The sequence below is a fragment of the Neorhodopirellula pilleata genome (assembly GCF_007859915.1).
Taxonomy (GTDB): Bacteria; Planctomycetota; Planctomycetia; order Pirellulales; family Pirellulaceae; genus Rhodopirellula; species Rhodopirellula pilleata.
Window position 1 is genome coordinate 1,023,086 of the sequence record NZ_SJPM01000001.1, and the last position, 115,343, is coordinate 1,138,428.

A 115,343-nucleotide genomic window follows, 5' to 3' on the forward strand; every position below is an offset into this window, starting at 1 on the left:
CAAACAACGCCCGTGCCCCCTCCCTCGCGGACTCCTGAACGTCGTCGCTCGACCTCCCCCAAACTGCGTTCGGGAGAGGTGACAGAGATCACCCAGTCCTTCGGACTGGGCTGGGCAAACGGATGGGTCGTTGGCCCGAAAACCGTGCCGACCCGCTTCGGGCCGGGGAGGGTTACGCTTTGGGCTTGTATCAACCGCGTTCAAATAGCGCGAAATACGGCGATAGCTGATGTCGAATCCGCGACCCTTTCTGGGTCGAGAGATCGCGCAGATCACTAACCGGAGGAGTTCGCTGCGCTCGAACCTCCGGCTAATGGCTATGATCCCTTCGGGATATAAACCTTGCGCAAACCAAAACGCCCGCAACACGAACCTTTTGACAGGCCAACGTTCGAGGGTTGATGGTTTAATCCTCATCGAAACCCGACGGGTGAGTTTTGAAGTAACGCTTTTGCCTGTGGCATTGTTTTTTCGTAACCCGCTGCGTAAGCGAGGGATGAGTCAATATCAATGATCCCTCGCTTACGCAGCGGGTTACGAAAAAAACGCAACTTCAAAACGCGTCAGCGAAGGATACTTAAAAGAGAATTGATGGCGTTGAATCCCTCGCTGACGCTTCGGGTTACGATTAGATCAACAAGCCGCTAACTCATTGTACCCGCGTCTGCACTGGAGTTACTTGGCGGCGGCGTAGCGGTCGGCGACGGCGTCCCAATCGACCGCGTTCCAGAATGCGGTGATGTAATCGGGGCGACGGTTTTGGTAGTGCAGGTAGTAGGCGTGTTCCCAAACGTCGAGGCCGAGAATCGGAGTTCCGCCGATTCCCGCGACGGCCGCGCCCATCAAAGGGCTGTCTTGATTGGCGGTGCTGCCGACTTTGAGCGAGCCGTCTTCAACGTACAACCATGCCCATCCGCTTCCGAAGCGGGTGGCGGCGGCGTTAGCGAATTGTTCCTTGAAAGCGTCGAACGATCCGAAAGCCGAGTCGATCGCCGAGGCAAGATCGCCCGAAGGTGCTCCGCCTTTGCCGGGGCCCATGACGGTCCAGAACAGCGAGTGATTGGCGTGACCGCCACCGTTGTTGCGGACCGCGCCGCGTTTGTCGTCGGGAACGGCGGACAGATCGGCGATCACTTCTTCGATCGATTTGGATTCCAATTCATGTCCCGCCAAAGCGTCGTTCACCTTGGTCACGTAAGCATTGTGGTGCTTGGTGTGGTGAATTTCCATCGTCTTTGCATCGATGTTCGGCTCGAGGGCATCGTAAGCATACGGGAGTTCGGGCAGTGTGTAGGCCATGGTATTTCTTGGTTAAAGGGAGGTATTGGGAAACAGAGTCGAGATGTGTTAGACGATAACACGTCGTCTAGGGGGCTGGTATCGGGCTTACCAGATTCGGATGCGGTTTTCAGGGGCAACGTACAACGGATCGTCTTCGTCAACGCCGAAGGCTTCGTACCAAGCATCCATGTTGCGAACGATGCCGTTGACACGAAATTCGCTGGGGCTGTGTGGGTCGGTGATCAGTCGTTTGCGTAGTTCTTGTTCGCGATAGAGACGTCGCCAAATTTGCGACCATCCCAAGAAGAATCGTTGATCGCCGGTTAACCCGTCGATCACGGGTGCCGGTTTGCCGTCGGTTGACAATCGATAGGCGGCGTAGGAAACGGCGAGGCCGCCCAAGTCGCCGATGTTTTCACCGAGCGTCAATTCGCCGTTGACGCCCATGTCATCGAACGGTTTGAACGCGCTGTACTGGTCGACTAAACCGGAGGCTCGTTGATCGAATTCTTGGCGATCTTGGGGCGTCCACCAATTTCGAAGGTTTCCGTCGCCGTCGTACTTGCTGCCTTTGTCGTCGAACCCGTGGCTGAGTTCGTGACCGATCACGGCACCGATTCCGCCGTAGTTGACCGCATCATCGGCGGCCATGTTGAAGAACGGTGGTTGCAGGATCGCGGCGGGGAAGACGATCTCATTCATCGTTGGGTTGTAATAGGCGTTGATCGTTTGCGGCGTCATGTGCCATTCGTTGCGGTCGATCGGTCCGCCGAGTTTGGCAAGGTCTCGGTTGTATTCGAACTGGGCGGCGGCGATCATGTTGGTTGCCGGTGAGGCATCGGTGATCGTCAAGTCGGAATAATCTTTCCACTCGTCGGGGTAGCCGATCTTGGTATTGAATTTGGCGAGTTTTTCGAGAGCTTGTTTCTTGGTGCCTTCGCTCATCCAAGGCCGCGACTGGATCCGCGCGGCGAAAGCTCGTTTGAGGTTTTCGACTAATTCGTTCATGCGGGCTTTCGCTTGTGGGGCGAAGTGTTTCTCGACGTAGAGTTGGCCAACGACTTCGCCTAAAACATTCCCGGTCGCGTCGACGGCTCGCTTCCATAGCGGTTGTTGTTCGTCGGTACCCGAAACGGCTTTGCCATGAAATTCGAAATGGCGACGTTCGAGGTCTTCGGTCAGGGCGGAAGCATAACCGTCGATGATTTGAAACTTCAGATAGTGCTTCCAATCGTCGAGCGGTTTGTCCTGCAAGACTTGGTCGATCGTTTCAAAGTAGCTCGGTTGGCGAACGACAAGGTTCTCTTGATCGGCCAGACCGGCGGCGGAAATCATTGCCTCGGCGTCGAATTCGCCGACGAGTGCGTCAAACTCTTGTGCCGATTTCAGATTGTAGGTTTTCTCGGGGTCTCGGTTCTCGGTCTGGGTCCACTGTCGCTCCGCGATTTCTTTTTCGATTGCGACGACCGCGGCGGCAGCTTCGGCTGGCTGATCCACACCGAGCGTCGCTAGCATTTCGGCGACGTAGGTTTGCAATTTGGCTCGCAATTCGATATAGCGTTCCTCATCTTCGAGGTAGTAGTCACGGTCGGGTAAGGTCAAACCCGATTGCGTCAGATAGACGATGTATTGGTCACTGCTTTTGGCATCGACACTGACATACGGTGCGAACGGCCCATAAACGCCGTGCTTGGCCAATTCGCCGAGTGCGGTCGCAAGTTCTTGCTTGGTTTGGATCGATTCCACGCGATCAAGTAGTGGCTGGATCGGTTCGATGCCTGCTTGATTGCGTTGCTCGAGGTTTTGGACGGACTGATACATGTCGCCGACCTTTTGGCTGGGGGAACCTTGGGCGGCGTCTTCGGCGGCGGCTTGTTCGATCAGCGTCCGGACTTGTTCGCGTGTCGCGTCGTCGAGCACGGTGAAGATGCCATAGTTCGATTTGTCCGCCGGGATCGGGGTGTTCTGCAGCCATTTCTCGTTGGCGTAGAGATAGAAGTTGTCACCCGGAGTGACCGATTCGCTGAACAGCGATTGATCGATTCCGGATACCTTCGCCGCCGTCGAGGTGGTTTCGGCTGATAGCCGGGCGATCGACGCGGGGACTCCCGGAAAACCAAGAGTCCCGATCAGCAACCCTAGCGACAAGAAGAAAATCTGCAATTTCATCATCAATCCATTTCAGTGAGGTGAGTGGGCGGGCGAATGATTTCATGGGGAAGTTCGGTCGCCAACGGATTCTGGGGAATACGTGGTGGTTTGGCCAGAGGGTCGCGGCGTGCAAGGATTGGAGTGAACATAGTGCCAGAGTGAATGCCTTGTCGTGAACGAGATGAATTCGGCTGTGGGCGAAACTGTTTTTTTCCGAAGTCCATCGTCCGATTCGACGTCCGCTGACAGGCATCAAAACGCATACAACCCTCAGGATTATCTGGAGGTTCCGTGCTTAAGCGGGGGTGGGTATCATTCCCCCACTCTTCAAAGCTACGCATCCGGTTACACTGAGGTAATTCATATTTAGGCGATCTGGGTAACCAGCAACGGTTGTGCCCCGCAGGGAACTTTTCACGAGAAAACCTTTCAAAAGCGAGCGTTGTGGACTTCGAAACCGGAAACGACCGAATCAGCTTCGCGCTTGGCGAGAACGGACATGTTCCGACGACCGGCTTGCGAACTTCCACGGCTGGGCCCTTGCCAAAGGATACGCCTGCGCAAAACCGAGCCACCGGATCGAGCGGGGTCAATCGCGGCGACTACCACGCGATTCAGCTTCCCACGTTGGTTCATTACTGTTTGCACTACGCCCAGTCGCAAACGGCGGATCAGCCGGCTTTCACACACGTGACCGACACGCCGGGAAATCACCAGCGACTCAGTTTCGCGGAACTGGATCACCGTGCCCGAGCGATCGCCGCCGAGATTCAAGAGCGAGGCGGTGCCGGACATCCGGTGTTGGTGGTTCAAGATCCGGGCGTGGATTACGCGGCGTCGTTGTTCGGTTGTTTGTACGCCGGGGCGATCGCGGTCCCGGTTTATCCACCGCAGATGTTGCGATTGCAACAGACACTACCACGCTTACAGGCGATGGTCGCCAACGCGGGTGCCAAGTGCATGATCAGCACGCGAGACTTGATCGGCAATCAGGTGTTGCCGATGTGGCAGATGCCGCACTCGATGGCGATCGCGGTTGACGAGATTGATCTCGAGGCGGCAAGCCGTTGGGACGGTGCCTTACCGAAGCCGGACGATATCGCGGTTCTGCAGTACACATCAGGGTCGACGGGCAATCCCCGCGGTGTCGTCTTGCCGCATCGCGTGTTGCTGAGCAACCTCAACGCGGTGATTGAGCATTATCATTTCGAAGGTGCCAACAGTGTCCAATGGGTGCCGCCCTATCATGACATGGGTTTGATCGGCGGGATCTTTGTGCCGATCTTTCGTGGTGTGGAGGCCGTCGTCATTTCTCCGGTTGATTTCGTCCGCAACCCACTGCTTTGGTTGCAATGTATCGACCACTATCGCGGAACAAGTAACGGCTCGCCGAACTTTGGATACGACCTCTGCGTTCGGCGGATCAAGGAAACCGATTGCGACGCCGTCGAACTGGACTTGAGTTCATGGAAGGTGGCGATCGCCGGCGCCGAACCCGTTCGCGCCAACACGCTTCGTCGATTCACTGAGAAGTTCGCCCCTTACGGATTCGCACCCGAGACGTTTTGTCCGGCATTCGGGATGGCGGAAACGACTGTGTTCGCCACCGGTACGCCGCTGGGGCAACCTTATCGTTCCATCACCGTTGATTCGGCCAAGTTACAAACCGGTGAACTCGAGCTGATCGATTCCTCTGTGACCGATCCTAACGTGCATCCACCATCGGCCACTCAAGAATTAGTTAGCTCGGGTGTGGCCGTTGAATCGATGGCGTTCGAAATCGTTGATCCTCAATCATGTCGCCGTGTGCCTGACGGAGCGATCGGTGAAATCTGGTTCCGTGGTGCATCAGTTGCAAGAGGTTATTGGAACGATCCCGAAGCAACCGCCAAGACGTTTGACGCTCGCATTCAAGATGACCCTGAAAACGAAGCCCATCGATTTCTACGAACCGGTGATTTGGGATCGCGCCTTGACGGCGAGTTGTTCGTCACCGGTCGTTTGAAAGAATTGATCATTGTTGGCGGACGGAACCTCTATCCTCACGACGTCGAAGAAGTCGTTCAGTCGATCAGCGAGTCGTTTCGGCCTGATACGGGGACCGCGTTCTCGATCGACGCGGGCGATCGCGAAGAGTTGGTCGTTGTTCAAGAGTTATGGCGTCCCAAGAAGTTCAACGCTCACGAATTATTGCCCGAGATCGTCGCGGCGTTGGCCGAAACGATGCAGGTCACGCCTCATGCGGTTGTCTTGGTTCGTTCGGGCACGTTGCCCAAGACCTCGTCCGGGAAACTGCGTCGAAATGACACCAAGAATTGGTTCCTTCAAGGCAAACTGAATGAGTGGGCACGCTGGCAATCCGGCGGCGAAGTGACCGAGACCGAACAGGCGTTCGAGGCTCCCCAAACCCCGACCGAGATTTGCGTTGCGGAGATTTGGTCGGAACTGTTGCAGGCCGATCCGATCGGTCGCCAAGACAACTTCTTTCATCTCGGTGGTGGGTCGCTGTTGGTTGCGCAAATGTTGACCGAGTTGGCCGAGCGGTTGGACATTCGCGTTGGCATGACGACCTTGTTTCGTTATCCGCAACTTTCATCGTTCGCGGCGGAAGTTGATTCGCAACCGGCCTCGGAACTGGACCACGATTCTTCCGTCAAGAATCAATTGGCACTATCGGCGTCGGCAGCGAATCGAACCGACCTTGACGGGCTTTACCCGTTGTCGGATGCCCAAAAGCGGTTTTGGTTGTTGGATCAGTTGGGAAAGACCAATGCGTTCGTTTACGTACCGGTTTCCATCCAACTAGGCGGCAATATCGATCTGCCTCGTCTGCAGTCGGCGATCGACGCCTTGGTGGCTCGTCACCCGATGCTGCGGTCACGTGTTGTCGAGCGTGACGGCGACGTTTTTCAGTTTGTGGATCCTGATGCCAAGGCCCCCGGGATCGCCATCGATCCTGCATCGGCGTCATACGAGTCGTTGATCGATGTCGGACGATCACCGATGTTCCATGTTTCATTGCATCAGGGCGATGACGGAACCAGCCGGCTCGATTGGTTGTTTCATCACATGGTATGTGACGCGACGAGCGTCGAGATTTTACTGAAGGACTTGAACGAGTTTTATCGCGACGGCGTGACCTCGGAAACGTCTGACGATTCGATCGATTATGTTGACTACGCCGTTTGGGATCAAAGCGACGATCACCATGCAACGTTGACGGCAGCGAAGGATTACTGGCAGGAAAGACTCGCCGGTATGCCGACCGAACTGAACCTTCCCAAACGCGAAGCCGCCGATGAATCGGGAACCGCGTCGGTCGTTTCCCATGCCTGGAAAACTCCGGTGCAGTCCGAGGTTTCGGTCCGATTGACTGAGATCGCGACGAAGCACGGCGTGACGGTGTCGATGCTGTATCTGACCGTCTTTGAAACGTTGCTAGCACGGTATGGCGATAGTGATGATTTTGCCATCACGGTACCGACGTCGAATCGTCCCGCATCGGGTTTGAATCGGACGGTCGGTTGTTTTGTCAATCCAGTGATGTACCGCGCGACCGTTGATCCGAACCGAACATGGATCGAGGCGATCGAGACGACTCGGGATCGATTGTTGGCGGATTTGGATCACGCATTGGTGGCGGTGGATCGAGTCATCGCTTCGACGGCGGTCACGCGAAACGCTGAACGCATGCCCCTGTCGCAAGTCATGTTTTTGTACCAGCCACCGATGGGAGCTTGCGACCGCTTGGGCGACGTGCCGGTCCGATCGATCGATGCGGATTATTCGGCCGTCACTGCGTATGATCTTTCACTTGTGGTGCAACCGGGTGACGAAGTGAACGCGTCAACGGTTTCCTTGATCGCCGGCGAGTCAATGGATCTTGGAGTCGCCCATGACTTTTTTGAATCCTTCCAGGTCGCACTGGGCCGCATCGCCACATCTCCGGATGATCCTCGTCTGGCCGAACTCTTGCCAGATCCACCAAGGACCAACGCGGTGGTTGAACTCGCCGGTAGCGTAGGCTCGTCGCGATTTCAAAGCGTCATCGATCGGGTCGGCCAACACGCGACCGCCACGCCGGACCGAGTCGCCATCGCGGACGACCGTGGATCGATCACTTACCAACAACTGGATGAACAAAGCGATCGATTCGCGGAGGCATTGAGACAACGTGGTGCTGAGCCGGGCGGCTTGGTCGCAGTCGATTTGCCTCGTTCGCACGCTTTACTTGTCGCGATCGTGGGTATTTGGAAGGCGGCTTGCGCTTACGTGCCGTTGGATGCATCGTTGCCACCGGAACGTCGTCGGCAGATCATCGAAGATGCCAAACCGATGATGGTGGTTGATCAGCCAGCCTATAACCAGTTCCTCTCCGAGGGCAGTAGCCAATCGAGTTTGAGATCGACCGATGGAGATGGCGTCGGCGATGACGATCGAATCGGTCGACTGAATCCCGATGACCTCGCCTACGTGATGTACACATCCGGTTCAACGGGCAAGCCGAAAGGAGTCGCGGTGCAGCACGGCAATGTCGCCAATCTCTTGGCGTCGTTCGCCACTTTGCCGGGGTTTGATGAATCCGATTGTATGCTGGCCGTGACTACGGTCACGTTCGATATTTCCGTCTTGGAAATGATGTTGCCGCTTTGGTCCGGGGGCCTGGTTCGCATCACCGCCCATCGCATTAGCGACGCCCCCGAAGCGGTCGCTGAAGTCATCGATCGGTCCCGACCGACTTATATCCAATCGACGCCATCGGCGTTTCGGATGCTTCTTTCGACAGGTTGGAAGCCACGCCGAGATGTCACGTTGCTGTGTGGTGGGGAGCCGCTGATGCCGGATTTGGCCGGTGAGCTGCTGGCCACCAACGATCACCTTTGGAACGTCTACGGACCTACCGAGACGACGGTGTGGTCGACGGTCCGGAAGATCGAATCGAGTGATGAGATTACGATCGGTCGACCGATCGCCAACACAACGACTCGCATCCTGGATCGCAACGGCCTCGATGTTCCCCGAGGCGTCGTTGGTGAATTGCTGATCGGCGGACACGGGGTCGCTCGCGGCTATTTCAAAGACGAAAACCAAACCAATGAACGATTCGTTGAGATAGGCGATGAGCGGTTCTATCGTACCGGCGACCAAGTTCGAATGCGGACGGAGGGGAATCGCGAGGGAAACTTGAGCGGTGAGTTGGAGTTCCTCGCTCGCAACGATCGGCAAGTCAAAATCCGCGGGTTCCGTGTCGAGCTCGACGAAATCGAATCGGCACTTCAGCGATGTGATTCGATCAATCGTGCAGCCGTCGTGGTGCGTCGTGGCTCCCAAGGAATCGAGCGGTTGGACGCGTACTGCGCCGTCGATCGGGAATCCCTTCGATCGTTCCAGACTGACGATTTACGCCGGCAGCTTTCGCGTTTGCTTCCCGACTACATGATCCCGTCGGCGATCGAGATCGTGCCGGAATTGCCGCAAACGCCGGCGGGCAAAACCGATTACCGGGCGCTACCTGATCTAGGAGTGCCGATCGTTTCCGTCGCAAGCGAACCGCCACAAACTCCGATCGAACGGACGCTCGCGGAGGCTTGGTGCGAGATTTTGGAACGAGACACCGTCGGTCGGCATGATCATTTTTTTGACCTGGGTGGCAATTCATTGATGGCGGCGCAGTTGTTCGCAAGGCTGCGACAACGGTTTGAAGTGGATCTGCGATTGAGTGAGATTTTTCAACGACCGACGATCGCAACGTTGGCCGAAGCGATCGTTCGCAATCAATCCCAAGCTTGGTCCGACAACATGGAAGACTTGTTGTCGCAACTTGACTCTCTTTCCGAAGACGAAGCCTTGAAGGCGCTCGAGCAAGATTCATGATCCAACCGAATCCCAAACGCGAACTGGACTTTCTCATCATCGGTGCGGGCCCGGCCGGTATTCAGATGAGTTACTTCATGAAAAAGGCGGGCTACGATCATTTGGTCCTCGAAGCCCACGACCGCCCGGGAACGTTCCTGGAAAAGTACCCGCGTCACGGCCAAATGATTTCGATCAATAAGGTCTATACCGGTTACACACAACGGGCCGCGCAGCTTCGTTACGATTGGAATTCGTTGTTGTGTGACGACGACGACGTGGCGTTGGCGAAGTATTCCAAAGACTACTTCCCGAAGACGGAGGACTACGCCCGCTACACGCAAGATTTCGTCAAACGATACGATCTCGAGATCCAGTTCAACACCCGAGTTGAATCCGTCAACAAGGCCGGCGACGGGGACGAAGGTTATCTCGTGCGGGACCAACACGGCATGACTTATCATGCACGTTGTTTGATCGTCGCGGTCGGCGTGCAGAAGCCTTACCTGCCGAACATTCCTGGCATCGAATTGACCGAGAACTATTCCGACATGTCGATTGATCCGGAAGAGTTCGCCGATCAACGGGTGTTGATCTTGGGCAAAGGCAACTCCGCGTTTGAAACGGCCAATCATTTGATCGCCGCCACGCGGGTGACGCATCTGTGCAGCCCCAGCCCGATCAAGATGGCTTGGCAAACGCATTTCTTTGGTCACCTCCGCGCGGTCAACAACGACTTTTTGGATACCTACATTCTCAAGGGCCAAAACTCGGTTCTTGATGCTGAGGTGGAATCGATTGAAAAGGTGGACGGTGAGTATCGGGTCGAAATTCGTTTCACCCACGCCGAAGACCAGCGGGCGACGATGGCCTACGACCGCGTTCTTTGTTGCACCGGTTTCCGGTGGGACCCGAGCTTCTTTGATGACGATTGCCAGCCCGACATGGCGTGCGAAGATCGCTTGCCGGCGATGACGAGTGCTTGGGAATCGACAAACCTGCCGGGGGTATTTTACGTCGGCACGATCATGCAGATTCGCGATTTAAAGAAAACCATGAGTAGCGTGCTGCACGGGTTTCGATTCAACACCGCCTGCTTGTTCAACTTGTTGTCGCAGCGATATCTGGAGAAACCCTGGCCATGCGACTGCTTTGCCGCCGATTCGCACCTGATCGCCGAGAAAATTACGCACCAAGTCAGTTCCGCGGCGGGTTTAATGCACCAACCGGGATTTCTCGGCGATTGTTTGGTGATCGATGACGAGACCGGTCAGGCAAAGTATTTCGAGAACATTGCCGTCGATTACATCCAAGAAAGTGATTTCGCCAAGAACCCGCATTACTACATCATTACGATGGAATACGGCGAGTTTGACGGCGATATTTTCAGCAAAGACCGTGATCCCGATGCCGCCAAGGCCTACGATGACGCTTACTTGCATCCGCGCATCCGCCGTATGTGTCGCGGTCAAATGTTGGCCGAGCACCACATTTCCGAGTCGCTCGAGAACGATTGGCGAATCGGCGAACATCCCGGCGAGCGGCCGTTGATCCGCGCCATCGGCTTTAAGGGTCTGGACGATCCGAGCCAGTATCAGCAAACTCACCGTAAACAACTCTTGGCGTTCTTGGACCAACAGCTCGCCGTCGGCTCACCCGCGATCGAACCTTGTGATTGCGGCAATGGCGACGCATGCCAGTGCCAGCGGTCGGTCGCCACCCCGATCACGACGAACCAGTCCGTTGGAAATTCATGTCCGATCTCGAGAAACGGTTAGACCAACTATCGCCTGCCAAGCGGGCGTTATTGGAGAGGATGATTCTCGAGCGCGGCGGACAGGTTCCCTCCCGGATTCCAGTTCGACCGGCCGACGCGCCGCCCGAGTTATCAGGTGCGGAAAAACGGCTCTGGTTTGTCGACCAGATTGCCAAGGACGATCCGTTTTACAACATGCCCCTGGCGGCGGATCTTCACGGCAAACTTGATCGCGATGCCTTGCAACGGGCGGTGGAAATTGTGGTCGGCCGACACGAGTCGCTTCGCACGACTTATCATCTCGCGCCGGACGGCATCCCTTATCGCACCGTTCATGACAACATGCCGGTGCCCTGCACGTTTGTCGACCTCTCTGAGGCGGGCCAGAAGAATCAGGGCGGCATTCGAGAGGTCTTGAAACGCCGAATGCGGGTGGCCGGGCGGGCTCCGTTCGATCTGGAAAACGGTCCGCTGTTGAGAATCCATTTGTTTCGTCTGGACGACGAGCATCATGTGATCGAACTGGTCATGCATCATATCGTCTCGGACGGTTGGTCGATGATCGTGATGTTGCGTGAATTAACGATCGCCTACGAAGCCATCGTCGCGAGTGACGAGGTTGAGTTGCCCGAACTGGCGATCCAGTATTGCGACTTTGCTCATTGGCAAAACGAACGCTTGTCCGATGACCGCATCGAATCACAAATGCAGTTTTGGCGAAACCGACTCGCCGGTGCGCCGACGGTCTTGAATCTGCCCATCGACCGACCTCGGCCGGCGATCCAAGATTTCGTAGGGGCGACCGTCGAATTCGAATTGTCCGAATCACTGACGCGTCAGATCAATGAGCTCGCGATCGCCTGCCAGACGACGCCATTTGTGATTTTGATGGCGAGTGAAGCGGTGTTGCTGTCGCGGTATTGCGGTCAAACCGATCTGGTCCTTGGGACCGCCTCGGCCGGGCGGGTTCACTCGGAGATCGAACCGTTGATCGGGTTCTTCGTCAATACGCTGCCGCTGCGGGTCGAGTTGCAGCCTGGAATGTCGTTCCATGAATTGGTTCAGCAAATTCACGAATCAACCCTGCAAGCTCATGAGAACGCCGAAGTTCCTTTTGAAAAACTGGTCGAAGAACTCGCCCCGACCCGAGACCGAAGCTATTCGCCGATCTTTCAAGCCGCTTTGGTGATGCAGAACCTACCGCGTGACCATCGTTTGGCTCGCGACCTCAAGCGAACACCGAGTCTGCAGGTTCGTCCAACATTGGTGGACAATGGCACGGCCAAATACGATCTGACGTTTTTCTTGTGGGAAGAAGATCGCCGATTGATCGGACATGTCGAATACCGATCTGCGTTATTGGATCGCTCCACGATCGAGCGGATGATCGACTCGTATCAAACAATTCTATCGGCCGTGGTGGATGCCCCCGAAAACCTTATCGTACATTTACCAGTCGTTTCACCGGAACAGCGGGCTCAGGTGATCGATCAGTTCAATCAAACCGAGCCCCTTGAAACCACGACACAACTTTTACACGAGTTGATCGAGTATCAAGCCACTCATCATTCCCAAAAAGTGGCGGTGATCGACGACGGCAGAGAATTCACGTTCGAACAAATCGTTGAACGCGCTAAAGTCATTGCCGGGCATCTCATCCGCTCGGGCGTTGGTCGCGAATCGGCGGTGGTGGTCCGTTTGCCACGTTCGGTTGACCTGATCACGTCGATCTTGGGTATCTTGAAAGCGGGCGGAACGTTTGTGCCGCTCGATCCGGAACTCCCGCCGAGCCGCTTGCAACATATCGTCGAGGCAACCGATGCGGTGACAATCATTGATTCGCAATGGTTGATGAATCATGGCGACGCGGTCGTCCGCGATTCCCACGTCGAAACGGTGTTTCCGGAAGTGCGTCCGACGGATCGGGCTTACATCATTTTCACCTCCGGTTCCACGGGGACCCCGAAAGGAGTTGAAATCGAACATCGATCGATCGTCAACTTCGTTCTCGCTCAAATCGATCGGATGAAAGTGACGTCCGCCGAGCGATTCATGTTCGGTTTCTCGCCTTCGTTTGACGGCGCGATTTCGGAGATTTTCTATTCGCTCTCGTGCGGCGGAACCCTCGTTGTCGTGAAGCAGTCGACGTTGTTGGATCCGGTTTCGCTCACCGAATTTTTGAATCGAAACGAAGTCACCGTCGCGAAGTTCCCGCCGGCGCTGTTGGCCATGCTCGATCAAGAGAAACTACCGGGGCTCAGAACGGTCGCTTCGGCGGGCGACAAACTGACCGGCGAACTTGCGCGGCGATGGCTCGAGAATGGACGATGTGTTTTCAATGGTTACGGGCCGACTGAAGTTTCGGTCGGGTGCAGCATGATGCCGTTGCACCAAAACTGGTCGGGCGATAAACCGCCGATCGGCAGGCCCATGAAGCAAATGCGGATGTACATACTCGATGAACACCGACAACCGCTTCCGATCGGTGTTACCGGCGAAATTTATATCGGCGGACGCGGCGTCGGTCGCGGCTATCTCGATTCACCCGAACAAACTGACGCGGTTTTCGTTGATGATCCGTTTGCTCGTCCGCCTTATCCGGACTTGAGCCATGCTCGGATGTATCGCACCGGCGATCTGGGCCGTTGGTTGCCCGAGGGTGTTGTCGAGTTCGTTGGTCGCGCCGATGACCAAGTGAGTTTGCGCGGATATCGAATTGAACCCGCCGAGATCGCCGCCGCATTGGAAAAGTTGAAACTGGTTCGACAGGCCCACGTGATCCAACGCTCCGATCGTGAATCGGCCCAAATCGTCGCCTACGTCGTTCCTGAATCGGACATCTTGAAAGCCGAACTGGCGACAGTTTCGGAGACCCAACACGTTTCCCAGTGGCGAGACCTGTTCGAACAAACCCACCGAATCGCCCCACCGGTACTCGATCCGTCGTTCAATATCACCGGTTGGGTTAGCACATTCACCGGCCAACCGATCCCGACCGCAGAGATGCGAGAGTGGGCAGATGGAGCGATCGATCGGATCACCGGCTTGCAGCCCAAACGGGTACTGGAAATCGGCTGCGGCACGGGATTGTTGTTACTGCGGATCGCGGGTCGGTGCGAACAGTACGTCGGTTCGGACCTGTTGGAATCCTCGTTGGATAACATCCGCAAAGAGTTGTCGCGTGATGATGCATTGCGATCAAAGGTCCGTTTGCATCACGCCAACGCGGACGACTTCACGCACCTCGGTGACGCGCAATTTGATTGCATCGTCTTGAATTCGGTGGTTCAGTATTTCCCATCGATCGAGTATTTGCGACGAGTGTTGACTGGAGCCATGCAGCATTTGCGACCGGGCGGTTACTTGTTTCTCGGGGACATCCGCAACCTCCTACTGCAACGAACGATGGCCGCTGCGGTGGAACGCGAACACGCCGATCCGACGCTGCCGATCAGTGAACTCAAGCACCGCATTCGATCCCGAATCGAGCATGAAGAGGAGTTGCTGATCGATCCACGTTGGTTCGCCGACGTGCAGGCCGTGCATCCGCGTCTATGCGATTCCCGCGTGTTTTTAAAAGCCGCTCAAGCTGACAACGAACTGAGTCAGTTTCGTTACGACGTGGTCATAAGAGCCGACGAAGCGATCAGCGATTCCGTTCTAGCGAGTCTCGGGGCGACCAACTACGTCACCCAAGACGCCACCGAGCGAGCGACCGCATACGACAGTTCTCTACAACACCTCGAAACCCTACCCGACACAGCCACGGTAGCCGACGCGAAAAGGTGTCAGGACTCTTTTAGCCTCTCCCCTGCGAAAAGGGTTCGGGACTCTTTTGGCCCCGCTGCGAACGATCCCACCGCTGCCGAGTTGACCCGATTGCTGACCAAACGACTGCGAGATCAATTGGCCGAGCGGCTTCCGTCGTACATGGTTCCGGGGGCGATGGTCGTGATGGACGAACTCCCTCGGACGATCAACGGCAAGATCGATCGTGATTTACTACCACGCCCGACCGGACGCCCCGCCTGGGCCGGCCAATTCGAAGCCGCGTCGACGCCCACGCAGCGGCTACTTGTGGAAGTTTGGGAAGAACTGCTCGACACACGGCCCATCGGTATTCAGGACGATTTCTTCGAATTGGGTGGACACAGCATGCTGGCGGTGCGGATGACCAGTGAGGTTGAAAAGCTGACCGGTCAGCGGTTGCCGCTGGTCGCGATGTTCCAAAAGGCCACCGTTGCTCATTTGGCCACCTTGATCGATCAGCCGGAATTGGCGTCGGCACATTCGACACGCGTGCCCTTGTTCGTCCCGGCTGCGGGCTCCTCGGATGCACCGCTGTTTTGTGTTCACCCGGCGGGCGGCACGGTATTTTGTTACCGCGATTTGGCGAAGGAGTTGTCTGGCCAGCGACCCGTCTATGGATTGCAAGCCAACGGAATCGACGGGAATCGTCCGCCTCATGAAACGCTCGCCGAGATGGCGGCCCACTATGCGCGCGTGATCCGTGAAACGCATGGTGAAGGCACCGTGCATTTGGTCGGTTGGTCGCTCGGTGGGAACATTGCGTTTGAGGTCGCCCGTCAACTTCGAAAGCGAGGCACGCCGGTCGGGATGGTCGCGTTGCTGGATTCCGGACTGCTCTCGCCCGACGCGGAACTCCGTGAAGAAGATTTTCTTCCGTTGCTATCAGCGTTGTTTCCGGCCGAAATGAATTTAGACCTGGAAGAACTCCGTCAGAAACCGCAGGCCGAACAACTTCAATTCTTCATCGAGCGAGCTTCGCAGGCAGGCATCGTTCCGGGCGAACTGGGCGTTGAACAACTCGCCGCCAACAACGCGATGCACGTCTTCGGCGTGTTCCAAGCGAATGTTAAGGCCGTTCACCAATACATTGCCGAGCCCTACAACGGAGAAGTTCATCTGTTTCGGCCGAAGGACCAGGGCAAGACCAACTCGCTATTTGACGACCCCGTATTAGGATGGCGTGGCGTTACCAAAGATGTCCACGTCCACGAAGTCCCCGGCGACCACGCTCATATGCTGCAGACTCCTGCCGTGACGGTGTTGGCCGAGCATTTCGAGCAGTTGATGAGTCAGTCCAGCTAGGTCCCAGTCCAGCTGGGTCCCAGTCCAGCTAGGTCCAATGGGTTCTGCCACGGAATGGCAAACGCAGAGGACGCTGAGACGCAGAGGGCCGCAGAGGCTAGGATTGATTAAAAGTTTGCGACCCGAGGACCAGAGTGTGATTTTTCTTGTGTTGATGCGTCATGTAAACAGCGTCCGCCGATCGTTCGGTTCGAGTAAGCTTCCTTCGCAGAACGTTTCGGTTGTGTCTCGGCGGCCCTCTGCGTCTCAGCGGCCTCTGCGCTTTAAGATCCTTCGATATCCGTTTCAGATTAAATAAGTTTTGAAGAACACAAATATGAAATGGCTTTTCCAACGAACTCGCCCCTTGCCGCCGACCTTGTTTGTCGCCGTCATGATATTGGCAGGATGGATTGCACCGGTGTGTCCGGTGATGGCAGAATCCGAAGAGTTCCAGCCCGATCAGACCGGGTTTGATCGAGACGCGTTTCCCCTCCTGACGACGTTTTGTTTGGATTGCCATGGTCCAGACACCCAAGAAGGCGAGTTCCGTGTAGACCGTCTATCCGAGCAAATGACCGATCGGGCTAACGCATCGCGGTGGGCCGAGGTCGTCAATGTTCTCAATAGCCACGAGATGCCACCGGAGGATTCCCGGCAACCCAGCCCCGAGCTGGTTGCGATATTGGTTGATTGGGTGACCGGTGAAATGAAGCGGGCGGAGAAGTTCAATCGCAGTGCCGATGTTGTACTCCGCCGGCTCAACCGGGCCGAATACAAGAATACGATTCGCGACTTGATCGGAGTCGAATTCGATGTTTCGGCATTTCCCGAAGACGCAAGTGCGGGCGGGTTCGATAACAACGGCGGGGCCCTGTCGGTTTCGCCGATGCAGATTGAAACCTACCTGCAGTCGGCCCGAGAGATCTTGGACAAGGCGATTGTAACGGGCGAAAGGCCCGAATCGATCCGTTGGCGGTTCGAACCTGAATCAGGCGATAGCGATGGCAATCGCGTGAAGTACGGCGACAACAACGCGATCGTCAATGGTGGCCAAAATCCCGTTTATGGAAACGGACGGCTGATCGCATTTGATCGCTGGAACAAGAGCATCAACGCGCGTGATTTCCGAGTCCCCACGCCGGGGCCTTATGTGGTTCGCATTCACGCCGGTGGCCTCGTACCGACTCGCGAAGATGTCGTGAAAATGGCAACCCGATTCCATCAAGAACTGTTTGATAATCGGATGCGAGAGAAGCCGCAGGACGAACGACATCATCGCCATAACATGGATCGCGAGATCGAGCACATGAAAGTGTCATCGATTTACAACTACGGTCCTCCACGAGTACGCGTCACCGTGCATCAAGGAGGTCAACCGACGATCATCGGCGAAGCCGATGTGACGGGCGGCATCGACGATGGGAATCTGCAAACGCTTGAGTTTCCTGGTGAAATGGGGACCGAGAAATCCGGCATCACCTTGCAAAACTCGTACACGCTTCGGCGAATCCTTGAGAACATCACCGTCCATGGTCAAGACGATTTCCCTCGCCCTTCGCTATTGGTCGATTGGTTCGAGTTGGAGGGCCCGGTTTATCCTGTTTGGCCACCCCAATCACACACACGATTGCTTCCCAAGCCGATTCCGGAATCGGCGAATGAACAACGCGAGTATGCCAAAGAGGTGTTGACGCGTTTTATGCCTGCCGCCTATCGCCGACCCGTTGAATCGGCGGAAGTGGCGGAGAAGTTGTCGCTCTATGATATGGCGTGGAAGCAAACAGAGGACTTCATCGAATCGATCAAAATTGCACTGACTTCGGTGCTGGTTTCACCCAATTTTCTTTACCTTGCCGAACCGGAAGACGAATCCGAATTAACCGATTTTGAACTGGCGTCGCGCCTGTCGTACTTTTTGTGGTCGACGATGCCTGATGACGAACTTTTGAGTCTTGCACAGGACGGTCGGTTGAGCGATCCGAAAACGCGAGCGGCTCAAGTCGATCGAATGCTAGCGGATCCCAGGAGCGTGTCACTGGCCGAGAACTTTGCGGCCCAGTGGTTGGGCTTGCGTGAGATCGGTGCCAATCCGCCGGCGGAAGATCTGTTCCCTCGCTACGACGATCACTTGGAAGAATCACTTGCTCGCGAATCCAAAGCATTCTTCATGGAAGTCTTGTTAAACGATCTGTCGATTTCGACGTTCATCGATTCAGACTTCGCGATGCTTAACGAACGCTTGGCTCGGTTTTACAACATCGAAGGCGTCCGGGGCGACAAGGTTCGCCGGGTTTCGATCGATCCGTCGACTCATCGAGGCGGTTTGCTGACACAGGCTTCGATCTTGACGACGACCAGCAACGGGACCCGGACGACGCCGGTCAAGCGCGGCACCTGGATTTTGAAAACGCTGCTCAACGCGGATCCGGGACTGCCGGTCGCCAACGCCGGTGAAATTTCACCGAAGGTTCCCGGTCTCGATAAAGCAACGGTGCGACAACGTCTGGAGATTCACCGCGAGTTACCGCAATGTGCGCGGTGTCATGACAAGATCGATCCACTCGGGTTTGCGCTGGAAAACTTCGATGCGTCGGGTCAATGGCGCGAACGCGAAGGATTCGGATACAAAGGCCGCGTCGGTGATAACGATCCGTTGATCGACGCGACCGGACGATTACCGGACGGTACCGAGATCGACGGGATCGACGGGCTCAAGGAAGCGTTGCTCGCCCGACGTGAGCAATTGCACGAGGCACTCGCAACCAAACTGTTCAGTTATGCTTTAGGGCGAGAGATGACGTTGGTCGATCGCGAGGACATCCGACGCGCCACGATGCTTACTCAGACGCATCGCCCCGACCTGCGAACGCTGATCAAAGCGATCGTGATGAGTCAATCATTTCTTCAACGATGAGATGCCGACGATCGTGATACAATGACAATCCGGCAGTGGATCGTACCGAACTACTTGGCTCCGTTTTCACGGAACATTCCTCATTCCCTACTTCGTCATCATGAGTGCTCATCCTTTTCGTCTGTCGCGTCGTCATGTCTTACGAGGCTTGGGCGTCTCGCTCACATTGCCACTGCTCGACGTGATGAAGGAAACGCAAGCGGCCCCGTCGAAATTCAAACCGCTTCAACGCAGCGGTGCGGCGCATCCTCGGGCGGTGTTTTGTTACGTCCCCAACGGTGTCAACATCCTCGAATGGATGCCCAAGGACGAAGGTGTTGATTACACGCTTTCGCCCACACTGAAGACCTTAGAGAAGCACAAGTCCGATTTTACGGTGTTCACCGGACTCGGTCATCCCGCGTCCGATGGTGGGCATGCGGGAGCCGACACGTGGCTGACGGCCGCTGATTTGGACGCCACGCCGGGCAAGGACTATCGCAATTCGGTGTCGGCCGATCAGGTGATCGCGGCGAAGCATGGCGAGGAGACTCGGTTCCCGTCGCTTCAGCTTTCTGATCAGTCCGGAACCGGTTCGGCATTGCACTCGCATACCTTGTCGTTTGATCGCAATGGCACTCCGCTGCCCGCCGAAAACTCTCCCCGCCGGTTGTTCGATCGATTGTTTGTTCCTGAGTCGAGCGCCGACCGCGAAGCCACACTGAAGCGCTACGCACTGAGAAAATCGATCCTCGATAGTGTTCAGGAGGAAACCAAACGACTCGGCAAACGACTCGGCAAGTCCGATCGAGAAAAGCTGGCTCAATACTATCAATCCGTTCGCGAGACGGAGACCCGCGTCGATCGATTGACGAATTGGGTCGATGTCCCCAAGCCCGAAGTTTCCGATCAGGATTTGCAACTCGACAGCCAACCGGGCAACGCTCACGACCGGCCGATGTGGCTCGACGTGATGTTGGAACTGAGCTACCTCGCGATGATCACCGACACGACTCGTGTGATCTCGTTCGAGTGGTCACGCGAGGCAGGTGGATTCGGGGGCGGTGGTGAGAATCATCACGAACTTTCCCATCACGGCGGTGATGCCGAAATGCTGAAACGACTCGCTCAGATTGATCGTTTTCATTTGCAACGACTCAATCGGTTTTTGGATTTCTTGTCCGAGACTTCCGAAGGTGAGGGCTGCATGCTTGACCAGACGATGATCCTGTTCGGATCGGGAATGAACAGCGGTGAGGGTGGCGAACACTCACCAAAAAACTTGCCCATACTCGTCGCGGGTGGCAAGTCGTTGGGGGTACGTCACAGCGGACACGTTGCTCATGATCCCGACAAGCATCCACCGCTATCGAATCTTTTGCTATCGATGATCCAAAAGACCGGAGTGGAAGCGGACCGATTCGCCGATTCGACATCGACGTTGGTTTAGAGCCTATCCGAAAAGGGGGCTGACCCTTTGGAGGCGATTCGATATTCGTTGTTTTCCTGGTATCGCCCGAGAGGGTCAGACCCCTTTTCGGATAGGCACTTCACTTTCAGCGAGATTCGGGTTTGGGGACGTGGCGATATTGACCGTGGTTTTGCTCCGCGATCCGTCGCATTCGGGTTTCGCCTTCGCGACTGTAGTAGCTGATCGTGTGAATAATACTGACCGGTGATTCGTCGCCGAACAGGTTCGTGACTAGGTTGTTTTCCTTCAAGATGTCTTCGATCTTAGCTGGGAACTCACCGTCGGATAACAAAAAGATCACATCGGGTTTGAGCGTCTTGAGTGCATATTCGAGTGGTTCGTAAGGAGCTCGACCGCGGTCCATGGAAACCCGCATCGCCCACGCTTTCAAACGTGATTTGTTTTCGGGCGTTGCGTACACGCTTCGCGGTTCGTCTTGGTCGGCCCTTGTGATCCGCATGTAGTCACAATTGGCGTCGAAAAAGATGACATAGAAACGCTGCTTTGGGGTCAACATCTCGATCGAATCCAAAAGGGCGCGACGGGCCGACACGAACGCGTCGCCCATGCTGCCTGAGCTGTCGACTAAATAGACGAAGTGGTTGCCGCCACCTTCGACGCCACAAAACTCCATCTTCGATTGGGAATCCGACTTCAGGGCCTTCAGCGCCGACGAACTGTTCAGGTTGGGTTGGGACAACGAAGCCATCGATGCCATTGGCTGCGAGACCGCCGCGACGACATCGGATGTCACGTCGACCTTCGCCATTTCGCCGAGCGGGCTGACGTCATATTGGGTTTCATCAGACGCGGTTTCGGTGGGTTCGTCCATGGGCTCGACCGCTTCAATTTCAAACGTTTCCATTGCCGATTCGCTCGATTCACTCGTCGACGCGGAAAGGGCGACTTGGTCCTTTGGCATGGCATTGGACAGCGTGAAGCCCGCCAGGATGACAAGGATCAAAACATGAATCGCGGTGCTAACGACCAATGCCATCGGATGGCGGCGGCGGGTCGTGGTCTCGTCTTCGTCTGTCAGAGCCACGATCGCGACGGGTGGCTCCGTTTGCGATTCCGTCGCGGTTTCGGCCACCGGTTCGTCGTTGGCCGCAAACTTCGGATCGTCAGCAGCGTCGACTGATTCACCGTCAGGAACGGGCAGAACTGGAGCACCATTCACTGCACCTGAGTCCGCCGCAGCAACCTCTTCCGAATCGTTGCCGGGCGACTCGAGTGGTTCTTTCGCGTCCAAGTGCTCCGCTTGGGAAGGTTCGGTTACGACCAACGCTGCTTGCATTCGAGGGGCTCGAACCGAGTGATGAGCGGAGTCAACTCGAAACAACGCATCGGAGTCGCCCGCACCGCCGCCGGTACGCATCCGTTGGGCGTATGCCACCCGCGCATCGCGAATGGCGTCCCAGGATTCGAATCGGCGGACCACCTTGGGAGTTGGAGCGATTGGTTCGAGTGGCGAGCTCTCATCTCGGCGGGAGCTGATGTCGGAGATCGGATCGACTCGCGACCACGAATTCAACCGGCCGTCTGATAGTCCGAGTTGCGATAGCTCGCGATCGGAAAGCACTTCTCCCGCATCGATCCGCTCGATCAGTTCTTCGAGATGTTCGGCGGAAGCTTCCAAGCGAGCCGCGTTGGCTTCCAATCGTGCCGCTTCGGCTTGGCGACGGACGCGAATCAGTTCGTGTTGGATTCGCACCCTCGGATCGAGATCACCCATTGGAGGGAGGCTCGGCGGAGGATCCATCCGAGGAGAATCACTCACCGGAGGGTCACTTGGTCGATCGGAATTGGGCTGATTCATTGGTTTCGCTACCCGCCCTTTCGATGAACTGAATGAAGCATTACGGAGTCATGAGCAAGCGTTGGAATTCGCGGATCCAAGCCGGATGTGCGGGCCAGGCTGGCGCGGTGACGAGGTTCCCTTCGACGTGGGCCGTGTTCATGCCCTCGCCGGGTGGAACGTATTGACCTCCCGCGGCGGTCACCTCCGGCGCAACGGCTGGATAACAACTGCATTGCCGTCCGCTTAAGACGCCGGCGGCGACGAGGATCTGGGGGCCATGACAGATCGCCGCGATCGGTAGATTCCGCTCGGCGAAATGCCGCACCATCGCCAGTACGTCCTGATTGAGCCTCAAGTATTCCGGCGCACGACCTCCGGGGATGACAAGTGCGTCGAACGATGTGAGATCGACGGCGGAGAAATCTGCGGTGACGGCGAACCGATGCCCCGGTTTTTCGGTATAAGTCTGATGACCCTCAAAATCGTGAATGGCGGTCGCGACCGAGTCGCCAGCTTTTTTGCCGGGGCACACTGTGGCGACGTCATGACCGAGCATCAGCAACATTTGAAAGGGCACCATGGCTTCGTAGTCCTCGACGAAATCGCCTACGAGCATCAGGATTCGCTTGGCCGGGCCGGTCGGAAAGTCTTGCGTCATGTTCAGAACGGGGCTCTGTTTGGGGGGAGACTAGATTATCAAAGGATGGCTCGAACCACTTTATCCGAATTGGAAGCCGTGAGGGCGGCAGATCGGAGGCGAAAATTGGCCTTTGTGTCGGCAATGGATTACAATGGGACTCGCTCTTTTCTCTTCTCTTGGACGATCTTTTCGCGGATCAACGTCATGACCCGATTTCAGCCGATGCCAGTGTCCGTGCCATTGTTCGATCGAGCGTGCTGCTTTTTGCGGCCTTTTTTCGGGACATTCTGTCTTTTAGTCGGGATCGCTTCGTTGCCGGAATTGCGAGCCGAACATGCGTTATTGACGCCGGATGAATTATCGCGAACGGATCTGGAGGAGGCTTGGCAACGCCAACTCAGCACTCCGGCGGGAGCGCAATCGATCGTCGACCACAAAATCCACGTTCATGGTGACGGCGTGAAACAGTACGTCGAAGTGGTAGGCAAAACAGGCGCGACCGATCCCACGAAAGCGGCTGCGCCGAAAGCCACCAAGGGAACCGATCAATCTCAAAAGGATAGCGGATCGGGCGGTAAAGGCGTGATCTACGCGCGGTACTTGCTCGAGGTCGTCGACGATCCGGCCACGGCGGGCAATGACGCCACTGGGGTTTCGACGACTGGTTTAATGTCGTCGGACCAGCGTCGAATCGGCGGACTCGGACGGGCCGCGTTCGGTCGTGGTGAGTTCGCATCGAGCGGTTTGCTCGATCGCGCCGAAGCAGAACGGCTCGCTCGAAACGACATCCGGCGTCTCAAACTTCGTGGGATCGAAGCGGAAATCCAATCCACTGAAGTTCCCCGCGTGCGGCTCTATACACTGTTTAATGACGGCACAATCGAGTCCCGAGATGCCGAAACCGGCGAATTAGTTTGGCTGCACCGGGTCGGTTCGCCCGTCCGAGGATACGGCGGACTGAGTGTCGGAGACCAATTCATCACGATCCTCAACGGGGGCGAGATTGTTCGTTTGGACATCGCCAACGGTCAAGAACTCGGCACCGATCAAATGCGATACGTCCCGCTCCGTGGCGTCAAGCAATGCGGGGAGTTCGCGGTCGTTCCGTCGATCGGCGATCGAATCGTTGCTTACCCGTTGGTCAATTTGCGCCGGGATATTTTTGAAGAGATCGTCAGCGGGGCAGCCCTTTCGATGCCGACCCGCGCGATCGGGTCCGAAAAACTTTGCTGGGGCAGCGAAGGTGGCTTTGTCTATGTAATAGAGATGGCCGGTGAACCCAATATCCAGTTTCGTTTGAATACCGATGGAATTGTCGTCGGTGCACCTGCGGCGGCACCGGGTCAACGGTTTTTCTTCGGTTCCGAATCGGGCCAAATTTACGGATTGCGAGCCACTCGATCCGGCCAAGTCCTGTGGAGCCGTCCGACGGGCGATCCGATTTACGATTCACCTTATTTCTTCGACGAGAAGGTTTTGTTTCGATCCACCTACGGGAACCTAACCTGCGTGGACGCCAGCACGGGATTGAGTGTTTGGGATCGGTCGATCGGTGGGATCGCTGAGGTGATCGGTGTTTTGGACGGTCGCGTCTTCGCTCGGACGATGTCCGGTTCGATGGTGGTCTTGGACTTAGGCACCGGCAAGATCGCGGTACGCTTGAATAGCATGAGCCCTCGCGTGCTGCAGACGAACGTCCAGACCGATCGCATTTACTTGGTCAATAATAGCGGGACGTTGCAGTGCCTGCGTCCGGTGGGCAAAGAAATGCCGACCATTTCGACGACGACTGAAAAGCAGGCGGGTGCCGAGCAACTCGCCGCAGACGAGAAACAGAAAGCCAAACAAAAACCCAAAAACGATGGCGGGGCGGATCCGTTCGCTCCCGCCATGGCGGACCCGTTCGGTGCTGGTGGCGGAGCGGATCCGTTCGGTGCGGGCGGTGGGGCCGATCCATTCGCGCCCGCCGCTGGCGGGGCCGCCGACCCGTTTGCCCCGGCGGGCGGAGGCGACGATCCCTTCGGAGCCAATCCGTTCTGAGGACGCCTCACGCTCGAGCGGATCATTTGCTACACTCTAGCCTGCTAGTTTGTGGCTTTTCGTCCGTTTTTGTCGGCTTTGCGGCCGTCCGTTTATGAGCGACTCATCCTCCCCCGACTCCGCCCCCGAACGCACCTCGCCTGATCCTCAAGATCACTTGGACGATCCCACTTCACCGCCTTCGGTTGCGGTCGAAATGCCAGGCGCGCAAGGCATACCAGTCGACGAGAACGGTGAGCCTGACATGCGATCACCTGCCGCAAATTCGCAGTACACCGATAAGGACTTGCAACACCTTTCGGACCTCGAGCACGTCCGGGAGCGTCCCGGCATGTACATCGGCGATACGACCGCCCGCGGGCTGCACCATCTCGTCTACGAAGTCGTTGACAATTCGATCGACGAGGCGATGGCGGGATTCGCGAAAACGGTCAGCGTCGTCGTTCATAACGACGGTAGTGTGACGGTCGACGACGACGGACGTGGAATCCCGGTCACCAAGCACGAACAACTTTCGGAGGAACTCGATCGGGAGGTCAGCACGCTCGAGGGCGTGATGACCGTCTTGAAATTTGGCGGCAAGTTCGAGAAAGGGGCCTACCAAACCTCTGGGGGTTTGCACGGTGTTGGCGTGACGGTCGTCAACTTCCTCAGCCAATGGGCCGAAGTCGAAGTCAGTCGCGACGGATCAACGTGGAGCCAACAATACGAACGTGGTGTCGCGACGGGACCGATCAAGAAAGGTCGGCCGACGCAGAAGTCCGGCACGAAGGTGACTTTCAAAGCCGACAGCCAAATCTTCAGCACCACGAAGTACAGCTTCGATGTGTTGCAAAAACGCTTGCAGGAACTCGCGTTTCTCAACAGCGGTGTGCGGATCAAATTCCTTGATGAACGAAACGGCGAAGGCGGCGATTACAAGTACGAACGCGGGATTGTCGAATTTGTCGAACACCTCAATCGGGCCAGTGACGCGTTGCACAGCGACGTGATCCATTTCGTTGGACATCGGGAAGGCGTCGAGTACGACATCGCGATGCAGTACAGCACCGAGTTTACCGAAACGGTGCAGTCGTACGTCAATAACATTCACACGGTCGAAGGCGGCACGCACGTTTCCGGCTTTCGTTCGGCATTGACGCGAATGCTCAACAATTATGGCAAAAAAGAAGGACTTTTTAAAACCACCACGCCGACCGGCGACGACTTTCGCGAAGGCCTAACCGCCGTAATCAGTGTCCGCGTCCCGCACCCCCAGTTCGAAGGCCAGACCAAGACCAAACTCGGTAACGGCGAAGTCGACGGGATTATCACCAGCGGTGTCGGCGAGCAATTGGCGAAGTACTTGGAAGAAAACCCCAAGGTCGCCAAGATCATCGTCCGCAAGGGTTTGCTCGCCGCCGAGGCTCGGGAGGCCGCTCGCAAGGCCAAGGACCAACTCCGCAAACGCAAAGACGCCCTCGGCGGCGGCGGATTGCCGGGTAAACTTCGGGACTGCATCTCCAAGAATATGGAAGAGTGCGAAGTCTATCTCGTCGAAGGTGATTCGGCCGGTGGATCGGCCGAAGGGGGACGGATGCGGGAGTTTCAGGCGATCTTGCCGCTGCGCGGAAAGATCATCAATGCCTACAAAAGTCGCGAAGACAAGGTGCTCGCCAACGAAGAAGTCCAGTCGATGATCCAAGCGATCGGGACAGGAATCGGGGCGGACCAAGACTTAACACGTCGTCGTTACAACAAGGTCGTCATCATGACCGACGCGGACGTTGACGGCAGCCATATTCGGACCCTGTTGCTGTGTTTCTTTTATCGCCAAATGTACCAACTCGTCGCCGCCGGGCATGTCTACGTTGCCCAGCCTCCGCTATTTCGCGTTACGCACGGCAAGACGAGGTATTACGTGCAAACCGAAGAAGAAATGAAGTCTCAACTGCTCGAACGCGGTTTGAGCGAAACGATTTTTGAAGCCGAAGACGGCCGGCGGATCGAAGCCGAGCAGATGCGAGCCTTGGCCGGAGCACTCGCCGGTATGGAAGACGCGATCCTGGCCTTGGAGCGACGGGGCGTCAGCCTAAAAGTTCACGCAATGCGATTCGACCCGGTGACCGGGAAACTGCCGCCGTTGTTGATCGCTTTGCAAGGCGAGGAAAACTGGTTCCATACTCTCGAAGAGGTCGAACAGTTCCTCGCTGATCGAGGGGCGATTTTGGACATGGATCTCGCTGAAGAGGAAGCCGAAACGGAGCAATCCGGCGACGACGCGTCCGCTCAAGCAGCCACGGCGGACAAAGCCGACCAGCCGGAGCGACTGGTCGCCCACCTGACCGAGTTGCACGAAGTCCGCACGATCAACGGCGGTTTGAAAGATTTACAGCCGCTTGGTTTCGGACTCGATGACTTGATTCCCGCCGACCGAACCGGGTCGACAACGCCGCGATTTGAAATCGTTCGCGGCGAAGACGTCCGGCGGCCCATGGAAGACCTCCGCGCTCTACTACCGGAAATCCGGGCGGCCGGGGAAAAAGGTCTTTCCGTTACCCGCTTTAAAGGTCTGGGTGAAATGAACGCCGAAGAGCTGCGGGAAACGACCCTCGACCCTGCCAACCGAACACTGATCAAGGTTAACCTGACCGATGCCGGGGCGGCCGACGAAATGTTCCGGCTCTTGATGGGTGACAAAGTTGAGCCTCGCCGCGAGTTCATCGAAACCCACGCGTTGGATGTCCGCAATTTAGACGTCTAATGCTTTTTTAAGCTTGGAAGCTGGGGTTAACGAAGTGAGCCGACGGCGCTAGCGGCGTGTTGATTTAATCGTAACCCGAAGCGTGAGCGAGGGATTCATCACCATTAAGTCCTTTGTATGTATCCCTCGCTCACGCTTCGGGTTTCGATGAGGACTAAATCAACAGCCCGCTACCGCGTTCGGCTCACCCTGGGCTAAACAAACGGATGGGCCGTTGGCCCGAAAACCGCACTGACCTCCGCTCGCTTCGCCGAAAGGCGTGGTACCAAACTTACGCAACCCGAAGTCGCGGCAACCCCAACTTTCTAGCAGACCGGGCAGATGCCCTGCCCATGATCGGCAAAAACTTCAAATCACAAAAAAACAGACAATTTCCAGAATTCACCCAAAAAAACGTGGATAAATTACCTATCTTCGCGTATCATCAACAGGAATCTCCTAATCGGAACTCTCCACCCCGAGTTTCGGCCTGAGTACCCGTTGAAAATACCCCATGAGAGTCACGCTATGAACCGTTCAATTGCCTTAGCCGGCTTGGTCTTGATGACCATGACTGTTGCCTTGGCTGAAGAGACTTCGCTTAAGTCGACCAATTATTTGACCGTCCCACAGTGGGTCAGTCCTGAGACTCCGGGCGAGTTAACCGGGCGTGTCGTTCTTCCGTCGTCTTCAGGGTCCTTGTCGACAATCGCAGATGCGACTGTCGTGATGACAAACGATCGTGGCGCTTCCGTTCGTGGCAAAACCGACTCGCAAGGAAAATTCAAGCTGAGTGGTGTGGAATCGGGAGTCTACGCAATGACCGCGCGGGCCAAGGGAGTATTTGCCTGTTGTGCCATGCACGTGGTTGATGGACAGTCTCAGTTTCCGTCCGAGGTCGAATTGTCGGCCGCTGCGATTGACTATTCTCTCATCAAGTCTTCGATCATTCGATATGTTCCGCCGGCCGGGAAGTTTAGCCCCGTTTCGATCGAAGCGGCGGACTTCAGCAGTGTCTCGGCCTTCGCTGTCAATGCGACACCTTTTCGAGTCATGCAGAGCGACGACGGTGGGCTCCGAGGCCAAATTCGCCTTGCGGGCGCTGATGTGGATACTGCCGGTTTGAATAACGTGTTTCTTGTTCAAGACGGTGAGATCATCGATCGGGTAGTCACTGACGAGAGCGGGAGGTTCCAATTCGAGAAGGTCAATACAGGTGACTATTCGATCATGGCGCTTGGGCAACGCGGAATGGCTATGATCGGATTCGAATTGGTCGGCGAATTGGAGCAGGTTTCGTTCAACAATTTCAACGGTCAGCAAACGTTGGTCGTCCAAAACACTCCCTCGGCACCGGAAGCCATCTCCAGAGGCCAAATCGTTTTGCCCGCAGGCCAAAAGCTATCGATCACGCTTCCCAATGAGGTGATCGTGCAGATCGCTCCTTTACCGCAGGCCGTAGAGTCAGTTGAAGAAGCGTCCGATGAGCCGTTGGACGAGGGAGTCATTCTTGAGGAAGGCTTCCCCATGGCAGACGCGCTTCCCGTTGACCAGTTCGGCAACCCGATTTCAGGCTTTGATCAATTCGGCAATCCGATCACGGGCTTTGATCAATTTGGTAACCCGATCAGTGGTTCACCCGGCATGGGTGGACTCGGTGGTGCACCAGGTGCCGGCGGGGCAGCCGGTGGTGGTGCTCTTGGTGGCGGTGGTGCAACTGGCGGCGGGGGCTTCGCGGGTGGTGGCGGTGCCGGTGCGGGCGGTTTGGGTGGCGGACTTGGTGGGCTTGCCTCTCTAGCTGGTCTGGCTGGTATCGCTGCGGCGACGTCCAACGACAACAATTCTGGAACCTTGGCTCCTCCTCCTGCAGCCAGCCCTGCGGCTCCCTAACGCTTCGTCAAAATACAGAATTAGGGATAGTGGAGTGAGCCGACGGCGCTAGCCGCGGGCATTGCTCGACGCCCGACGCTAGCGGGCTGTTGATTTAGTCGTTTAACGGCAAGCCGCAGGCGACAGAACTTGAGAACGCAGACGCCTGCGGCTTGCCGTTAAACGAAAACGCCCAATCGTGCACTAAATCAACAGCCCGCTAGCGCGTTCGGCTCACCCTAAAAACAAGTTTTAACGAAGCACCCGTCCGGCTTCCATGACTGAGAACACTGAACCTCGAAGCGAATCGCTTCGAGGTTTTTTATTGACCTGTCACCTCTAGGTAGACACTTTCCGGCGCGGCATAATGGATTCAAGCCCGCCCATTCTCGTTTTCCATTCCCCGCCTGAGAAATCCATGAGCATCGTCGACGAATCCATGAACAGCGAATTAAGCAGTGAGGTCCAATCCTTAGCGTCCGCCGCTCTCGATCGGCTAAACGAACACACGCTCAAGACGGTGCATTGGCACTTCAGTGAAGAGACCGGTAGCCCTTTTTGGCTTGAGAAAAAATCGCAATTGAACTTTGACCCACTGACCGACGTGAAGAGTTTTGACGATCTGAAAAAATTTCCGCACTTCGAAGACGAGTGGTTGCGAGGCGGTCCGATTCGTCGTTGGGTTCCCAAAGGCCATGCGGGTAAGCCCGTTTATGTGTTCGAAACCGGTGGCACCACCGGTATTCCCAAAAGCCGCATGGTGATTGAGGATCACTGGAAGGATTACGAGCTCTTCAGCGACACTTTGCCAGAGAAGTACTTTCCGCGCGGCGCGAACTGGCTGATGCTTGGTCCCAGCGGCCCGCGGCGTCTCCGGTTGGCCGTCGAGCATTTGGCCCAGTACCGTGAAGGGATTTGTTTTTGCATCGACTTGGATCCACGTTGGGTGGTGAAGCTGATCAAAAAGGGATGGATGGAACATCTTGAGGAATACAAGAAACATTGCATCGATCAGGCGGTCACGATTCTTACCGCCGGCCATGACGTGAAGTGCATGTTCACGACGCCGAAGCTACTTGAATCGCTTGGCGAAGCTCTCGAAGAGAAAGGCACCAGTCTCAGCGAAGTAGGAATTACGGGGATCTTTTCCGGCGGCACTGAGTTCACGCCGCAATGGACCCGATTTTGTGTTGAGGAACTCCTGGGTGGTTCGCCGGAGGAAGGCGGCGTCTTCATGACACCGACTTATGGCAATACGTTGATGGGTTTGGCGTGTAGCAAACCGATTTCTGCCGAGGACGGTTACAAGATTAGTTATTATGCCCCGCAACCTCGCGCCGTCACGGAAGTCGTGACATTCGATGACTACAACCAACTGGTCGGCTACGGCGAGACCGGACGTGTGAAACTTTATACGCTAACGGACGAGTTCTTCGTTCCCGGTTTCATGGAACGTGACGAAGGCGAACGCGAACTTCCCTTCAAGACGTATCCATGGGACGGTGTCTCCGGCGTGCGTCCGTTCCACGAACTCGCCAGCGCGACGACGGTCGGCGTTTACTAATTGCCTTTCCAATACCATTGTTTGTACTCCACTCGCTGTGAATGTTGCGACGCTCGTTCACGGCAGTCTTTGTTTTGGGAACCGGAGCCTAGCGGCTCGTTGATTTAATCGTAACCCGACGCGTGAGCGAGGGATCATTGTTAATGACTGATCCTTCGCTTACGCATTTTGAAGTTGCGATTTTTTCGTAACCCGCTGCGTAAGCGAGGGATCATTGATATTGACTCATCCCTCGCTTACGCTTCGGGTTACGAAAAACTAATGCCACAGGCAAAAGTGCAACTTCAAAACTCACGCGTCAGGTTATGATGCAGACTAAATCAACACGCCGCTAACACCCTTCGGCTAACTAGCGAGACCGGATCTCGTTGGGTGCGAAATAGCCGCACCAAATGACGAGTCAACAAGCACTTCACCGAATCCCGTTCGGTAACGTCCAACTCAACCCATCGCTTTTTCCATATACCAAATTTGTTCAATACCATGATCACCCTGAATCCACTCCGTTGGGGCAAGCAGTACGAATCGCTCGACTTCAACGAAGTCGTTCACTTTGATACCGGCGAACCGATCGCACGCGTTGGTACGGTCGGAGGCGGGATTGTCGGACGCGATCTTAAGCAAGCTCACAAGGCTCGCGAAGCACTCTTGGAAGTCCCGACGAGCGAACTGATTGAGATGAGCAAAAAGGCGGCTGAACTATTCGCCAATGGCACATTGACGGTGGGAGATTCGGCGCAGAGTGTCGATGATTTTGTTCATCAACAATCCGCCAGCACCGGATTGCCCGAACACATGTGTCGTTCCAATATGGCAAAAAACAGCTTCGTGCTCAGCCGTATCGATGAGATTCTGCAGTGCTTGACTCGCGGATTGGATCTATCGATCCTGGCAAATGGATTTGGCGATGAAGGCCGTGGCGTCACGGTGAGTTACCAATGTCAGACTCCGATCCTCGGTGCCGTGCTCCCCAATAATTCGCCGGGCGTTCATACGCTATGGCTACCTGCGATCGCATTGCAGGTTGGATTGGCGCTCAAGCCGGGTTCGCAAGAACCTTGGACTCCCTATCGGATGGTTTCGGCGTTCATGGAAGCCGGTGTGCCCGGTGCCGCGTTCGGTTTATACCCCGGTGGCCACGATGCGGGCGGCGCGATCATGACCAAGTCTCCACGCAGCATGATCTTCGGAAGTGCTCAAACAGTGGCGCAGCACGAAGGCAATCCTCGGGTGCAAGCTCACGGGCCGGGCTTTTCGAAGATTCTATTGGGCGACGACGTGGTCGATGATTGGGAGCAGTATCTCGACGTGATGGTCGAAAGTGTATTGAGCAATTCCGGCCGAAGCTGCATCAACTGCTCGGGCATTTGGGCGAGTCGGCATACTCGAGAAATCGCCGCAGCAATCGCCGAGAAAATCGGCCCGGTCGATGTGTTGCCTCCCAACGATGACGATGCTCAATTGGCTGCGTTCACTGTTCCCGCGATGGCTACCGGTACCTGGGCAATGGTCCAACAAGATATGGCCGAACACGGGGTCACCGACATGACGGCCGATTACGGTGACAAATTGATCGAGCGTGAGCATTGTGCGTACTTGAGACCGATGGTCGTCCACGCGGACTCGCACCAGCGGGCGGTCGCGGCCAAGGAATACATGTTCCCATTCGTTAGCGTTGTCGAATGCCCTCAGTCCGAGATGCTTTCCAATATCGGCCCGACATTGGTGGGCACGGTCATTACCGCCAACGAGGACTTCATCACCCGAGCCGGAAGATGCGTGGAGATCGATCGTTTAAACGTCGGTCCCATTCCGACGAATCGGTTGAACTGGTTGCAACCGCATGAAGGCAATATCATCGAGTTCTTATTCCGTAACCGAGCTTACCAAATGGCTCCGCTGTTGACGGCCGCGCACGCTTAGCAGCGCGTGAACATTAATTGCCGCATTGTAAAAGTGGCATAGGCTTCAAGCCTGTGTTTTTATTTCCACAGGCTGGAAGTCTATGCCACTGATTGACGTCGCGAAACTTAGTTTTTTGGTACAGCGAGATACAGTGTGGGCGGTTCGCCGTCTGGGTTGTCGCGGCTAGAGAACAAGGCTGCAGCGTTGTCCTCTTGACCGCCCGCGATGACGAATGTGAGCGTCCTGCGGCCCGATTTGCGAACAAAATCCGTTAAGGCTGGGCTTTGAAAGGAGACGTAACTTTCGTCTGTACCGATAAACTCCAAGTCGACAAGTTGATCGAGAGATTCAAGCCCGTTGGCAGACTCAGAGTTTTCCCACTTGATAGCGAAATCGCCTTCTTCTTGCCAGTCTTCGGCTTCGGCGGTGTCCGCGCCGTAGAGCCTCAGTTCGACCTTGTTGCCCTTGACTGGGGTCAATGATTTCAACCTCACGATGACGTCTTGGATTTCGCTCCGATCCACGTCAACGGACTGTAAGTCGAAACGCAGGTAAGCATGTTGTGCGTCTTCTCCGTTGACGCGTTGAACCATCAAGTTGTTCTTTTTGCCAAAGGACAGTTTGGGCTTTATCTTTCTGACGGTGGCGTCGGCACCTAAGCCAAATTCAGCGGTTACCGGTATGGATCGAGTAGGAACTTTTTTCACAACCGGTTTTGGGCTGGCAACGTCATCGAGCATTTCGGGCTTCATCGAATCAATCGCGGCGATGTCGTCCGTCCTTATGGCGACCGAAGATTCCGATCGGGTTTCGGGAAGCATTGAATCCGGCTCGCTTGGGTTGAGCGAATCGTCAGTGGACGATAGAGATGGCTGGGCAGTAGCGGGTGCATTGGATCGGCCTTGATTTTTTTGTTCGCCTTGAGACTTCTGGTTTCCTTTTCCTTTCCCCTTGATGGGCTGATCTTTGGGACGTTGTTGGTTTTTGTTGCCCGACGGAGTTTTCGTGTTTGGTTGTTCGACGGGTGGTTTCTTGACTGATGAATTATCGTCAGGTCGTTCGGGTTTTGGCGTCGAGTTATTGGTCGGTGTGTTGTTCGCTGGCCCGGCATTCATTGATGCCGAGTCAGGCGACGGGGGCAGCACAACGTAATTTTCTTGATCCGATGGCCAAATCATCCAAACGCCCAATGCCACGAACGCTAGCGTGAGACCGACGCCAGCCGCCAGCCAGACGACGGGACTAACCGTCGTCGCGGGAGCGGACGGCTTGGTTTCCGAGCGAACGGGCGTGCCGCCTTGCTTGATTCGCGACGGCATGGCTGGCGCTGATGCTGCGGGCGAATTTGGATTGGGGAGGGTATTGAGTGCCGGGATCGCAAGCGGATCGTAGTGATCGAAGGCCGGCAACTCCTCGATGATCTCGATCGGTTCTTCGACTTCGGTCGTTTGCTTGCTGACAACCTCTTTGAGACTCGCTTGCAGCTTATTGAGTGACAGTGCGACCTCAGATTTGGCTTCGCATTCGACGGCCACTTTCTTGAGCCGTTTTTCCAGCGCGGCTGCGGACGCGGGGCGATCGACCGGCTCCTTTGCCAGAAGTTGATGAATCAAATCGGCGAGTGGTTGTGGGATGTCGGGATTTAAATCTCGCACTCGTCGCGGTTCATGCGACAACAAGGCCACGAGCTGCTCCGCGATCGCCGGTTTCTGAATCGGCAAGCGACCCGTACACATTTCGTAGAGCACGACACCAAGACTGTATAAATCACTACGATCATCCAAAGGATCGCTGCGAGCTTGTTCGGGCGTCAGATAACCCGGCGTGCCACACACTGATCCGACGCCGGTAAACTCATCGAGCGGTGATTGAGCGAGGGCGAGTCCAAAGTCGAGAATCTTGATCCGATTGCTGTTTTGTTCGATCCAAATGTTGGCCGGCTTGATATCGCGGTGAACGATGCCTTTGGCGTGGGCAGCGGCGAGACCTCGCGAGATTTGGCTAGCGTAATCGATTACCTTGACATAGTCGCGAGCCTCCTTTCGTGCGTTAACGGCTTCAAGCGTTTCGCCTCGCAACATTTCCATCGCCATGAAGGGAGTGCCTTCATGGGTGCCGACTTCAAAGATAACGACCACGTTGTCGTGGTGAACCGCCGCCATCGCTCGAGCTTCTTGCAGGAACCGCTCGCGACTATTGGGCGTCGACGCAATTCGCTTGTTCATCACCTTGAGGGCGACGGCACGTTCCAAGACGGTGTCTTCGGCTCGAAAGACAAATCCCATGCCACCTTTTCCGAGTTCACCGAGGATTCGGTAGTTGCCGAGCATTCCCAAGTCGCCTGGATGCGTTGGTGGCTGCAAAAAATCGTAGGCGTGGGATTGGGTGGTCATGGATGAACGAGAAGAGAAAACGGCATGCCCGAATCGTCTATATCGTAGTACAACGGCACCTCGAAGTGTCGCTACAACAAATTCATCGGGTCGATATCGATCAGGTATTCGATGTCCTCTTTTGGATCAACTTTGAAATCCGCCAGCGCCCGGCGGATGGTCTCTCCCACGACGGCCGCTTCGGATGCCTGCAATAACAGGTGGAATCGGTATTTGCCCCGTAGCCGCACGATCGGTGGAGGGGCCGGACCGAGGATCCGGACTTCGGCATTGAGCAGATCGCGGGCCGATTCAAGCCTCGCCAAAATGGCATCGGCGACCGTTTCGGTTTTGTCCTCGAGCGGTCCGCGAATGATGATGCGGGCGACACTCCCGAGCGGGGGGTAGTTGAATTTTCGGCGATTGACCATTTCGCCTTCGACGAATTTCAGATAATCGTGTTGTGATGCGGCTTGGATTGCCGGGTGCTCCGGCGAGAAGGTTTGCACGATCACGCGACCACCACGGTCGCCGCGCCCGGTCCGGCCGGCGACTTGGGTGACAAGTTGGAAGGTCCTCTCGGCGGCCCGAAAGTCGGGGAAGTGTAGCGCCGAATCCGCATTGATCACACCGACCAGCAGCACATTGGGGAAGTCCAACCCCTTGGCGATCATTTGGGTTCCGAGCAGCAAATTGATCTCGCCGCTACGAAACTCCGACAACACCCGCTGGTGACTGCCAGGGCGTTTCATCGTGTCGCTGTCCATTCGAGCGATCTTGGCGTCAGGGAACTTGGACTTCGCTTCGACCTCCAATTTCTGTGTGCCCAAACCTCCGTACCGAATCCCATCGAACCGGCACGCCGGACACCATGGAGGGGTTCCGATGGTGTAGTCGCAGTAGTGGCACATGGCTTTGCCGCCATCACGATGGTGCGTCAACGGCATGTCGCAGTCGGGACATGCGACGACATGCCCGCACGAAGGACACTGGATCGTCGTCGCGAAGCCGCGTCGATTGAGCAACAAGATGGCTTGTCCTTGGTCACGCAAAGTTTCTTCAATCGCCGCGTGCAGCGGACGACTGATCGCACCGCTGACGCCTCGTTCGTCACGGATTCTCAAATCGATCAATTGCACATCGGGCATCGGACGATTGGCGACGCGATCGGGCATCGAAATCAATTCGGCGTGACCGCTTTGCGTTGCGTGCCAGGCTTCCATCGACGGGGTCGCCGATCCGAGCAGCAAGGGGATGCCCAGCGCCATCGCGCGGGCATGAGCGACCTTGCGGGCGTGGTATCTCGGTTGGGTGTCTTGTTTGAAGGAAGTATCGTGTTCTTCATCCAGCACGATCAATCCCAGATTCGGCAAGGGCGCGAACACGGCACTGCGTGGTCCGATCACCACTTGCACTTCGCCGCGACGGATGCGTTGCCAATGAAAGTGGCGTTCCGACGGCGACATTTGCGAATGCAGGACCGCGACGGAATCGAATCGACTTTCAAACCGACCACGGGTTTGCGGGGTCAGACTGATTTCTGGAACCATCACGATCGCAGAACCGGCTTGAGAAACCACATGCTCGATGGCTTTGATATAAACTTCGGTCTTTCCGCTTCCGGTAACGCCATGGAGAAGTAAGGTCCTGCCGCGACCGCCATCGATGGCCGCGTTGATCCGCTCCAGCGCAACGGTTTGTTGCGGTGTCAGGGTGAAGTCTTGTTTGGCTTCACCATCGTTGGTTTGTGCTTGAATGCGGATGCCGGTATGCATCTCTCGACGAACTTCGGGAACGATGCATTCCTTTTTTCGCAACCGCCGGATCGGATCTTCGGTGCACTGAGCGGTAACGGCGAGTTCAGCCGCCGTCATCGGTTTTTTCTGCACGATCAAGCATTCGATAACGCTCTTTTGTTTGGCCGGCAGCTTTTCAATTTGTTCGGCTGTCAGATCGGGGGACACACTAAAGTAGGTGGTTTGGCGAGTGCCGGCTGCCGCTCGCACGCTTGAGGGGATGAGCGTGTCGAAGACTTGGCCGGCCGGGACTTGGTAGTAATGACTCATCCACATCACCAAGCGAACCAACGCTGCATCACACAGCGGCGACTCGTCGTACAACTCAGTCACATCTCGCAGTTTGCGATGTGCGGACGATCCCTCTTTGATGCCCACGCACCAGCCCGGCGTTGCTTTGCGGCGATGGCCCAAGGGGACCCCGACCCTCATGCCGGGCTTGAGTTCTTCGCGAAGGTGATCTGGGATGCGATAGTCATAGGGACCGTGTGGAGATTTGGCAAACACGATCGACGCCAAACGCACATCCTCCTGGACGGTCAATTCCCACGGCGGAGGATCGGTCTCGAACAGTTCAGCCTGTTCCGGTTCGTCGTCAGAAGGAGGGGAAGCGTCGGGCAACAGATGATCGGAAGTGGGTGGTAACCAAATGGAATTGGCCGATGTACTCGACGGCACCAGAAGATCTTGGAGCAGAGAGTCAACGGAATCAAGCGATGGTTTCATCATAACGGCCGATCGAGGCGGAACAACGATTTGAGTTCCCCGATTATCGGGTCGGCGTTGGACACGTCTGGTCCATCGTCAGATAGGATGAGTCCAATTTTTCCGATCCGACGGATCGAACCGATCTTGATGGCCAGTGTTGCAAACCCGGGTGAAACGATAAACTTCGGGAATGAGCTATACACGAAGTCCCCAAAACTCTCGACCACCCCGTGGTAAACGTCCGCAGCGATTCGAAGAAGCTGGCGATCCGATCGCGCTGCTGGAGTCGGTTGGTCCGGTTGAAACGCCGCCTGATTTCCAGTCGTTTGATGAACTCGACCTCTCGCCCATCATGCGGAAAGCCGTCGCCGAGGCCGGTTTTACGAAGCCCTCGCCGATTCAGGCGGCCTTGATTCCACACGCGTTAGCCGGGACGGACGTGATCGGCCAGGCTCGCACGGGTACCGGAAAAACCGCCGCGTTTTCGATCCCGATCCTCGAGCAACTCGATTCGCTCGAAGATTGTCGCGACCCCCAAGCGTTGATCATCGTGCCGACGCGTGAATTGGCCGACCAGGTGGCCGGTGAGGCGGCCCGATTAGCCTACGGACTTCCCACCGAGATCGCGGTTCTCTCGGGCGGCAAAAACATGACCAAGCAGCTCCGCCAGCTCGAAAACGGGGTCCAAATTGTGGTCGGGACCCCCGGTCGGGTTCATGACCACCTGCAACGGGGAACACTACGGACGAACAAGGTTTGGTCCGTCGTCTTGGATGAGGCCGATCGGATGCTGGACATCGGCTTCCGCCCCCAAATCGAAAGGATTTTGCGCAAATGCCCGCGAAATCGCCAAACGCTGCTGTTGTCGGCGACGTTGCCGGCGGTCGTCCGTCGGTTGGCCGAAAGTTACATGGTCCAGCCCGTGGTGATCGATTGCTGTCGCAACGAGATGGCGGTGGAAACGATCGAGCAACGCTATTTCACGATCAGCCAGGAGCGCAAAGTCGAATTGCTCGAAAAGCTGCTCAAGCGTGAAAACCCCGAACAGGCGATCATTTTTTGTCGAACCAAACGGGGCACTGATCGGCTGTATCGCCAACTATCCCACGATTATCACGGGGCCTGTGGTGCGATGCACGGTGACATGCAACAACGTGAACGGGACCGAGTGTTGCAGAGTCTCCGCGATCGAAAGCTGAAGATCTTGGTGGCGACTGATGTGGTGGGTCGTGGGATCGATATCACAACGATCTCACATATCATCAATTTCGACGTTCCGCAGGATTGTGACGATTATGTCCACCGCGTCGGACGCACCGGCCGCATGGGTCGTGACGGAGTCGCTTACACCTTTGTCGTCCCAGGCGAGGGAGAGGTACTGACGAGCATCGAACAGCGGATCAATAAACTGCTGATTCGGGACACAATGGAAGGTTTCGACGCGCCCCCGCCAATAGCGGATGAGCCTGAGAAAGTGGCCGAACCGACCGAAACGCGTCGGAGCTTGAACCCGATGAATCGCAAGCGAAAGTCCCGCCGGTGAGGATAATTGACGATTGACGATTGACGATTGAAGATTGTCCAGGCAGAGGCTTCCCGATCTCGCCTCTCGCTACTCGCTCTTAGGGAACTTTCTGAATCGGCTCGCGTCCAAGAGCACGCGGAACTATGCCGATTAGTGGGAATGAATCGGCCCGAAATTCCGGGGCAGATCACTCTACCACCCACATGGTGCAGGCGGTCGCCCCGGTCCCCGGGCGTTTTTACTCCTACGACCGTCGTAGCCGCCCGTCGAGTCGTTCGTTGCGGTAAGTAGTGGTTGCGCAAAAATTTGCGACGGCTGCGTCCCCAACTATACTCGGCGGTCTGTGTGTGTCCGTAGGCTTAGGTCGTTCAAGCATCCTCTTGAACGATTGAAGGTCTTTTTCGGTCGCATACAACCTTGTCATTTACGACTGGGCTTGGTTGTCCGTAGCGATGCGTTGGGTGCATCGCCCGCCGGCACAACGAAGCTCCAAGATCCACATCAAGTGCGACGCGGGGCGATCATCGGAAGCAATTTCTTTCGATAACGTCCGCGTTACTCTGCCTAGAAGGTTCGGTCTATGACCTCGCGTCAGCGAAACTCGTCGTCTCCCTCGACTTCCCCCGATTCATCGTCTCGTTCGAGCAAACGTCCCGCGAACAAACGTTCGACGGGAAGTCGGCATATGCGGCGGCGGAACCTGCTCGAAACGCTCGAAGCCCGGCAATTGCTTGCCGGTCCTCAGTTGATCGGCATTCAGCCTAACGAAGGCGATTTGATTGACATCCGTGACGATCAAGGGCGGATCGTTAACAATCCCAATCAGGTCTCGGTACTCGACCTATCGCCCCGTTTGATGACGTTCCGGTTTGACGACAACCAGCGTCTTGACCCGGCAACCTTGGATGCGGTGCAATTTCTGAGGGCGGGTGATGACGGCGAATTAGGGACCGCTGACGACGTCAAAGTCACGCCTGGCGCGGTGACGTTGGGTGACCCTAACGAAAACGAGATCGTGGTCCGGTTTGCCGAGTCGCTCCCGGATGACGAATACCGTATCAACATCTTTGGTTTCGATGATCCGAGTGCGGGGATTGTCGGTTTAAGGAACGTCAACGGCGAATTGCTCGAACCTTCGGTGGCGTCACGTCGCGTCGAAGTCATTGACTTCCGTTTGGACTTGGGTGCGTTGATCGAGGCGGTCGTTCCACAACCGGTCGTTCGCAATGCCGACGGAACGTTGACCCAAAACCGCAACGAAGTGGTTGTTTACTTCAATGAAGACCCGTTGTTTGTTGAGAACGACAGCACGGGCAATCCGACGGCTCGATCGGCAGAGAATCCGCGTTTCTATCAACTGATCTTAACCAACGACACCGTCTCGACCCAAGACGATGAGGTTTATGAGCCGGTTCGTGTGGTTTACGACGAAGACACATTCACGGCCCGGTTGTTTTTCGAAACCGATATCAATGAATTAGAAAACGTTCCTGTCGGTGGCGGGACATTCCGTTTGCGGATCGGCGCAGCGGTTGGGGCGGCGACGGATCTTAAGCTGCAGCCAAGCGAATTGGTTCCGACCCCATCGGTCGCGGTTGATCTAGACGACTTCGGAACTCGGATGATTTTCCGTTCGAGATTAATCGGTGAAAACCAGCCAGCTACCGCAGTTGTGTTTGAAAACAGTGGTTTGGGTGGACTGCAATTGTCACTCGTCGGCGGTGAGCTGCGGATCGACTTTGGCGGTGGTGTTCCGTTGGCCAGTGACATTGAGGCGGCTGTCAATTCGGATCTGCAAGCCAGAAACTTGTTCTCGGTCGAAATCGAAGGTTCGACGACCCAGCCGCTTCCCGGTCGGTTGGTCGGTGCCGAGCCGTTTGTATTGGTCGGTTTGGGCGATACGTTCACAACGGCTAGCGATCTTGGATTGATCGGAAACACGGGCAGTCTGCAGAGCTTCTTGATCAGTGAGTCGATCTCGGCTCAAACAACCAGCATTGTGTTGCCCGGTGGCAACGAGGATCCGGGCAGTCGCCAAGTCGATACGGATTTCATTCGGCATCTCAACCCTGCATTTTTGCCCAACGCCGGTAACGGGATCACTGAAGTCGCCTATAACTTCAGCGGAATCTTGGCGACGGTCGGCGATACCTCATTCATTAACCAAATTACCGAACGTCAACAGACTCGGATTCGCGAAGCGTTGGATCTTTGGTCGAATCGAATCGGAGTTCAGTTCCGCGAAACCCAATCGGAAGGGATCACTTTCGGTGTTGGTGATTCGAATCGCTTAGAGCCACTGGTTGGCACAACGGTTCAAAATTTCGGCGTGCTCGATGCAAGTTTGCGGATCGATCCGAGTTTCCAAAACTCGGCGATCATCTTCAACAATCAAGTCACCTTCGGAACCGCCTACGCCGAAGACTTCACGCGAAAAGCAGCTGCCGGTATCGGGCTTCTGTTGGGGCTTGAATTCGCACCTGAATTGCCACCCGAGTCTCTGCTAACAGGGACATCGCAATTCTTGGAGGACACGATCAATCCCACGACGCTCGGTGCGTTAAACGACCTCGAACCCGTTTTTCCAGGTAACTACGACGTACTGCACGGGCAGTACCTGCACCAGCCCGACAGTGTTGATATCGATTTATTCCGATTCGAAGTCAGTTTGGACGATGCCGATCGATTGGGAACGTTGACGGTGGAAACGTTTGCCGAACGTTTGGCCGAGTCGAGTTTGCTCGACACGACGATTCGGCTGTTCGAAGAAGTCACCGCGACCGCCACAACCGATTTCAATCTCGGCCCGAGCCTGCAGGTTGAGTTCTCGGCCGTTGATGCGGGTCGACTCGGCAACGGGATACGCATCGAGTTTGTCGAGTCCGATCGTGTGGCGGGAGATACGGCAGTTCGCGTCTTGCGTCTCAGTGGCGACAATGGCGAGCCGCTCGATAATGCCATTCTGCTGGACATTCCACGTCGAGGCCGGAACATCACCTCGGTCCCGGTAAGTGATTTGATCAACGCGGTCAACTCGGACGCGTTCGCCTCGCAATTGGTCACCGCTCGCCTGGTAACGGGCACATCGGCAACGGACATTTCGAGTACCAGCGAATTGATTTTGCGTGCCCCGCTGGAATTGACCGGCGGCGGTCTGGTGCAATTGGCTCGCAACGATGACTACTTCAGTGAAGACTCATTCCTGCGAGCCTCATTGGGTCAAGGTGTTTACTACATCGGAGTGTCGGCCAGTGGGAACGACACCTACGATCCCGAAGTTCCCGACAGCGGATTCGGTGGACTGACTCAGGGTAAATACGAAGTTCTGGTGAAGTTCGATCCGAACGTGGACGAGGAGAATGTCCTTCGTGATAGGGACGGATTGGGCAACAACTTGCCCGGAACGCCGATCGACGGCGACAACGACGGACGTCCCGGTGGAGTCAACCAATTTTGGTTCCAAACTCGTCCCGAAGAGCGAATCCTGCAGTTCGATTTGGGGGGATCGGCGATCACGCCGAACCAGACGATTCGGATTGTCAGCGGATCAGGTGTCATTCGAACCTATGAGTTTGTACCGGTCGGCGGTGTTCAACGAACGCCGGGTAGTAACGTAGTCATTTACAACGCGACGCTGGGCGCGAGCGCGCCACCGGAATCGCTTGCGAGTGCTCTGATCAGTGCGATTCAATTAACCAGTCCGATTACCGGAGTCACGGCGGCACCACTGCCAAACGGTACCGGAAATCAGATTCAGTTGTTCGGCGAACGTTCGGTCCAGCTATCCAGCAACGCCCGCGGAATGACCGTTCATGGCAAGACCATTTTCGTCGACAAGACCGGACCGACCCAAGCGGCGGGCAGTTTGTTGTCGCCGATCAACAATATCGCCAGCACCACGGAATTGAGTGCTTTTTCGATCGCCCTACCTGGTGACCAAGTCCGCATCGTGGGTAACGGAGGTGACGATGGTCGTTTGGAAACCGAGAACGACAACTACAGTTACCAGTTCGGCGTTCGAGAAATCGGCGGAGGCCTGAATGAAGATGGCGCCAACATGGAAGTGCCCAAGGGCGTCACGACCATGGTTGACGCCGGTGCGATCTTGAAATTCCGCAGCGCTCGGATCGGAGTCGGTAGCAGTAGTTTGCAAATCGACCGGAGCGGATCGTTGTTGCAAATTCTCGGCACACCACGTTTGGTACAACTTTCCACAGGCGATGATCCGAGCTTAGTTGACTTTGATCCGATCACCACCTTGGTGAGCAATACGGAAGTTACCGGAGGATACCAAGACGGCAGCGTGATTTTGACAAGCATGCGAGATCGTCTCGCCGATTCCGACGCCGCCGGTTCATCGCCCGTAGCCCGACCGGGTGACTGGGGTGGGATCGTTTATCGTAGTGACTTTGATCGGGTCCAGGGTCGATTCAGCCTCGAAGACGAAGGGATCTTCGTCGATCGCGTCAATCATGCCGAGTTCCGCTTCGGCGGCGGCAGCAATGTGCTGGTCGATTCCCAACAACAGCTCGTTAATCCGATCACGATGTTCAGTCGTCGTCCGACGATTTCGTTCAACGAGATCACACGCAGTGCCGATGCGGCGATCAGCGCGTCGCCGGACACGTTCGAGGAAACGACTTTTCAATCCCCGGTTTTCCAGGCCTCCGGTGCCTTCATCGCGGATTACAGTCGGTCCGGGCCGGACGTGTTCTCCAATACTCTGGTCAATAACAGCATCAATGGAATGTTCATTCGGATCGCGACGGGTCAATCGCAACCACCGCGCACATTGACGGTGGCGGGACGATTCGACGACATCGACGTGGTCCACCATTTGGCCGAAAATTTGATCATCGAGGGAACTCCCGGTGGATCGATCAGTGATGGAATACGCCCCGAACTGGTCAGTTCTTCGGGACAGATCCTCCCCGGCGGAGATCTCGCTGCGGGGGCTTATCGTTATAAGATGACTTTCGTTGACGAGTTCGGATTCGAGTCGGAGCCGAGCGATGCCAGCGGCGTCTTTACCGTGCCGTCGACGCTAACGGGTGAAGGTTCATCGATCGAACTTCGTAACCTGCCGGCGATTGGCGGAGTTAGCAACTTCGTTTCACGCCGGCTTTATCGGTCGATTCCAGGAACGCTTGATGATTTCGTGTTCATCGCCCGCTTGGACGCGTCGGGGCAGACGTTTGTCGACGACGGTTCGCGTAACTTGACCAACAGCACTCGTCTGGACCCGACGCTAGCCGGTATTCGTGGCCGTTTGGATGCTTCGCTGACGATCGATCCAGGTCTAGTCATCAAGCTCAACGGGGCTCGAATCGAACTGGGACACGGCACGCAACTACTGGCCGAAGGCACCGATCAACTTCCGATCGTGTTGACAAGCTTGTTGGACGACCGGTACGGCTTTGGAGGCACTTTCGACACCAACAACGACGGCGATGTCGCGGATCCTCAGCGTGGTAATTGGGCCGGGATCTATGCCGGTCCCGGGGCGCACGTCGGTCTGGATTCGGCGGTCATCGCTTACGGCGGTGGAATCAGCCCGTTGGCGGGCGGTTTGACAAGAGGCTATGTGCCACTGCAATTGCAACAGGCGACCGGACGAGTCGTCAATACACGGTTTGAATTCAATCAGTCCGGCCAAGCTGGTGCCGGTCCGATCGGCAGGTTCGGTAGTCCCGGTGTTACGCCGTCGGTGATTCATGTTCGCGGCAGCCAACCGACGATCGTCGGGAACGAGTTTGTCGACAACCGCGGAAGTGTGATCGATATCGATAGCAATTCGTTCAATGCGGAACGAATCGTGGACTTGGGTCGCGAGACCGGTGAAATCGATCGCTTGATCGATCTGGACGACAACTTCGGGCCATTGATCCGTGACAACTCCTACCGGATCGTAGCCAGCCAGGCTGCCGCTCAACAGCAATTCAGTGGAATGGAAATCCGTGGCGGACAACTGACCACCGAAAGCATTTGGGATGACACCGACATCGTACACATGCTGTTCGATTCGATCACCGTTGGTAACTTCCATTCCTCCGGTGGTTTACGATTGATGAGCCGGGCCGAAGAGAGCTTGGTTGTCAAACTGAGCGGTGAGGGCAATGGCTTTAGCCCGACGTTCGGTACCGGTCTGACCGCGACCGGGACGGTTGGCGACATCGAAAACCGCATCGGCGGCACGGTGCAAGTCATCGGTATGCCAGGCTCGCCGGTAATTTTGACAAGTTTCCAAGATGACACCGTGGGCGGTGGTTTGGAACTCGATGGAACTCCGTTTACCGATACCAACGGCGATTCGTTTGGATCGCGACCGGAACCGAATGATTGGCGGAGCGTGTTGTTTGACCAGCACAGCAATCTGACCAACATGGAGTTCATCCTAGAACGAGAACTCGATTCCGAACGGTCTCCTGGCTTGAACGGCTCGGTCACCAACGCTCAAACTCTCGGTCAATTGGCAACCAGTCCGATTACCAGCGATGAACAGCAGCGGCTCGGATTTGAAGTCGAGGGTTTCTTGTCCCAGGCCAACGATGTCGACACCTACGCGTTCTTGGCTCAAGCCGGAACTCAAATTTGGATCGATGTCGATGCGACCAGCTTCACCCTTGACACGATCGTGGAAGTGCTGGACCCCGACGGAACGGTGGTCGCGCGAAGCAATAATTCTCGTGATGAGGTTGCCGGCACCGCGACGGTGGACGCATTGGACCCGAGCGTCGAGGGATTGGTCGGTTCGCTCAAACGAGATCGTGAGTTCGATGATTTCCTCGACTTCAATTCGGTCAATCCACGCGATGCCGGCTTGAGAATGACATTGCCGGGCCCCATCGGTGAAAACTCGACTTACTTCGTGCGTATTCGCAGTGCCTCGATGAATCCCGACGACGCCACCGGTGGATTGACAAAGGGCGGTTACCGTTTCCAACTACGTACCCACGAAGAGCAAGCGTTCTCGGGAAGCATGGTCCGATTCGCCGATATTCGGTATTCCAACCATGGCATTCACGTTCGAGGCGGGATGTCGAATTCACCACTTCTTGGTGATGCGCAGGAAAACGAACAGTTGGGCGCGTTATCAAGCAACGACTCGCCTGTTACGAGCCTGAACACGCCGGGCCAACGTGCCCAGTACCTCGGCAATCTACTACAGAGCCGTGACGGTTCGTTTAGCGTCGGAGGTCAATTAAGCACCTCGGCCGACATCGACTTCTATCAGATCGACGTCAACGGTGCGTTAGGTGCCACCGGTGGAACCACGGTCGTGTTCGATATCGACTATGCGGACGGATTTAATCGACCAGATACGATGTTGTCTTTGTTCTACGATCCCGACGGCGAACGTGGACCTCTGCAACCTCGTTTGGTGGCGATCGGAAATGATAGCAACATCTTGGAGGATCAAGGCCTACCCAATGGTGATCCTCTGGATCTACTCAGCCGTGGTAGTATTGATACCGGTGATGCCTACATCGGTCCGGTAACGCTGCCTGGAGGTAATGGCACTTATTACATCGCGGTTTCCGGTGAAGGTACCGTTCCCGAAGTCTTAACCGATCCTCTGGTTCGTTTAGAACCAGTCGACTCGGTCATCCGGATCTTTGACGATCAAGTCAATTCGCTGTTGCAAACGACTGCGCTGCCTCCGCGCGAGGTGGGACCGTTCATCGATACCCAATTGTTGCCGTTCGGTTGGTCGGTTACGACCGACCTAGCATTGAACATTGGTCACAACCTACGACAAACCTTCAACGGTTCTCGGCCGATCGATTTATACCCCAGCAGTATTCAAGTCGAAACGGAGTCAAACGATTCGTTCCTGACTGCGGATTCCCTCGAAACGGTCGCTGGTTGGAGTTTGAACGACGATCCGAATGTTGGAAACAATTTTGGAACCAACACGTCGCAACTTTTCCCTCACACGAAAGTGCTCGGCCAAACATTCAATGAGGTCGTCGACGTTTTCCAATTTGACGTGACGGAAGTCAACTCGACCGTCATCCTGGATATCGACGAGGGCTTCAACCCGTCTCTTTTCACATCGAATCCGGGGCTTGCAGGAATCAATGTGGGGAACCGGGACATCTCTACGTTGGCGACCGATAGCGTCAATTTGAAACTGCAATTGTTCGATGTGTTTGGAAACCTCCTTGCAACGAGCAGCCTCGCACCCGCCGATGACGGCGCCTTGGGCAGTACCGCGAATCCACTGAGTTTGTTCTCCGAAGACCCCTTCATTCAAACGACCTTGCAGCCAGGGCAGTACTTCGTTGCCGTCTCGCCTGAAGCAACCACTTACGATCCAGTTACGGGCGTTTTCACGCTTCCTGTCGCCAATCGACCCCGCAGCGGAACGTATGAACTGAATGTCTCGGTCGAACAACATGCGGTCATTGGTGGTGACCCGAACAACGAATCGTTGTATTTCGATCGTTCAGAGTTCCGGGGTGACTTGGACAGCGAATCGTTTGATTTGGTCGGGTATACCGACGCGGACCAACCGATGCTTTATTTCGACTACCTGCTTCGTGATGTCGGCAACGATGCCGTACGCGTGACCGTACGCAGTGATCAACAACCCAATGCCGTAGTCGTGATCGGCAACACCGAAGGCGTCCTTGGCGCTGATCCGGGTACCCCGTTGTTACAACGCAATGGAATCGGTTCTTGGTTCCAAGCCCGCATTGACTTGGGTGCGTTCGCGGGCGATACCGGCGTCACCGTGCAATTCCAGTACGACACCGATTTCTTCGCAGGCGAAGGCCCGACGCTTGAGGGCAACGGTCTGTACATCGATAATTTCATCGTCGGTTTCGCCGAACGCGGCGAGCTGGTTACCGGTGCGCCTTCGGCACGACTCGGATTTACCGGGCAATCGCAAACGGTCACTGGGGAATACCAACTCGAAATTCGTTCCGGACAAGCTTACCGGGATACCGGGCTGGTCAACGCGGCAGACGTTTCGACGACGTTCGACACGAATGATCGGTTGTCACGATCGATGACTTTGGTCGCTCCGCTTCCCAATCAGATTGTCGATGGCAACACATTCTCGCTTTCGGATAACGTCCGCGAAGTGACTTTCGAATTCAATCGCACTGGCTCGTTCACGGCGGGTAATATTCCGATCGACATCTCGGCCGCCTTGACGCGAGCAGACGTTGCCGAGGCGATCCAACGAGCGATCAACCTTCCGGCCGTTCAGGCGTTTGTTCAGATTCAAGCGACGGACATTGCCGGACAAACGGACGGTTCGAGCCGAGATGTTCGCGTTGCGTTATCGGGAGTAGTTTCCGGCGATTTCATCGCCGTGGATAGTCTTGCCGACGCGCCACAAGCCGATAGCCCGTTGGCACCGGGCGGGGGTGTCCTTCCCATTGCGGCGATCTACTCGAACATGATCGGCGACGCCAACGTGGTCCGGACCCAGGATCAAGTTATCATTGATTCGAACCGGATCAGCGATGTCCACACGATTGGCATCTACAGTGAGCCGGCTGACCGAGATGTCGACCCTCAAGACATTAAGTTCCCGCCTGAAGACGGAGTGGTGCAGGGCAACTTCTTCAATTTCAATACGGGTAACGTCAACGTACCCGAGCGATTCTTGCAACAGCCGCCGATCGGTAATTCAACTCCAGGCGCCGTTCGCAACTTGCCGACTCTCAATGACTCTGTCATTGGCGGTCTGACTCCGGGAATCTCGATCGTCAACAACACGATCGACAGTGCCGGTTACGCAGGGATCCGAGTAGAAGGCCAATTGCGGCCGTTCGTTATCGACAGTGGCTTCGTCGCTAACGACTTCATACTCGCTGAAAATTTCGGTGATCAAATTAACGATGGGTTAACGATGACGCTCGATGCCTCTGGCACTCGGGTCACGTTCGAATTCGAAGAAATCACCGGTGACGTGACGCCCGCCGGGGGCAGTGGCCAGGCCGGTGGCGACGGCTACGTGGATGGTCACGTGCCGATTTATTACCGCCGGACGTTCCCCACGGGCTACAACAACCGATCCTACGGATCGACTCGTCACGAAGTCATGATGGGGATTCAGCAAGCGGTCTTGGGAAGCATTCTGGTCACCAATGATCTTGTGCAACTCGTCAAGCCGACGATCGGACCATCGATTCAGTTTGGCAGCGAATTAGAAGAAAGCCGTTATCTCAGTGAGATCTCTTTCCCCACACCTGCAGTTTACCTCGAGGGCGTAACGGGGGTTTATTTCGATAGTAGGTTCCAGAAAGTTGGTGGAGGCAATCCGTTTACCGTAGGCCAGGCGGCGATCGGCGAGGCGGCTCAACCGTTCGCCAAAATCGTCAACAACACGATCTACGGTCAAGACGGTACCGAATCGACCTTCCAGCAAGCCGCGATCACTCAAGGTGCCGACGGCGACGATACGCTTGCCGGAGCGGTGCGCACCCAGGTCGGTCAGGCACATGCATCGATTTATACGACGACGGCAACGATCGGAAATGGCAATACTGTCAACGATCCACGACAAGACGCCGATATTTATGAAGTCGAGCTTCGTGTCGGCGATCGTTTGATCGTGGATATCGATACGATCCCGGGTGCTGGACCTGACACGTTCTTGCAATTGTTTAACGAGAATGGTGTGGTCATCGCATCCAACGCTCAAGGGTTGGTTCCCGATCACTTGGAGACCAGCACGGATCCGACCACGTTTGACTCGACGATCGGCTCGACGGTCGATCCATTCTTAGACTTCACCGCCACCGTGGGCGGAACGTACTACGTCTCGGTTACTTCGCAGGGCAACGAAAGTTTTGATCCTAATTCGATCTCTGGACGCGACCTCGCGACCGGCGGGTTAGGCGACTATACGATCGCCATCGAGGCCTACGCGGCTCGCCAGTTCGTCTTCAGCATTGATAACGACATCGAAACCCGTGGAGGTGGTAACCTTGGTACGACCGGTCCCGACCTCGATAATGCATTTTTCACGATCACCCAAGTCGCTGACCGAAACGATCCGCTCGCGGTGCCCGGTACGACCAACACGGTGCGTTTCGAGTTCAATGTCACGCCTGCTGCTGGTGTGGGGGGCTACACAGCTCAGAACGTAAACGGCCAGACGGTTGTGACGATCAATGTTCAACCGGGCGACGGGCATCGTGTCCCCGAACTGATGGTCGGCATCGCCGGGGCGATCAATGATTTCATCGTCGGCGGTTTCAGCCTGCTGGGCAATCACGACCGTGGCAACGGCCCGATCGATGCTCAGATCGGTGCCGTGAGCGGCCCTATCGATCCGGTTTTGGCAACACCTCTAGGCGGCGTCGCCGGCGATGGGGTGGGTTCGGGTGCCTTTGGTCCCGTTCCACCGCCTTACGCGGGCTTACTTGGTGGCGGTGTCGATTACCAATACGGATTCGGTCACGATCGTTTGGTTTCGGTCGGTAGCACGTTCAACGGAACGACCGAAATGTATCTTTTGATCGAGAACGCCGCAAAGATGGAAGTCTCGGGACTCCCATTCCATCTCGATCCACTCCCCGGACGCAACACCGATCAGTTACTTCCCGAACACGGCGTCCTCATGGCCGGCGGTAGCAGCGGGGTGATCTTCAACAACGTATTCTCGAATCTGCATATCAGTGTGGACAACGAGGAAACTCGGCGACTCGGATTCAACACCGTAGGTCCCGACCTTCACCCCAAGAAGGGCGAAGTGGTCGTTACCAGCAACGCGTTCCAGCACGATCAACCGGCAAACAATCGTTTCCGTGACAATATCAATTCGATCAACAACGGAACCGGAATCGTTCAAGACCCGAGCAATGTCAATGGTGGCACCGACGACTTCAACGTGACCCTTGGTGGTAATGATCCGTTATTTGTTCATGCGGCGGGCGACAATTTCTTGCCCGCGCTTCGGGCTGAAATTATCGACACGGGCATCACTTCGGTCCTCGAACGCGATCGATTCGGTGCGGTCAAACAGAGTGTCGGGCTGCCGATCAACAATGTTTTGGCACCACGTCGTGACGGTATCGGTGTCTTGCGTGCGGACAATGACGCGGTCGCGCCTCCGAGCGGTTTGGGTGGGTCACTGTTCTTGGATCTAGGCGCCAATGAACGTGCCGACTTCAACGGACCGGTCGCGATCATTCTGAATCCACTCGATAACGATCCGGCAGGATTGGATGCTGACGGCAACGACACGTTCATCGATCGACCGGTCGGAGGTTTGAGTGAGTTCATCATTCAGCTTCGTGACACCGGCGATTCCGCCGACCCGTTCACGGGCGTCGGATTGGATGGGGATACCGTGATCGTTTCGGAACTTCCAGGACTTAGAAAATCGGGCGACAACGTCACCGTATTCGAGAACGATCGCTTGTTGGTCGAAGGGATCGACTATCGCATCCGTTTCGACGAAGTCTCCAACAATTTGTTCATCACACCGATCGCCGGCATTTGGCGAAACGATCGGTCGTACCGAATCATGTTGAACAACCGTGACCGAAACGTGTTGATCGCTCCGTCGCCGGACGACGTTGAAGACGGTGATCAAATTCGAATCACCGATTCGGACGGCGGAACCGTCGTGTTCGAGTTCGAAACAGGTTACCAGTTGTCGTTGCCTGAGCCGTTAACACTCGTCGTACCTGAATTGGGAACAGACGTCGGCGGGATCCGCGATGGAGACATCTTCCAAGTCGCCAATGGAACCAACAATCCTGTTGTCTTTGAGTTTGACGTCGACGGTGTTCGTTTGCCGGGATCGATTCCGATCACGCTGCCGTCCGGTCCCACGCCGATCGATGCGATGGACAAGGACGATTTCCTGCGAGGGATTGCCGAGAGCATTCGAGAGGCGTTGATTTCACCTCGGACCGATTCGTTGGGAAATCAGTTGCCCGCCCCGTTCGACTTCGATGTTAAGGTCGTTCGCGAACCCGAACTGCCGGGCGACAACAGCGAACCAGATCCGGTCGTGAGTTACCGCGTCGTTCTGGGAGCCGAACCAGGAACGACAGTGAATACATCAGCGGGCGGTTTGCAACAACTTGCACGCACGTTGGCCCTGAGCGTTCCGACCGTAGGCGGGGGTGCCGGCGGTATTCAAGACGGCGAAACGTTTACGATCTCGGACGGATCGATCACACGGACGTTCGAGTTTGACGCCGATGACACCATGAACGATCCCAATGCCATCCGGATTGAGGTGGCAAGTCTGTTGGTGACTCGTAGTGGTCTGGAGATTGCCGATTCGATCGCTCAAGCGATCATTGATTCCCCACTGTCGCTTACGCCTAGCGTGAACGGAACTTTCGTTGCCTTGAATCTACCGGCCAACGGCGTCGTGACGACCTCGCCGGGACAAACCCGCGTCGTGGGCTTGAGCCGACCGGTTAACGATGGCGACATCATTCGAATCAGTCGCCAAGCCGAAGCGTCCTCCCAGGCGATCGAAATCAACGGTTTCTTCCCGAGTGGATTGCCGGTTGATAATTCACCTGTTGATTTGGACGACGTCACCTTTACGGTTGAGTTGCAAGAGGGCAACAACGTTGCCCAGCAGTTCGTGTTTGAATTCGACAGCAGTGGCGAGGTGCCACCGGTGGTCGGCATCGGAAACACGGCAATCGACGTGACCGAACTGATCACGCCCGAAGGTGGCACACCAACTCTGTTCTACGTTTCGACCGACGAATTGACCCGTCGGATCGCGGCGGCCTTGGTAGCCAAGGGAATCGATTTGAGTCCGATTCCACAAGACGAATTCGTCTTCATTACGGTTCCTGACGGCCAGACTTTAACCCTCGATTCGGACTTCTTAGGAATCGGTTTGACTGACGAAGCCCAGTTCATTCCGCGTCAAACGCTGGAGTTCCATCTCCGTAGCGACGTGGACCCGACAGGCGCGGATGTCACACCGGGGCACATTCCGGTGGTCTACGACTTGACCGACACTTCCGTCGAACTGGCCGAACGCGTCAGTGCGATCTTGAACGCGACTGCGGTCAGCCAGAACGAACAGGAACTCGCCGGTTTGTTGCAACAAATTGCGACCGCCGAGGCCGCTAGCGAGGATGCTCAGGGCGTCACCAATAGCGAGTTGTTCCAACAAGCTCTCGCCCAAATCTTCGCCGGACGTGAAATCCCGACCGATCCGATTACCGATGAAGTCATATCGCTGTTGCCCGGCCTATTGAATACCAGCGAACGAACCGCTCCGGGACAGATCTCGGTTGCCGTTGATACCACCAATCCGGTGCTGTTGACCGTTACCGACACCAGTTCTTTGGTCGTGCAAGGCGAACCAGGAGTGAGCGGAGGCAGCACTGTTCAAGTCCTCGGCCCGTTGTTGTTGAACATCCCGACCCTTGGCGGCGTGAGCGTCATCAACGGAAGTATCTTGGTTCTGACCGATGACGACGGCAATGATGTGGTCTTCCAGTTCTCGTTGGCCAACGCACCGTTCAACAACATCCGTCTTGGTGCCAACGTCATTACGTATAGCACCAATGATACGCCGGATGTCTTGGCAACTGCTTTAGCAGCGTCGATCAACGCGTCGACCGCCGGATTGCCTGCGACGGTCGTCAACGGAACCCAAGTTTCGCTCGGCCGCATCGATCGAACTCGCGTCAGCAACACGGGTCTACCCGGATTCGCCGGAGCCAGCGCGATCGGCATTCAGACCGGTATTGTCAGTGATGGCGAGATATTACGAATTCGCCAAGGCGACATCTCGGTGTCCTACGAGTTCGATTCGGTCGAGAACGGTGGCGGTGTTCAACCTGGCAACGTTCAGGTTTCTTTCCAACCGAACAGTTCGCCCGGCGATATCGCCGAAAGCTTGGCGGCGGCGATTCGTAACAATCCCGGCGGTCTACGATTCACTCCCGGTCCCAACGGCGAGGTTTTCCCGATCGCCGAAACCGACGAGAATGGCGTCTTGACCGGCGGTGTCATTTTGAACGATCTTCCCGGAACACAAGTCGACATCTCGGCAGCGCCGACGCTCAACGTTACCGGTGTTCCCGGCGGTGCGATTCCGATCACGATCTCGCCTCTGTTCAGTTCGGAGGCGATTAAACAAGTGCTCCTGCGAGCTTTGAATAACGTTAATCGCCGTGGCGAAGATCCGACGACGACGATTTTCGCCGAAGACCGCGGTGGCAATTCCTTGTTCCTCAACAATGCTCAGATTGTGGAAGGTCCGATCGACAACTTCCTTTTGCCCGCGATCAAAGATAAAGTCGGCAACAATTTGGAAGCCAATCGCGACGATCAGACAACTCAGTTTACGATCAACCTGTCCGACATCGCGTTGGATTTCGGCGATGCACCCGACCCGGTTGGACTGATTCCCGGACGTTATCCGACTCGCTTGCGAGATAACGGAGCGAGACACGTTGTTGGTTCAGGTCCACTGCTGGGACGTAGCGTCGACTCGGAACTCGATGCTCTGTCGGTTCAAACCGCCGACGGGGACGACTTAACCATCGTCGTCGGTGGTGGCGGAGGGTTGTTCGCCAATCGTTTGGAAAATGGCGTTGTTAAAGTCGATATCAATCCAACCAATGTGTTCGATGTAACCGTGTTTGACGGTGAAACATTCACCATCGATACCGGACCACAAGTCGCAACGTTTGAGTTCGATACCGACGGCATCTTCAACGAAGACAACTTCGTCATTTGGCCTCGCGGCTATCAAGGCGAACGTGTCCTGACCGCCGCCGATTCGGCGCTCTTGTCCGAAGCGAATATCGCTCTTGGGATTGAAAACTCGATCGAACAAAGCCCGATCAACCCCGCCAGCGTACGGACGGTGACTGATCCGGTATCCGGTTTGGTAACGGTCGAAGTTTCCGGTGATGATGAAGACGGCGTCAAGTTCACCAGTCCCGACAATCCGTTGGGGATTTTCAATCCGAGCCCCGGATCGGTCACGCCGATCGAAATCACCGTCAATGGTGAAGGTGTCTTGGAAGCTTGGATTGACTTCAACGCCGACGGCGATTGGGACGATCCAGGTGAACTGATCATCTCGCCCGATCTCGAGTTTCCCGAAGGCACGCCGAACCCTGCCCTCTTCGGGCCCGGCGAAACCATTCGCACCTATAACATTGAAATTCCATCGACCACACGCACAAGCACCGGTGACACCTATGCACGATTCCGTGTGTCACGCAATGGAACCGGCTCTCCGGTCGGGCTTGCGCTTAGTGGCGAAGTCGAAGATTATCGAGTTCGGATCGTCAATGGTACACCGCCGACGATTACCGATACCTCGTTGAGCTATGACATCAACGAAGGCGGATTCCTACAGGCGAGTGACGATATTGGCATCGATCAATTCACCAACAACGACGGCTTGTTGGTCGGAGTGCAAGGTGAATTCAATCCGGTATCGAATTCCAATCGAACCGTAGAAATCTTCGCCGCTGACATCGGTGAACGGGAACTCTACGGTGCGAATGGTGAGTTGGCAGGTGTGATCACGATCGCTCGCAACGGCACGTTCACGTTCGACGCGACCGACGACTTCGCCGGTGAAGCTCGGTTCCTTGCCGACGGAACCCCGTTCAGTGTCCGCGTGACGGATATCCGCCCGAACGCCCCTGGTGATCAATTGGTTGGCAATGAACGGATCTCGGTGGTCATTCGCGTGGCACCCGTCAACGATCCGCCAACGCTTCGACCGGGTATTGTGCCTTCGGACGTGTTGGTCACTCGCACGATCAACGAAGATAATGTGAATAGCCAACAGGATCAAACGATTCCTGGACCGGTAGTCTTCAACGCATCTGAATTGATCACACCGTTCTATGTCGCCGGACCGGGCACCGAGCCGGCCGAACAAGAACTTGTGTTCTTCTCGGCAGGAATCGGAACAACCGCGTTCCGTACGCTACAGGGCGGCACCTTGTCGATCGGCTCGGGCGGTCGCACGATCAACTACACGCCGCCTGCTAATTACAACGGTCCGGATCCCGATGTGTTCACCTATACCGTCTCGGACCGCTTGCTTAGCACGCTCCCCGGTTCGATCGTCAGTGAAACCGCTCAGATCCAAGGACGCGTTGAGATCGTCATCAATGCGATCAACGACAACCCGATCGTGATCGGCGAATCCTATCAAACTCTAGAAGACCAACCGATCACCATTCCGATCTTCGGCGTCCCTGGGGGCCTACCCGGTATCCTCGATAATGATGAACCGGGGCCACCGGATGAAAAGGCTGCACCGGCGCGTCAAACGATTTCGCTCAAGCCGAACCAGTTCACAAGTATCCAGAATGGACAGATCGTCCCACTGCGTCGCACGCCAAATGGTGGAACGATTCGGCAGGTCGGTGACAATCTGATTTACACTCCGCTGACTAACTTCAGCGGTACCGATCGGTTTACTTACATCGTCGTCGATTCGGCCGGAGCGGAATCGACCGCTACGGCGACGATCGCGGTGGGTGACATCAATAAACCGCCTGTATTCAGCGGCGTTCGTGGTCAACGTGATGGATCTCAGCAACCGGTCACCCGCATCGACCTGAACGAACGCACTCAAAGTGGCGAACTCGAAACGTACGATTTGAATTCATGGTTCACTGATCCTGACGGTGACTCGCTGAGTTATTCGATCGCATCGGTCAACAACACCCAGTTGATCCAGCCCTCGATCAGCGGCGACGTTTTGTCGATCGAACTGAGCGTGTTTCGGTCTGGAACAACCTCGTTCACGATCACCGCGACGGATCCGTCCGGGCTTTCGGTATCGCAACCGATTACGGTAAATGTGGCTTCTTCAGCAGATGCTCCGATCGTTGCGGGATCGTTCGATCCGACTCGGGTGCTCGAAGGCAGTGTCTTCACCGGAGATCTCAAACGAGAGCTCGGAGAGAACGATGGATTGTTCTTGGACGTTGATGGCGACAATTTCTCATACCGAGTCGTTCGCCTTGGTAATCTCAGCAACCCGACGGCCAGCCAAATTGCGGCGCATCCATTGGTGCGCCAAATTGAGTTCGTCGGCGATTCCGTCCGGATTGTTCCTCAACCCTTCAAGACCGGCTCAGTTGTCATCGAATTGGAGGTGTTTGATGGCACGTTCGTCAACAGTCACTCGTTCACCTACATCGTCGATGAGATCGCAACCGCGCCGATCGGAAACTTCACCGGCGATGACGCGTACACGGTGCCGTTGGGTGGTGTGCTAAGAATTACCGATCCGAATCTCGGATTGCTTCGCAACGATTTCGATCCTGATCCAGGATCCACGATCCGTGTCGATGCCGCTTCGCTGACCCAACCGGTCGGCGGAACCGGAACGGTTTCGTTACTCGGTCGGACCGATGGTGCGTTCTCGTTCACGACCTCCAATGGTCCCAACCGACCGGTCGCCGGTCAAACCGACACGTTTACCTATCGCTTAATCGACAACACGGGACGCTTGAGCCAGCCGATCACGGTCTCGATTACGTTCAACCAGTCGAACTTCCAAAACCCGATCGATCGCTACGACGTGACCGCCGACGGTTTCGTCACGGCCGTCGACGCGCTGCGAATCATTAACCTGCTCAACGAGCGTAACGGTAGCGTGAACGTCAGCGATTTGGAAACGACGCCTCCGGACTATTACGATGTCAGCGGCGACGGAGTCGTCACGGCTGTCGATGTTTTGCAGGTCATCAACGAACTCAACAATCGTGATGTCAATGGAAACAACGGTTCGAGCGAACCCATTCCCGCCGACGCGATCGGAACATCGGATTTCGGCATCACGTTGATGACGGCCGCCACCGACAATTCGGCGGATTCAATCGATGCGAGTCGGTACCGCTCGTTGGCGTCGACCCAAGCGTACGCGACGGTTTCGGGAACGAACTTGGGTACCGCCAACCGTGAAGCCGTCAAAATCGATGCCATCGATACGAACGTGGCGACCGACATTCATTCGTCCGTCGACTCGATCCTGACGGGGGGATTGGAACTCCAGTCGAGAACCATGAACCGCGCCGAAGAGGCGGTCGGAAGTCTGGCTTCCAACTTAAGATCGTCACAATCAGACGAGTCGGAATCGTCCGAGGAGGCTTTTGACTCCGCCCTGGCGGATCTGTTTTCTGAGTTTTCCTAACCTGACTAAACTGCACTGCTTCACTCACCGGGCGGTTTAAAGGGAACTTTTACCGCCGCCGACCCGTCTGCTATTCCCCCGATTCAATCCTTTCAAGGCCTCGGTCACCCATGACCCACCGACGAAACGCCGATTCTAAACCAGCACGCCGCGACGCCAAACGTCAACCTCGCCGTTCTCTCAAGAGCTTTTCACCGCGGCATTTGCAGCACCAAACGCTCGAAAAGCGGGAATTGTTAGCCGCTGAGATCATCAGCGGGCCGCGACTGGTCAGTGTCGAGGCCGGATCGGTGTCCCAGATCCGCCTCGATGGAACCAGCGGGCAGAATCGACTCGACTCCTCGCCTCGAGAGCTGACATTCCGTTTTGACGGAAACACGGCCCTCGATGGTGGCACGTTGCAGGGCATCCGGATCATCGGCTCGGGGGGGGACGGCACGTTCACCGAAGGAAACGAAGTTCTGATACAGCCTGGTTTTCTAGGCTTCGCCGACGACGAAATCGGCGACCGCGTTGTTGTGGCGAGGTTCGCCGAAGCATTGCCTGATGACCGTTATCGAATCCAAATCGCCGGATACGACGACGTCAACAACAATGACGTTTTCGCCAACGGAAGCGTTGTCAACACGAACATCACTGCACTTCGCGACATCGACGGTCGGGCGATTTTGCCGGCCGATCAGGTCAACTCGCCTACACCCTCACTGAACATCGACTTTGAAGTCGAGGTCGGTCCGAAGGTGGTCGCGGTCGTTCCCCAACCGATCTCAGGAACGGCGGGCAACCGCGTGCAAGCCCGTGATGAGATTCACGTGTACTTCAACGACGATCCGTTGTCGAATCCGGTGGCGGGCAAGATTACCAATTCGTTCACCCCCGGCCCGGGCGAAAGTCCGTCGAGCCTGCCGGTCGTGGACCCTAAATTCTATTCACTGTTTTTCACCAACGACACGGTTGAAAACACGGACGACGGCATTCGTTTCACGCCGCAAACGATCATTTATGATCCCAACGCCAATTTCGCGATCTTGCGATTTCAGGATGATTTGTCGGCGTTGACCGGACGCGCCGACGGCGTAGGGACATTCCGTTTACGAATCGGCAGCGGTGACGATTTGCCAGGTTCGCCCGAAATCGTCAACCTCGTCAACGAGGGCGTCCCGGCACTGAACCCGGACGGCTCCCCCATGCTCGACGGTGCCGGGAATCCGGTGTTGCTCAACAACGATTCGTTCGATGGCTTGAATCAGAACGTCGTTCCGTCGGCCTTTATCGGTGACCCGGACGGACGCGGCAATGCGGAAGTGGTGTTCAATCCCGCAGGCGGATTGCAGAGTTTCGTTCTTCAAGGCGGCTCGATTCAAAACTCGGGGAAATATATTCCACCTTGGCCGGGTGCCTACGATGCGCCGGGATCGCGAGAGCAACGTCGTGACGCGAGCGTCGTGGGACGCATCGATTCGACCGACGGCATCAATATCTTCCCATACAACTTTGCCGACCGTTACGGCGAAGACGCCCAAGGCAATCCGCTCGACAATGCGATCACGCCTGCGCAGAAACAACGTGCTCGCGAGATCTTTGATCTGTATGAGCTACATCTGGGCGTGCAATTCGTCGAGACCGAAGATTCCGGTTTGCAGATCGCGACCGGTGACCTTCGCGCTATTCAAACGACCGCCGATACCGGTGCCGGCGAAGGCACTCCGTACAGCTTATACCGGGTCAATGAACGCGATCCGTCGCGAGGCATTTTGGTGCTCGAAGCGGATGAAGGTTGGTATGACGGTTATGGGTTGTCACCTGACCAGCGACCGAGTTGGTTCGTCGAAGGTCTGCGTGGTATCGGCAACCTATTGGGGATTGGCGACCTGTTCGAACTTCCCGACGGGGTCGCGGCGGGCGGCAATAGTCCTGACGAACCCAACAGTGAGTTCTTCTCCAACGATGGGAACTTCAGTGACGGCGGTGCGAATGATGTACGTAATAACCTTGCCGGTTTCCCTTCGATTCCGACCGAACCTGACTTCCTGAGCCAAAGTGACATCACGATCGGCCAAGCGTTGCATCGTCCCGAGAGCAGCGACGTCGATTTTTATTCGTTCACCCTTGATGCTCCGTTGGACACGAACATCCCCGCCGACGCGATCTTGGGACGAGTGACGCTCGAGACGTTTGCGCAGCGGCTCGATAACGTCAGTATGCTTGACACCCTCGTCCAGTTGTACCGCAAGACCCCCGGTGATAATGGCACTTTTAATTTCGAACTGATCGCGCGAAACGACGACTCGTTCGGCAATGACTCGTTCTTAGAAGTCGACTTGTCAGCGGGCGATTACGTCGTCGGTGTGACGAGCACCGGCAATGATGCCTACAACGGGGAGCAAGCGGGCACGGGAATCGGTGGCCGCACCGAAGGCGACTACGAACTTCGCATCACGTTCGACAACACGACATCGCAAGCGGGCGTCGATGCATTGGTGGATCGACGTGGCACACGGCTTGACGGAGATGCCGATGGAAAAGCCGGGGGCGATTTTAACTTCTGGTTCCGAACGGCACCGGACGTGAACACGCCGCCGACGGCCAGCGACCTTCCACGCACCATCTTTGTAGTCAAGGACTCCGACGGCAACGATGCCAATAACGGATCGCTGACTTCACCCTATCGAACGATCCAACGGGCGATCGCGGAATCGCGTCCCGGCGACATTATCCGGTTGCTACCGTCGGCGGGTGCGGACAACTTGGTAACGGCGATTGACAATCCGAACACCCCGGTCGACGAAGCCGCTCAGGCCCTGTTGGACAACCGAGCCTACGAACTCGGACGTGGTCGCGCCGGCAATGTCATTTTGGACGACGGCGAAAGATTTGAAATCCCGCAAGGCGTGACCGTGATGATCGACGCCGGATCGATTCTCAAGTTGCGAGATTCCAAAATCGTCGCCGGAAGTTCGTCGGTCGATCAAGACCGCTCACTCGCGGCGATTCAGGTTCTCGGCACACCTAACCAATCGGTTATCTTCACGAGTTACAACGACGAGACGTTCGGATTTGATACCAACCCGATCAATACCACACCGGTCAGTGGCGATTGGGCGGGCATTGAATTCCGCAACGACGTCGACAACGCCGAAGGACGTGGCAATTGGGAAGATCAAGGAATCTTTTTGGATTTCGTTTCCCACGCCGATATGAGATACGGTGGTGGCCGAACCGGTATCCGGGATGAAGTCGTCTCGCCACTGAACATGGACGAAAGCCGTCCGACGTTGATCCACAACCGAATTCGTTTCAGCGCCGATGCGGCCATGAGTGCTGATCCGAACAGTTTCCGCGAAGACAACTTCCATTCGCCACGCTACCAAACGGTGGAGTACTTCACGAGCGACTACGATCGCGCCGGGCCGGAAATCTACGGCAACATCCTGACCGACAACACCGTCAACGGTTTGTTCGTTCGAGTGGAAACACCCGCTGCGGACGTACTGGAAACGTTGACCGTCTCGGGACGATTCGACGACACCGACATCGTCCACGTGATCAGCGAAGTCTTGGTAATCGAAGGTACTCCCGGCGGTCCGATTCTGCTCGAAGATCGCCCGGATCTGGGTAGCGTGACGTTGAACGCACGGACGACGACGGCATTGAATTCGAACCCAGGTTTAGCCACGGGATCTTATGAATACTTGCTGACCTTCGTGACCCGTGAAGGCAACGAATCGCTGACCAGCTTCCCGACGAGCCGTCGTGCGTTGATAGGCACGTCCAACTCGATCTTGTTGAACAACTTGCCCGAAGCTCCTGACGAGTTCATTGGACGGAAACTCTATCGCGGCGTGGTCGGTACCGGCGGGCTCATTGAATACCAACTCGTTGGTCAGCTCGATCGAAGTTCACGCACGTTCCTTGATCTGGGACAAACTCGTACCGGCAGCCCGAATATCGATGTGGCATTCGATGCCGGCGGAGTGGGTGCCGCGCGAGGTCCCGCAATCGGAAACTTGCAACGCGATCGGACTTACGATTACCGCATCACTTTCGGAAATGAATTCGGCGGTGAAACGCGAGCGAGCAACGCGACCTTATCGGTCGTTGCGGAACAAAGCGGAACGATCGAATTGACCAACTTGCCCGTCCCACCGACGGGCTATGATTCCACAAATATCTACCGGCGCAACCCCGCGTCGGGTGAATACTTCCTCATCGCCGAATTGAAGCTTGGAGAAACCGAACTTCTTGACGACGGGCGGGTCCAATCGGTTCAGGTCGACGGCTCATTGCTCGGCCGAAGACTGGGAGCCAATGCCAATGGTGGTTCGAAACTATTGCCTCGTTTCGATGCCCGGCTGACCATCGATCCTGATTTGATCGTAAAGTTTGATACCGCACGAATTGAAGCCACCTTCGGAGCCGATTTCTACGCCGAGGGCACCGACAGTCAACCGATCATCTTCACGTCTCGCGGCGATGACGAATACGGCGTCGGCGGAACGTTCGACACCAACAACGACGGCGCGAGTATCGGCGAGGCGGGGGATTGGGGCGGGATTATGTTCCGTCAAGGATCAACCGGGTCCCTTGCGTTTGTTGACTTGCGATTTGGCGGTGGTGAAGCACCGGTCGAGAACGTATTGACTCGAGTCAACGCGTTGGAAATCTTGCAAGCGAACGTTCGAGTTGTCGATTCAACTTTCGTCGAAAACGGTCGCGGTTCAGGGGTCGTTTTCGATCCGACCAACACTCGCGAAGGACGCGGCTTCAATGATGACGCCACCATCTTCATCCGTGGTGCGCAACCGATCTTGATCGGAAACACAATCGTCGATAGCGAGGGGGCCGCGATCAGCATCAACCCTGACGCGTTGCAATTCCAATCCCACACGGATATGGGGCGATCGATCGGTCTAAACGAACGTTTTGATCTGCGACCGGATAACCAGGGCCCGTTGCTCATCGACAACCAACTTTCGGGCAACGCAATCAACGGTATGCGAGTCCGCAGCGAGATCGTCACGACCGATAGTGTTTGGGACGACACAGACATCGTCCACGTCGTCGAAGGTCCTATTTTCTCATTGACGCACCACTACCACGGTGCGCTGCGACTTCGCAGCGAAGCGGATCAATCGCTCGTGGTCAAGTTTGGCCCCAATGGAACACTCGTCGGCGGCGGTCGTCCGCTGGACATCGACGATCGAATCGGCGGAACATTGCAGGTGATCGGACAACCTGGATTCCCGGTCGTCTTGACGAGTCTCAATGACAACACGATCGGATCGGGTTTCACCCCCAACGGCCTATCCAACGCGGATACGCTCGGGGCGACCAATACGGCTCCGGCGGCGGGAGATTGGATCGGATTGCAACTGCAATCGTATGCCAATGATCGCAACGTTGCCTACGTATTCGAGAGTGAACGGGGAGACGCGGGTGCGATTACAACCAACGCGGCTCCCGAGAATTCGCAAATCCTCGGCGGTCTGGCTTCGCGTGAGTCTGCCGGCGACGAAAACAAACGACTCGGGTTCAACGTCCATGGGACGCTGGCTTCCAAAAACGATGTTGATACCTACCGATTCACGGCCCGTGGGCAAACGGTCGTGTTCCTGGACATTGATGAATCCTCATTCGGACTCGATACGATTATCGAGTTGGTCAACGAAACCGGCGAGGTGATCGCCCGCAGTAACGACTCGGCGGCCGAAGCGATCGGTCGGCAATCCCTGTTTGTCAACTCAAACGTGGATCAGGGACTCACCGCCGACGCGGTTCGTCCGCTGCCGACGGCGTTGAACAGCGGTAATGTCGAATCGGCCAATCCGCTCGATGCCGGGATGCGCGTCATCCTTCCCGGATCGGCAGGTGAAGATATCACCTACTATGTTCGTGTCCGTAGCAACAATGCGCAAACCTCCGGTCAGTATGAACTGAGCGTCCGCTTGAGCGGGACCGACGAAGTTGCCGGCTCAACCATTCGCGGTGCCGATATCCGGTATGCGACTACGGCGATTCAGGTCAGCGGTGCACCACTGCATAGTCCTCTCGTCGGTGACGTCGGTGAAGACGTCATCTATATCGATCCGACTCCGGGAAATCGCAACAGTGGCGACGAGTCCACGCGTGAAACGCAAGATAACCGATTGAATGCACAGTTTAACAACGCTCAATCGATCGGAAATTTGCTGACGACGGACCGAGGTTCTTTGACCGTTACGGGTGAAATTGGCAACCTCAACAATTCGCTCAGCGTACCAGCACTTTACACCTCTTTGCTCAATGAGCGACTAGAAGATGTGGACGTTTACCGGGTCGATCTCTTTGCCCAGCAACTCGCGCCGGACACATTCGATAGCGAAAATCGCTTTGTCACGACCACATTCGATATCGATTATGCCGACGAATTGGCGCGAGTGAACACCGTTTTGTCGGTATACGACGCCCAAGGCCGATTGATTTTAGTTAGTCGCGACAGCAACGTGACCGATGATCAGGGACGCCCCGGTCAAGGCGTCGACATGAGTAACCTATCGGGAGGTTCGGCAGGCGTTCTGGACGCGTATATCGGTCCCGTCGAACTGCCCGAAGGCACTTACTTCGTCGCCGTAAGTAGCGAGGCGGCCGTTCCCGCCGTGTTGAATCAATTCTTTGAAGAAAACCCGACGAACCCGAATGTTCGATTGATGCCATTGAATTCGGTACGTCCGATCAGTCGGGATTCGTTCGAAGACCGGGATTTTGCGGACACATTCGGCCGAAACTTAGACTACACCGCCGAACGACCGTTGATTGAACCTGCTTTTGACGAACGATCAGCGGTCGCCTACACGCTCGACGACATCCGATTGTTCGTGAACTATCAAGGCGGTATCTCCGGCAACAATGCGTCAACGATCGCTAGCTTCAATCCGTTTACCGGTACGATGGAACGCCTGATCGGCCAGTTCGGGCCGGCAACGCGAGACCTCGCAATCCGAGATGATGGTGAGTTGTTCACCTATAACTTGCCACCCGGAAACAATCCAAACGATGGTAACTCAGGTAACTACCTCAACATCAGCCCGACCAATGCCAACGCGAACAATGAAGGCGATGATGGGATCGTCTTCCGTCGCAGCAACAATGCCTTTGGAAACACCGAGGCCGATCCAGACGCACAACTGCTGATCAACGCGATGACCTTTCGAAGATCCCCCGGTGGATTCGACGTAACGGTCGGCTTTGACGAGAACGGTGATCCGATTGTCGAAAATCTTCCCGATATCAATCGTAGTGTCGTCAGTGCGAATGAACGATTTTGGGTCGTGGGCAACCGAGATACGGCAGGTCGAGGCGGAGAGATTCCGCTGTCACTGCGAACCAACATTGTCTACCAGGCCGCAAGCAACAACGGTGTCATCACATCGTTGGGTAGCACGAACGACAATGCCGATCGGAACTTCCCAAACAATGTACCTTATGAAACTTTCATGGGGCCGGCGTCAGATGAACGTGAGTTTGGTATCGTCGATACTGGGCTGATCGATCAAAGCAGGGGTGCCGATGGCGGAAGTATCACTGGCATCGCACTTCGAAACAATTCTGCATTGAACGGTGACTTAGTTGGCGTGACCGACAACGGCGGGATCCACGTTTTTGATCCCACCGACATCCAAGATGCGCCCATAGGCACCACGGCTGAAGGTTACGATCGGGTCATCAACACGGTTTACTACGGCCGACTCAACGCCGATCCGAAGCACATAACGGCCGAACTTGATGAAGAGTCTGGCATTCGTTTCCCAGTGTTCTCCGGACTCAGCGCTGGACCGCAGTTCGTCGAAGACGAAGCCTACGCGGACACGTTCTTCGCCACGACTCCAGATGGCTGGATCTACGCCTTCACTCTCGAGACAGCCGTTGATGGCTCCTCAGTCGCTGAACCGGCGAATATTTTCTACAACGGTCGATCGGCAATCCAGTTGAGCTTCTTTAGCGAATTCAACACCGATGGAGTTCCTGTTCAATCCTTCGTGGGCGGAAGTGGTACGCCGACGGGACTCGCCTTCAGTAATCTTGAGGTGAACCCATGGCATGTGACAAGTGACCGTTTTGCCGATGACGGTCACGGACAGGTCACGCCGTACGACCTATCTCGACAACCGTTGTCGATCGGAGGCGGCAGTAGCCTCTACTTCGGGTTCGAACTAACCGCCAACCAAAACGACAACGCGATCGCACGTCCCGACGACGATCCCCTCGGACAAGTTGCGCCGGGCGGATCTCATGGTTCGGTCGTGTCGGCACCCTTCGATCTGCGTGAATTCAGTTCGGCCGACAAGCCTACTCTCTACTTCACCTACCATATCGAAGTCGAAGACAATGATGATTATTTGCCAGGTGTGCGAAACCAACGTGATAGTTTCCGAGTATTCGCTGCCGGGGACGACGGACAGTGGCAGCTTCTAGCAACCAATGACGACTTCCGCTCACTTGAGCTTGACGACGAATACGACAACCACTCCGAAACGGGTATCTCTGTTCAAGAAGTATTTGATGACAATCCCAACGGACAGTGGCGGCAGGTTCGAGCCGACTTATCACCGTTGGCAGGCAGCAGCGATGTGCGAATTCGTTTCGACTTCAGTACCGCCGGATCGATGCGTACCCAGTTCGGAAGTGTGGAACTTGTTGGCGTTGACGCGGATAAAATAGCCGACAATGCATTGACCACCCTCGAGTTCGAAGACGAAATCATTCCGGTGCTTCAAGTAATCGGGACGACCGATGTTTTAATTCCCGATGGCTTCAATTTGACTCCGAGTCAAGGATTCTTTAACGGTGATTCGCTGTTCATCCAGTATCGTGATCCCGTCAACAATTTCTTCCGAAGCCATCAAGTCCTGTTTGTCGAAGCACTCTCGGGGTCCTCGAGCACCTTCTTGACCGAAATCTTGATCGATCCATCGGCGACCGCTTTTGAGATCGCCAGTGAGATTGCCGCAAGCGTTCCGACCGGGCTTCAACCGGAGTTGATTGGCAGCAATGGCCGACTCAGATTCAATACCGCCACCTTCATTCAAAGTTCCAATTCGTTTGGTTTCGTTCGCCAAGAAGATCGTTCCGTCGTCCTACAGTCGGTACTGGGACGAGACCTGATTCTTCCTTCAGGTGACAACCTTCTAAGCGGACAAAGTGTTGTCATCGATTCGGTCGACGGCCAATCGACTGTTGTTCGGTTTGTCGATGCGATCAATCCGGGCTCGACCGACACGCAAATCGTTATCAATGTCGCTTGGACTGCCGATGACGTTGCCACGGCGGTCGCCGCAGCGGTACCCAATTCGCTGCGGCCCCGTTTCGATGGTGACGGCCGTTTGAGTTTCCTGAATGCGTCTAACATTCAAGTCGACTCGACCATTCTTGCCGGACAATCCAATCCGCTTCCTGTTGTCGGTCCCGCCGGACGACAGATTCTGACCCCGACGGGTGATTTGGCGACTAGCGGCGAAATCATCCGGGTCTTTTCTAACATTCCGACCCCGTTCTTCGAACAACTCGAGTTCGTTCGCGTGGGCGAAACGCATACGAACCCGGTGACGACGCCGGTGTTCTTTGAATCCGGTCAAACGAAGTTTGAAATCGCGGACGCGATTCTGGCCGTTCTTCCGGACGGTGTCGCGTTCATCAGCGCTCAAGGTGACGTCGTCTTTGACGACCCGTTCGTGTTTGTTGACGTCATTGCGGCGCCGACCTCGATTGAAACGACCACGCTTGCTCAAGCTGATGTGCGAACGATCATTGAACTCCAAGCTGGCGATGAGCTAAACGATGACCAACGTTTGACATTGACGTCATTCGACGGAACTCAAACGGTGACGTTCATTTTCGACGACGACAACATGGTGGACCCGAGTTTAATACCGGCCAATACAAACTTTATCGTTCCGTTCTCGGATACGGACACTGCACTGGATGTGATTCAACGTGCGTTCAACTTCCTCAACAACGATCCGTTATTACAAGCCGCATTTGTTCCAACGATCATCGACGACAATCTTACGGTCCTCGCTAACTTTGATTTCGGCGATGTGGTTCTGAACCAACGTCCCAACCTCTTTGGTGCGACCAACACCGACGCGATCCAAATTCAGATTCCTGCCGCAGGCGCGCTGATCAATTTGGAACAAATTACCTTTAACTTTGGACCGACGAGTTTCCCGATCACTTTCAGTGACGGCGGCGGCGGACCTGACACCGTGACTTACAACGGTCCGCTAACTCCTGGTGTGAATTCATCACCTGCTCAAATCGCCAATACACTGGCTAATGTTCTTCAAGCGTCTCTTCCGAACGGTGTTTCGGTCGGTTCGTTCAATGATCGCGTGATGGTCTATGGAAACGGATTGTCGATCGATCCGCTCAATGCCAACTCGCAAATCCTGACGGCGCAGTTTCAAGCTCTTGAAATCACCGTGCCGGACGGTGTTGATCTGAATGATCGCGATACGATCGATATCGATATCGATCCGCCGGGTAACTCAGTTGTTCGTACTACGCCAGTCGTGCTACGTGACCTATCGTCAGCCGTCCCGCCGGTGCCGGGCGCGTTCGACCTCGGGTTCTCCTCGACCGACACGGCAGCGGATGTGCGAGATGGATTGATCACCTTGCTTTCGCCATTTGCGGTTCCGCCGCGTTTGGATCCTGCTAACAATCGCCTCCTCGTCGTTGGTGCCGAGTTCAATACGGATGTTCCTCCACCGGGGATCGCTGTGGGACTGGAGCCAGTCATCAGCTTCGATCTATCAGGGGAACAACTGCGGACCGGAGAAACGATCCAGCTCAACGCCGATGGAATTGACGTTGATATCGTGTTCGTGCGAGCCGGCTCTTCGATCTTGCCAGTACCTAATACGGTGTACGTTTCGTTCGAGGAAGACACTACCTCCGAAGAGATCGGAAATCGGGTCGTCACGGCCCTGCAAACAGCCGGATTCAATGGTTTCGCCGCTGTTCCGACTCTCACCGGTTTTGGTCTCGCCCGCCGAAACTTCTCGGACCCAACCTTTGTCGCCCCGCCGGTTACTTTCGTCGACGAGAGTTCCGAGCTAAACACCTATGGCGTTCCGATTACGCTTCCACCGGCCTCGGAAATTTCCGAAGGCGAAATCGTTACGATTTATCGGAAAGATCGACCACTCCTCCAATCGGGAGTGGACTATCAATTCACGTTCGTTGGAACGGGAGCGGAGAACGAAGTTCTGCTGACTCCAAATGCGACTGCGGTCGAAGTTGCCGCGGCGTTTCGATCGGCTCTTGAGTCCTCACTACGACCAAGAACACTCGGTACTTCGGGCCGAGAGATCTTGATCGTCGGAGCCCAGTCCATCGTCACTGAAGTTGGTTCGGCGGTCATCAGTTTTCAAGCAAGCGAACAGCTCGCGTTGGATGGAACCGTTGTCCGCGCCGTACCCGTCTTGCTTGATGGCACGATGGACTCGGTCGAGGTCACTGAGCGTTTGCAAGCCGCATTGGCAGAATCAATCGGTACCTATGAAGCACGCTATCAAAAATTCTTGTCGACCGCCGGCAGCGAAGACTACAAGGCTTACGTCAACGACCGCATCCGGTTGTTTAACACGACCGTTGTGGACCCAGGTCCCTACGGTCTGAGTGAGGAACTTCCTGGCGATGAATTTGGCCTCGACACTCCAAGCTTCCTCGGTACCAGTCAAATTAGCACGGCCGGTGCATTGAACAACACCGTCGAAGGTGTCTATATCGATGATATCATTATCGGTTCCGCCGAACGCGGCGAGGCCGTTCTCTATGAGAACTACCTGAACCAACCCGGTAACGCCAATTTTGTTATCGACCCGGAATACGTCCCAGACAGTCGTCCAGATGCCGTCCAACCGGAGAACCCCGATGAAATTTTAGTCGGGCCCTATTCGCTGGAAATTCGGACCGCAGACCAATACGGCGTGCCTCAGGACTATGACCCAATCAATCTGGTGCTCGATGAGCAGCAGGGTGCCGGCCGATCATTTGATAGCAACGATCGCTTGGCCGATGGAGCGGTGACAATGATCGCCCCGTCGGGTGTTGACTTGATCGACGGCGACTTGTTTGTACTCGATGACGGCAACCGCCGTTTGACGTTCGAGTTTGACAGTCGGTACACTCCAGGCGTCGACGTCGACCTGGGACATGTCCCCGTATTGTTTGATCCTGCTCACACGGCAGCCGAGGTGGCGGCATCGATTCGGGATGCTATCAATTCCGATCAATCGCAAGACACCCTTTCGATCCTGGCGGCGACCGGTGACTCACGCGAAGGCGGCGTATCAAGTTCGGCGCGGATCGAATTGTTTAGCGGTGAACTTTCCAATCAAAACCTTGACGGAACTTTTTCGTCGGGCAAGTGGTTCACGCCGACGATCACGGTTAACCCTGGATCAGGACGCAATCTACGGCTCGACCTTGTTGCCGAGGAAACTTTCAAAGGGAATTACACAAGTCGTCGCGTTGCCATCATCGATCATGACGCCGACACCGTCGATTACGTCGTCTACTCCGATGAACTTGCTCAAGCGGCCGTGCCGGGTTACGTCTCCGGCGATACGTTGTTTGCTATCGGGAAGATCGGTGATGCCGTTGACATCGGTCTTTCTCCGGTTACGGACGCGGACGATGGAAGCATCCTGGGTACGGTCCCAGAATTTGATATTGATGTCATTCGCGTTTATCTCGAAGCCGGCCAAGGCATCGACCTGGACGTCGACACGACAGGATTATTCAGAACCGGCGTCGGATTGCAGTTGCCGTTCTTGGCCATCGTTGAATCAGGGACGGTCTTCACTTCAAGTCAACTGAACTTTGCGTTTGCTCAAAGCCAAGGCGGTGAAACGGCGATCTCCAGTTTCGTGCAACCAACTGTTGCCGTGGGCGAGACACAAGCAGGCGCGAACCTGCAGTTCACCCCGCAGCGATCTGGCTACTACGACGTCATCATCAGCAGCACGGCGGCTTATGGAGGTGACCCGGGGCCGGTCAGTCTTCAAGACAGCCAAACCGGTGATTATTTCCTCTCAATTCGGCCGACCAATGATCCGGGCGTCCCGCAACGAGATGTCATGATGGTCGACTATCACTTCGGTAAGACCGACGTGAACCGTGTCGACGAGCAAGGCCAAATCATCATTGAAGGCAACTTCATTCGTGACTCAGCCGACACAGGAATCTCATCGGTGATTGGCGAAGCCGGTCAAACGATCGAGTCGATCCCTAACGGTTTTGCATTCGACGATTCCACTCGCCCCGGCAACGCACGCTTGCTCCGCAGCCGCAATCCGTTCGGGCTCATCCCAGGGGCCGTGATCACCAACAATGTTGTGATCAACTCCGGCCAGATCGGCATCGAAATCGGTGGCGGCAATTTTGGCAACAACGAACTCGGCACTCCGAACATCTTCAGCCGGGTGGTTAACAACACGATTGTTAATAACGGCTCCGGAACCGGCATTGATGTCTCGGGTCGGGCCGCGCCGACGTTGCTCAACAATATTATCGTTGGCTTTAATAATGGTATTGACGTTGATCTCGTCAACGCTCAACTCACGCAAGCCGATGGCAATGCTTACTCACGCAACGGAAACGACAGTAATTTGCCGTTGGGACAGACTTCAAGGGTCATTCCTGATACGGTGCAACTGTTCGGCACGACAAGTTTCATTCCGCTAGCGGGTAGCGGATTCATCGACAATTCGTTCGCGTCCTTAGTCGACCGCTCCGATTTCGTTCAAACCGTCAAGCAGCCGGTCGGCATCGCTTCTTCACCGATCTTGGCCCCGGCGTTTGACATTTACGGTCAACGACGCGTCGACAGTGTCTTCGACCCGAACGATGGCGGTAGCGGCGCGAATACGTTTATCGATCGTGGTGCGATCGAGAATGCCGACTTCCGTCGACCCGATGCGGTATTGAATAATCCATTCGATGCACCGGACGCGACTGCAGCCGGTTCACCGATGGACTTGACATTCGATGGCGACGTGGATGCTCAATCCTCGTTCGTGCGATTGGTCAACCCGAACAACTTTACGGAGTTCTTTGAAGTTCAACTGATTGACGAAGCGGGCACCGGTTTGGATGCTTCGACGATCACCGAACAAACGGTCTTGTTGACCGAGAACGGACGCCAGTTGTTGCCAGGCCGTGACTTCACGTTCGGATATAGCGAGAACAGTCGCACGATCCGCTTGACTCCGTTGGCGGGAGTTTGGAACCAAGATTCGGTTTACGAAATCACGCTGAACAATCAAGTGCGCCGAGTGCTTGCACTGGGTGATGGTGGATCGATTGCTGACGGCGACCAAGTCGTCGTGACGGACGAAACCGGTCGCGAAACGGTGTTCGAGTTCGACAGCGGCTACACGCTCAGCGTACCACGCGGACAGACGCTCGTCGTTACCGACGTTGTCACTGGATTCAATGACACTGACACGTTCCGGATTACTTCGCGTGATGGCACGCAAATGGTCACGTTTGAAATCGATACCAATAATACCGTCGCTCAAGCCAACGTGGCGATTCCGTTATCGGGAACAGGAACGGTCGCCGACGTGCGTGATGCGATTCTGCGCGTGCTCAGTCCATCGCTATTCACCGATTCGGCCCCCGGTGCCATCGATTACGCTGCGTTGCTCGGTCTCGCGCCGGTCGCGATCGGCAACGATTCGATCCAATTGGGTACGTTGCCTGCATTGCTCTCTAACACGGTTCCGGCAACCACCTTGTTGCCTGGTCACACCGTCGACCTCGCGAACGTGGACTCGGGTCTGCAATTGATCGGCACGATCGATTCGGTCGATGATGGAGATCAATTCACCTACACCCGAGGCGATCAAACGATCACCTTTGAATTCGATTCCAATAATACGACGATCCCCACGACCGAAACGAACACGTTCCGAAAGATCACATTCAATCGAACCGACACGCCCGATCAAATTGCCGCTTCGATTGCCGCCGCTCTTCGCGGGGCCAGCATCGACTTGAGCGACGCTCGCACGATCGGCAATGGACTCGTTTCGATCGGTGGTGAGCCCGGTGATTTCATTGACTTGCTCTCAAGCAAGTTATCGCTCGACGGAACGCCTGGCGTAACAGATCGTTTGACGATCACCGTCCCCGATGGGGTAACCGGAGCGACAATCAATGGATCCATCGTCACGATTTCGGTGGGAAATCAAACCGAGTCATTCCGTTTCACGACCGATGCAACCCAGGTATTCGCGGAACTACCTGTGGTCATTGATGCGACTGCCGATTCGGCCACGATTGCCAATGCGTTGCGTGATGCGGTTCTGTTGACCTTGGGAAGTGAATTGATCCCCACGACGGAAGGTCCGATTCTTTCTCTCGGGGAGACTCCGGCCGGTTCGAATAGCCAGTTCACTACGGTCGACTTGTCCCTCGCACCTTTACTGACTCAAGCTGGAGTCAGCGGTGGTGCGATCGCGGTTCAATTCGTCCCAAGCGACTCGTTGCCCGCAACATCGGTCGCCGCATCATTGCAAATGGCGATGAATGAAGCCGGTTTGGGCATCGACGTTTTCGCACCCGGCGGTGGCGTATTGTTGATCGCGGGAACGTCCGACGTTCGAACGATCACCGGCGGCGGAACAAACCAAACGAGCAGCCAAATCATTCCGGCGGTGGCGGACTTGGCGGGCAATCCGGTCAATCCGACGCGATCGAATAACGAAACCCGCTTTACGATCATCATGCCAGAAGTCGGTTTCGACTTCGGCGACGCACCGCAGTCGTACGGCACTGTGTTGGTCAGCCCAACGCCGAACCTGTTGCCCACCGATGGCGGCTTCATTCAAGGCAATGGTGCCCGACATGCGGTCATCGGCGGCGGTAGCGATAGCCGACTCGGCTTCGTGATCGATACGGAGAAAGACGGCCAAGCGTTTGATCTCGGTTTGTCCGACGACGCCCGGCGTTCATTCGGTTTCTCCGCGATCGAAACGACCGCATCGTCACCGACCAATGTTAATATCTCGATCGAAGCGGTTCCTCAACAAAATGAGTCGATCACCGTCACGATCGGATCGACGCTTTATAAGTTTGTTTTCGCAGAGCCCGGAACACCGTCGTCAGGCGGTCAGTTCGCCGTGCCGTTCTTGCCCGATGACAGCTTGGCCACGATCACTGCATCTTTGCTCGCGGTGATGCAAACATCGATCACGATCCCTGGTATCTCGATCGCGGGAACGAGCGGACAATCGAACCGTATCAACGTGCGGACATTCGCCAGCAGCGGCAACCCCGCTGCCGTGATTAGTTTGAACGTCGATTCAGCGTTCTTCTCGAACGCCTTCAGCGTTGACGAATCCGATCCGACAACTCACACGCTGACATTCACATCGACACCGGCATTGGGGCAGCGAGTCTTGCTGCGTTTGGCTGATCAAACGGCAGTTTACGAGTTCGTCGACCCGAACCAAAACCCGCGCCCGGGAACGGTTCCGGTCTTAATCAGCAACAGCTTCACGACCGAAGAAGTCGCCGCAGAGTTGCTTGAAGCCATCCGCCCGACACTGCGTCAATTCGGTGGCGGTTTCGAGGTCGGTTTGGACGCGAACGACCCGTCGACGATCCGCTTAACAGCGCTCGATGACGAGGACGGTGTTTCGATCGTTCAGTTCCGCGAAAGTCCGACCGATCCGCCGATGTTCTTCTTCGGACGTTATGCCGACAACGGTAGTGAGTTCGGTGCCGCCGATGCAGGGCGTGTCTTCGGCTACCTCAATCCGCTCGATCCCGCCGGCACGAACATGCAGGTGTATGTCAGCGGAGGCGGTTTGATCGATGCCTGGATCGATTACAACGGCAATGGACGTTTTGATGAGGACGGCACCGAACAAGTTCTTCGCAACATTCCCGTAATCGATGGCATCAATACGCTGAGCATTGCTCAGCCTGAGTTTGCCGTTGCGAACAAAAACACATGGTTGCGCATCCGTTTGAGTGACGCGGGCAATACCACACCGACGGGCGTTGCGATCGGTGGAGAGGTCGAAGACTACCAAGTCTCAGTCTTCAACATTGAGCCACCACAAGCGCAACCCCAAGACTTCGTCGCAATTGAAGATACGCCGCTGCGGATTGAGGCATCGCTCAATGCCACCAGTCCGCCGCTGGAAATCAACGAGAAGACGCTGATTGATCCGTTGACTCAAACGAATCAATTGCTGCCTGTACGTTATTTCCCGCAGTTACCTCGATTGACCGTCGAACCGGCAATGACCAGTTTTCCGGGCGACGATGTTTTGACTTACAAAACGCCGCACGGGAAGTTGGAAATCAACTTGACCCTTGGTGATGACCTGACGGGTTCGTTCACCTACACCCCTGAACCGGACTTCTACGGGTTAGACGTCTTCAAGTATCGCTTGTCGACTCAACAAAACGCGAACTCCGCAATCGAAGACATCGATTCATTACCGGAAGTCACCATCAGCGTGCTTCCTAAGAATGACGCGCCCGGGGCGACGCCTCAGTCTTTCGTTGGTTTTGAAACGACTTCTGATGGTGCCGATTCCACGTTGGTGATTTCCGCTTCGGACTTAATCGCCGGCGCAATCCCGGATTTCCAACCCGATGCCACCGGCGCACCACAAGATGAACTCAATCAAACGATCCTAGTGCGTTCGATCTCGACGGCCGCCGGCACGATCGTTCCTGGGGGAGCGACCAACAGCTTGACGACGTTGCAAGGTGGTACCCTCACCGTAACCTTCAACGACATCAATAATCCACAATGGATTGTGGAGGTTCAATATCGACCGGCCGACGATTTCAACTCCGACACCGGAGTGCTCGACGCCTTGGCACTCGATGAGTTTACGTTCACATTGATTGACAACGGGATCTCGATTCTGCCGACGGATCTCGCCGACCGATTGGTCGTTTTGGACACTCCAGTGATTCCGGGCGACCCGAATTCGCGTCCCCTTCAAGATGACTTCTTGTCGCAATCACCGTATTTCGTAAGCCCGGATACCAATCCTGCCTCGAGTACGTTTGGCCAAACGATTCGCAATCAGTTCCGACGCGCCGATATCAACGGTGTCCTGGCTCAGTCAGTTGCCGCGACGGCAACCATCCGCGTCGTTCCTCGCAACGATGCTCCGGTCTTGGCGGGCGACTATGTCGGATTGGCCGACGCAACCGGTGCGCCCAATGCCGCCTATAACGCGTTCTATCCGACCAATCCACCGGTTCCGTTGGAAGACCAAACGTTTGTGTTCTCGTCGGATTACTTGTTGCTCAACGATCAAGCCGGCCCGGATACCGCGATCGACGAACTCGCACCTCGTTCGACCAACGATGGGGCTATTCGAGTATCGGGCGTGTCGATGGCGGCGGGAAGTGTGGGCCGTGGTACGATCAGTTTGGATCCGGCTACCCGCTTGATCACATTCGTTCCGGCGGCCAACGTCTACGGCGAAGTCACCTTCGTGTACGAAGTCACCGACAGTGGTATCGACGAAGACACCAACATTGACGAATCGAGCGTCAGTGATCCGGCGATCCGCGGTGATCGCAACGTGGCTCCGAAGACCTTCCAGATGACCTCGACGATCTTCGTCGAACCGGTCAATGATGCTCCGGTCGCCTACGACCGTCTGCGACGAGTCAACGAGGACACGACGTTGACGCTGGATGCCGCTACGTTGCTCAGCGCCAGCCAATCGACGCCGTCTCAGATCGTCGTCAATTCGGCGGGCGTTCAGCTCCCTGACGCGGACGATCTCATCAATGGCGAGCTGTTGATCCTCAGTGCGACCAACGGACGACGAACTGCGATCGAGTTCAACACCAGTGGTGTGCCCTCGGTAGGCACTGACGGTGTCGTGCGTTTCATCGCCGGGGAAACGGCGGCTGATCTCGCGCCTCGGCTGGAACAAGTTTTACGAACGCTCGGTTTCGGCGGAACTGCCGTCGGCGATCAAGTGCTATTCAACGATGCTTCGAATATCTCCGCGCCAACGCGTCCGAGTTTGTTGAACATCAACCCGGCGACCCAAACCATTCGTCTTCCAGCCGGGACAGACCTACGCGACGGCGAACGGATCACGTTGACCGAACCGAACGGCGATACTTTTGTATTCGAGTTCACAACGACCGGCAGTGTCGCTCAAAATGTGATCCCGGTCACTTTCAACGCATTCGACACCTCCGAACAGATTTCGCAGTCGCTCGCATTGGCAATGTCCGATGCCGGCTTTGGAGCGATCGCTGACACGACCCTGATTACCCAATCTCGCGTCCAAGTCAACAACGCCATTTCGATCTCCAAGAGCCGTGCGACGTCGACGATCCAGTTGTTCGGAAACGAGGTTCAATTGCCATCAGGCTTGTCGTTGCAAAACGGCGAACAACTGATCATCAACAATATTGCTGGTGGTCAAACCATCGTTGAGTTCGGAACCGGTACCACCCCGAGCAATCCCAACTTCGTGTTTGTCAACTACTTATTGACGGACAATGCGTTGACCCTCATGGATCGCCTGGTCACGCAGTTGAACAGCGATCCCAATGCGGTGAACGTATCGGCCACGCCGATCACGTTGACGACATGGGATGTCGAGATCAAAGACTTCGCAGGTCTCGCGATCAATAACGCGAACTCCCTCATTCAGTTTAACGGAACGTCATTGGTACTTCCGCCGAGCAACCAATTGATCGCGGGCGAAACGCTGACGTTCACCAATAATCTTGGTGAAACCACCGTTGTGGAATTCAACTTAACGGGAGTTCCATCGGTCGGAACGGACATCGTCGTTGATTACGTTCCTGCGACCTCGGCAACCCAGATAACGACGGATCTGATCTCGGCACTGACCGGAGCCGGGATCGGGGCAAGACTTGAGGGGAACGACATTGGATTCGGGAATGTCCAGACGATCGCTCGTTCGAACGCTCCCAACGGTATCACGTTGGGCGGCACGGAGATCACCGTTCCCGGTGGGGGATTGTTGCTCGACGGGCAACGGTTGACCATCTCGGACCTAACGGGCGACTCCGTCACGATCGAATTCAATACCACCGGCAACGTGCCCGATGGCGTCGATGCCGCCGTGTTCTTCACGCCGACCAGCGACGCGGCCTCGATTGCGATTACGCTTCAGGAACAACTCCGTTCGATCGGTCTGGGCGCTATCGCCGACATCGGGGCGCTAGACGTTGCGCCGGGATTCGCGCGTGTGTCGTTGCAGATTGTCAATCAAGGCTTCGTCGGAGAACTGCCCGCCGCGCCGGGCAACTTCAGCGTCCTGCTTGATGATCCGTTTAACGAAGCAATCCAAACACCTGATCTGCGAATCGTTGCCGTAGGGGTTGGCGGCACTTCTCTGGACCTGCGAACCCAGGTTGGTCTGACCAGTGCAAACCTGTTCGACGCGGTCGGTGACGGAACCGAAGAAGAGCGAGTCGAGAAGCGACGAGCGGCGGGACTCCCTGGCGAAGCGGTCTTGATCACTCCGAACGGAGGTGTCTATCGATTCACGATTGCGACTGAAACGCTACCTTCAGGTGCGACACGTCGTTATTTCGATACGATCCAGTTCACCCCTGCGGCCGATTACAACGAGCAACTGCCGTTTACGCCACGCGAGCTTTTGACGTACACGATCGCCGATAACGGGCTGACGGAAGTCACTCCTGGTCCCGATCGAAATCTACCGGTTGCGTTTTCAGATGCACTGGCGCCGGGAACACTCACGATCGCCGTTGGTGCGATTAACGATGCCCCGACGTTTGAGAACAGTCAAGTCATCAATGTTCGCGAGCGAGACGACAATCTGACCGTCACTCAAACGCAGTTCATCACGTCGATCTTCGCCGGGCGTGCCGACGCCTTGGACGAATTGCAATCGCAGCAGATCGACTTTAGCCAGTTGATCTACGTCAGTGGCGATCCGACGATTCTCAACTCGACACCGGTCATCAATTACACACCCGGTGCGATCGACGGTTCTCTGACAATTTCGCCTGCCCCGGACCAAGTCGGACAAGTTGTTTATCGCTTCAACGCTTTTGAAGTCGATGACACCAATTCCACCTCGCTGCCCGCGATGGTGACGATCAACGTGCGTCCGGTCAACGACATTCCGCGGATCAATGAGGACATCAATGGTCTGACCAATTGCGTGATCGCTACAGCGGACGCCGCCAATCTGACGTGCAACCAAGCGATCGCGGGACGCTTCACCGATGAAGGTTTCTCAGTCTCCGAAGGCATTGATACCAACGGCGACGGTTTCGAAGATCAGGCCACGATCCGGTACACCTTGCGTGAAGACAACACGCAACCGATCGACGGTGTCACTGGTGCGGTTCAAACAGGGAACTACTTCATTCCGTTGGACACAAACTTCCTGCGTACACACCAAGACTCATTACCGGCTTCGATCCGTGAAGCCATTTTCGTTGGTAGCTACAGCCGGATCGGTCTGCTTGATATCTATGATGTCGGCCCGGATAACGAGATGATCGGTGGACCCAATGTTTTCAATCCGACGGGTGGCCCTCAAGTCTTGGAACTGTTCGATTTCCCGGATCGCACCGCACTTCAAGGTACGCTCAATCGCGAGTTCGCCAACATCAACGGCGTGCCGACCTTCATCGGATTGTTGTACACACCACCGGTCGACTTCAATAACACTAGCGGAGCCGTCGACCAATTTGCGTTTGTCGTTCGTGACGACTTCCCCGGTGACGGTGAGTCCTACTCGCTGCAAACCAACTCGTTGATCCAGGACCGCAAGCAAGCCACTTCGATCGTTGAATTGAACCTCAACCCGGTCAACGATCGCCCCGAATTCTCGACCAACGACTTGGAGTTTGAAGTCGTCGAAGATGGCTCGCTACAAGTGATTAACTCGTTCGCCTTCGGCATTTCTGCGGGACCGAACTTGACGGCGTTCGATGAAGTCGATTTCCGCACCGGCCAAACGGTGAACTTCACCGTGGCCAGCCTCGCGGACAACCCAGACGCGTTCGAACAATTTTTCACACTGTTCCCCACCGTCAGCCGCCAAGGGCAACTGCGGTATCAACCGGCACCGAACGTGTTCGGATCGTTTGAGTTCGTCGTCACGCTCAACGACAACGGCGAGGATGACCCTCAACCCGGCGAACCTGATTTCGGTGACAATAGCATCCGAGGCGATTTGCAGTCGTCGATTCCGGTCACGCTGACGATTCATGTTCGCCCGATCAATGATCGACCGACGGTCACATCGCCATTGAGTCAACCGAGTGGCAAGCCTCTTTCATTCGAGATCACCGAAGACGGCACCGCTGATATTTTGGTCAACGACGACGGAACCAGTCCTGGTTTGCTCGACGTGTTCAACGTAGGTCCCGCCAACGAAGCCGGGCCGACGATTCCAGGTGGCAATCAAACGGTGTCGCTAACTGCACCGATCCCGTTGACGACCGCACAAGGCGGAACGTTGACCCCGATCCGTGACCAAAACGGACAAATCATCCGATTCCAATACCGTCCTCGTCCGAACTACGTCGGCCCCGACAACTTCATCTACACGGTGACTGATAATGGTGTGACGGTTCCGTTGGGTACCAACGGAACACCGGTCAGTGAACCCCAAATCGCAACTGGCACCGTCTCCTTCATGGTGTTGCCCGTCAACGACGCACCTCAGTTCAGCGGTGGCGGCGATGTCTCCTCGCCCGAGGATTCCAATACCGGGCTCGGACGCGGTGTCGTATCGATTCCGAACTGGGCGACCAACGTCCAGGCGGGCCCTCCCGGTGCGAACGATGAAATTGGTTCGACCACGTCACCCGGCCAGGGACTCCAATTCGAGATTAATTCGGTAGGAGGCGACTCCGGTCTGTTCCTCGTACCGCCGACTGCCGTAGTCAATTCCGATGGCACCGCGACGCTGAACTATACAACGCGACCGGACTTCAACGGTTCGGCCGTGTTCACCGTGCGATTGCTCGATCAAGGACCGAACGATCCCGGCAATGGCGACCAAAACAATACGATTGCCAGGACGTTCACAATCACGATCGACCCGATAAACGATGCCCCGTCGTTCTCCACCGCCGGGATTGTGAATGTTTCGGAAGATCGCGGGCCGTTTACGACTCAGTGGATCACCAATGCATTGCCTGGTCCCGCAGTTCCCGGAGACGAAAACTTGCAGACGATTTCCTACACGGTAACTCCGGTAGGTAACTCCGATCGCAATCTGTTCACTTCTGCGGGTCAACCATCGATCAACAACTCGGGAGTACTTGCGTTCACGCCGGCAGCCAACGCCAATGGTACGGCACAGTTCCGCGTCGTCGCGACGGATTCCGGAGGCGCATCAAGCAGCCAAGTGACGTTGCAAATCAACGTGCAGGCGGTAAACGATCTCCCACAACCGGTTGGAGATCTGATCACCACCAACAACGCGGGCACCCCGTTGACCGAAGACGATGTGCTGACGCTGACTCCGGCACAGCTTCTGGCAAACGATGTCGACATCGATCTGAACGATACGATTCCTGACGAACTACAACTCTACTTTGGTCCTCTGCAGTTGAACGTGCCGGCAATTGGTGCCGACATCGTCAACGGCAGCGTCTTGGTCATCTCGAATACCAACGGCAGTCCGACCACGTTCCAGTTCTCGTCTCGAACGAATCCGTTCGCGAACATCCGTCCCGGTGCGATCGTAGTTCCATTCGGATCGACTGATTCCTCCGCCCAGTTGGCAACAGCGATCGTCAATGCGATCAACGGATCCAATGTCGGATTCGCAGCGACCATTCAAAATGAAACGCAGATTTCGTTAGGCCAAGTCGCCTACGACAGGATCAACACGACCGGCGTCGCCGGGTTCACAGGGGTTGCGTCCAGCGGAATTCAATTGGCCAACCAGGTTCAACGGTCACAGCGGGGCGCCGTGGTTTCGTTCAACCCGAACACCCGCTTGGTCACCTACGATCCCACCGAATCGCGAGAACTTCAATCGTTACGTCCCGATTCGCCGGTGATCAGCGACTCGTTCAGCTATGCGGTCACCGACCGTGCCGGAAGGGCTCAAGACCCAGTTCGCTTCAGCAACAGTGTACTCGTCACCTTGAACGTCAGAGGCGTTAACGACGCCCCGATCGTTCGACCCGATACACCAACACTCAGCGCGACCGGCCCGACCACGATCGACGTGTTGGCCAACGATGAAGACATCGATGGGATCATTCGTCGCGATACCGTCGCCATCACCAGCCTGCCTTCGTTCGGAAGCGTGAGTGTGAATGACGACGGGACAGTGGTCTATTCTCCGTTCACCAACTTCCCTGGAATGGATGAATTCCGATACCGGGTGCTCGATGATCGCGGTGCCCAAAGCGGCGAAGCCGTCGTCACGATCAGTCCCAATGTCGCTCCCATCGTTCGCGATGATTCGGCCATCGCATTCGTCGGTGAATCAATCAACATTCGCGTTCTCGACAATGACATCGACTCCGATGGATTTGATCTCTCGAGCATTCAAATCGAATCCGGTCCTTTCGCCGGCGATATCACCCCGCTTCCTGATGGAACGATCCGGTACACACCTACGATCGGATTCACCGGACGTGACACGTTCAATTATTCCGTGGCCGATTCACTCGGACGCCGCAGCGGTCTAGCAACGGTCGATATCCAAGTTGTTGCCAGTCGCCTGCAGAATCCCGATAACAAACACGACGTCAATGATGACGGCGAAGTCTCGGCACTCGATGCGTTGTTGATCATCAATCACTTGAACCGATTCGAGCAGTTGACCAACCCGACATCGGAACAAGACTTGATTGTTGATGAGTTCGATCCGAAACCGAATTATTACGACGTTTCGGGCAACCGTATGATCTCCGCTGTCGACGTCCTTCAGGTCATCAATGAACTGAATCGTCGCGATACATCAGGAAGCGTTAGCGAGCCGTTGCCACAAACGGTGTCGGCTTCGGTGACGGGCAACGCGCCTGTTACGTTACCAGCCGTCACCGCTGGCATCGGCCAATCTTCATCGAGGACCGTTGCCGAGGGCGAGCCATTCGAGTTCGCCTCGGAAATGTTCCCCGAACTGACCAAGACAACCTCAAGTTCGATCAACATCGATGAGGATGTTCTCGATCGCCTCGCACTCGCTTTGCAATCCGATGACAAAGAGTCTGACGATTCGAACGAAGCGTCGATGGACGACTACTCATCAGCGATCGACGCGGCCATGTCGAAGGTTTTGTAATATCGGTCAGTAGAGATCAATGATTCTGCCCACGTAAACGAGTTTCTCCGAGGCTCGAGTCAGCGTCTCGGAGAGACGCTGCAACGTGTTCTGACGCATATCGGCCGAAGCTACTGCTTCAACCACATTTGACTTGAGGGTTTCAGCAACGTCGCTCGACGATCCTCCGTCGAGAATCACGGTGGGGACCACCGTGCCACGTTTCAAGCCAACCCTCATTTTAAATGTTAACGGAGCACGATTGAGGTACTTCGCCGAGGGGCCTGGTTATCCGCTGCCCCCCTGCAAGGCGTCGATAATCCACTAAAAAAGGCTTTTGTGTTGACACGAGGCCCTTTAGGTGCTGATAATGGCTTTATCATCATTTTGACACGTCTTCATTTCGGCGTGGTAATCGGTCTTGAAACCCAGTTCGCTATTTGAAAGGAAAAGCTTAGACAAAACGTAGGTAAAGTTCCGTTCATCTGAGGTCACTCTCGCAACGACACCAGAACTATCCCCTTGAGTTCTTATCGTATTCGCTCAAGTTCGGTGTGCTAAACGTTGGAGATTGCTGATGAATTTTAGTTCTGTTGAGGCGTCATACGGAGCCGTTGAAGAATTGGAGTGGCCGGACATTTGGGACGACTACGAACGAGCGGTACGCAATTTTGCCGACGCTCACCGCCGTCCATGTGAAGAGTTCGGGATTTCCGAAGAGGTCGGCGGCCCCTTGATCCATCAACTTCGGTTCCTCGATCCGAAGGGTGAATGCATCGCCGCGCTTCAGCGTTGGCAGGCATCGCTTCACAAAGCGGAAGATTCGCTTCGCCGACTACTCAAGCGGTTGCCGGACGATTGGCGTTCGGCCAAAGTGCTCGATCGAATCTCGCGACTATTCGAACTCGAGCAATGCGCGATCGACGTTAGCTTGGTCGAGTCACTGCGAAAGATGCACGTTGACAATGAGTCATTGGTGGATTTGGTTGCCTTCTCAAAAACTCTGCGAGGATTTGAACACGCTGTCGAAGCGATCGAACGTGTCGGCACAAAGGAAGCTCGCGAAGCGATTTCACGTATCGCTCACACCGTCACCGAACATCCCACTCGACTGAACCGACTCGGCGATGCGGCGATCGCGATCTCCGTGCAACTGAATGAGCCCAAGGTGATTCCCTTGCTGGTGAACCGGTTAGCGGCCGCCTACGCGAATGCCTCGAAAGAACCGCCACCGATCGGCCAGAACCAGACTCTCGAGAGTCCGCCGATCGGAAAGATCGTGGCGCAACTTTTGACGGTGATCGAGGGCTCAGGAGACCGGCTTCAAGAGAAGCTATTGATCCAGTTGGCCGGACTGGGACTCGTCGATACTTCGCCCGAGGAAGTCGAGCGCCGAAGACTCGAAAACCCGCATTTGGGGGTCGAACAGGCGATGATCACTCGAGACCTGCTTCCCGTTCGAACGGCCGCAAGACGAGAAATCGAAAAACGAAAAATCGCTTCCTAACCTACCCGCTTCCTAACCTGCCCGCTTCCTAGCCAGCCCATTGACCCTCCCTATTGAATGGCAGCATTGAAGGACGGATTTTTAAGGAGTCTTGCAACCGATCGAGCAACCGGCACATCCCCCGGCGGTCCCACATCCTCCAGCGACCTCGGTGCCGCAACCGGGGCCGCAGCCGACGTTCATCAGTTCGCTCAAACGAATCGATTGAACTTCGTTTTCGTATTCCTGAACGATCACATCGGTGAGATCACGCCCTAATGAATCGACCGGGCCGAGGAAATGAAGAATCAGAGTGTTGCCGTCAAAAAGTTGGTCAACATCCAGTAATACGGCGGGCGAATCGCTCGCCGCCAAAACCTGTTGGCATTTTCGTACAGCTTCGTTCTTGTATTTTTGCAGACGGTCGATCAACCGCTCGTCATCGTGGGTCACTCGACGCAAGATCCGCAGCGACACCGAATCACGCTCGGTAATCGTATCGATCGCTCGGATGCGGTTAATCACCGTGCCTAATTCAACGCCTCGTGGTGTTTGCACGAGCACGCGAGCGTGCCGTGGGATCTCCGGTGCAGTCGGTGGAACTGCGGATCGCGTGTCGGGAAGCGATGAGTTGGTCGACGTGGGACCCTCCGGGCCAGACGCTAGATAGCAATCGCCCGCAAATCCGATTTGCACAAGATATCGATGGGGCCGACTATTCATGCTTGCTCAGTCATCTGTGGCCGAGCCGACTTTGCTATCGTCTTTCTTGTATTGATCCAAGCGACGATACAACGTGCGGGGACCGATCTCGAGGATCGAGGCCGTCTCTTCTCGGTTATTGCCGGTCATCTTGAGGGTCTCTTCGATCGCCCATCGCTCGATCGTGGCGAGTGGTTTACCGATCAGGTCCGTCGGCCCCTGGCTCATCGACGCCATGATTTCCTGGTCCAGACCATCGGCGCGTCCGTCGGTCAGTTCAGGGGGCAAGTCGTCCTCGTCGAGCGAACCGTCCGTGTCGAGCACAACCATCGTTTCGACAAAATTACGTAATTGCCGGATGTTGCCCGGCCAATCGTAGGCAAAGAATTTTTTGGTAACCGCCGGAGTGAAATGGGCCGACAGTTTGCTGTGACGTTTCAAGAACATCTTTCGGAAGTGATCCATCAATGCGATCACGTCGTCGCGACGATCTCGCAGCGGTGGCAGTTCGATCGTCACCACCTTCAAACGGAAATACAGATCGTTGCGAAATGTCCCGTCGTCGATCATCTCTTCGAGCGGGCGGTTCGTCGCGCTGATCAATCGCACGTTCACCTTGATTGATTTATTTCCACCGACACGGGTGATTTGATTCTCTTCCAAGACTCGCAGCAGTTTGATCTGGGTACTCATCGGCATGTCACCGACTTCGTCCAAGAACAACGTTCCCCCGTTGGCGTATTCGAAGGCACCTTCGCGGTCGGAAACGGCGTCGGTGAACGATCCTTTGACGTGACCGAACAACTCGCTTTCGACAAGACTTTCGGAGACCGCCCGCGTGTTCAAAGCAACGATTCGCTTGTTGCGTCGTGGGCTATTTTGATGAATCGCTTGGGCGACCATTTCCTTGCCCGTTCCGCTTTCCCCGGTGATCAAAACGGTGGCATCGGTGGCCGCGATTCGACGCAGCCGATCAATCACCGTTTGCATTTTCTTGCTGGTGTAGATGATCCCCTCGAACCCGAATCGTTCATCGAGTCGTTGCATCAACTCGGTGTTCTGACGCCGAAGCTGGACCTTTTCAGCAGCCTTTTGAGCGATCGCTCGCAGGCTCGACGGCGTGATCGGTTTCTCCAAGAAACTGAACGCGCCCTTTTGCATCGCTTCGACGGCGATCGGGACGGTGGCGTGTCCGGTGACCATCACGACTTCGCATTCGGGTAGTCGTTGTCGGGCGAGTTTGAGGATTTTCATTCCATCGACATCGTTCATCACCATGTCGGTAATGATGATATCGAACATCTCACGTTGGATCGTTTCGGCGGCCTGGGGGCCGCTGGTGGCGACTTCGCATGGATAGCCCACTTTTTCCAGGCTCTCGGTCATCGCGCGGGCGTGGGCGGCTTCGTTATCAACAACGAGAACGCGAAAATCGGAGTGTTTCAGCTCGGCAGGTTCACTCGGTTGTGACTCAGAGGTGTTTGCGGAATCCGTACTCATAAAACGACCAAATCAAGAAACGTCTAATCGGCTAGGGGCTCAACGACCCGTTCGCCCTTATCTTAACGTTTCTTAAAAAATACCGTAGGGCATGGGATCTTTCGCCGTGATGCTGCCTATTTCAGATCTTCCTTGATTTTCTCGCCGAAGGTCCGGTTGAATTTTCGGACTTTATTGGCAACGACGTATTGGCAATAACCCGCGTTGGGATTTCGGCGATAGTAGTCTTGGTGATACTCCTCGGCGACGTAAAACTTGGCGGCCGGTTCGAGCAGCGTAACGATCGGTCCGCGAAACTCACGAGACTGGTTCAGTTTCTCGATATACTTCTCCGCGATTTTTTTCTGTTCGGCATCCTGGTAGAAGATGCTACTGCGGTATTGGGGGCCGACGTCTTCGCCTTGGCGGTTGAGTGTCGTGGGGTCGTGGACCTTGAAGAAGACTTCGAGCAACTCTTGAAAACTCGTTTGGGCCGGGTCGAAGAAAATCTGAACGGCTTCGGCGTGACCGGTTTTTTTGCCACAAACTTGTTGATATGTCGGGTTCTCGACGTGACCGCCGATGTAGCCGGAAACGACATCGTTGACGCCCCGCATCCGCTCGAAGACCGCTTCGGTACACCAGAAACAGCCACCAGCGAGCACGGCAACCGACTCGGTAGCTTCAGAAGAATCCGCCGTCTTCGAAGGGGGGTCGGCCTGGATTTGCGGCGTCGCCAACAATATGAGTGCCCCGATCGCAAGGCAAACCGATGTCCGGCGGGTAGTCAGATTCATAAAAAGCTCCTTTCGGGGTCAGCGACTCAAGGCCGAGCGGCGAGGGAATTCATACTCGTCATTCATACGCAGTCGGCCGACGATCGGTTTGATCGGTGCTTCGCGACCGTGGATCTTCGAAACAGTCTCTTTGAGCCTATCCGAAAAGGGGTCTGACCCTCTCCGGCGAAACCAGAAAAGCAACGAAAATTGACTCGCCTCCAAAGGGTCAGACCCCTTTTCGGATAGGCTCTTAGAAGTCGGTTCTTCCAAAATACCAGCACGCGATCGACATCACCACAAAAATGAACAGGAAACAACTGACCAACGGACGAGTGATTCGATACCGCACGACTTCCTGGTCGCCCCAATCGCCGCCGCCGATCACCATGGATTGATTTCCCGAGACCATCGCGGCCGTCGTGTCGCCGAGTTGCAAGACTTGCGGGGTCAACCATTCCAACGCACCGATGCCGTAATAATCGATCCGACGCCAAACCGAACGCGGCGGCGAGATCGACTGAATCAGTCGAACTTTGGCGTCCTCGGCAATTTGGAATCGGCTGATCCGGTCGACGTCGTGAGCAATATTCAGCATGCCCAGGTCGCTGGAATCGTCGGCGGCAGGACCGATCGAGGCGTGCCAACTGATGCTTTCAATGTTGTCCAGGTCGATCCGGCTGAGCACGTCAACGGAGGTGTCACTGGGGCTTTCGCCGACCACTTCAATCAAATCAACATGGCCGGAAGTAGTTCGATACAAAAAACGGTGATCACTGATCGCGACGATTTGAATCGGAGTTCCCTCGATCAAAGATTGCCTCGCCGGGTCGTCCCAAGTGCCTTGCTGCGTGAGTGATGTCGCGTCCAAGATTCGTAACGCTTGGTCGCCATGTGCGATCAGCACGTATCGATTCGAAGCTGCGATGACCGGCCCGGCAGATTCGTCGCTGCGATCGATTTCGGTTCTCGCGGTTACTTGCCAGCGTTGATCGGTCGCGGCGGCTTGACTCGCCTCGGGAGCTTCGAGTCGGAACACACGGTCACCGGTAAGCACAACGATCGCCTTTTCTGAAGGCAGTGGAACGACGCGGGCGGGCGGGCTGAGGGTCATGACCGACGGCAGAATCGACGTAAAATCCTCGGTCGCACCGCCTTGCATGGTAACCAACGCACGCAACCAAGAGCCGACCGACTTGGCGGCCGGTTGGCGTGCTGCTGCTCGAGAAGCCAATGGCGTTTCACCTTTCGGCCCGGGCTCGTCGCTCGGATTCGCTTCGTCCAAGTTCGCATCTTTCGCATCGCTTGGTTCAGCTTGGTCGGCTGATCCGAGTGATTCCATGATCTTGTCACGGGTTGTCAGCAACAGATCGGCGGTGTTGATCGCCAAGACTTGATCGTCGTTTAACAACATCAAGCGTTCCGTCGCGGTGGGTAATCGAAGAGTCGGTTGAGGCTTCCAATCTTCTTGCCGCGGAAGGACGATCAGGTCGAGTGATCCCGAGCCGAAGGGATTGAACCGACCGTTTCGAATTCGCGCAGTTAACAGATGGTCCGCGTCCAATGACACCGGTGACAAGATTCGATCGTTCGTCATCGCTTCGCTGTCGATGATCGGTTCCCATCGTCCGGCCGGGGTGGTGGATTCGATCGGCGCCGTCGTTTCGGTGTCGCCGAGCAGATCCAGTCGCACCAAACCACTGCCACCGGTGACGGCGAACAGATCATCTCCGGCCATCGTCATGCTCGCGATGCGATCGGGCTGAACGATCCTCGCATCGATCACACCGCCGATGATCCCGACCACAACACAGATCGCAGCCAAAGCTCCAGCGGCGGCGATGGAAATGATCGCCGAACGCCATTTCAAACCGGCCAACACCGACACGCTGTAGAAAACCGCGAAGATCAACAACGCGACCGGAATGCACCACAAAATCCGAGCATTCCAAACGCCCAAACGAAGTGCCGCGATCAGGTACAAGCCGATCACGAGCTGAGTCACGCACAACAACACGAACGCACAACCGCCGACAAACTTGCTAACGATCAAGGCCCATCGCGATACCGGCTTGCTGAGCAGAAGGTGCAGCGACCCGGTCTGTAGCATGTCGGGAACGATCGACGCGGTTACCAACACGCCAAGGAACACCAGCACCAACCCGAGCAACCAGTTGACCAAGATGGGGATCACGAATTGATTGAAGATCGTTTCAAACTGCGATCGATCGATTTGAAACTCGGTCGGAAAGTCGAGACCCGCGTAGGTTAACAGGACCGATCGGGCGCTGCGGGCTTCGAACACACCCGGCAAGGCGGCTTCGATCCGAAGGCGGGATCGCCGCTGGCGAAGCGACGTAGCGAGTTCATCATCGCTGGTTTCATCGAGTTCGCGTAGCTCACGCAATCGCACGGTGGTTTTCCATGCCTCGGGTTCATACCAACCTTCCTCGCCTTCATCCCTCGATGCATCAGATTCAACGAGTTCATTCAACGCATCGGTAAGAAGATCCAAACGAATGCGGACTTCGTCGCCCTCGCCGACGCGTTGCAACTTGCGTTTCATCTCGTCGGGCATCGCAGCAGCGAGTCGCCCGATGGCTTTGTCCTGGACTTCAGGATCGACAATACCTTGGGCGAGCAACGCTTTCATTCGCGTCCCGTTGTAGATGTCGAACCATCGGAACTTGGTCGTGTAGTCTTCTCGTAATCCGATCGGCGCGAGTGAACCGAGTAATAACCAAATCGCCAACATCGCCGCCCACAACACCCGAGAGGCGAGCGCCGAATGAAACGAATCGATGATGATCGCGAGATACGGCTTGAACAGACTCATGGACCTTCCGCCGCGTTGATCAAACGCATGAATTTGTCTTCCAGGGTTTCTCGCACGGGTTGCAGACGCAGCAACGAACCGTCACGCCCGCGAACGATATCGACGATGCGGTCGATCGACGATTGTTGGTCGCATGTGAGTCGGCCCTGCCACGTGTTGCCATGATGGGCAACCCAATCTCCGGTTGCGAATTCAGAAATCTGTTCCGCTGTTTGACGGTGAATGGTATCGTCGCCATCGGGCAAACGGTAAACCAAATCGAACGTCATCCCGGAATCGCTTCCGCCGCCGGCAAGTTCCGCGATCGGACCGGTCGCGAGTACCTGCCCCTTGGCCATGATCGCCAGGTGTGAGCACACCAGTTCAACTTCGTGCAAGATATGACTATTCAAGAAGATCGTTTTGCCTTGATCTCGCAGTCGTTCGATCACCCGCCGCACTTCGCTGCGCCCGACCGGGTCCAGGCCATCGGTGGGTTCGTCCAAGATCAACAAGTCCGGATCGTGCATGAGTGCTTGGGCCAACCCGAGTCGTTGCAACATTCCCTTACTGAATCGTTTGACGGATTCTCGGTCACGTCGTTCCAAACCCACGATCTTCAATAACTCGTCGCTGCGTCTTGCGATCGTCGCCGAATCCAATCGACTGAGCCTGCCATAATATTTCAGTGCGGATCTTGCCGTGTGATGTCGGTCGACCCGCAGGGATTCGGGGAGGTAACCGACTCGTTGTCGCGCCGTTGAGGACCCGGCCGGCAAACCGAACAAGCTCGCCCGTCCACCGGTCGACCGGATAACACCGAGCAGGATTTTGATCAACGTGGTCTTTCCGGCACCATTGGGACCGAGCAGTCCGAACACTTGGCCGGCGTCGGCTTGCAGCGAAACGCCGCTGAGAGCGTGAACGTTGCCGCGTCGAAACAACCCGCCGCCCCGATAGGTTTTTTTGAGCTGGTCGACGTGGACGACCGTGATTGGGTCCGTAGCTTCCAAACCGCTGCTCACGCGAGCAGATTCCGAACCAATAGATAGAACAACATCAGCGCGGTGACCGCGATCACTCCGGCCAACAACAGGCGATGGGCGGGCTGACGCCACGAGGGCGTGTTGACTTCGCGATTATAAATGCTGCGAAAACGCTCGCGTTCGTTGCCGCTATCAAAGATACCGTCCTCGACGAGTTCCTGGATCCCGAATTGGACCGAATACTCGACGACGCCGTGGATGTTCTGCCGCCGACCGTGCTCGCCGACTCCGATGCCTTCGAAATACCACAACTGGTTACCGAATTGGCGATCCGTTTCGCACCGATCATCGACGCAACGAAGATTGATGATCTCGCTTGTCTCCAAACAAAAGTTGGCCCGGACGAGCGCACGGCCGCTATCCAAACGCACTTGGCGCAGGACTCGTTCTGAATATTGACGCTGGGGAGCTTGAGCACGCATCTTTCTTCTCCGTAGGACGACCGCAATCCGATCCCCGTATTATTGCCGCTCTGGGAAGCTACGTCATCGGTAAGACGGTAAAATTTTACCCGCAAATGGGGAATTGTCGTCTACTCGCTGTGCGACCATCGTGCCAAAAGACGAAAATCGGCCCCCCGCAGGCCCCACTCTCGCACCGTGGACCGGATCCTTCCTCGTGATACGATGATGGGTAAACACGGGGCGGGAGCCGCAATGTGCCGCCGCCCAACCTTCCTGAACCTACCGCCGACTCAATTTTGCTTTGCTAAGATCCCAAGAACGTCGACCGATCACCCTTCGGGCCCCGATCACGCTGGGGGTGGTGCTGATCGTTTTGCTGGTGATTTTGACGGCCGTTTGGGTGACCGGCACGCTAATTGGAGCGCTTCGCGGCCAAGCGTCACCCGAGTTGTACTGGGCAATGCTATTGGCCGGTTCGGTGTTGTTGATCGCCGTATTGGCCGGGGTGATTGCCTATTTGGCACTGAGCGTCAAATCGTTCAATCTGAACCGACGCCAATCGAATTTCATCGACGCGGTGACCCATGAACTGAAAAGCCCGATTGCGTCGTTGAAATTGTATTTACAAACGATGACACGGCACGCTGTGAACCAAGAACAAAGCGAAGCGTTTCACAAGATCATGCTCGAAGACGTCGAGCGATTGGACACGCTGATCAACCATTTACTCGACGCCGCGAGTGTCGAGCGGGGCGTGATCGCACAAGAGGCGAAAGATTTTGTTCTTGTCGAATTGATCAAACAGGTCGCGACGGCGACGTGCGTACGGTACAAACTGCCCCCTGAGACCGTGACGATCGATTGCCAAGATATTTTGTTGCACGCTCCCCAAATCCAAGTCGAGATTTTGCTGCGGAACTTGGTCGACAACGCCGTTAAGTATGGCGCGAACCCGCCTCGTGTTCGCATCATGGCTCAACTGACTGCTAAGCCGGTTCCTGTTACCAAATCACGTTTTGCTTCGCGGCGGTCATCCTCCCACGGCCAGCAAACCGCCGAACTCACCGCCGACGCCGCACCGTTGGAATCCGGGGAGGTGACGATGTCGGTTTGCGATAATGGTGTCGGCATTCCAGCGAACCTGCGACGCAAGGTATTTGGTCGCTTCGTCCGTCTGGGCAATGAACTCGAACGCAGCAGCCCTGGAACAGGTTTAGGCTTGTACCTCGTCCGCAACGTCACCCACGCGCTAGGCGGCCGTATCAATATTCACGACGCGCAGAATGTCGACTTCGGCGAACCCTTACCGACGCAGTCAAGTGAGAACGATACCGGCGGGCCGACTAACCAGGGAACTCGTTTCGATATCACGCTACCGAACGCGCGATTGCGAGCGACAGTTTAAATGCAAGACCAGTGCATAGCTAATTAAATCAGCTCTGGCGCATCGCATTGATAATCATGGCAGCGGTACAGCGTCGCCCGTCCGTCGACGGAGGTTTTGCCCGCGATCAAGACATCTTTCACGATCAGAGCCGACGAGGTTTCTCGGGTCACCCATGCAACCGTTGTCCCCGGGTGGTATGGACCGAGAACTTTGGTTGCGATTTTGTCGATCGGTTCTGAATCCTCGACCGCGATCACCCATTCGCCTCGATGGTGATGGTATTCATCGAGCACCGCGATCAATGCCGAGCAAGCACGTGATTGTTCACGAATGACGGTCTCACCACAACGAAGCGTTTGCTCGACGCGTTCGGTCCAATCGTGATTGGTTAGGCGAGACAATCTCAACAACGCCATCGCCGCCGATGCATTGCCGCTGACCATCGAACCGTCGTGCCAATCTTTGTTGCGAGTGATCAAGGCATCGGAATCCGATGCGGTGAAATAGAAACCACCCTCGTCGGCGTCAAGAAAACGGGCAACCATCGACTCAGAAAGTTCCACCGACGTGGTCAACCAGCGTTCTTGTCCGGTGGCTTCGTACAACGCGATCAACGCGTCGGCGAGCAACGCGTGGTCGTCGACATATGCGTTCAGATGCGATGTCCCATCGCGGTAGACGTGCAAAAGATTCCCGTCGCCATCTCGCATGTTTGCAAGAATGAATTCGGTCGCGCGGCGTGCCGTTTCGATAAAATCGCTACGACCCAAAACGACGCCCGCAATGGCAAAGGCACGGATAGCCAGCGCGTTCCAGGCCACCACGATCTTATCATCACGGCCCGGCTTGACACGTGCTTCGCGATGTCGACGCAACGTCTCACGGTCATCTACGAGTTGCCGGTGCAGTTCGGCCGGATCGACTGACGCTTGATCGGCCCAAGATTCGATCGTTCGCGGCAAATTGGGAATCGAACTGCCTTCGAAGTTACCTCGTTCGGTAATGTCATAAATCGCACAGAAGCGGGAACCGCGTTCTTCACCCAACACGGCGATCACCTCGTCGGGCGTCCAAACATAGAATTTACCTTCGACTCCTTCGCTATCGGCGTCTTCGCTGCAATGAATTCCGCCTCCGTTGCCATTTCCTGCGCCGCAGTCGATCATGTCACGCTGCAGGTAAGTCAAAATCTCGATCGCCACGTCGGCGTGACGGCGGTTGCCGGTGACTTGGAACGCCCGGGTGTAAACCTCGGCCAACAGGCCGTTGTCGTAAAGCATCTTTTCGAAGTGCGGGACCAACCAACGGCCGTCGACGCTGTAACGTGCAAATCCACCACCGATGTGGTCACGAATCCCGCCCGCCGCCATGCGGTCGAGGGTCAATTCCACGGCCTCGATCAATCGCGAATCGCCGGTGCGAAATCCGACCCTCAACATCAAGTCCATGTCGGTCGCGTGGGGAAACTTGGGAGCCGAACCGAACCCGCCCCAGGTCATGTCGACGGACTTGAGCAGGTTCTCGACACTGACGCCGACGCGATCCGGGCCGGGCACGTCGGCGGCCACATCGCCGGTGCCTTTGGCGAGTTGAGCGAGGGCTTGCGTGATCTCGACGGCGTGCGAACCGACATCGCTGCGACGATTCGTCCACGCGTCGACGAGGGCTTCGAGCACCTGAGGAAAACTCGGCATCCCGCCTCGCGGGTGCAAGGGCCAATAGGTTCCCGAATAAAATGGTTGGCCTTCGTGGTCCAAGAAGACGCTCATCGGCCATCCGCCATGACCGGTCATCAACTGGACGGCGTTCATATAGATTTGATCGATGTCAGGCCGCTCTTCTCGGTCGACTTTGATGCACACGAAGTGCTCGTTGAGATAACGACCGACCTCGTCGTTCTCAAAACTCTCATGCGCCATCACATGGCACCAATGGCACGCCGCGTAACCGACCGACAAAAACACGGGCACGTCACGCTCGCGAGCAGTCGCGAACGCTTGCGGCCCCCACTGTACCCAATCGACCGGATTGTTTTGGTGTTGCAGCAGATAAGGGCTAATCGATTCGGAGAGCGCGTTGGGCATGACGACGTGATAGTGGTATTAACTTATTCCCCGTCGTGCGAACATCGTTCGTTGGTCAGTTACGACAACGGAGGAAAATAGTGATTGATAAGACGTCAACTCGCCGAACCAGCAGTTTGCAGGCCGTCGAGGAGTTCGGCGGCGGCTTCGGATCTGTTTAAGACGTAATAGTGAATCCCGGGCACGCCGTTTTTCATCAGATCGGTCGTTTGTTGTCGGGCATGATCGACCCCGACGCGGAATTGGTGTTCGGGTGAGTCGTCTCGGGTCATCTCCACCTCTAAACTAGCCGGGATGGCGGCTTTGCACATCCCAGCGATCCGTTGTGCCTGTTTGAAGTTGGTCACCGGTAAAATTCCCGGAACCAGTGGAACCCGAATTCCGGCCGCTTCGCATTGATCGCGGAAACGATAAAAGTCGGCGTTATCGTAGAACAACTGAGTGATGATGATATCCGCCCCGGCGTCGACTTTTCGCTTGAGGTTGTCCAAGTCGGTTGTCGCATCAGGGGCTTCTTGGTGAACTTCGGGGTAACCGGCGACGGCGATACCGAGTTGAGGAAAATTTGATCGGATCAATTCGACCAATTCGTTGGCGTACCGCAGCCCCCCCTCGGTGACACAAAACTCTTCGGTTCCCTTAGGTGGATCACCACGTAACGCCACGATGTAGTCGACTCCGATTTCGGTCGCCTGCGTCAAGTATTCGCAAAGCTGTTCGACGGTCGATCCCACGCAGGTTAAGTGGGAGGCAACCGGCAGGTTGGTGATTTCCTTGACTCGTTTGAGAACTTCCAGCGTCGCCCTTTGGCTCGATCCGCCGGCTCCGTAGGTACAGGTGAAATACTGTGGTTTGAACTGCAACAGACGCTCGACGTTGAGGCACAAGGCCTCGATGCCTTCTTCCGTTTTGGGAGGGAATAATTCGAACGAGACCGCACAGCCTTCGGTGCGATATTGGTCGGAAAGCGTCATAGGATGAGTCATTTCAAGTAGAGAACGGCAGCTGAAAGGGCTTCGTTAGTGAACCAGTATAGACGCCACGGGTGAATTGCCAACTCGGCGGGCTGCCGCCCGCCTATCGCTGATAAATCGGCAGATAGTGGTAACGAACCCCGAGACTCAGGATGGCTAAAGCGGTGGAATAAACCATGCCGATATTTCGTTCCTCCCCGTGTTCGCTGATCCAATGTCCCGCGTCGGATTGCAATTCCAACAACTCGTCGCTGGTGACTTTCCCGGCGACCTCAGCCGCTTCGCCACCGACTTGATGCATTCCTTGGGCGTAATAGTACATCCCATAAAAAAAGTATCGATCGCCACGATTGGGAGTGTGCTGAAGCAGCCATCGAGCGGCGGCCGCGACCAACGGCGAATCATACTGACCGCAAGTTTGCATGGCGAGTAACCCGGCGGCGGTCATCGTGAACGACGGATGATGCGTTCCAGGTGTATAGGCAAACCCGCTAACTTGGTCACGAGGTTGGCCGTTCTCATCGAGTGGCGAAACGAAGGAATTGATTAAATAGTCGACGGCCTGTTCGATCGCTTCAAGCGGCACATCGAGCCCATCGTTCTTGGCCGATCGCAACGCCATCACTTGCCAAACCGAAACCGACAGATCGGAATCTTGGGCCGAGGGTGTGTACCGCCATCCGCCTTGCAGCTTGGGCGGTTTCACAACGGCTTGCGATTTCAAAATGATTTTCAAGGCCTCGGTAAGCGAGTCATGGATGCGCCGGTTCTGTTCGATCGACGAGCCCATGCCAAGAATTTCGGTCAACATCAAGGTGGTGATCCCGTGACCGTACATCCGAGATCCGTCGCGCTGGCCGAAGTAACCGCCGTCTTGGTTGCGCGGATTGAGCACGTACTCGATCGCCCGGTGCAGGGCCAAACCTTGAGGCGTTTTTTGATCGGCAACGATGCCGACGGCGGCCAAAGCCATGATGGCTAATGACGTCATCGCGGTGGCGTGCCCCCGATCGGCGATCGAGCCGTCGTCCTGTTGCTGTCGCAACAATGCGTCGATGCCGCGTTCGATCGAGCGATCGATTCGATCGGGAACATAGAGGTCTTCGATGCCCTGGCCGTTGGTCGATAAGACATTTCGCGTGGCGAGCACCGGCAACAACGAAGCGACCAAACACCGTCGACGACTGAATGAGCGTCGATCGACTTGTCGCTGGCGAGTTCGAGGGATCATGGACTGGACTCCTTCGATCGGGATCGTGCCGCTTCGGCCGAGATCGCCTGGAAGTAAGCTTCGATCGCGGGGCGATAAGACATGGGCAGGCTCGTTTTACGATCTTGAATCACGTCGTTGTTTTTTTGTTCTCGCAAGTTCCCCCATTGTCCATCAACCCGTAACTGGCCGCGCGCGTCGATCAATCCGCCGTCGGGCATTTGGCTGCCATCACCTGAGACCGTTCCTGGTTGGCCCGGTTGGCCTTCCGATGGAGTGCCCGTATCGCTGTTAGAATTCGGGTCGGCTTGTCCGGCCGAGTCACTCTGGGCCGAAGACGGATCACCGGCCTGGGTAGCCGAGGCGATCTGTTGAACTTGCTTTTGACGCTGAGCGGCGAGCTCACGGATCGCTTGCTCGGCCGACGCGGCCAATGTCGGCGATGCTTCTCCGGCGGTGGACGGTTTGGTCTGTGATTGGCTTTGCGATTGACTTTGGGTACTTGATTGATCGGACGCTTGGGAAGATTGAGATTGCGCCACCGATTGATCAGCGGCGGCGGATTGATGAATGCCGCGATCGAGCTCATCCAAGGTTCGAGCCAGTTTCTCCGAGCGAGAGGCTTCGCCGAGAGTGCCTGTCGAAACCTCTTTCATCGGGCTCGGATCGGCCGGCGCGGCCCCGTTACGATCGTCTTGGCTTGCGTCGGCTTGATTGGGGTCGGCTTGATTTGCCGCAGCCTGTCTCGCGGCCATTTCGTTGGCGGCGGCGAGGAGTGATTCGATTTGTGAAATCTGATCGGCTTGCGTTTCGAGTCGTTGAGCCGCCTGACCGAGTTGCCCGCCGGCACGCTGAGCGGATTGGCTGCGTTGAGATTCCGAATCAGCCTCCGGTTTGGCACGATCGGGTTCGTTTTGATTTGGTGAGGACTGCCCCGATTGGGCCAACGAATGTTCCGCGGGCAACATCGATTCGTTCAAGGTCGCTTGCAGTTCCGACGCGGCTTGGTCGAGTTGTTCGGCAACCGCTTCGTTGCCCAAGCGTTCCTCGTGGCGAGCGGCACGTTGCAAATCTTCGGCTGCTTGACGGACCGTTTGGTTGGTTTGACTTTGTTGTTCCGCCAGCCGTCGTGCGGCCGCCGGGGAAGGCAAGAGAGTCTTAGCGAGTTCGTTTTGGTCCTGCATCGCCTTTAAGTCCTGAGCAATTCTTGCCAATTCATCAGTCGATTTTTTCGCCACGCGGGCAAGCAACTCGGCCGAAGGATTCTTGGCTTGGAGATCTTGAACCGTGGATCGACGCGAGTCGGACAAACGTTGAGAAGCTTCCTTCTCAGCTTGTTCAGCGGCCTGACGAGTTTGTTTAGCTTGATCGCCGGCGCGGATCGCTTCTTCGACCCGTTCGCGACTTTCTTGAACTCCTTTTTGCGCCCATTCTTCGTTGGGGTGCTTTTGAAGTTGTTGTTGGGCTTGTTCGAGTTGTTTTTCGGCGCTGCGTTGTTGATTTTGCGCGGACTGAACTCGCTTGCCCGCCTCGTCGCGCCGTTGTTGCCAATCCTTCTCTTGGCGGGAAAGTGACTGCAACCATCGATTTTGAGTTTCGCGCTGCGCTGATTCCAACTGCCTTGCCTTCTGTTGGCGAGACTTTTCGTTCTCGTGAACGTTGTCATTCGCCTTGGCATCGGAATTCTTTTCCACTTCGCTAACATTGCGCACGGCTTCATCGATCGATTGTTGCAATTGCTTGTTGGCCTCCTGAAGATCCTTCAATAACGCTTGATCGTTTTGGACCTGTTCGGCTTGATCGACGGCGGCTCGAAGTTGTTCACGCGATTGGCGCAGTTTTTCGCGAGCGGGTTGATCTTGGTTCCATCCGCTGACGCTTTCGGCCATGGATAGCCACTGGTCATCGACGGCTCGTGATTGGTCAGTCAATGATTTCAGTTGATCACGCAATGCGCGTTTCTTTTCTAAGAATTCCGGGTCCGCTTTTTCCAGCTCCTGTTGAAGGCTCTTCTCTTGCTTGGCAGCCGAGCGAACAGCCTGTTCAACAGCGGCGGCAGTCTGCTGCGAGATCTCCGCCAGCTCGCCTTGCATGATTTGGTCGCCGTCGAGCCGTTGTTCGAGTCGCTCGAGCAACTCTTCCGGAGTGGAATCGGCGGCCCGAGCGGTCGCATTGGCTGCTTGAGCGGCGGATTGCAACTCCGACAAAGGTGAAGCCTCACGCAAGGCCTGACGTGTTTGACTGATGTCCTTCCCCGCGTCAGCGGCGTCGAAATGTTCCGCAGTTGTTCGTAACGTTTCGGCAAGTTCTTCAAGAGCGGTTGGGGCGTCTCGAGGATCTGGAGAATCGGGTTCAGCGTCGGCTTTTGCTTCCGCAACGACGGCTTTCATTTGTTCCTTGAGTGTCTCCAGCGCCGCGTCGGCATCCCGGGCCAATTCTCGTTGAGCTTCGTCTGTGTAATCGGCCGTGTCGGCGCGGTCGGCCAAGTCTTCGGCGAGGGCATCGACCTTCTCTTGGAGCGTTTCAATGGCAGCTTCATCGTCTTGGTTCGCATCTTGTTGCGAATCGAGTTGCTCTTGGGACTTCTGCTTGTCGGGTTCCTGCTTGTCAGGTGTTTGCTTGTCGGGTGTTTGCTTGTCGGGCTCTTGGTTCTTTTCGCTTTGTTGCTCGGCTTCCTCGGCAGCGTCGCGGGCCAGTTCACCGGTGGTGGGAAGGTACTGCCGCAACTTGCTTCGTGCGTCGGCCATGGCTGCTTCGATCGTTGACAGGTGAACCTGATAGCGATCTACCATCGATTGCACCGGAGTCGTCGCCGAAAGAAACGGCTTTGGATCGTAACGTCTCGAGGTGGTCCATTGACGTGCTTGCTGGAAATCGTTGTCCCACCGGGTGGCTTGCAAGCTTTCCATCGCTTTGGCGTCCACTCCGCCATCGCGCAATAACTGCAGCGGCGTTTCACTGACTACCTGATAGTGTTCCAAACGCAAGCCTTGTCGGATGGCACCGTCGGCCAAATCATTCCCGTAACGTTCGCGGTCGGCCAAGTCTTGTAGTTGCCCTTTCAAGCGAACGGTCTGATTTCCCGCCTCCAGAATCGAAGCCGCGCGACGAACGGACGCCAACACGTTGTCGACGGTCATTGATTCCGGTGGCGTGAAATCCTCGTTGGTGACGGCCTGCACCACTCGGCCGATTAACTTGAAGTCCGAAACTTCCTGAACGTTGGAATCCCGTCGCTGCCGTTGGATCGTTTCGGACCGTTGGTAGCCATCGATGACCGCTGTCGATTTTTCGTTGCGGCGTAGCCTCCGGATCGACTGTTCGGCAGCCGCATCAGTGATTTCAGAGGTGTCTTGTTGCTGAAGTGCCTTTTCCGATAGCTCTCGAGCGCGATCCCAATTCCGCTGGATCTCTCGCAGTCGCTCGATTTCTTGGAATAACATCCAATCACTTCGATTGAGTTCCCGTACGGTCGACGCAATTTGGTTGAATGTGTCACCTTGTAACAACGACGTGGTCAGATGGTAGCCGAGTTCCTCGACGATTCGCTTCATTGCTCTTCGAAAATTAACTTCGACGTCGGGATTCTGCTCGAACTTTAGTTTGTCGTTCTCTTGTTCGATGCGTGCGGACAATTCGACTAAATAGCGGTGCAATCGTTCTTGGTGCTTGACCGTGTTACTAGGCAAATCGGCCTGCATTGAAGAGGCCAGTTCGCCGACTTGTCGGAGTCGCTCGATCATTAAGTCGGCTTGGCCGGGCAGGCGGTCGATCGGGACGGTCGCATTCTCGTCGGCAAGAACCTCCGCATCACTCTGAATCATTTGTAGATCTCGCATGAGACCTGCGGCCAATTCGACGGACAAATTCCATTGCGCGAATTCGACGATTTGCTTCATCGGTTTTTCGGCACGCGAAACCAGTGATGCGATCTCGCCTGCAAGCTGCTGTTCGGATCGTTTTGACAACGGCGGTTGACTTGACCCCATCTCGTCCCAAGTCTGAATCGCCATCGCCATGTCGGTCATCGCTTGGGTCGCATACCGATCCATGAGTATCCAGCGTTCCGCCGCGACGGAATCGTTCGATTTCGCGACATAATCGGCGATCGTCAAACCTTCGGCCGGGTCCGCAATTCCGGCGGCTTTTTGTGAGGAAATTTGAATTCCGCTCAGTTCAGCCCAACTCGATTCGAGCCCGGTCAAGGTCAGCGTCCAGTCGGGATCGACCGGAGGTGGTTCCTTGGATTGGTTCTTCGCATCCTTGGTCGCGTCTTTGAGTAGATCGACAAAACCGGCGAAGTCGTCGAACCAATTCTTGACGCGGCGACTGAAGGTTTGAAACTGACGCAGTTCGTCGTGGCGTGACTCATCAAAGTCGCTACCGGCGATGAATACATGAATCCACTCGGACGCACCACGATTGCCAGCCCGATCGATCGCGATCAATCGCGTTTTCAATTGACTACCTGGTGAGAGCATCGCCGCAGGGCCGTTCGCGTCATGATTCATCATGTCCCAACGCAGCGTCACTTGGTAGCTCGACCGGTCGTCGATCATTTCATCCGAAGCAACCGACTTGTCCGCTCCGTTTCGATTATTATCGGTGGAGTGTTCTTGAATCGGTAACGGTCGTTCGATGACCTCGCCGTCGTCGAGGACGAATTGTTGAGCGAACTGGTCCATGGGCAAGTCGTCCTGGATCGTGCCCGCCAAATCAATCACGGCAGCGGGCGAGACGATTTGTCGATTGGCAGTTCCACTATTCCAATCCGCGACAGGAGCACGGTCGATCACCGGATCGATGCTGAACCGGGGTGAGAAGGGATTGTTCAGCCCGCTGTTTGTGCTGACCGCATCGACTCGATAGGAACCCGGCGTTTTGATGGGAATCTGGTATTGGAAACGAAGTCGCGAATCATCCACGCTCTGCACCGGAATCCGCAGATCGTTTTGGCCGTTGCCGAACAAAAGTTCGACTTGTTCAACGGGTTGATCGAACGTCACAATGACATTGGCATTGGTCCCGACGATTCCGACCAAATCACCAAATTCGTCCACGGTGTTTCGCTCGGCAAGCCGCGAGTAGCGGGGAAATTCGTAGAGTTTCTCGAACGAAACCATCCTCGGCCGAGGCTGAGGCGTCAACGTGTGCCACAACGTTTCGGCGTCCCCGGCGAGAACGCGATAACGAACCGGGGTTTGATGAACTTGAACGTTCACCGCAAACGTCTGAGCCCCGTCCGAGTCGCTCGCTTCGGACGATACCGCCGGTCCGCTGTTAGGATCAGAGGGCATAAAGTCGCGCGGCGACATGAATAACATTTCATTCAGTCCGTCCTCACCCTGTCGCTGCAAACGAACGTTGCCCGAACCCAATCGAGATACCGTGACGGCGACGGCGACCAAGTCACCTTCGGCCACCGAACGCGACGGCGGCGTTGGGCGAACGATTTCAATTTGGGTGACCGAAGCCCGCTCGATGGGAGCGATCGGAACGATCACGCGAGCCAACCGGCGGGGCAATTGCAACGACGGCACGAGGCTGAGCAATCCAACCAAGCTCGCCAACCCGATCACCGCGATCGTCCAATTTCGAATCAATCCCCAAGGCAACATTCGCGCGACTTCGAGCCGGGAGACTTGATCGGCGACTTGGGTCTGCAATGCGCCACGGAATTCGGCCGAACCGTTGGTGGGGCTCGCATCGCCCAATTCAACTGCCGATAGCATTTGCTCGTGTAACGCCGGAGTGGCGGTCTCCATCCGCTGGGCGATCGCCGTCCAGTCGCGTTGTCGTGATTCGCGGATGCCGAACCGCCACGCGGCGATCACGGCAATTGCATCAACGACCAAACTCGCCACGACTCGCCAAACGGTCTCCACGCGTATGAATCGATCTGCGACTACGAGCAATAGCACCCCGACGACGAAGACCACAAACCCGATCGCCATTCCACGAACCGACAACAATCGGGCACGACGATCGGCAAACGTTTCGAGCGCCGAACGTGTCGGTGTGAGTAGCTCACCGCTTGATACCGGTGAAGACGTCGCGGTCGGCGGCGGTAGTGTTTGAGTTCCCACGTTCATGTCCTCTTGAATCGGATCGTTCACATCAACCCCACTTTCTTGCGAGCCCACCATTCCAACGCCAACAAGCAAACGATCGATAGGAACACCCACCACGTTTGCCAAAGCGCGGTGTCGGACTCCAATATCCGACCTCGCGACAGCGGCGCGATTTGATCAAACAATTCTTCCACCGATGACTCGTGGACATAACGCCCGCCTCCCGCTTGAGCGATTCGGCTGAGCGACGGTTCGTCGACCGACGTTCGATCGAGTTCACCCGAGCGAGGTGCCTGGACCCAAATCGGCGACGACGCCTTGAGGGCCGACGCGTCGTAACCGCTTGCGCGGATCCGGACATCGTATTTCCCCGCCGGAAGAGGCAACGTTTGACCGACATAAGTGCGACGCTGAGGGTCTTCTAACCGCATCGCGATCGTACCAACGACTTGTTCATTTTCGAGCAATAACGCGTCGACCGTCGTGGCGTCCAAGATCGAACCCGCTTCCGCATTCGAGCTTGCGTTGATTCCACCTTGGTTGTCTTGCAACAACCGAACACGGATGGTGGCCGACTGCCCGATGTCGTAATCGACCTTGTCGGTTCCGATCGCGACAAACTCGTCGCGCACCGCATAGGGAGGCTGCATGGCCGCCGTCATCAACTGAGTCCAAAACCGACGGTGTAAACGGCTCTCGACTTTGTATCGCCAACGCCATGTTTCATCGCTGGCCAAGTAAAAAACTCGCCCCGCACCGAACAAACGGGTCACCAACCACGGTTGACGTTGATCCTCTTGATCGACCGCTTCCGCCCAAACTTCGGCGTCAAGTTGCGGTTCGGATGCCGCAATCGATTGCGGGGCGGGCAGGCTCTGCCACGCTTTGGTGATCGGCTTGGCTTCCGAGTCGAGCAACATCACCGGATGCTGAGCCCCCGCATCGGTCGGTTCGATTCGTTGGATTGTTGAAACAGGATTGTTTGGCGGGTTCGTTGCGAGGTCGTCGGAATCGAATCGAACGGGGATCAACTCGGCCATCAAGTTCGGTTGCTCCGGATCAGGCGAATCCAACAGCGTTCGAATCCGATCATAGCGACCGTCGATCACGATCAAACCGCCACCGCGACTGACAAATTCACTCAGCCGTAACGCGTCCTCTCGCGTCCATTGATTTGCCGGAATCTCGCCCAAGACGACTGCGTCATAACGCGACCAAGCCCGAGATGACCCGGGCAATTGGCCGGGATCTTCACCGCGTTTTACCTTCTCTTGATCGGTGCCTTCGCCGAACAAAATCGTATCAACTCGCCACGCCGGGTCCCGCGTAAATAGATTGCGCAGATAACGAATTTCCCAACGAGACGAGCCATCCAAGATCAACAATTCGCGATCACGACTGGCCGCGGCGACGCGGAAATCGATCGAGTCATTTCCCGGCTTGCCGACCATCGTCGCTGTCCCATCAGAATCGCCCGTCGACGTGACGACTTCCGCCGTCAGGGGCAAGACAACGCTATCCCGATCAACGCCTCGTAAATCCTGACCGCTGATCCGGTTCATCAATTGGTCGACGGGAAAATCGAATGCCACGGGCGTCTTGCCGTCGGTGTCGATCGCAATCTCTTGCGACCAAACCACCGTGTCACCGCTGCGGATCTGGACTCGCACCGAACGATCACGAACACCGAAATGTTTCAAGTAGATTTGCCCGGCCAAGCGCCCATCGTCGGCGACCCGTTGCGGGGCATCGACGTCGACCACGCCCACATCGGGCGGCTCGTCGAGGCTTCCCATGCCGACCGCGTGAACCTGCCATCCGCTTTGGGCGAGCTTTCGTGACGTATCGGCCGCGTCGACTCGCTGGACGCTGTCACGGCCATCGGACATCAAGACCAAGATCCGTTCGGGAGCTTGATCTGAATCATTCGAATGGTCGTTCTCGGCCAAGGTGGAGATGTCTCGCAACGTTCGATCGAGAGCGGTTTGCAACGGGCTGCTAAGGTCCGTATCCGTTCCGTCGGCATGTTCCAACGAATCGGCTACCGATGAATCGTATGACGAACGTGAATCCGGTTCAGACCCTGGTACCAATTCGTTCGAATCTGAATCCCATACTTCGCGAGATTGCCTGTCAAAAACGTGAACTTCCATTGCATGCGTCTCGGATAAACGATCGATCCATCCGCGCTGCTCCGGCCCACCGAACAACAAGTCGGTCGCCCGCCGCAATCGCGACTCGGACGAATCTCCTTGGGTACTCGCTTGAGAATCCGACTCACCCATGCTCGCCGAACGATCGATCGCCCACACCACGCGGGCGGGAGTTCCGATCACTTGCCGACGATGCCACGTCGGTCCGGCCAATAACAAACATGCCAATACGACCGCCGTGCCTCGCATTCCGGGCAACAGCCAAGACCAAGGCGACGACAACGTGCGCGTCTCGCGTAGATACAACATCATCGTCGCGATGCCCATCGCTATCGACACCGTCACGACCAACCACACCGGCCAATCAACGGTAAATCGCAAGTCCGCCATCAGATAGGCATCTAAGCTCAGACTGCTCACGATGCCCCTCCCGATGCGGCGACCCTGCGCGATGGGGCATTGGACGCGGCGAACTTGCCCGGTAGCCGGGCTTTCGTTCCGCCACGTTGTTGCCACAGGACCTCGGCGACCAACACGATCAGCAAGATCCAAATCAACGGACGCCAAATTTCCAAGCCGAACCGATCCTGCTTCGCACCAGCGACCCATTCGCTCGGGCTTGAAAACGATCGGCCACCGATCCGCTCGATCGACCGTTGCAGCAATTCGGGTGCGGCGGCCCGCAAGATCGATTCGTCGGACGAAACGTCAATCGCCCTGACCGCCGCGACGTGAGGTTCACCCGCGTCGGTTGTCGATGTCTTCTCCGTCTCGTTTCCATCGTCGGACATAGGAACGAACCGGTAAATTCCCACCTGCGTCGTGTCGGAATAACGCACCGGCTCAGACGCTGACGCGGGCAACACTTTGGTTTTGCCGTCGGGCGTCGTCAAACGCCATCGCGACGGAGCCGAACCTTTGGGCGGCGGGATCATGAACATCGATCCCGGCGGACCGTTGAGCCCCTCGGCACCACCGGCGAGGTCGAGCACCAATTGCTGAATCAACGGCAAGAACACCGGACGAAGTGGTAGGTTCGACCAGGCCGTATCACACGGAATCGCGAACTGAACCACACGTCCGCCGATCTCGCCTGAGCGACGCTGAACTACCAGCGGCAATCCGGATTCCGAACGCATCAGAACTTCGGTCCGGTCGTCACGCGGTTGCAACTTACGAACCCGTTGAAACTCGACCGAGTCCAACAACGAATCCCCCGAACCGCCCAAGACCGCCCACGGTGCATAGCGTCCGCCCGGTGGTTCGATGCGAAACGTGCCCGTAAATGTTTCTTTGTCAGAACCATTCTCGGAAACCTCGCCTTCGGTTTCGTCCGAATCATCTTTCAAGCTGATCGTCTGCATCGGCGAGGCCGGCAACCACTCACACTCGCCCAACGATTCAGCCGCAACTTGATCGCCATCGAAGACCAAGACGCTGCCGCCTTGATCGAGATAAGCGACGACGGCCTCGTTGAATTCCTTGTTAGATAACTCTTCGACGTTGGCGAACACGATCAAATCGGGCACTTCTTCCTCACCCTGATTCGGAAGGTTCAATTTCGCAAACGAACGATGGAACGACTTCGATGTCACGACTTTGGTCGAAACCGTGTCTTGGATCATTTCATCGCGGCGATTCGGTTGCGTGTTCCGTTGCGATTGCCGTGTTGCTTGGAATGCGAACGGGCTGAGTGCCAATTTCAAGAAATCGGTTTCACTTTGCAATGGTTGGTCCGATTCGTCGCCGTCGACCAACCAAACGCGGATTTGACGCATCACATCGATTGCCAAGCGTCGTTGATTGTCGGCCGACAAGGCGTCGTCGTGTTGCACCGAAAGCGTGACACTCGCGCCACCGACCCGAGCAAACACGTGCTCCCATCGCAACGTCGCGCTGCCGCGCGGTGACAACGAAACGTTCTCGGAATGAACGTCCGCTCCGTCGATCGCCCACACGCAGCGTAACGCCGGAAGCGAAGCCTCCGAGTGATTCTTAACCACCGCCGACATTCGCGAAGGATGATCAACCAATACAGCCGGACTTTCGATCTCGATCGATTCGACGACCACGTTCCCTAGCGCATCGGATGGTTCTTCGGAAGCGATGTTCAAAAAATCCAACCCGATCGGAGGTGTCATCGATTCGATCCGTTCGGACAATCCCTCGATCACCTCCGGGGAAGCCGCCGCCAAAACGTTCTCTTGAAAATCGGAACAAACCACGACCCGGCGAAACGGGTGCGATGCGGTCGTGCAGGCTTCCACTCCGGCGGCGACCATCGAATCGAGTTCGGCTTCGGCCCCATCGAACCGAAGCTCACGCAACTGCTCGCGGGCATCGCGGACCGATCCGGTCGTCACCGGTGAACCGATCCGGCTGCTGCGGATCAAGATTACTTCGTCTTTTTGCGACAGTGAATCGAACACTTGATTGACCGCCGACAACGCTTCGCTCGAACGCCGCGCCGCCGACATCGACCGACTGTCATCGAGCACCATGATTAATGAAATCGGTTGCGATCCCGGCATCGATCGCATCGACGAGATCAACGGCCGCGCCATCGCCAAAGCAAGCAACAGGGGAATCGCACATCGCAGGGCGAGCAAGATCCAATGGTGCCACTGCATCCGACGCCGGTTCGCTTGAACGACGTCACGCAGCAAAAACATCGCCCCCCAATCCATCGTGCGATAGCGACTTCGAAACAACAAGTGAATCGCCAGCGGCACGACGAAGGCCAACGTACCAAACGCCATCGCGGCATTGAGCAAACTCATGAGGACGCCCTCACGGTCGAAGAGATCCCCATGGTCGACGAGACCCCGCCGCTTTGCCGCATCACGACAAACCGAGCCAACGTTTCGACGAGCGGTTGATCGGTCGTGATCATCAAATGATCGACGCGGTGACGGCGACACGCCGATGCGATCATCGCATTATGACGTTGCAAAGATTCAAGGTATCGATCGCGTATCTGACGCCCGTCGATGATCTCGCTTTGGTTGTCAATTTCCAAATCGCGAAATTCGATCCGCTCTTGAAAGGGGAAATCGGTTTCATCGGGATCCAACACCTGCAGGAAAATGATGTCCTGCCGTGACGCCCGCAGCAACGCCAACGAACGCCCCAACGATTCGACGTCGCCGAATCCGTCGGAGATCAACACGACCAGACCTCGTCGAGGCAGCTTGACGGAGGCTTGACGCAACACCGTGCCCAAATCGGTTTCACCTCCGCGTCGATCTTGGGCCATCATCGTTAAAAGAACTTGCAAGTGCGACGGCAACGTTCGTGGCGGGACGTAATCACGAAGTTTTGAATCGAACGTGATCAAACCCACCGAGTCTTGGCTGGACAACAACAAGTACGCGAGCGCCGACGCCAAGCCCGCCGCGTATTCCTGTTTCGTGCCTTCCCACCACGCCCCCGTCGCGGCGGACGGGTTGGCGTTTCGCGTCAACGAGATGGCGCGGTCACCCCGGTAGGCCATGCTGCCGCTTTGGTCGACCAACAACATGCACCGCAAACTCGTTTCTTCTTCGAATTCACGAATGTACAGTCGATCGCTTTTGCCGAACGCCTTCCAATCGATGTTCCTCAGCTCATCGCCGGGGACGTACGGGCGGTGTTCCTTGAACTCGACGCTCGAGCCCTTGTGCGGCGATCGGTGCCGACCCGCCGTCAAACCTTCGACCGCTTGCCGAGCGACCAGACGCAACGAAGCGATCCGATTGACGTCGCGGGCGCGAAAAAGATCAGCAAATCGCATCAAGGATTTTGAGACAGGCGGGAGGAAGTAAGGTGGGAAGGCGAGGTAGGCGAAGCCTGTACTAGTTTAACGGGCCGAACGCCCAGCGTCTTGCTTTTGACGAAATAATTCCGGTCAACTCGCCACGAAATAAGAACCGAAGCCGCCCAGGTGCGTAGCAACCGGGATCGGCGTAGACCGCGCTGAAAACACCGATTCAATCTCCCCTCTGATAGGAAACTCGGCGATGGCCATTCGTGAATCGTTCCACCAAGCCTCTGAAATTGCTTCGAAGTGGTTCCTAGCGGGAGCCCTGTTGACCTTCGGAATGTTGACGATCGGTTGTCAGCCGGCTCCTGACACCGCCGCCATCGGAACCACCGCCGACGAACATGACCACGATCATGAACACGGCCATGACCATGATCATGCACACGGCGACGAACATTCCGACGATCTCGACATCGGTGCCCTGAAGCCGATCGAACCGGCACCCACCCCTGAGTCGTTTGATGCCGGAGTGGATCAACTGGCGTCTTTACGTGATACCGTTGCGAAAGGTTTTGCCGACAAAGACATTGATTCCATTCATGGCGAACTGCACTCGGTCGGCAACCTACTCGAAAGCATCGAAACACTGGCCCAGTCCAGCGAAATGACCGACGACCAAAAGAAAGAAGCCGCTACCGCGATCGAAAAACTGTTCGACGCCTACGGCAGTGTCGATGAAAAACTGCACGGAGGTGAAGGCAAGGATTACTCCGAAGTCCAAAAGGAAATCAATTCGGCGATCGCAACACTCAGCAACCTGACCAAAACGGAAACGAAATAATGGGTTTACCTTCACTCCGCTCAATGTCGCCGATTCGATTCGCGGCCGCGTTCACGTTGCTCGCCTCGGCGTTGATGATGATCGCCGGCTGCGAGACCGCGACGCAAGAGGCGAGCGTGCCGACCGAGGCGGCTGTTTCGTCGGAATACTTGCTCGCCGAAAGACCAGCCGAAGTCTCGTCCTTAAGCGACGCAGCGGAATCATTGGGCGGTGAGACCAAGCCGATGACGTTGATCGGCAAAATCGACGCCGGTGATTTTCCCGCGTTCGAAGCCGACTCCGCGACCTTCATGCTCAGCGAATTGCCCGCCGACGGGCATGGCGCCGACGACCCCGAGCACGAAGACAATTGCCCGTTTTGCAAACGCCGGGCCGCCAACGCGCCCAAGGCGATCGTGCAAATCGTTGACGGCGAAGGAAACGTGATCCCGACCGATGCCCGTCAGTTGATCGGCTTGAACCAAGGCGACAAGATCATCGCCGTCGGTGAAGCCTCATTCGATGAAGCGGTCAACGCGATCACGGTCAAATGCCAAAAAGTCCACGCGATCCGCTAAGTTTCGCTTCGCGGGAACAATTAGTGGTGGCGACTTTCAGTCGCCAAGTCCTGAAACGGCGACTGAAAGTCGCCGCCACTTGCAGAATGCGTCACTTATTGATCTCGCGCTGCTTAGGGTCAACCGATCGTGTGAACCGAGATGACGTTGTTGGCGTTGGCGATTACGTCGCTGCCGCTGACAACGACGATCGTGTCTCCGGGCATCACCAACGTTCCGTCTTCTTCGATTTGGTCCTTAGCCCATCGAGTGACGTGCTCGATTAAATGTTGGGTATCTTCGATGTGTTCGCAAAACATCGGCTCGATTCCCCAAAACAAGTTCATCCGTCGGACCGAGGCGAGGTGGTCGCTGACGGCGACGGTCGGGATCAACGACCTGGTGTTACTTTTCACCCAAGCGGTGCCGCCGGAGTGAGTCGCGATCGCGATCAATTTACTGCCGATCGCTTCGGCCACTTCCATCCCCGCTCGGGCGACGGCGTGCGTCATCCGATTGGCCGGGTCGATGACGCCCTGCGATGCGGTCGCCGCCGGCAAGGCTCGCTCTTCGGTTTTCCGCATGATGCGGTTCATCATCTCGACGCTCTGCCGCGGATACTCCCCGATCGCCGTTTCGCCGCTGAGCATGCACGCATCGGCGCCGTCGAGAACCGCGTTGGCGACGTCGGACGCCTCCGCTCGCGTGGGACGAGAACTATGGTGCATCGATTCGAGCATTTGAGTCGCAACGATGACCGGCTTCATGAACTGTTTGCACGTCGCGATAATGCGTTTTTGAGCAACCGGTGTTTCCGCCACGTCGATTTCCACGCCCAGGTCACCGCGGGCGACCATCACGCCGTCGGCCTCCATCACAATCCGCTCGAGATTATCGAGCGCTTCGGGCTTTTCGATTTTGGCGATCACGAGTGCGGAACACTCGTAACTGTTGAGCAGGTCTTTCAAACTGCGAACGTCTTCGGGCGTGCGAACGAATGACAAACTAATGAAATCGATTTCGTTTTGCGCGGCCCAGATCGCGTTTTCGATATCCGTGCGGAGCATCGCCGAGACCGACAACTTCACACCTGGCAGATTGATTCCCTGGCGCGAGCGAATTTCACCCGACGCGACGATTCGGCAAACCGCGTTGTCTACCGTCACGTTTTCGACTTCTAAAGCGACCGTTCCGTCGGCGAGCATCACCCGATCACCGATCTTGAGTTCGTCGATCAATCGTGGATAGGAACTCGTCACTTCCATCGGCCGGGTCGACACGGTCCCGCGAACGAACGTCAAATACTCACCGAGCGGACAGAACATCGGCTCAGAGACGAGTTGCCCCAAGCGAATCTTTGGTCCGGCAAGATCCAACAACACGCCGACGGGAAACCCGGTCAGGGCGGATGCTTCACGGATGTTGGCGAGTTTTTCGGCGTGTTGCTCGATCGTTCCGTGGGCGCTATTGATTCGAAAAACATCCACACCTTCTTCAATCAATTCCGCCAATTTCGAGACACTATCGCAGGCCGGACCGACCGTCGCCACGATCTTGGTGCGTGCTTCATTGAGGCGGGGACGAGGCATGGGTTCTATCCGAAGAGCGAAGAGAGTCGAGTGATTTCGTTGCGCCGGGATGATAACCGAACACGCTCAACGCGAAAACCGACTTCGTTGACCACTCTACCGGACGCTACAATCCCTTAGCATCGCGGGATCAATAAGTGACGCATTTTGCAAGTGGCGGCGACTTTTAGTCGCCGTTTCAGGACATGGCGACTGAAAGTCGCCACCACTTGTTGTTCATGCGATGCTTACATCGGCATCTGTGTGATCTTCACCGCAGCGCCGATATCAATCGCAGGCAGGGTATCGACTCCCTTGGCAACCTCGATTTTGACCGGTGTGGTTGCTTCTGCTTGATACTTCGGATCGACGACTAAGAACGCTTTGGCGGATCCACCTGAGCTCGGGCTATCCACGGCCTCGGTGGTAGAGTCACCATCGATTGCCATTTTATATACCGTCACCTTGTAGGTTCCTGGAACAACACCCTCATACTGTCCGAGTGTTTTCAAGCTGACCTCCCCTTCCGCGTTGGTCACACCACCACTGGCCCACCGACTAATGTTCGGATCGTCGGCGATCAGTTGGACCGTAGCGCCTTCAAGCGGCACGCCTTGCTGTATTACGGTCAATGCAAGCGGCTGAAGGTCCGGCATGCCATCGGGCCGCGGCTCACCGGTACAACCGACGAGAGTGAGCGAACCAAGCAGGAACAAACTAACAACGGGAACGGAACGATTCAAAGAGTGTGTTTTCATAAAACTAACCGGTTTAAGAGCGAACGAGAGGTGAACTAAAAAAGATCGTTGCGAAGTGACTTCCCTTATTCCATTAAGTTGACTTCGCTTCCTTGTGGAGAACCAAGTGCTCCCCAAATCCCATAGGGGCTTTCACCACTAGTGACCGAAGGCGCGTTGATGTTTCCCGAGTCGATCGAATCGGTAATGAACCGGACAGCACCGTCAAACATGAGAGATTGAACGCCTCCCTGATGCTCACTCGAAGGTGCGTACGTACCCCAGCTATCGTTCGTGCCACCGAACGCACAAGAGGGAGCATTCGGAGGAAGCGTCGTTGTAAACTTATTATTGACCGTTCGCCCGTCACTCAAGATGAGACCCCGCCACACATCAGCACCGGTGAGATACTGCCGGGGATTATTGGCGGCGCGGGGGACGTTCATGCAGGGGCCGGGTAAAGACCGAGACCCGTTGTAAATCCCGTTGAAGCTAGCCACATCGCCTCGGACGGTTGCTAACTCGCGAGGCGTACCGGCAACCTCACTCATCGCGATCGTATTGGCCGTCCCGTCAAGAATGCTGCTGAAGGAACGTTTGGACTCACGCATAGCCGTCGGGAGCGAGGGCAAGAACATACTTCGAGCGTCTCCTTGAGCAGTGGCCGACGCTTCCTGAGAATTCACGCGGCCGTTGTGCCACATCTCGTCGCCAACGGAAAAGACATAAAGACACTTGGAGATACCATTGAACGCCGTCTCGCTCGCGCCAGCCGACGAAGGACAAAGGAAGGCCGATTGAGGCCCCGCCGCACGCAGGGCGGGGCTATCCCACGGGGCCGAACCGGGAGCAGCCACTTTTGCATCTTGCTCAAATTGCTCGTAGAGATTCGACATTTCGATGAAAGGCATCAAAAACATCGCCGCGCTGACCGGCCTGGTATTACCCCAACTGTATCCCTGAAACGACACCGCACCGGCGGGAAATTGATTGTAGGTGCTGTGGTAATTATGAATCGCTAAGCCGAGTTGCTTCATATTATTCGAACACTGCATCCGGCGGGCTGCCTCTCGTGCAGCTTGGACCGCAGGCAGTAGGAGACCGACGAGCACGCCGATGATCGCGATCACCACGAGCAACTCAACGAGTGTAAAGCCGCGTCTCGCGGTTGGGAAACATTTCATCATAAGGGTCCTGCTAAACATTGGAGTCAAGGATTGAACGGTAATACTTCGTCGCGTTGCGATTCATTAAACCGTCAGCTGATTCCTGCCCCGAGCCGCCTGCGGACAGTTGATGATGATCAAATCGAAATCAACGGATGACGATCGACAGCATCAAGAATTGGCATGCTGCTGACCTTAAGCAACGGACATTCCAATGTCTGTCGGCGGAGAATGGCTCCATTCACTGCACATGCCTCTGATCACCTGGGAAAGCCGCGAGCTCAACGAGCTTGATCCG

General features: G+C 56.0%; 40 protein-coding genes. 17 read left to right on the forward strand and 23 right to left on the reverse strand.

Annotated features, from left to right (window positions below):
* Positions 1–675: 675 nt before the first annotated feature.
* Positions 676–1,299, reverse strand: coding sequence for a superoxide dismutase (locus Pla100_RS03390; RefSeq protein WP_146576221.1), 624 nt, complete (start codon positions 1,297–1,299; stop codon positions 676–678).
* Between the two features lie 87 nt (positions 1,300–1,386).
* Complete coding sequence (locus tag Pla100_RS03395; RefSeq protein ID WP_146576222.1) at positions 1,387–3,453, reverse strand: M13 family metallopeptidase; 2,067 nt, start codon at positions 3,451–3,453, stop codon at positions 1,387–1,389.
* A gap of 423 nt (positions 3,454–3,876) precedes the next feature.
* Here Pla100_RS03395 and Pla100_RS03400 point away from each other — a divergent pair, with 423 nt between their 5' ends.
* The 5 genes from Pla100_RS03400 to Pla100_RS03420 all read left to right on the forward strand — a co-directional run bounded on the left by Pla100_RS03400 (position 3,877) and on the right by Pla100_RS03420 (position 20,478).
* Positions 3,877–9,306: a non-ribosomal peptide synthetase gene (locus Pla100_RS03400; RefSeq protein WP_231602627.1), complete on the forward strand. Its 5,430-nt coding sequence runs from the start codon at positions 3,877–3,879 to the stop codon at positions 9,304–9,306.
* On the forward strand, positions 9,303–11,063 hold the full coding sequence (locus Pla100_RS03405; RefSeq protein WP_146576223.1) for an NAD(P)-binding domain-containing protein: 1,761 nt from the start codon (positions 9,303–9,305) through the stop codon (positions 11,061–11,063). Before Pla100_RS03400 ends, Pla100_RS03405 begins: the two co-directional genes overlap by 4 nt.
* A complete protein-coding gene (locus tag Pla100_RS03410; RefSeq protein ID WP_231602629.1) occupies positions 11,039–16,153 on the forward strand; it encodes a non-ribosomal peptide synthetase in 5,115 nt (1,704 codons plus the stop codon). Before Pla100_RS03405 ends, Pla100_RS03410 begins: the two co-directional genes overlap by 25 nt.
* Before the next feature lie 316 nt (positions 16,154–16,469).
* Positions 16,470–19,049, forward strand: coding sequence for a DUF1592 domain-containing protein (locus Pla100_RS03415; RefSeq protein WP_146576224.1), 2,580 nt, complete (start codon positions 16,470–16,472; stop codon positions 19,047–19,049).
* 100 nt (positions 19,050–19,149) lie between these two features.
* Positions 19,150–20,478 (forward strand): DUF1552 domain-containing protein, encoded by a 1,329-nt coding sequence (locus Pla100_RS03420; protein WP_146576225.1) that lies wholly within the window; start codon positions 19,150–19,152, stop codon positions 20,476–20,478.
* 106 nt (positions 20,479–20,584) lie between these two features.
* Here Pla100_RS03420 and Pla100_RS03425 read toward each other — a convergent pair whose 3' ends face one another.
* Both Pla100_RS03425 and Pla100_RS03430 read right to left on the reverse strand, forming a co-directional pair.
* Positions 20,585–22,318 (reverse strand): vWA domain-containing protein, encoded by a 1,734-nt coding sequence (locus tag Pla100_RS03425; protein ID WP_146576226.1) that lies wholly within the window; start codon positions 22,316–22,318, stop codon positions 20,585–20,587.
* A 40-nt stretch (positions 22,319–22,358) separates the two neighbouring features.
* Positions 22,359–22,958, reverse strand: a complete 600-nt coding sequence (locus tag Pla100_RS03430) for a DJ-1/PfpI family protein (RefSeq protein ID WP_146576227.1) — start codon at positions 22,956–22,958, stop codon at positions 22,359–22,361.
* A gap of 186 nt (positions 22,959–23,144) precedes the next feature.
* On the opposite strand from Pla100_RS03430, the gene Pla100_RS30310 reads away from it, so the two are divergent.
* The 5 genes from Pla100_RS30310 to Pla100_RS03455 all read left to right on the forward strand — a co-directional run bounded on the left by Pla100_RS30310 (position 23,145) and on the right by Pla100_RS03455 (position 33,058).
* A complete protein-coding gene (locus Pla100_RS30310) occupies positions 23,145–24,980 on the forward strand; it encodes an outer membrane protein assembly factor BamB family protein (RefSeq protein ID WP_197167669.1) in 1,836 nt (611 codons plus the stop codon).
* A 196-nt stretch (positions 24,981–25,176) separates the two neighbouring features.
* Positions 25,177–27,723 carry a DNA gyrase subunit B gene (locus Pla100_RS03440; RefSeq protein WP_390620555.1) on the forward strand — a complete coding sequence of 849 codons (2,547 nt, stop codon included), beginning with the start codon at positions 25,177–25,179 and terminating at the stop codon, positions 27,721–27,723.
* 507 nt (positions 27,724–28,230) lie between these two features.
* Positions 28,231–29,592 (forward strand): carboxypeptidase-like regulatory domain-containing protein, encoded by a 1,362-nt coding sequence (locus Pla100_RS03445; RefSeq protein ID WP_146576229.1) that lies wholly within the window; start codon positions 28,231–28,233, stop codon positions 29,590–29,592.
* A gap of 418 nt (positions 29,593–30,010) precedes the next feature.
* The gene (locus tag Pla100_RS03450) at positions 30,011–31,135 is read left to right on the forward strand and encodes a hypothetical protein (RefSeq protein ID WP_390620556.1); all 1,125 of its coding nucleotides are present in this window, start codon (positions 30,011–30,013) and stop codon (positions 31,133–31,135) included.
* Between the two features lie 483 nt (positions 31,136–31,618).
* Positions 31,619–33,058 carry an aldehyde dehydrogenase family protein gene (locus tag Pla100_RS03455; RefSeq protein WP_146576231.1) on the forward strand — a complete coding sequence of 480 codons (1,440 nt, stop codon included), beginning with the start codon at positions 31,619–31,621 and terminating at the stop codon, positions 33,056–33,058.
* Between the two features lie 107 nt (positions 33,059–33,165).
* On the opposite strand, the gene Pla100_RS03460 is transcribed toward Pla100_RS03455, so the two are convergent.
* Positions 33,166–35,433, reverse strand: coding sequence for a protein kinase domain-containing protein (locus Pla100_RS03460; protein ID WP_146576232.1), 2,268 nt, complete (start codon positions 35,431–35,433; stop codon positions 33,166–33,168).
* A gap of 71 nt (positions 35,434–35,504) precedes the next feature.
* The gene (priA, locus tag Pla100_RS03465) at positions 35,505–37,937 is read right to left on the reverse strand and encodes a replication restart helicase PriA (RefSeq protein ID WP_231602633.1); all 2,433 of its coding nucleotides are present in this window, start codon (positions 37,935–37,937) and stop codon (positions 35,505–35,507) included.
* Between the two features lie 169 nt (positions 37,938–38,106).
* Between priA and Pla100_RS03470 the strand changes: the two genes are divergently transcribed.
* The 3 genes from Pla100_RS03470 (at position 38,107) to Pla100_RS03480 (ending at position 83,889) form a co-directional block, all read left to right on the forward strand.
* Positions 38,107–39,459 carry a DEAD/DEAH box helicase gene (locus Pla100_RS03470; protein ID WP_146576233.1) on the forward strand — a complete coding sequence of 451 codons (1,353 nt, stop codon included), beginning with the start codon at positions 38,107–38,109 and terminating at the stop codon, positions 39,457–39,459.
* 562 nt (positions 39,460–40,021) lie between these two features.
* A complete protein-coding gene (locus Pla100_RS03475; RefSeq protein WP_146576234.1) occupies positions 40,022–58,576 on the forward strand; it encodes an Ig-like domain-containing protein in 18,555 nt (6,184 codons plus the stop codon).
* 110 nt (positions 58,577–58,686) lie between these two features.
* Entirely contained in the window at positions 58,687–83,889 is a 25,203-nt protein-coding gene (locus Pla100_RS03480; protein ID WP_146576235.1) for a tandem-95 repeat protein, read from the forward strand.
* A 6-nt stretch (positions 83,890–83,895) separates the two neighbouring features.
* Here Pla100_RS03480 and Pla100_RS03485 read toward each other — a convergent pair whose 3' ends face one another.
* Entirely contained in the window at positions 83,896–84,096 is a 201-nt protein-coding gene (locus tag Pla100_RS03485; RefSeq protein WP_146576236.1) for a hypothetical protein, read from the reverse strand.
* Between the two features lie 349 nt (positions 84,097–84,445).
* Here Pla100_RS03485 and Pla100_RS03490 point away from each other — a divergent pair, with 349 nt between their 5' ends.
* Positions 84,446–85,375, forward strand: a complete 930-nt coding sequence (locus Pla100_RS03490; protein ID WP_146576237.1) for a hypothetical protein — start codon at positions 84,446–84,448, stop codon at positions 85,373–85,375.
* Positions 85,376–85,456: 81 nt separating this feature from the next.
* Here Pla100_RS03490 and Pla100_RS03495 read toward each other — a convergent pair whose 3' ends face one another.
* The 6 genes from Pla100_RS03495 to Pla100_RS03520 all read right to left on the reverse strand — a co-directional run bounded on the left by Pla100_RS03495 (position 85,457) and on the right by Pla100_RS03520 (position 92,594).
* The gene (locus Pla100_RS03495) at positions 85,457–86,077 is read right to left on the reverse strand and encodes a hypothetical protein (protein ID WP_146576238.1); all 621 of its coding nucleotides are present in this window, start codon (positions 86,075–86,077) and stop codon (positions 85,457–85,459) included.
* Positions 86,078–86,083: 6 nt separating this feature from the next.
* Positions 86,084–87,556 carry a sigma-54-dependent transcriptional regulator gene (locus Pla100_RS03500; protein WP_146576239.1) on the reverse strand — a complete coding sequence of 491 codons (1,473 nt, stop codon included), beginning with the start codon at positions 87,554–87,556 and terminating at the stop codon, positions 86,084–86,086.
* Positions 87,557–87,672: 116 nt separating this feature from the next.
* Positions 87,673–88,332, reverse strand: a complete 660-nt coding sequence (gene msrA, locus Pla100_RS03505) for a peptide-methionine (S)-S-oxide reductase MsrA (RefSeq protein WP_146576240.1) — start codon at positions 88,330–88,332, stop codon at positions 87,673–87,675.
* Positions 88,333–88,564: 232 nt separating this feature from the next.
* Entirely contained in the window at positions 88,565–91,147 is a 2,583-nt protein-coding gene (locus Pla100_RS03510) for an ABC transporter permease (RefSeq protein WP_146576241.1), read from the reverse strand.
* On the reverse strand, positions 91,144–92,151 hold the full coding sequence (locus Pla100_RS03515; protein WP_231602634.1) for an ABC transporter ATP-binding protein: 1,008 nt from the start codon (positions 92,149–92,151) through the stop codon (positions 91,144–91,146). Before Pla100_RS03515 ends, Pla100_RS03510 begins: the two co-directional genes overlap by 4 nt.
* On the reverse strand, positions 92,148–92,594 hold the full coding sequence (locus Pla100_RS03520) for a hypothetical protein (protein ID WP_146576242.1): 447 nt from the start codon (positions 92,592–92,594) through the stop codon (positions 92,148–92,150). Before Pla100_RS03520 ends, Pla100_RS03515 begins: the two co-directional genes overlap by 4 nt.
* A 283-nt stretch (positions 92,595–92,877) precedes the next feature.
* Here Pla100_RS03520 and Pla100_RS03525 point away from each other — a divergent pair, with 283 nt between their 5' ends.
* A complete protein-coding gene (locus tag Pla100_RS03525; protein ID WP_231602635.1) occupies positions 92,878–93,981 on the forward strand; it encodes a sensor histidine kinase in 1,104 nt (367 codons plus the stop codon).
* Between the two features lie 23 nt (positions 93,982–94,004).
* On the opposite strand, the gene Pla100_RS03530 is transcribed toward Pla100_RS03525, so the two are convergent.
* The 7 genes from Pla100_RS03530 to Pla100_RS03560 all read right to left on the reverse strand — a co-directional run bounded on the left by Pla100_RS03530 (position 94,005) and on the right by Pla100_RS03560 (position 110,227).
* Complete coding sequence (locus Pla100_RS03530; protein WP_146576243.1) at positions 94,005–96,047, reverse strand: thioredoxin domain-containing protein; 2,043 nt, start codon at positions 96,045–96,047, stop codon at positions 94,005–94,007.
* A gap of 95 nt (positions 96,048–96,142) precedes the next feature.
* Positions 96,143–97,021: a methylenetetrahydrofolate reductase [NAD(P)H] gene (metF, locus tag Pla100_RS03535; RefSeq protein ID WP_231602636.1), complete on the reverse strand. Its 879-nt coding sequence runs from the start codon at positions 97,019–97,021 to the stop codon at positions 96,143–96,145.
* A gap of 103 nt (positions 97,022–97,124) precedes the next feature.
* The gene (locus tag Pla100_RS03540) at positions 97,125–98,252 is read right to left on the reverse strand and encodes a prenyltransferase/squalene oxidase repeat-containing protein (RefSeq protein ID WP_231602637.1); all 1,128 of its coding nucleotides are present in this window, start codon (positions 98,250–98,252) and stop codon (positions 97,125–97,127) included.
* Positions 98,249–104,347 carry a hypothetical protein gene (locus Pla100_RS03545; RefSeq protein WP_146576245.1) on the reverse strand — a complete coding sequence of 2,033 codons (6,099 nt, stop codon included), beginning with the start codon at positions 104,345–104,347 and terminating at the stop codon, positions 98,249–98,251. Before Pla100_RS03545 ends, Pla100_RS03540 begins: the two co-directional genes overlap by 4 nt.
* Positions 104,344–106,875 carry a VWA domain-containing protein gene (locus tag Pla100_RS03550; protein WP_231602638.1) on the reverse strand — a complete coding sequence of 844 codons (2,532 nt, stop codon included), beginning with the start codon at positions 106,873–106,875 and terminating at the stop codon, positions 104,344–104,346. Before Pla100_RS03550 ends, Pla100_RS03545 begins: the two co-directional genes overlap by 4 nt.
* Entirely contained in the window at positions 106,872–109,235 is a 2,364-nt protein-coding gene (locus Pla100_RS03555; RefSeq protein ID WP_146576246.1) for a BatA domain-containing protein, read from the reverse strand. The genes Pla100_RS03550 and Pla100_RS03555 overlap by 4 nt, the downstream gene beginning before the upstream one ends.
* Entirely contained in the window at positions 109,232–110,227 is a 996-nt protein-coding gene (locus Pla100_RS03560) for a DUF58 domain-containing protein (protein ID WP_146576247.1), read from the reverse strand. The genes Pla100_RS03555 and Pla100_RS03560 overlap by 4 nt, the downstream gene beginning before the upstream one ends.
* 226 nt (positions 110,228–110,453) lie before the next feature.
* On the opposite strand from Pla100_RS03560, the gene Pla100_RS03565 reads away from it, so the two are divergent.
* Together Pla100_RS03565 and Pla100_RS03570 are read left to right on the forward strand one after the other, a co-directional pair.
* The gene (locus Pla100_RS03565) at positions 110,454–111,038 is read left to right on the forward strand and encodes a hypothetical protein (RefSeq protein WP_231602639.1); all 585 of its coding nucleotides are present in this window, start codon (positions 110,454–110,456) and stop codon (positions 111,036–111,038) included.
* Positions 111,039–111,061: 23 nt separating this feature from the next.
* Entirely contained in the window at positions 111,062–111,595 is a 534-nt protein-coding gene (locus tag Pla100_RS03570) for a hypothetical protein (protein ID WP_231602640.1), read from the forward strand.
* Between the two features lie 119 nt (positions 111,596–111,714).
* Here Pla100_RS03570 and pyk read toward each other — a convergent pair whose 3' ends face one another.
* The 3 genes from pyk to Pla100_RS03585 all read right to left on the reverse strand — a co-directional run bounded on the left by pyk (position 111,715) and on the right by Pla100_RS03585 (position 115,066).
* Positions 111,715–113,163 (reverse strand): pyruvate kinase, encoded by a 1,449-nt coding sequence (gene pyk, locus Pla100_RS03575; RefSeq protein WP_146576248.1) that lies wholly within the window; start codon positions 113,161–113,163, stop codon positions 111,715–111,717.
* A gap of 227 nt (positions 113,164–113,390) precedes the next feature.
* Positions 113,391–113,885, reverse strand: a complete 495-nt coding sequence (locus tag Pla100_RS03580; protein WP_146576249.1) for a carboxypeptidase-like regulatory domain-containing protein — start codon at positions 113,883–113,885, stop codon at positions 113,391–113,393.
* An 80-nt stretch (positions 113,886–113,965) separates the two neighbouring features.
* Entirely contained in the window at positions 113,966–115,066 is a 1,101-nt protein-coding gene (locus tag Pla100_RS03585; protein ID WP_146576250.1) for a DUF1559 domain-containing protein, read from the reverse strand.
* Positions 115,067–115,343 lie beyond the last annotated feature (277 nt).

What these genes read in the sequence shown, in the direction of transcription:
- Pla100_RS03390 (WP_146576221.1), bottom strand. Translation starts at nt 1,299, where the DNA reads ATGGCCTACACACTGCCCGAACTCCCGTATGCTTACGATGCCCTCGAG.
- Pla100_RS03395 (WP_146576222.1), bottom strand. Translation starts at nt 3,453, where the DNA reads ATGATGAAATTGCAGATTTTCTTCTTGTCGCTAGGGTTGCTGATCGGG.
- Pla100_RS03405 (WP_146576223.1), top strand. Translation starts at nt 9,303, where the DNA reads ATGATCCAACCGAATCCCAAACGCGAACTGGACTTTCTCATCATCGGT.
- Pla100_RS03410 (WP_231602629.1), top strand. Translation starts at nt 11,039, where the DNA reads ATGTCCGATCTCGAGAAACGGTTAGACCAACTATCGCCTGCCAAGCGG.
- Pla100_RS03415 (WP_146576224.1), top strand. Translation starts at nt 16,470, where the DNA reads ATGAAATGGCTTTTCCAACGAACTCGCCCCTTGCCGCCGACCTTGTTT.
- Pla100_RS03420 (WP_146576225.1), top strand. Translation starts at nt 19,150, where the DNA reads ATGAGTGCTCATCCTTTTCGTCTGTCGCGTCGTCATGTCTTACGAGGC.
- Pla100_RS03425 (WP_146576226.1), bottom strand. Translation starts at nt 22,318, where the DNA reads ATGAATCAGCCCAATTCCGATCGACCAAGTGACCCTCCGGTGAGTGAT.
- Pla100_RS03430 (WP_146576227.1), bottom strand. Translation starts at nt 22,958, where the DNA reads ATGACGCAAGACTTTCCGACCGGCCCGGCCAAGCGAATCCTGATGCTC.
- Pla100_RS30310 (WP_197167669.1), top strand. Translation starts at nt 23,145, where the DNA reads ATGACCCGATTTCAGCCGATGCCAGTGTCCGTGCCATTGTTCGATCGA.
- Pla100_RS03440 (WP_390620555.1), top strand. Translation starts at nt 25,177, where the DNA reads ATGCCAGGCGCGCAAGGCATACCAGTCGACGAGAACGGTGAGCCTGAC.
- Pla100_RS03445 (WP_146576229.1), top strand. Translation starts at nt 28,231, where the DNA reads ATGAACCGTTCAATTGCCTTAGCCGGCTTGGTCTTGATGACCATGACT.
- Pla100_RS03450 (WP_390620556.1), top strand. Translation starts at nt 30,011, where the DNA reads ATGAACAGCGAATTAAGCAGTGAGGTCCAATCCTTAGCGTCCGCCGCT.
- Pla100_RS03455 (WP_146576231.1), top strand. Translation starts at nt 31,619, where the DNA reads ATGATCACCCTGAATCCACTCCGTTGGGGCAAGCAGTACGAATCGCTC.
- Pla100_RS03460 (WP_146576232.1), bottom strand. Translation starts at nt 35,433, where the DNA reads ATGACCACCCAATCCCACGCCTACGATTTTTTGCAGCCACCAACGCAT.
- priA (WP_231602633.1), bottom strand. Translation starts at nt 37,937, where the DNA reads ATGATGAAACCATCGCTTGATTCCGTTGACTCTCTGCTCCAAGATCTT.
- Pla100_RS03470 (WP_146576233.1), top strand. Translation starts at nt 38,107, where the DNA reads ATGAGCTATACACGAAGTCCCCAAAACTCTCGACCACCCCGTGGTAAA.
- Pla100_RS03475 (WP_146576234.1), top strand. Translation starts at nt 40,022, where the DNA reads ATGACCTCGCGTCAGCGAAACTCGTCGTCTCCCTCGACTTCCCCCGAT.
- Pla100_RS03480 (WP_146576235.1), top strand. Translation starts at nt 58,687, where the DNA reads ATGACCCACCGACGAAACGCCGATTCTAAACCAGCACGCCGCGACGCC.
- Pla100_RS03490 (WP_146576237.1), top strand. Translation starts at nt 84,446, where the DNA reads ATGAATTTTAGTTCTGTTGAGGCGTCATACGGAGCCGTTGAAGAATTG.
- Pla100_RS03495 (WP_146576238.1), bottom strand. Translation starts at nt 86,077, where the DNA reads ATGAATAGTCGGCCCCATCGATATCTTGTGCAAATCGGATTTGCGGGC.
- Pla100_RS03500 (WP_146576239.1), bottom strand. Translation starts at nt 87,556, where the DNA reads ATGAGTACGGATTCCGCAAACACCTCTGAGTCACAACCGAGTGAACCT.
- msrA (WP_146576240.1), bottom strand. Translation starts at nt 88,332, where the DNA reads ATGAATCTGACTACCCGCCGGACATCGGTTTGCCTTGCGATCGGGGCA.
- Pla100_RS03510 (WP_146576241.1), bottom strand. Translation starts at nt 91,147, where the DNA reads ATGAGTCTGTTCAAGCCGTATCTCGCGATCATCATCGATTCGTTTCAT.
- Pla100_RS03520 (WP_146576242.1), bottom strand. Translation starts at nt 92,594, where the DNA reads ATGCGTGCTCAAGCTCCCCAGCGTCAATATTCAGAACGAGTCCTGCGC.
- Pla100_RS03530 (WP_146576243.1), bottom strand. Translation starts at nt 96,047, where the DNA reads ATGCCCAACGCGCTCTCCGAATCGATTAGCCCTTATCTGCTGCAACAC.
- metF (WP_231602636.1), bottom strand. Translation starts at nt 97,021, where the DNA reads ATGACGCTTTCCGACCAATATCGCACCGAAGGCTGTGCGGTCTCGTTC.
- Pla100_RS03540 (WP_231602637.1), bottom strand. Translation starts at nt 98,252, where the DNA reads ATGATCCCTCGAACTCGCCAGCGACAAGTCGATCGACGCTCATTCAGT.
- Pla100_RS03555 (WP_146576246.1), bottom strand. Translation starts at nt 109,235, where the DNA reads ATGAGTTTGCTCAATGCCGCGATGGCGTTTGGTACGTTGGCCTTCGTC.
- Pla100_RS03560 (WP_146576247.1), bottom strand. Translation starts at nt 110,227, where the DNA reads ATGCGATTTGCTGATCTTTTTCGCGCCCGCGACGTCAATCGGATCGCT.
- Pla100_RS03565 (WP_231602639.1), top strand. Translation starts at nt 110,454, where the DNA reads ATGGCCATTCGTGAATCGTTCCACCAAGCCTCTGAAATTGCTTCGAAG.
- Pla100_RS03570 (WP_231602640.1), top strand. Translation starts at nt 111,062, where the DNA reads ATGTCGCCGATTCGATTCGCGGCCGCGTTCACGTTGCTCGCCTCGGCG.
- pyk (WP_146576248.1), bottom strand. Translation starts at nt 113,163, where the DNA reads ATGCCTCGTCCCCGCCTCAATGAAGCACGCACCAAGATCGTGGCGACG.
- Pla100_RS03585 (WP_146576250.1), bottom strand. Translation starts at nt 115,066, where the DNA reads ATGATGAAATGTTTCCCAACCGCGAGACGCGGCTTTACACTCGTTGAG.